General features: G+C 70.5%; 103 protein-coding genes and 5 tRNA genes (1 of these 108 running past the window's edge). 22 read left to right on the forward strand and 86 right to left on the reverse strand.

Annotated elements, in window-relative coordinates; genetic code table 11:
• Positions 1–69: 69 nt before the first annotated feature.
• The 29 genes from Q9R20_RS13920 to Q9R20_RS14060 all read right to left on the reverse strand — a co-directional run bounded on the left by Q9R20_RS13920 (position 70) and on the right by Q9R20_RS14060 (position 33,695).
• Positions 70–150, reverse strand: a tRNA-Leu gene (locus Q9R20_RS13920).
• Between the two features lie 76 nt (positions 151–226).
• A complete protein-coding gene (gene pyk, locus Q9R20_RS13925) occupies positions 227–1,672 on the reverse strand; it encodes a pyruvate kinase (protein WP_295838932.1) in 1,446 nt (481 codons plus the stop codon).
• A gap of 54 nt (positions 1,673–1,726) precedes the next feature.
• On the reverse strand, positions 1,727–3,193 hold the full coding sequence (locus Q9R20_RS13930; RefSeq protein WP_311249895.1) for a glutamate synthase subunit beta: 1,467 nt from the start codon (positions 3,191–3,193) through the stop codon (positions 1,727–1,729).
• Complete coding sequence (gene gltB, locus Q9R20_RS13935; RefSeq protein ID WP_311249896.1) at positions 3,186–7,763, reverse strand: glutamate synthase large subunit; 4,578 nt, start codon at positions 7,761–7,763, stop codon at positions 3,186–3,188. The genes Q9R20_RS13930 and gltB overlap by 8 nt, the downstream gene beginning before the upstream one ends.
• 52 nt (positions 7,764–7,815) lie before the next feature.
• Positions 7,816–8,820, reverse strand: a complete 1,005-nt coding sequence (lgt, locus tag Q9R20_RS13940; RefSeq protein ID WP_311249897.1) for a prolipoprotein diacylglyceryl transferase — start codon at positions 8,818–8,820, stop codon at positions 7,816–7,818.
• 10 nt (positions 8,821–8,830) lie between these two features.
• On the reverse strand, positions 8,831–9,622 hold the full coding sequence (gene trpA / locus Q9R20_RS13945; RefSeq protein ID WP_311249898.1) for a tryptophan synthase subunit alpha: 792 nt from the start codon (positions 9,620–9,622) through the stop codon (positions 8,831–8,833).
• Positions 9,619–10,962, reverse strand: a complete 1,344-nt coding sequence (gene trpB / locus Q9R20_RS13950) for a tryptophan synthase subunit beta (RefSeq protein WP_311249899.1) — start codon at positions 10,960–10,962, stop codon at positions 9,619–9,621. Before trpB ends, trpA begins: the two co-directional genes overlap by 4 nt.
• Positions 10,959–11,738, reverse strand: coding sequence for an indole-3-glycerol phosphate synthase TrpC (gene trpC, locus Q9R20_RS13955; protein WP_311249900.1), 780 nt, complete (start codon positions 11,736–11,738; stop codon positions 10,959–10,961). Before trpC ends, trpB begins: the two co-directional genes overlap by 4 nt.
• Positions 11,738–11,968, reverse strand: coding sequence for a DUF6704 family protein (locus Q9R20_RS13960; RefSeq protein WP_307451669.1), 231 nt, complete (start codon positions 11,966–11,968; stop codon positions 11,738–11,740). Before Q9R20_RS13960 ends, trpC begins: the two co-directional genes overlap by 1 nt.
• A 301-nt stretch (positions 11,969–12,269) precedes the next feature.
• The gene (locus Q9R20_RS13965) at positions 12,270–12,857 is read right to left on the reverse strand and encodes a Trp biosynthesis-associated membrane protein (RefSeq protein ID WP_311249901.1); all 588 of its coding nucleotides are present in this window, start codon (positions 12,855–12,857) and stop codon (positions 12,270–12,272) included.
• On the reverse strand, positions 12,857–13,195 hold the full coding sequence (gene hisI, locus Q9R20_RS13970; protein WP_311249902.1) for a phosphoribosyl-AMP cyclohydrolase: 339 nt from the start codon (positions 13,193–13,195) through the stop codon (positions 12,857–12,859). Before hisI ends, Q9R20_RS13965 begins: the two co-directional genes overlap by 1 nt.
• Positions 13,192–13,956: an imidazole glycerol phosphate synthase subunit HisF gene (hisF, locus tag Q9R20_RS13975; RefSeq protein WP_311249903.1), complete on the reverse strand. Its 765-nt coding sequence runs from the start codon at positions 13,954–13,956 to the stop codon at positions 13,192–13,194. Before hisF ends, hisI begins: the two co-directional genes overlap by 4 nt.
• Complete coding sequence (gene hisG / locus Q9R20_RS13980; protein ID WP_311249904.1) at positions 13,956–14,798, reverse strand: ATP phosphoribosyltransferase; 843 nt, start codon at positions 14,796–14,798, stop codon at positions 13,956–13,958. The genes hisF and hisG overlap by 1 nt, the downstream gene beginning before the upstream one ends.
• 46 nt (positions 14,799–14,844) lie before the next feature.
• The gene (locus tag Q9R20_RS13985) at positions 14,845–15,108 is read right to left on the reverse strand and encodes a phosphoribosyl-ATP diphosphatase (RefSeq protein WP_055837422.1); all 264 of its coding nucleotides are present in this window, start codon (positions 15,106–15,108) and stop codon (positions 14,845–14,847) included.
• Between the two features lie 221 nt (positions 15,109–15,329).
• Complete coding sequence (gene rpe / locus Q9R20_RS13990; protein ID WP_311249905.1) at positions 15,330–16,001, reverse strand: ribulose-phosphate 3-epimerase; 672 nt, start codon at positions 15,999–16,001, stop codon at positions 15,330–15,332.
• Positions 16,002–16,107: 106 nt separating this feature from the next.
• Positions 16,108–17,478 carry a transcription antitermination factor NusB gene (locus tag Q9R20_RS13995; RefSeq protein ID WP_311249906.1) on the reverse strand — a complete coding sequence of 457 codons (1,371 nt, stop codon included), beginning with the start codon at positions 17,476–17,478 and terminating at the stop codon, positions 16,108–16,110.
• On the reverse strand, positions 17,475–18,392 hold the full coding sequence (gene fmt, locus Q9R20_RS14000) for a methionyl-tRNA formyltransferase (protein WP_311249907.1): 918 nt from the start codon (positions 18,390–18,392) through the stop codon (positions 17,475–17,477). Before fmt ends, Q9R20_RS13995 begins: the two co-directional genes overlap by 4 nt.
• Positions 18,393–18,439: 47 nt before the next feature.
• Complete coding sequence (locus Q9R20_RS14005) at positions 18,440–20,422, reverse strand: primosomal protein N' (RefSeq protein WP_311249908.1); 1,983 nt, start codon at positions 20,420–20,422, stop codon at positions 18,440–18,442.
• Positions 20,423–20,600: 178 nt separating this feature from the next.
• The gene (gene metK, locus Q9R20_RS14010; RefSeq protein ID WP_311249909.1) at positions 20,601–21,794 is read right to left on the reverse strand and encodes a methionine adenosyltransferase; all 1,194 of its coding nucleotides are present in this window, start codon (positions 21,792–21,794) and stop codon (positions 20,601–20,603) included.
• A 92-nt stretch (positions 21,795–21,886) separates the two neighbouring features.
• Positions 21,887–22,141: a DNA-directed RNA polymerase subunit omega gene (gene rpoZ, locus Q9R20_RS14015; RefSeq protein ID WP_005055218.1), complete on the reverse strand. Its 255-nt coding sequence runs from the start codon at positions 22,139–22,141 to the stop codon at positions 21,887–21,889.
• Between the two features lie 204 nt (positions 22,142–22,345).
• Complete coding sequence (gmk, locus tag Q9R20_RS14020) at positions 22,346–23,251, reverse strand: guanylate kinase (protein ID WP_311249910.1); 906 nt, start codon at positions 23,249–23,251, stop codon at positions 22,346–22,348.
• Complete coding sequence (gene pyrF / locus Q9R20_RS14025) at positions 23,244–24,104, reverse strand: orotidine-5'-phosphate decarboxylase (RefSeq protein WP_311249911.1); 861 nt, start codon at positions 24,102–24,104, stop codon at positions 23,244–23,246. Before pyrF ends, gmk begins: the two co-directional genes overlap by 8 nt.
• Positions 24,101–27,388, reverse strand: coding sequence for a carbamoyl-phosphate synthase large subunit (gene carB / locus Q9R20_RS14030; RefSeq protein WP_311249912.1), 3,288 nt, complete (start codon positions 27,386–27,388; stop codon positions 24,101–24,103). Before carB ends, pyrF begins: the two co-directional genes overlap by 4 nt.
• Positions 27,381–28,604, reverse strand: coding sequence for a glutamine-hydrolyzing carbamoyl-phosphate synthase small subunit (carA, locus tag Q9R20_RS14035; protein ID WP_311249913.1), 1,224 nt, complete (start codon positions 28,602–28,604; stop codon positions 27,381–27,383). Before carA ends, carB begins: the two co-directional genes overlap by 8 nt.
• On the reverse strand, positions 28,601–29,101 hold the full coding sequence (locus Q9R20_RS14040; RefSeq protein WP_311249914.1) for a hypothetical protein: 501 nt from the start codon (positions 29,099–29,101) through the stop codon (positions 28,601–28,603). The genes carA and Q9R20_RS14040 overlap by 4 nt, the downstream gene beginning before the upstream one ends.
• Positions 29,098–30,420 (reverse strand): dihydroorotase, encoded by a 1,323-nt coding sequence (locus tag Q9R20_RS14045; protein ID WP_311249915.1) that lies wholly within the window; start codon positions 30,418–30,420, stop codon positions 29,098–29,100. The genes Q9R20_RS14040 and Q9R20_RS14045 overlap by 4 nt, the downstream gene beginning before the upstream one ends.
• Positions 30,417–31,385, reverse strand: coding sequence for an aspartate carbamoyltransferase catalytic subunit (locus Q9R20_RS14050; RefSeq protein WP_311249916.1), 969 nt, complete (start codon positions 31,383–31,385; stop codon positions 30,417–30,419). Before Q9R20_RS14050 ends, Q9R20_RS14045 begins: the two co-directional genes overlap by 4 nt.
• On the reverse strand, positions 31,382–31,912 hold the full coding sequence (gene pyrR, locus Q9R20_RS14055) for a bifunctional pyr operon transcriptional regulator/uracil phosphoribosyltransferase PyrR (protein WP_311249917.1): 531 nt from the start codon (positions 31,910–31,912) through the stop codon (positions 31,382–31,384). The genes Q9R20_RS14050 and pyrR overlap by 4 nt, the downstream gene beginning before the upstream one ends.
• A gap of 199 nt (positions 31,913–32,111) precedes the next feature.
• Positions 32,112–33,695 (reverse strand): MBL fold metallo-hydrolase, encoded by a 1,584-nt coding sequence (locus Q9R20_RS14060; protein ID WP_311249918.1) that lies wholly within the window; start codon positions 33,693–33,695, stop codon positions 32,112–32,114.
• Between the two features lie 158 nt (positions 33,696–33,853).
• Between Q9R20_RS14060 and Q9R20_RS14065 the strand changes: the two genes are divergently transcribed.
• Entirely contained in the window at positions 33,854–34,246 is a 393-nt protein-coding gene (locus Q9R20_RS14065) for a tautomerase family protein (RefSeq protein ID WP_311249919.1), read from the forward strand.
• A gap of 39 nt (positions 34,247–34,285) precedes the next feature.
• Here the strand turns inward: Q9R20_RS14065 and Q9R20_RS14070 are convergent, their stop codons facing one another.
• The 5 genes from Q9R20_RS14070 to Q9R20_RS14090 all read right to left on the reverse strand — a co-directional run bounded on the left by Q9R20_RS14070 (position 34,286) and on the right by Q9R20_RS14090 (position 40,679).
• Positions 34,286–37,234, reverse strand: a complete 2,949-nt coding sequence (locus tag Q9R20_RS14070) for an SNF2-related protein (protein WP_311249920.1) — start codon at positions 37,232–37,234, stop codon at positions 34,286–34,288.
• Positions 37,235–37,343: 109 nt separating this feature from the next.
• Complete coding sequence (nusB, locus tag Q9R20_RS14075) at positions 37,344–37,754, reverse strand: transcription antitermination factor NusB (protein ID WP_311249921.1); 411 nt, start codon at positions 37,752–37,754, stop codon at positions 37,344–37,346.
• A gap of 2 nt (positions 37,755–37,756) precedes the next feature.
• Positions 37,757–38,317 (reverse strand): elongation factor P, encoded by a 561-nt coding sequence (efp, locus tag Q9R20_RS14080; RefSeq protein ID WP_295838872.1) that lies wholly within the window; start codon positions 38,315–38,317, stop codon positions 37,757–37,759.
• Positions 38,318–38,389: 72 nt separating this feature from the next.
• Positions 38,390–38,848, reverse strand: coding sequence for a type II 3-dehydroquinate dehydratase (gene aroQ / locus Q9R20_RS14085; protein WP_311249922.1), 459 nt, complete (start codon positions 38,846–38,848; stop codon positions 38,390–38,392).
• A 13-nt stretch (positions 38,849–38,861) separates the two neighbouring features.
• Positions 38,862–40,679, reverse strand: a complete 1,818-nt coding sequence (locus tag Q9R20_RS14090; RefSeq protein WP_311249923.1) for a TIM barrel protein — start codon at positions 40,677–40,679, stop codon at positions 38,862–38,864.
• A 50-nt stretch (positions 40,680–40,729) separates the two neighbouring features.
• On the opposite strand from Q9R20_RS14090, the gene Q9R20_RS14095 reads away from it, so the two are divergent.
• The 3 genes from Q9R20_RS14095 to Q9R20_RS14105 all read left to right on the forward strand — a co-directional run bounded on the left by Q9R20_RS14095 (position 40,730) and on the right by Q9R20_RS14105 (position 43,853).
• Complete coding sequence (locus tag Q9R20_RS14095) at positions 40,730–41,362, forward strand: TetR/AcrR family transcriptional regulator (protein ID WP_311249924.1); 633 nt, start codon at positions 40,730–40,732, stop codon at positions 41,360–41,362.
• A gap of 264 nt (positions 41,363–41,626) precedes the next feature.
• A complete protein-coding gene (locus tag Q9R20_RS14100) occupies positions 41,627–42,520 on the forward strand; it encodes a shikimate dehydrogenase (RefSeq protein ID WP_311249925.1) in 894 nt (297 codons plus the stop codon).
• A 13-nt stretch (positions 42,521–42,533) separates the two neighbouring features.
• A complete protein-coding gene (locus Q9R20_RS14105; RefSeq protein WP_311249926.1) occupies positions 42,534–43,853 on the forward strand; it encodes an MFS transporter in 1,320 nt (439 codons plus the stop codon).
• Positions 43,854–44,037: 184 nt separating this feature from the next.
• Here Q9R20_RS14105 and Q9R20_RS14110 read toward each other — a convergent pair whose 3' ends face one another.
• The 11 genes from Q9R20_RS14110 to Q9R20_RS14160 form a co-directional block, all read right to left on the reverse strand.
• Entirely contained in the window at positions 44,038–44,574 is a 537-nt protein-coding gene (locus Q9R20_RS14110) for a GNAT family N-acetyltransferase (protein WP_311249927.1), read from the reverse strand.
• Positions 44,575–44,629: 55 nt separating this feature from the next.
• Positions 44,630–45,706, reverse strand: a complete 1,077-nt coding sequence (gene aroB, locus Q9R20_RS14115) for a 3-dehydroquinate synthase (RefSeq protein WP_311249928.1) — start codon at positions 45,704–45,706, stop codon at positions 44,630–44,632.
• Positions 45,703–46,242: a shikimate kinase gene (locus Q9R20_RS14120; RefSeq protein WP_311249929.1), complete on the reverse strand. Its 540-nt coding sequence runs from the start codon at positions 46,240–46,242 to the stop codon at positions 45,703–45,705. Before Q9R20_RS14120 ends, aroB begins: the two co-directional genes overlap by 4 nt.
• On the reverse strand, positions 46,229–47,455 hold the full coding sequence (aroC, locus tag Q9R20_RS14125) for a chorismate synthase (protein WP_295838863.1): 1,227 nt from the start codon (positions 47,453–47,455) through the stop codon (positions 46,229–46,231). The genes Q9R20_RS14120 and aroC overlap by 14 nt, the downstream gene beginning before the upstream one ends.
• A gap of 4 nt (positions 47,456–47,459) precedes the next feature.
• The gene (locus Q9R20_RS14130; RefSeq protein WP_311249930.1) at positions 47,460–48,296 is read right to left on the reverse strand and encodes a shikimate dehydrogenase; all 837 of its coding nucleotides are present in this window, start codon (positions 48,294–48,296) and stop codon (positions 47,460–47,462) included.
• Positions 48,290–50,080 (reverse strand): endolytic transglycosylase MltG, encoded by a 1,791-nt coding sequence (gene mltG / locus Q9R20_RS14135; RefSeq protein ID WP_311249931.1) that lies wholly within the window; start codon positions 50,078–50,080, stop codon positions 48,290–48,292. Before mltG ends, Q9R20_RS14130 begins: the two co-directional genes overlap by 7 nt.
• 1 nt (position 50,081) lies before the next feature.
• Positions 50,082–50,555, reverse strand: a complete 474-nt coding sequence (gene ruvX / locus Q9R20_RS14140; RefSeq protein ID WP_311249932.1) for a Holliday junction resolvase RuvX — start codon at positions 50,553–50,555, stop codon at positions 50,082–50,084.
• Complete coding sequence (gene alaS / locus Q9R20_RS14145; protein ID WP_311249933.1) at positions 50,552–53,221, reverse strand: alanine--tRNA ligase; 2,670 nt, start codon at positions 53,219–53,221, stop codon at positions 50,552–50,554. The genes ruvX and alaS overlap by 4 nt, the downstream gene beginning before the upstream one ends.
• 63 nt (positions 53,222–53,284) lie before the next feature.
• Complete coding sequence (locus Q9R20_RS14150; protein ID WP_295838858.1) at positions 53,285–53,566, reverse strand: ATPase; 282 nt, start codon at positions 53,564–53,566, stop codon at positions 53,285–53,287.
• Positions 53,567–53,729: 163 nt separating this feature from the next.
• The gene (gene rpsD, locus Q9R20_RS14155) at positions 53,730–54,359 is read right to left on the reverse strand and encodes a 30S ribosomal protein S4 (RefSeq protein ID WP_311249934.1); all 630 of its coding nucleotides are present in this window, start codon (positions 54,357–54,359) and stop codon (positions 53,730–53,732) included.
• A 186-nt stretch (positions 54,360–54,545) separates the two neighbouring features.
• Positions 54,546–55,910: a replication-associated recombination protein A gene (locus tag Q9R20_RS14160; protein WP_396653700.1), complete on the reverse strand. Its 1,365-nt coding sequence runs from the start codon at positions 55,908–55,910 to the stop codon at positions 54,546–54,548.
• 157 nt (positions 55,911–56,067) lie between these two features.
• Here Q9R20_RS14160 and Q9R20_RS14165 point away from each other — a divergent pair, with 157 nt between their 5' ends.
• From Q9R20_RS14165 to Q9R20_RS14175, 3 genes are all read left to right on the forward strand, one after another.
• A complete protein-coding gene (locus Q9R20_RS14165; protein WP_311249936.1) occupies positions 56,068–56,364 on the forward strand; it encodes a dioxygenase in 297 nt (98 codons plus the stop codon).
• 81 nt (positions 56,365–56,445) lie between these two features.
• Positions 56,446–58,137: a DUF349 domain-containing protein gene (locus Q9R20_RS14170; protein ID WP_311249937.1), complete on the forward strand. Its 1,692-nt coding sequence runs from the start codon at positions 56,446–56,448 to the stop codon at positions 58,135–58,137.
• Positions 58,138–58,202: 65 nt separating this feature from the next.
• Complete coding sequence (locus tag Q9R20_RS14175; RefSeq protein ID WP_311249938.1) at positions 58,203–58,775, forward strand: type IV toxin-antitoxin system AbiEi family antitoxin; 573 nt, start codon at positions 58,203–58,205, stop codon at positions 58,773–58,775.
• Here Q9R20_RS14175 and Q9R20_RS14180 read toward each other — a convergent pair.
• From Q9R20_RS14180 to pdxS, 10 genes are all read right to left on the reverse strand, one after another.
• Positions 58,762–61,011 (reverse strand): bifunctional (p)ppGpp synthetase/guanosine-3',5'-bis(diphosphate) 3'-pyrophosphohydrolase, encoded by a 2,250-nt coding sequence (locus tag Q9R20_RS14180; protein ID WP_311249939.1) that lies wholly within the window; start codon positions 61,009–61,011, stop codon positions 58,762–58,764. The genes Q9R20_RS14175 and Q9R20_RS14180 overlap by 14 nt on opposite strands.
• Positions 61,012–61,106: 95 nt before the next feature.
• Entirely contained in the window at positions 61,107–62,093 is a 987-nt protein-coding gene (secF, locus tag Q9R20_RS14185) for a protein translocase subunit SecF (RefSeq protein ID WP_311249940.1), read from the reverse strand.
• Positions 62,093–63,802: a protein translocase subunit SecD gene (secD, locus tag Q9R20_RS14190; RefSeq protein WP_311249941.1), complete on the reverse strand. Its 1,710-nt coding sequence runs from the start codon at positions 63,800–63,802 to the stop codon at positions 62,093–62,095. Before secD ends, secF begins: the two co-directional genes overlap by 1 nt.
• Positions 63,803–63,852: 50 nt before the next feature.
• On the reverse strand, positions 63,853–64,311 hold the full coding sequence (gene yajC, locus Q9R20_RS14195; RefSeq protein ID WP_311249942.1) for a preprotein translocase subunit YajC: 459 nt from the start codon (positions 64,309–64,311) through the stop codon (positions 63,853–63,855).
• Between the two features lie 80 nt (positions 64,312–64,391).
• Positions 64,392–65,438, reverse strand: coding sequence for a Holliday junction branch migration DNA helicase RuvB (gene ruvB, locus Q9R20_RS14200; protein WP_311249943.1), 1,047 nt, complete (start codon positions 65,436–65,438; stop codon positions 64,392–64,394).
• The gene (gene ruvA / locus Q9R20_RS14205; protein ID WP_311249944.1) at positions 65,431–66,051 is read right to left on the reverse strand and encodes a Holliday junction branch migration protein RuvA; all 621 of its coding nucleotides are present in this window, start codon (positions 66,049–66,051) and stop codon (positions 65,431–65,433) included. The genes ruvB and ruvA overlap by 8 nt, the downstream gene beginning before the upstream one ends.
• Positions 66,052–66,060: 9 nt before the next feature.
• On the reverse strand, positions 66,061–66,663 hold the full coding sequence (gene ruvC / locus Q9R20_RS14210; RefSeq protein WP_311249945.1) for a crossover junction endodeoxyribonuclease RuvC: 603 nt from the start codon (positions 66,661–66,663) through the stop codon (positions 66,061–66,063).
• A gap of 48 nt (positions 66,664–66,711) precedes the next feature.
• Positions 66,712–67,470 carry a YebC/PmpR family DNA-binding transcriptional regulator gene (locus Q9R20_RS14215; RefSeq protein WP_295837296.1) on the reverse strand — a complete coding sequence of 253 codons (759 nt, stop codon included), beginning with the start codon at positions 67,468–67,470 and terminating at the stop codon, positions 66,712–66,714.
• A gap of 10 nt (positions 67,471–67,480) precedes the next feature.
• Complete coding sequence (pdxT, locus tag Q9R20_RS14220; RefSeq protein ID WP_311249946.1) at positions 67,481–68,101, reverse strand: pyridoxal 5'-phosphate synthase glutaminase subunit PdxT; 621 nt, start codon at positions 68,099–68,101, stop codon at positions 67,481–67,483.
• Complete coding sequence (gene pdxS / locus Q9R20_RS14225) at positions 68,091–68,975, reverse strand: pyridoxal 5'-phosphate synthase lyase subunit PdxS (protein ID WP_311249947.1); 885 nt, start codon at positions 68,973–68,975, stop codon at positions 68,091–68,093. Before pdxS ends, pdxT begins: the two co-directional genes overlap by 11 nt.
• A gap of 96 nt (positions 68,976–69,071) precedes the next feature.
• On the opposite strand from pdxS, the gene Q9R20_RS14230 reads away from it, so the two are divergent.
• Positions 69,072–70,412 carry an aminotransferase class I/II-fold pyridoxal phosphate-dependent enzyme gene (locus tag Q9R20_RS14230; protein ID WP_311249948.1) on the forward strand — a complete coding sequence of 447 codons (1,341 nt, stop codon included), beginning with the start codon at positions 69,072–69,074 and terminating at the stop codon, positions 70,410–70,412.
• Positions 70,409–71,260, forward strand: a complete 852-nt coding sequence (gene pdxY / locus Q9R20_RS14235) for a pyridoxal kinase PdxY (RefSeq protein ID WP_311249949.1) — start codon at positions 70,409–70,411, stop codon at positions 71,258–71,260. Before Q9R20_RS14230 ends, pdxY begins: the two co-directional genes overlap by 4 nt.
• 16 nt (positions 71,261–71,276) lie before the next feature.
• Here pdxY and Q9R20_RS14240 read toward each other — a convergent pair whose 3' ends face one another.
• The 4 genes from Q9R20_RS14240 to thrS form a co-directional block, all read right to left on the reverse strand.
• A complete protein-coding gene (locus tag Q9R20_RS14240; RefSeq protein ID WP_311249950.1) occupies positions 71,277–71,882 on the reverse strand; it encodes a hypothetical protein in 606 nt (201 codons plus the stop codon).
• Positions 71,883–71,983: 101 nt separating this feature from the next.
• Complete coding sequence (locus tag Q9R20_RS14245; RefSeq protein WP_311249951.1) at positions 71,984–73,009, reverse strand: RICIN domain-containing protein; 1,026 nt, start codon at positions 73,007–73,009, stop codon at positions 71,984–71,986.
• Positions 73,010–73,350: 341 nt separating this feature from the next.
• Complete coding sequence (locus Q9R20_RS14250) at positions 73,351–73,863, reverse strand: HIT domain-containing protein (RefSeq protein WP_311250076.1); 513 nt, start codon at positions 73,861–73,863, stop codon at positions 73,351–73,353.
• 107 nt (positions 73,864–73,970) lie between these two features.
• Positions 73,971–75,956, reverse strand: a complete 1,986-nt coding sequence (gene thrS / locus Q9R20_RS14255; RefSeq protein ID WP_311249952.1) for a threonine--tRNA ligase — start codon at positions 75,954–75,956, stop codon at positions 73,971–73,973.
• 83 nt (positions 75,957–76,039) lie between these two features.
• Here thrS and Q9R20_RS14260 point away from each other — a divergent pair, with 83 nt between their 5' ends.
• A complete protein-coding gene (locus tag Q9R20_RS14260; RefSeq protein ID WP_311249953.1) occupies positions 76,040–77,191 on the forward strand; it encodes an SLC13 family permease in 1,152 nt (383 codons plus the stop codon).
• An 8-nt stretch (positions 77,192–77,199) separates the two neighbouring features.
• Here the strand turns inward: Q9R20_RS14260 and Q9R20_RS14265 are convergent, their stop codons facing one another.
• From Q9R20_RS14265 to Q9R20_RS14295, 7 genes are all read right to left on the reverse strand, one after another.
• Positions 77,200–77,592 carry a TIGR03618 family F420-dependent PPOX class oxidoreductase gene (locus Q9R20_RS14265; RefSeq protein ID WP_311249954.1) on the reverse strand — a complete coding sequence of 131 codons (393 nt, stop codon included), beginning with the start codon at positions 77,590–77,592 and terminating at the stop codon, positions 77,200–77,202.
• Positions 77,593–77,630: 38 nt separating this feature from the next.
• On the reverse strand, positions 77,631–78,014 hold the full coding sequence (locus Q9R20_RS14270; protein WP_311249955.1) for an ATP-dependent DNA ligase: 384 nt from the start codon (positions 78,012–78,014) through the stop codon (positions 77,631–77,633).
• 169 nt (positions 78,015–78,183) lie between these two features.
• Positions 78,184–78,597, reverse strand: a complete 414-nt coding sequence (locus Q9R20_RS14275) for a PPOX class F420-dependent oxidoreductase (protein ID WP_311249956.1) — start codon at positions 78,595–78,597, stop codon at positions 78,184–78,186.
• A 10-nt stretch (positions 78,598–78,607) separates the two neighbouring features.
• Positions 78,608–80,017 (reverse strand): carboxylesterase family protein, encoded by a 1,410-nt coding sequence (locus tag Q9R20_RS14280; protein ID WP_311249957.1) that lies wholly within the window; start codon positions 80,015–80,017, stop codon positions 78,608–78,610.
• 423 nt (positions 80,018–80,440) lie between these two features.
• Positions 80,441–80,515 (reverse strand) — tRNA-Val (locus Q9R20_RS14285).
• Between the two features lie 27 nt (positions 80,516–80,542).
• Positions 80,543–80,613 (reverse strand) — tRNA-Cys (locus tag Q9R20_RS14290).
• A 65-nt stretch (positions 80,614–80,678) separates the two neighbouring features.
• A tRNA-Gly gene (locus Q9R20_RS14295) sits at positions 80,679–80,751 on the reverse strand.
• A gap of 151 nt (positions 80,752–80,902) precedes the next feature.
• On the opposite strand from Q9R20_RS14295, the gene Q9R20_RS14300 reads away from it, so the two are divergent.
• A tRNA-Val gene (locus tag Q9R20_RS14300) sits at positions 80,903–80,975 on the forward strand.
• A gap of 70 nt (positions 80,976–81,045) precedes the next feature.
• Here Q9R20_RS14300 and Q9R20_RS14305 read toward each other — a convergent pair.
• From Q9R20_RS14305 to zapE, 6 genes are all read right to left on the reverse strand, one after another.
• Entirely contained in the window at positions 81,046–82,296 is a 1,251-nt protein-coding gene (locus Q9R20_RS14305; RefSeq protein WP_311249958.1) for a hypothetical protein, read from the reverse strand.
• The gene (locus Q9R20_RS14310) at positions 82,296–82,616 is read right to left on the reverse strand and encodes a type VII secretion target (RefSeq protein WP_311249959.1); all 321 of its coding nucleotides are present in this window, start codon (positions 82,614–82,616) and stop codon (positions 82,296–82,298) included. Before Q9R20_RS14310 ends, Q9R20_RS14305 begins: the two co-directional genes overlap by 1 nt.
• Complete coding sequence (locus Q9R20_RS14315; RefSeq protein ID WP_311249960.1) at positions 82,606–82,995, reverse strand: YbaB/EbfC family nucleoid-associated protein; 390 nt, start codon at positions 82,993–82,995, stop codon at positions 82,606–82,608. Before Q9R20_RS14315 ends, Q9R20_RS14310 begins: the two co-directional genes overlap by 11 nt.
• A 103-nt stretch (positions 82,996–83,098) precedes the next feature.
• Positions 83,099–83,620, reverse strand: coding sequence for a type II toxin-antitoxin system PemK/MazF family toxin (locus Q9R20_RS14320; RefSeq protein WP_311249961.1), 522 nt, complete (start codon positions 83,618–83,620; stop codon positions 83,099–83,101).
• A gap of 99 nt (positions 83,621–83,719) precedes the next feature.
• The gene (locus Q9R20_RS14325; RefSeq protein ID WP_311249962.1) at positions 83,720–84,994 is read right to left on the reverse strand and encodes an ammonium transporter; all 1,275 of its coding nucleotides are present in this window, start codon (positions 84,992–84,994) and stop codon (positions 83,720–83,722) included.
• 166 nt (positions 84,995–85,160) lie between these two features.
• Positions 85,161–86,198 (reverse strand): cell division protein ZapE, encoded by a 1,038-nt coding sequence (gene zapE / locus Q9R20_RS14330; protein WP_311249963.1) that lies wholly within the window; start codon positions 86,196–86,198, stop codon positions 85,161–85,163.
• A gap of 118 nt (positions 86,199–86,316) precedes the next feature.
• Here zapE and Q9R20_RS14335 point away from each other — a divergent pair, with 118 nt between their 5' ends.
• Positions 86,317–87,219 (forward strand): sulfurtransferase, encoded by a 903-nt coding sequence (locus tag Q9R20_RS14335; RefSeq protein WP_311249964.1) that lies wholly within the window; start codon positions 86,317–86,319, stop codon positions 87,217–87,219.
• A 160-nt stretch (positions 87,220–87,379) separates the two neighbouring features.
• Positions 87,380–87,820, forward strand: coding sequence for a SufE family protein (locus Q9R20_RS14340; RefSeq protein WP_311249965.1), 441 nt, complete (start codon positions 87,380–87,382; stop codon positions 87,818–87,820).
• Between the two features lie 54 nt (positions 87,821–87,874).
• On the opposite strand, the gene Q9R20_RS14345 is transcribed toward Q9R20_RS14340, so the two are convergent.
• Positions 87,875–89,080 carry an alpha/beta fold hydrolase gene (locus tag Q9R20_RS14345; RefSeq protein ID WP_311249966.1) on the reverse strand — a complete coding sequence of 402 codons (1,206 nt, stop codon included), beginning with the start codon at positions 89,078–89,080 and terminating at the stop codon, positions 87,875–87,877.
• Between the two features lie 25 nt (positions 89,081–89,105).
• Between Q9R20_RS14345 and Q9R20_RS14350 the strand changes: the two genes are divergently transcribed.
• From Q9R20_RS14350 to Q9R20_RS14365, 4 genes are all read left to right on the forward strand, one after another.
• On the forward strand, positions 89,106–89,696 hold the full coding sequence (locus Q9R20_RS14350) for a DUF3000 domain-containing protein (RefSeq protein ID WP_295837520.1): 591 nt from the start codon (positions 89,106–89,108) through the stop codon (positions 89,694–89,696).
• Positions 89,689–90,885: a ribonuclease D gene (locus Q9R20_RS14355; RefSeq protein ID WP_311249967.1), complete on the forward strand. Its 1,197-nt coding sequence runs from the start codon at positions 89,689–89,691 to the stop codon at positions 90,883–90,885. The genes Q9R20_RS14350 and Q9R20_RS14355 overlap by 8 nt, the downstream gene beginning before the upstream one ends.
• A gap of 71 nt (positions 90,886–90,956) precedes the next feature.
• On the forward strand, positions 90,957–92,165 hold the full coding sequence (locus tag Q9R20_RS14360; RefSeq protein WP_311249968.1) for a thiolase family protein: 1,209 nt from the start codon (positions 90,957–90,959) through the stop codon (positions 92,163–92,165).
• Positions 92,162–94,300 carry a 3-hydroxyacyl-CoA dehydrogenase NAD-binding domain-containing protein gene (locus tag Q9R20_RS14365; protein ID WP_311249969.1) on the forward strand — a complete coding sequence of 713 codons (2,139 nt, stop codon included), beginning with the start codon at positions 92,162–92,164 and terminating at the stop codon, positions 94,298–94,300. Before Q9R20_RS14360 ends, Q9R20_RS14365 begins: the two co-directional genes overlap by 4 nt.
• Positions 94,301–94,376: 76 nt before the next feature.
• Here Q9R20_RS14365 and dxs read toward each other — a convergent pair whose 3' ends face one another.
• The 5 genes from dxs to dut form a co-directional block, all read right to left on the reverse strand.
• The gene (dxs, locus tag Q9R20_RS14370; protein ID WP_311249970.1) at positions 94,377–96,326 is read right to left on the reverse strand and encodes a 1-deoxy-D-xylulose-5-phosphate synthase; all 1,950 of its coding nucleotides are present in this window, start codon (positions 96,324–96,326) and stop codon (positions 94,377–94,379) included.
• 173 nt (positions 96,327–96,499) lie between these two features.
• Complete coding sequence (gene acnA / locus Q9R20_RS14375; protein WP_311249971.1) at positions 96,500–99,340, reverse strand: aconitate hydratase AcnA; 2,841 nt, start codon at positions 99,338–99,340, stop codon at positions 96,500–96,502.
• A gap of 132 nt (positions 99,341–99,472) precedes the next feature.
• Positions 99,473–100,228, reverse strand: coding sequence for a DUF3159 domain-containing protein (locus Q9R20_RS14380; protein ID WP_311249972.1), 756 nt, complete (start codon positions 100,226–100,228; stop codon positions 99,473–99,475).
• Positions 100,225–100,863: a DUF3710 domain-containing protein gene (locus Q9R20_RS14385; RefSeq protein WP_295837536.1), complete on the reverse strand. Its 639-nt coding sequence runs from the start codon at positions 100,861–100,863 to the stop codon at positions 100,225–100,227. Before Q9R20_RS14385 ends, Q9R20_RS14380 begins: the two co-directional genes overlap by 4 nt.
• Positions 100,860–101,315 carry a dUTP diphosphatase gene (gene dut, locus Q9R20_RS14390; protein WP_311249973.1) on the reverse strand — a complete coding sequence of 152 codons (456 nt, stop codon included), beginning with the start codon at positions 101,313–101,315 and terminating at the stop codon, positions 100,860–100,862. Before dut ends, Q9R20_RS14385 begins: the two co-directional genes overlap by 4 nt.
• Positions 101,316–101,327: 12 nt before the next feature.
• On the opposite strand from dut, the gene Q9R20_RS14395 reads away from it, so the two are divergent.
• Positions 101,328–101,819, forward strand: coding sequence for a DUF3093 domain-containing protein (locus Q9R20_RS14395; protein ID WP_295837540.1), 492 nt, complete (start codon positions 101,328–101,330; stop codon positions 101,817–101,819).
• Here the strand turns inward: Q9R20_RS14395 and Q9R20_RS14400 are convergent.
• Positions 101,794–102,087 (reverse strand): DUF4193 domain-containing protein, encoded by a 294-nt coding sequence (locus Q9R20_RS14400; RefSeq protein ID WP_295837541.1) that lies wholly within the window; start codon positions 102,085–102,087, stop codon positions 101,794–101,796. The two genes, Q9R20_RS14395 and Q9R20_RS14400, sit on opposite strands and share 26 nt — an antisense overlap.
• A gap of 221 nt (positions 102,088–102,308) precedes the next feature.
• On the opposite strand from Q9R20_RS14400, the gene sepH reads away from it, so the two are divergent.
• Positions 102,309–103,334, forward strand: a complete 1,026-nt coding sequence (gene sepH, locus Q9R20_RS14405; protein ID WP_311249974.1) for a septation protein SepH — start codon at positions 102,309–102,311, stop codon at positions 103,332–103,334.
• Positions 103,335–103,418: 84 nt separating this feature from the next.
• Positions 103,419–103,970 (forward strand): DUF308 domain-containing protein, encoded by a 552-nt coding sequence (locus tag Q9R20_RS14410; RefSeq protein WP_311249975.1) that lies wholly within the window; start codon positions 103,419–103,421, stop codon positions 103,968–103,970.
• Positions 103,971–104,019: 49 nt separating this feature from the next.
• Here the strand turns inward: Q9R20_RS14410 and Q9R20_RS14415 are convergent, their stop codons facing one another.
• On the reverse strand, positions 104,020–105,990 hold the full coding sequence (locus tag Q9R20_RS14415) for a S9 family peptidase (protein ID WP_311249976.1): 1,971 nt from the start codon (positions 105,988–105,990) through the stop codon (positions 104,020–104,022).
• 2 nt (positions 105,991–105,992) lie between these two features.
• Positions 105,993–106,757 (reverse strand): SDR family oxidoreductase, encoded by a 765-nt coding sequence (locus Q9R20_RS14420; RefSeq protein WP_311249978.1) that lies wholly within the window; start codon positions 106,755–106,757, stop codon positions 105,993–105,995.
• A gap of 139 nt (positions 106,758–106,896) precedes the next feature.
• Here Q9R20_RS14420 and Q9R20_RS14425 point away from each other — a divergent pair, with 139 nt between their 5' ends.
• Both Q9R20_RS14425 and Q9R20_RS14430 read left to right on the forward strand, forming a co-directional pair.
• Entirely contained in the window at positions 106,897–107,709 is an 813-nt protein-coding gene (locus tag Q9R20_RS14425) for a glycerophosphodiester phosphodiesterase family protein (RefSeq protein ID WP_311249980.1), read from the forward strand.
• A 93-nt stretch (positions 107,710–107,802) separates the two neighbouring features.
• On the forward strand, positions 107,803–108,174 hold the full coding sequence (locus Q9R20_RS14430; RefSeq protein ID WP_295837557.1) for an RNA polymerase-binding protein RbpA: 372 nt from the start codon (positions 107,803–107,805) through the stop codon (positions 108,172–108,174).
• Between the two features lie 98 nt (positions 108,175–108,272).
• Here the strand turns inward: Q9R20_RS14430 and lnt are convergent, their stop codons facing one another.
• From lnt to Q9R20_RS14455, 5 genes are all read right to left on the reverse strand, one after another.
• Positions 108,273–109,835: an apolipoprotein N-acyltransferase gene (lnt, locus tag Q9R20_RS14435; RefSeq protein ID WP_311249981.1), complete on the reverse strand. Its 1,563-nt coding sequence runs from the start codon at positions 109,833–109,835 to the stop codon at positions 108,273–108,275.
• Positions 109,832–112,315: a DEAD/DEAH box helicase gene (locus tag Q9R20_RS14440; protein WP_311249982.1), complete on the reverse strand. Its 2,484-nt coding sequence runs from the start codon at positions 112,313–112,315 to the stop codon at positions 109,832–109,834. The genes lnt and Q9R20_RS14440 overlap by 4 nt, the downstream gene beginning before the upstream one ends.
• The gene (gene tatC, locus Q9R20_RS14445) at positions 112,312–113,070 is read right to left on the reverse strand and encodes a twin-arginine translocase subunit TatC (protein ID WP_311250077.1); all 759 of its coding nucleotides are present in this window, start codon (positions 113,068–113,070) and stop codon (positions 112,312–112,314) included. The genes Q9R20_RS14440 and tatC overlap by 4 nt, the downstream gene beginning before the upstream one ends.
• Before the next feature lie 63 nt (positions 113,071–113,133).
• Positions 113,134–113,385, reverse strand: a complete 252-nt coding sequence (gene tatA / locus Q9R20_RS14450) for a Sec-independent protein translocase subunit TatA (RefSeq protein ID WP_311249983.1) — start codon at positions 113,383–113,385, stop codon at positions 113,134–113,136.
• 93 nt (positions 113,386–113,478) lie between these two features.
• On the reverse strand, positions 113,479–113,921 hold the end of the coding sequence (locus tag Q9R20_RS14455; RefSeq protein ID WP_311249984.1) for a WYL domain-containing protein. Its footprint extends 532 nt past the window's final position; the window shows 443 of its 975 coding nt (coding positions 533–975); its start codon lies off the right edge, out of view; it ends in the stop codon at positions 113,479–113,481.

Here is a 113,921-nt window from a genome sequence, read left to right on the forward strand (position 1 = left end):
GACCATCCTACGTCTGCGGGGGCGCGAAGCCCCGGATCGCAGCCCCCATCGCTGGAGTGCTGTAACGGGTACCGGTGGTGGGACTCGAACCCACACGTCTTTCGACAGAGCATTTTGAGTGCCCCGCGTCTGCCATTCCGCCACACCGGCAGGTGTTGCGCTCCCACCCTATCGAGCGGGAACGCCACGACGCGCGCCGGTGTGAACCGGCGCGCGTCGCGAAGGGTCAGACTTCCTGATACCCCGGGGCCGCACCGTGCACAGCATCGCCCACGCGGTGCACGCGCAGGTCGTTCGTGGAGCCGGCGATCCCGGGAGGGGAACCGGAGATCACGACGACCTTGTCGCCGACCTTGGCCAGGTCGTTGGCGAGCAGGTAGTCGTCGACCTGCAGGAACATCTTGTCGGTGTGCGGCACGTGCTCGACGAGCGTCGAGCGAACGCCCCACGTCAGCGCGAGGCGGCGGCGGATGCCGGGCTCGGGCGTGAACGCGATCATGGGGATCGTCGAGCGCAGACGCGACATGCGGCGAGCCGAGTCGCCCGACTCGGTGAAGACGCAGAGGTACTTCGCCTCGACGAAGTCGGCGACCTCGACGGCGGCGAGGGTGATGGCGCCACCCTGCGTACGCGGCTTGTTGGTCAGGGGTGCGATGCGCTCGAGACCGTGCTCCTCGGTCGAGGCGACGATGCGCGCCATGGTCTCGACGACCACGACCGGGTAGTCGCCGACGCTGGTCTCGCCCGAGAGCATGACCGCGTCCGCGCCGTCGAGGACGGCGTTGGCGACGTCGGAGGTCTCGGCGCGGGTGGGCACCGGGCTGTTGATCATCGACTCGAGCATCTGCGTCGCGACGATGACCGGCTTCGCCATGCGGCGGGCGAGCTCGACCGCGCGCTTCTGCACGATCGGGACGGCCTCGAGCGGGAGCTCGACACCCAGGTCGCCGCGGGCGACCATGATGCCGTCGAACGCGTCGATGATCTCCTCGAGGTTGTCGACCGCCTGCGGCTTCTCGATCTTGGCGATGACGGGGATGTAGCGTCCCTCTTCGGCCATGATCTCGTGCACGCGCTCGATGTCTTTGGCATCCCGCACGAAAGACAGCGCGATGAGGTCGGCACCGGCGTTCAGACCCCAGCGGAGGTCGGCCTCGTCCTTCTCGCTCAGAGCGGGGACGTTGACGGCGACGCCGGGGAGGTTGATGCCCTTGTTGTTGGACACCGGGCCGCCGACGACGACCTTGGTGGTGACGACGGTGCCGTCGGTCTCGACGACCTCGACGCGCACCTTGCCGTCGTCGATCAGCAGGAAGTCGCCGGGCCGCACGTCCTGCGGGAGGCCCTTGAACGTCGTGCCGACGATCTCTTTCGTGCCGAGGATGTCCTCGATGGTGATCTTGAAGATGTCGCCGGGCAGCAGGTCGTGGGGACCGTTCTCGAACTTGCCGAGGCGGATCTTCGGGCCCTGCAGGTCGACGAGCGCGGCGACCGGGCGACCGGCGTCCTCCGCGGCCTTGCGCACGTTGGCGAAGTTGGCGTCGTGCACGGAGTAGTCTCCGTGGCTCAGGTTGAGGCGGGCGACGTCCACCCCGGCGTCGATGATGGCGCGAACCATCTCATACGACGACGTGGCGGGCCCGAGTGTTGCGACGATCTTGGCGCGTCTCATCCGTTTTCAAGCTCCGTGAGGATTTCGGGAAGTGGCCGATCGGCCCTTGCCAGCTTAGGCGGGCAGGAGGCCGATGGCGACATCGGTCGGGCGCACCGGCGCGGGAAGCACCGTCTCGCCCATGAGGAAGGTGTCGACCTCGGCGGCGGCCGCGCGGCCTTCGGCGATGGCCCACACGATGAGGGACTGTCCGCGACCGGCGTCTCCGGCGACGAACACCCCCGGGGTGGTTGTGGCGTAGGTCGCGTCGCGCTCCACGTTGCCGCGGTTCGTGAACTGCGTGCCGAGCTGGTCCTCGAGCAGGTCGCGCTCAGGACCGGTGAAGCCCATCGCGATGAGCACGAGGTCGGCGGGGATCTCGCGCTCGGTCCCGCTCTTGGGGACGCGTCGACCGTCGACGTACTCGGTCTCGGCCACGCGCAGCGCGCGCACCTCGCCCGCGGCGTTGCCGAGGAACTCCACGGTCGACGCGAGGAACGTGCGCTCCCCGCCCTCTTCGTGAGCGGAGGCCACTTCGAACAGGTTCGGCATCATCGGCCAGGGCTGCTCGGCCGGCCGCTCCGAGGGAGGCTGCTTGCCGATCGCGAGGTTGGTGACGCTCAGCGCCCCCTGGCGGTGCGCGGTGCCGATGCAGTCCGCGCCGGTGTCGCCACCGCCGATCACGACGACGTGCTTGCCCTCGGCCGTGATCTGGTGCGGGATCTGGTCGCCCGCGACGGCCTTGTTGCCCTCGACGAGGTACTCCATGGCGTAGTGCACGCCGTCGAGGTCGCGCCCCGGGATGGGGAGATCGCGCGGGACCGTGGAACCGGTGGCCACCACGACCGCGTCGTAGCGGGCCCGCAGGTCGCTCCACGACACGTCCTTGCCGATCTCGACGCCGGCGCGGAAGCGCGTGCCCTCGGCCTGCATCTGGCGCAACCGCAGCTCGAGGTGGCGCTTCTCCATCTTGAAGTCCGGGATGCCGTAGCGCAGCAGCCCGCCGATGCGGTCGTCGCGCTCGAAGACGGCGACCGTGTGACCGGCGCGCGTGAGTTGCTGGGCCGCGGCAAGGCCCGCGGGACCGGATCCCACGACCGCGACCGTCTTGCCCGTGAGACGCTCCGGCGGCTCGGGCTCGACCCAGCCGTTGCCGAACGCCTCGTCGATGATCGAGACCTCGACCTGCTTGATCGTCACGGCGGGCTGGTTGATGCCGAGCACGCACGAGCTCTCGCAGGGCGCGGGGCACAGGCGACCGGTGAACTCCGGGAAGTTGTTCGTCGCGTGCAGGCGCTCGATCGCCGCGCGGCCCTCGCCGCGCCACGTCAGGTCGTTCCACTCGGGGATCAGGTTCCCGAGCGGGCAGCCCTTGTGGCAGAACGGGATGCCGCAGTCCATGCAACGGCCGGCTTGGCGCTTGATGACGGCCGAGTCACCCGGCTCGTACACCTCTTTCCAGTCCATGATGCGCACGGGCACCGGTCGACGCTTCGGGAGCTCGCGCTCCGTGGTCTTGAGAAAGCCCTTCGGGTCAGCCACCCGTCACCTCCAGAATGCGCTTCCAGACGACGTCGCCGTCGGGGTCGAGCCCCTCGGTGACCGCCTCCTGGCGGGTCTGCAGTACGGCGGCGTAGTCGCGCGGCAGCACCCGGACGAAGTTGTCCACCTCGGTCTCGAAGTCTTCGAGAAGACGACGGGCCAGCGTGGAATCGGTCTCCGCGACGTGCTTCTCGAGCAGGTCGCGGAGGATCTCGGCATCCCCCGATCCGAGGGCGCCGAGCGCAAGCTCACCGGATGCCATGGCCTCGCGGTTCACCAGATCGCGGTCGAGCTTGTACACGTAGGCCTGCCCGCCCGACATTCCGGCGCCGAGGTTGCGGCCCGTGGCGCCGAGGATGACGGCGAGACCGCCGGTCATGTACTCGAGCGCGTGGTCGCCCACACCCTCGACGACCGCGGTGGCGCCCGAGTTGCGCACGAGGAAGCGCTCGCCCACGACGCCGTTGAGGAACATCTGCCCCTGCGTGGCGCCGTAGCCGATGACGTTTCCGGCGATGACGTTCTCGGAGGCCGCGAACGTCGAGCCACGCGGAGGGCGTACGACGATCGTTCCGCCCGAGAGGCCCTTGCCGACGTAGTCGTTCGAGTCGCCCTCGAGGCGCAGCGTGATGCCGGCGGGCATGAACGCGCCGAACGACTGTCCGGCGGAGCCCGTCAGGCGCACGTCGATCGAGTTCTCCGGCAGACCGTGCTCTCCCCGCGCCTTGGTGACGTGGTGGCCGAGCATGGTCCCCACCGCGCGGGCGGTGTTGCGGATCGGCAGGTCGATCGTCAGTTGGCCGCCGCGCGCGATGACGTCCTGCGCGCGCTCGATGAGCTGCACGTCGAAGTGGTCCTCGAGCTCGTGGTCCTGGTTGCGCGCGTGGCGACGCGGCTCGTCCTCGGCGAAGCGGGGTCCTTCGAGGATCGGCGCGAGGTTGAGGCCCCGCGCCTTCCAGTGCTGGATCGCCTCGTTGGCATCCAGGAGTTCCGATCGTCCGACGATCTCGTCGATCGAGCGGTAGCCGAGGGCGGCGAGGTACTCGCGCACCTCCTGGGCGATGAACTCCATGAAGTTGACGATGTACTCGGCCTTGCCCGTGAAGCGCTCGCGCAGCACGGGGTTCTGCGTCGCGACGCCCACGGGGCAGGTGTCGAGGTGGCACACGCGCATCATGATGCAGCCCGAGACCACGAGCGGGGCCGTAGCGAAACCGAACTCCTCGGCGCCCAGGAGCGCACCGATGATGACGTCGCGGCCGGTCTTCATCTGACCGTCGACCTGCACGACCACGCGGTCGCGCATGCCGTTCAGCATGAGCGTCTGCTGCGTCTCGGCCAGGCCCAGCTCCCACGGGGTGCCCGCGTGCTTGAGCGAGTTCATGGGGCTCGCGCCCGTGCCGCCGTCCTGGCCCGAGACGAGGATGACGTCGCTGAGCGCCTTGGCGACGCCCGCCGCGACCGCACCGATACCCGACTGGCTGACCAGCTTGGTGTGGATGCGGGCCTTGGGGTTGGCGCGCTTGAGGTCGAAGATGAGCTGCTTGAGGTCTTCGATCGAGTAGATGTCGTGGTGCGGCGGCGGCGAGATGAGCCCGACGCCCGCGGTCGCGTGACGCGTGCGCGCCACCCACGGGTACACCTTGGTCGGCGGCAGCTGACCGCCCTCGCCGGGCTTGGCGCCCTGCGCGAGCTTGATCTGAATGTCGTCGGCCTCGGTCAGGTACAGGCTCGTCACACCGAAGCGACCGGATGCCACCTGCTTGATGGCGCTGCGGCGCTCGGGGTCGAGCAGACGGTCGACGTCTTCTCCGCCCTCACCGGTGTTCGACTTGCCGCCGATGCGGTTCATCGCGACGGCGAGCACCTCGTGCGCCTCTTTCGAGATCGAGCCGTAGCTCATGGCACCGGTCGAGAAGCGCTTGACGATCGCCGAGACGGGCTCGACCTCGTCGATCGGCACGGCGGGCCGCTGACCGGTGCGCAGGCCGAAGAGGCCGCGGAGGGTCTTGAGCTCGTGCGCCTGGTCGTCGATCAGCTGCGTGTACTCGCGGAAGATGTCGTACCGGCGCTCGCGCGTCGCGTGCTGCAGACGGAACACCGTGTCGGGGTTGAACAGGTGCGGGGCGCCGTCGCGGCGCCACTGGTACTCGCCACCGGTCCAGAGGCGCTCGTGCGCGCGGGCCGCGGCATCCTGCGGGTAGGCGTACTCGTGACGGGCGGCGTTCTCGGCCGCGATCACGTCGAGTCCGACGCCGCCGAGCTTGGTCTCGGTGCCGGTGAAGTACGCATCGACGAAGTCGCGCGACAGGCCCACGGCCTCGAACACCTGGGCGCCCGCGTACGACGACACGGTCGAGATGCCCATCTTCGACATGATCTTCAGCACGCCCTTGCCGAGCGCGTAGATCAGGTTCTTGACGGCCTTCTCGGGCGTGACGTTCGTGATGAAGCCGGCGCGCACGAGGTACTCGACGGTCTCCATCGCGAGGTACGGGTTGACCGCCGAGGCGCCGTAGCCGATGAGGGTCGCCACGTGGTGCACCTCACGCACGTCGCCAGCCTCGACCACGAGGCCCACCTTCATGCGGGTCTCTTTGCGGATCAGGTGGTGGTGCACCGCCGCGAGCATGAGCAGCGACGGGATCGGCGCGAGGTCTTTGTTGGAGTCGCGGTCGCTGAGCACGATGAACTCGGCGCCGTCCTCGATGGCCTGGTCGACCTCGGTGCACATCTGCGTGAGGCGCTTCTGCAGCCCCTTGTGACCGGCCTCGACGCGGTAGAGACCCCGGATCGTCACGGACGACCGACCCGGGAGAGCGGTGTCGATGTGCTGGATCTTGGCCAGCTCGTCGTTGTCGATCACGGGGAAGTCGAGCGTGACCGTGCGGGTGTGGTCGGGACCCCAGTCCAGCAGGTTGCGCTCGGGCCCCAGACCCAGCGAGAGGGAGGTCACGACCTCTTCGCGGATCGAGTCCAGCGGCGGGTTGGTGACCTGCGCGAACTGCTGAGAGAAGTAGTCGAACAGCAGGCGCGGGCGGTCGCTCAGCACGGCGACGGGAGCATCGCTGCCCATCGCGCCGAGCGGTTCGGCACCCCCCTGGCCCATCGGGGTCAGCAGGATGCGCACCTCTTCCTCGGTGTAGCCGAAGGTGCGCTGGCGGCGGGTGATCGAGGCGATCGGGTGCACGATGTGCTCGCGCTCGGGAAGCTCGCTCAGCTTGACGCGGCCCTTGTCGACCCACTCGCCCCAGGGCTGCAGCGCGGCGAGGTCGGCCTTGATCTCCTCGTCCTCGACGATGCGGCGCTGGGCCGTGTCGACGAGGAACATGCGACCGGGCTGCAGCCGGCCGCGCCGCTTGATGCGCTCCGGGGCGAAGTCGAGCACACCGGTCTCGGAGCCGATGACCACGAGGCCGTCGGTCGTCTCGGTCCACCGGCCCGGACGCAGACCGTTGCGGTCGAGCGTGGCGCCGACGAGCGTGCCGTCGGTGAAGATGAGCGCTGCGGGGCCGTCCCAGGGCTCCATCTGCATGGAGTGGTAGTCGTAGAAGGCGCGCAGGGCCGGGTCGATCGTGGCCTGCTTCTCGTAGGCCTCGGGGACCATCATCATGATCGCGTGCGGCAGGCTGCGACCGGTGAGGGTCAGCAGCTCGAGGACCTCGTCGAAGGATGCCGAGTCGCTCGCGCCGTCGGTGCAGATCGGCAGCAGCGGGCGCACGTCGCCGATCAGCTCGGACTCGAGCTGGGACTGACGCGCGCGCATCCAGTTGCGGTTGCCCTTGACGGTGTTGATCTCGCCGTTGTGCGCGAGCATGCGCAGCGGCTGCGCGAGCGGCCACGACGGGAACGTGTTGGTCGAGTAGCGCGAGTGCACGACCGCGAGCTCCGAGGCGAAGCGCTCGTCCTGCAGGTCGGGGTAGAACGGCTCGAGCTGGAGGGTCGTGACCATGCCCTTATAGCCGAGCGTGCGGCTCGACAGCGACACGAAGTAGGCCTCGAGCTCGTGCCGCGCGCGCTTGCGCAGGCGGTACACGCGGCGGTCCAGCGCGATGCCCGACAGCGCGGGCTCGTCGCCCGTCGCCGGTCGCGAGACGAAAAGCTGCTCGAAGGCCGGACGCGCCTCGTAGGCGAGCTTGCCGAGGTTCTCGTGCTCGACGGGGACCTCGCGCCAGCCGAGCACCTCGAGGTTCTCGTGACGGGCGATCTCCTCGATCCCCGCCTTCATGACGGTGCGCTCGTCGTGCCCGAGGGGCAGGAACACCATTCCCGCGGCGTACTCCCCCACCGGCGGCAGGTCGAAGTCGACCACGGCGCGCAGGAACGCGTCGGGCATCTGGGTCAGGATGCCGGCACCGTCGCCGGTGCCCGCGTCGGAGCCGATGGCCCCGCGGTGCTCGAGGTTGCGCAGCGCCGTCAGCGCGAGATCGATGATGTCGTGACCGGCTTCGCCGCGGAGAGTCGCGACCATGGCGAGGCCACAGGCGTCTTTCTCGAACGACGGGTCGTACATTCCCTGTCGGGCCGGGAATGAGCCTCCGACGGTGTCGGAGCGCAGGCTGGAAGCCATATCAACCGTCCTCACGTTGATGCTTCGAATGGGACGACGTCGGCCCAGAGTGTTAGTTCGTGGCGGGGCTGCTTGTGGCGCTGGTGCCGACGGTGTCTTTCGTCGCGGGCGGCTCGCTCACGTCGACGAAGTCAGAGGGGTCGCCTGAGTCTACAGCCCCCGGAGCCTTCGACTCGCGCCCGGGCACGTACGGCGACGGCTCGAGGCCGTGGTGACGACGCGACTGGACGACGAAGATGACGATTCCGAGCACGACACCGAAGATGGCAGCCCAGACGTTGGTGCGCAGGCCCAGGATGATGTCGCTCGGGTCGACGCGGATCGACTCCCAGACGATGCGGCCAGCGGAGTACCAGACCAGGTAGATGGCGAACTGCTTGCCCCACTGCAGCGTGAACCGCTTGCCGACGTACAGGATGACCGCTGCGCCGAGCAGGTTCCAGATCACCTCGTACGCGAACGTGGGGTGGAAGAGCGTGCCGGCGGGGAGCCCGACGGGGATGGCCGGGTTGCCCGCGGCGATCTCGAGACCCCAGGGCAGGTCGGTGGGCTGACCGAACAGCTCCTGGTTGAACCAGTTGCCGAAACGTCCCATCGCCTGCGCGATGATCAGGCCCGGCGCCAGCGCGTCGGCGAAGGTCCAGAACCGGATGCCGGTCCAGCGGCATCCGAGGATGGCGCCGATCGCGCCACCGATCAGGGCGCCGTAGATGGCGATGCCGCCCTCCCAGATCGCCCACACCGAGCCCGGCTGGGTGATGTCCCAGGGGTTGGATCCCGGTCCGAAGTAGAAGCCGAGGTGCGTGACGACGTGGTAGATGCGGGCCACGACGATGGCGAGCGGCACCGCCAGGAGGCAGATGTCGATGACGACCCACTTCTCGGCGCCCCGACGCGTCAGACGCGCGTTCGTGAGGAAGATCGCCACGATGATGCCCGCGACGATGCACAGGGCATAGAAGTGGATGCGGAGCGGACCGAGATCGACGTACGAGATGGTCGGGCTCGGGATGCTGGCGAGCACGCCGGAGGCGGCGCTCGAGAGGGCGAACGTCATGCTGTCGAGTCTAGGCGCGCCGCGCGGTGCCCGCGGACAGCTCACGGGCGAGGTCGGAGAGAGCTCCGACGCCGCCGTCGCGAAGCGCCTTCACGAGGGCCGTACCCACGATCGCACCGTCCGCGTAGGCTGCGACCCCGGCGACCTGCTCGGCGTTGGAGATGCCGATGCCCACGCACGCGTACGTCGCACCGAAGGACCGCAACCGCCCCACGAGACCGCGAGCCGCGGCATCCAGCTGCGCGCGCTCACCCGTGATGCCCATGGTGGAGACCGTGTAGACGAAGCCGGTGGAGGCCTGCACGATCATCCGGAGACGTTCGTCGGACGAGGTGGGAGCGGCCAGGAACACGCGATCCAGGCCCGTGCGCTCGCTCGCCGCGATCCAGGCGGCACCGGCGTCGGGGGTGATGTCGGGCGTGATGAGCCCCGCTCCCCCGGCGGCGACGAGCTCGTCGGCGTAGCGGTCGACGCCGTACTGCTCGACGAGGTTCCAATACGTCATGACGAGGATCGGCACGTCGGTGCGCGAGGTCACCTCGCGGATGATCGTGAACAGGTCGCGCATGCGGAACCCGTTGGCGAGGGCCGTCTGCGTCGCCTCCTGGATGATGAGGCCGTCCATCACCGGATCGCTGTACGGGGGGCCGAGCTCGATGACGTCGGCGCCCGCCTCGGCCAGCGCGACGGCCGCCTCGATGCTCGTGGAGACGTCGGGGAAACCGGCGGGCAGGTAGCCGATGAAGGCGGCGCGACCGTCGGCGTGCGCGGCCTCGATCGCCGCGGCGACGCGCGAGGTCACAGCTCGACCCCCGCCCCGCTGGCGGCGTCGGGGGCAGCGGTCACGTCGACGGGAGAGCCCGGCGCGGACGCCACGGTCTCGGCCGCGCGCGTCTGCGGGGCGCCCTCGGGCGACTCCGGCGTGTGCTCGGCGTCGTACAGGTCGAAGTACCGCGCGGCGGTGTCCATGTCTTTGTCGCCCCGGCCGGAGAGGTTGACCGCGATCACGGCGTCGGGACCCAGCTCGCGGCCGACGCGTAGCGCGCCCGCGAGGGCGTGCGCCGACTCGATCGCCGGGATGATGCCCTCGGTCCGCGACAGCAGGCGGAGAGCTTGCATGGCCTCGTCGTCGGTGGCGGGGATGTACTGCGCACGACCGATGTCGGCGAGCCAGGCGTGCTCGGGTCCGACGCCGGGGTAGTCGAGACCGGCGGAGATCGAGTGCGACTCGGTGGTCTGCCCGTCTTCGTCCTGCAGCACGTAGGTGCGCGCGCCGTGGAGGACGCCGGGGCGGCCGCGGCCGATGGATGCCGCGTGCTTCGGGGTGTCGACGCCGTCGCCGGCCGCCTCGACGCCGTAGAGCGCGACGCCCTCGTCGTCGAGGAAGGCGTCGAACATGCCGATCGCGTTCGAGCCGCCGCCCACGCACGCGAAGACGGCGTCGGGGAGACGGCCGAGGCGGTCGAGGAACTCGGCGCGCGTCTCTTCGCCGATGATCTTCTGGAAGTCGCGGACCATCGCCGGGAACGGGTGGGGGCCGGCGGCCGTGCCGAAGATGTAGTTGGTGGTCTCGACCGAGGCGACCCAGTCGCGGTACGCCTCGTTGATCGCGTCCTTCAGGGTGCGCGAACCGGTCGTGACCGGGATGACCTCCGCACCGAGCAGCCGCATGCGGGCCACGTTGAGCGCCTGGCGCTCGGTGTCGACCTCGCCCATGTAGACGACGCACTCGAGACCGAACAGGGCCGCGGCGGTCGCGGTGGCGACACCGTGCTGGCCCGCGCCGGTCTCGGCGATTACGCGGGTCTTGCCCAGACGCTTGGTGAGCAGCGCCTGACCAAGCACGTTGTTGATCTTGTGGGAGCCGGTGTGGTTCAGGTCTTCGCGCTTGAGGAAGACCCGTGCCCCGCCCGCGTGCTCGGCGAAACGCGGCACCTCGGTGAGCACCGAGGGACGACCCGCGTAATCGTGCAGCAGCGCGCGCAGCTCGGCCTGGAACTCGGGGTCGGCCATCGCCGACTCGTAGACCTCGGTGAGCTCGTCGATCGCCGCGATCAACGACTCCGGCATGTAGCGACCGCCGAAGTCGCCGAAGAACGGCCCCTTCTGGTCGCGCAGCGTGTGGGAGGGAGCGGTGGTCATGTCGTCTCCTGGAGGAACGCGCGGAGAGTGGCGACGGGGTCGCCGGTGACGAGGGCCTCGCCGACGAGCACCACGTCGGCACCCGCGGCACGGTAGTGCGCGACGTCGGCGGGGGCGAGGATGGCGGACTCGGCGATCTTGATCGCGTCGGCCGGGAAGCGGTCCGCGAGGGAGCCGAAAAGATCGCGGTCGAGCTCGAAGGTCGAGAGGTTGCGCGCGTTGACGCCGATGAGCTTCGCGCCCAGAGCGGAGGCGCGCTCGAGCTCGTCGGCCGAGTGCGTCTCGACGAGGGCGGTCATCCCCAGGTCGGTGACGAGGCCGTACAGCTCGGTGAGCGTGTTCTGGTCGAGGGCGGCGACGATCAGCAGCACGAGGTCGGCGCCGGACGCGCGAGCCTCGAGCACCTGGTACGGCGTGGCGATGAAGTCCTTGCGAAGCACCGGCACGCTCACGGCCGAGCGCACCGCCTCGAGATCGGCCAGGCTGCCCTTGAACTTGCGACCCTCGGTCAGCACCGAGATGGCGGACGCCCCGCCCTCCTCGTACAGGCGGGCCTGTCGAGCGGGATCGGGGATCGCCGCGAGGTCGCCGCGCGAGGGGCTCGCGCGCTTGACCTCGGCGATGATCTTGACCCGGTCCGCCGGGGCGAGCATCGCCAACGCGTCGCGAGCGGGCGTCTGCGCGAGCGCGTCGCGCTCGACATCGGCGAGCGGACGCGACTGCGCCCGCTGCTCGGCGTCTTCTACCGCCCCGGCCGTGAGCTCGGCCAGCGCCATCAGTGGGCCTTCGGGTTGGACTTCGCGCCGTTCGCGCCGTAACCGGCCTTGGTCATGACCCAGCCGACGATCGCACCGACGACGAGCAGACCCACCGACGCCCACACGAGCACCGGCATGTCGAGCCAGAAGAACAGCGTGCCGAGCGTGAAGGCGACGAGCATGATGATCACGGCCGTCCAGGCGGCGGGCGAGTGTCCGTGGCCGGGGTCACCGATGGGGTTGCTCATGGGGCTCCTAACAGTCGCGCGCGAGCGCGGGGGAAAGCGTTCGCCCAGTCTATCGAAGCCGAGGTACCGTCCCGGCGCCGTCGTCTCGACGTCGGGGTGTCACGGTCTTCTGCGCCGATAAACGCGTTCGCGAGTGAGAAACGGCGCGCGAGAGCGTTTTCCCCTCGCGAGAGCGTTTGTCAGGGCGGGTGGGCGCCGGGTGCTTGCGGGTGCGGCGGCGACGGGGCAGGGTGGGTTCGCCGCGAGGTCGGGCGGCGGCGGGGTCGGGCCGCGGAGATCGGGGGCCGGGTGGGCCGCTACGTCAGGCGGTGGGGTCGTCGCCGCGGGAGAGGTCGTCCCACGAGTCGATCGCGTCGTGGGGGCGACCGGTCTCGGCGCCGGCCTCGTCGCCCGTGCGGTACTTGCGGCTCGCGCCCGAGGCCCACCGACGGCCGGTGACGAGGGTGAAGACCGCGGCGGCGGCGAGCACCGCCTGGGCCAGCAGTGTGACCGCCGGCCACGGGGTGAGCGACAGGTTCGACACGAGCGAGGCCACGGCATCCGTTCCGGAAATGCCCGTCGCGTCCGTGACGGTTGCCGCGGTGGCCGCGACAGGGGTCGCGAAAAGGATCTGGGCGGTGCCGATGCCGACGAAGACCGCGATCAGCACGCCGAGCGCCCCGAAGACGTACCGGAGCACCGGTCCGACGATCGACAGGGCGGCGCCGAGGGCGAGGGCGGCCAGGCTCAGGGGGGTGAGCACCGGAAGCGCCTCGGCGCCCGGCACGGCGAGCGTCTGTTGGGCGCCGTCGTCGAGGGTGACGTCGATCCACGTCTGGGTCGACGAGATGACGCCGATCGCCCCGGCCAGGAGCATGCCGAGCACCGCCGTCGAACGGGCCCGCCGCATCAGCGCTCCCCCACGACCGGGTGCAGGTCGTCGGCGTCGAAGCAGGTGTGGTCGCCGGTGTGGCACGCGGCGCCGACCTGATCGACCTCGATGAGCAGCGTGTCGCCGTCGCAGTCGAGGCGCGCACCCTTCACGAGCTGGATGTGACCGGAGGTGTCGCCCTTGCGCCAGTACTCCTGACGCGAGCGCGACCAGAACGTCACTCGGCCGGTGGTGAGCGTGCGGCGGAGGGCCTCGGCATCCATCCACCCGACCATGAGCACCTCGCGCGAGTCGAACTGCTGGATCACCGCCGCGACGAGACCGTCGGCGTCGTATTTCACGCGGTCGACGCTCATCGGCGCACCTCGATCCCCTCGGACGCCATGGCGTCCTTGACCTGTCCGACGGTCAGCTGACCCGAGTGGAACACGGATGCCGCGAGCACGGCGTCGGCGCCGGCCCGGATGGCGGGCGCGAAGTGCTCGAGCTCCCCCGCGCCGCCCGAGGCGATGACCGGCACCGCGGCGACCTGCCGCATGAGACGGACGAGTTCGAGGTCGAAGCCCTGCTTCGTGCCGTCGGCGTCGATGGAGTTGACCAACAGTTCACCCGCTCCGCGCTCGACCGCCTCGCGCGCCCACTCCAGGGCGTCGAGCGTGGTCTCGGTGCGGCCGCCGTGCGTGGTCACGACGAAACCCGAGGGCGTGGATGCCGAGCGCTTCACGTCGAGCGAGAGCACGATGACCTGCGCGCCGAAGCGGTCGGCGATCTCGCCGATCAGCGCGGGCCGGGCGATCGCCGCGGAGTTGACGCCGATCTTGTCGGCACCGACGGCGAGAAGTCGGGCGACGTCGTCTGAGGAGCGCACTCCCCCGCCGACGGTGAGCGGGATGAAGACCTGCTCGGCCGTGCGGCGCACGACGTCGTACGTCGTGGAGCGCTCATCGACCGTGGCGGTGACGTCGAGGAAGGTGACCTCGTCGGCGCCCTGGTCGAAGTACAGCTTCGCGAGCTCGACCGGGTCGCCCATGTCGCGCAGGTCGAGGAAGTTCACGCCCTTCACGACGCGCCCCGCGGCGACGTCGAGGCACGGGATGACGCGACGCGCGAGGGTCATCAGAGCCTCGCGGCGAGGATCTCGGTGACGAGGATCGCGCGAGCACCGATGGCGTAGAGCTCGTCCATCACGCGGTTGACGTCGCGGCGCGGACTCATCACGCGCACGGCCACCCACTCGGGGTCGCGCAGCGGCGAGATCGTCGGCGACTCGAGGCCGGGCGCCACGGCGATCGCCTGGTCGACCAGATTCGCGGGCAGGTCGTAGTCGACGAGGACGTACTTGCGCGCGGCGAGCACGCCGCGCAGACGACGCAGGAGCGTCTCTGTGCCCTCGACCTCGGTCGGACCCGAGATCAGCACGGCGTCGCTTTCGAGGAGGACCGGCCCGAAGATCTCGAGCCCGGCCTGGCGCAGCGTCGTGCCGGTCGAGACGACGTCGGCCACGGCATCCGCGACCCCGAGCTGCACGGCGGACTCGACCGCGCCGTCGAGCGGCACGATATCGACGGCGATGCCGCGCTCGTCGAGGAAAGCGTCGACGAGGCCCGGGTAGGCGGTGGCGACGCGCAGACCCTGCAGGTCTTCGACGTCGGTGAAGCGGCCGGGGCGACCGGCGAAGCGGAAGGTCGAGCCGGCGAACCCGAGCGACTCGACCTCGCGCGCGCCCGGCATGCGGGCATCGAGCAGGAGGTCGCGGCCGGTGATGCCGACGTCGAGCGCGCCCGAGCCGACGTAGGTCGCGATGTCACGGGGGCGGAGGTAGAAGAACTCGACCTCGTTGACGGGGTCGACGGTGTACAGGTCCTTGGAATCGCGTCGTCCGGTGTACCCGGCCTCCGAGAGCATCTCGGCGGCGGTCTCGGCGAGCGACCCCTTGTTCGGCACGGCGATGCGCAGCATGTCGGGGGCTTTCGTGTTGAAGTGAGCTCTGGATGAGGGGGCGGGCTCAGAGATGTCGGTAGACGTCTTCGAGCGACAGGCCCTTCGCGAGCATGAGCGTCTGCAAGTGGTACAGCAGCTGCGAGATCTCTTCGGCTGCGGCCGCGTCGGACTCGTACTCGGCGGCCATCCACACCTCGGCGGCCTCTTCGACGATCTTCTTGCCGATCGCGTGCACGCCGGCGTCGAGCTGCGCGACGGTGCCGGACCCTTCGGGTCGCTCGACGGCCTTGGCGCTGAGTTCCGCGAACAGGTCGTCGAAGGTCTTCACCCTCCCAGGGTATCGGGTCGGCGGGGGTGGGGCTGTCCGCCGGGCGCGGGGCGGGCCGCCGGGGACGGGGCGCCGGGGACGGGGCGGGTCGCCGGGCGGGGGGGGGGGGGGGAGGGACCGCGGCGCGGCACTCGAGAAACGCCGCGCCGAGTGGGACACGGCCGGAGAAGCCGTGTCTCACTCGCGCGAGCGTTTATCGCGGACTCGCGTCGGGCCCGGCGTCAGTGGCGGTGGCGGGACGCCGAGGCGCGCAGCGACTGGATCGCGCGGTCGGGGTCGTCGGCGCCGAACACCGCGGATCCGGCGACGAAGGTGTCGGCCCCGGCCTCTGCGGCCTGGGCGATCGTCGATTCGCCGATGCCGCCGTCGACCTGCAGCCACACGCTCGAGCCGCGGCGCTTCGCCTCGTCGGCGAGGGCGCGCAGCTTGGGCATGGTCTCGGGCATGAACGACTGGCCCCCGAAGCCCGGCTCCACGGTCATCACGAGGATCTGGTCGAACTCGTTCAGCACGTCGAACAGGTTCTCCACGGGGGTGCCGGGCTTGACCGCGACGCCCGCGCGCGCGCCGATCGACCGCAGCTCGCGGGCCAGCGCCACCGGCGACGCGGCGGCTTCGAGGTGGAAGGTGACGGATGCCGCGCCCAGCTCGGCGTACGCGGGAGCCCAGCGGTCGGGGTCGTCGATCATCAGGTGCACGTCGAGCGGTACCGGGCTCGTCTGCTGGATGCGACCCACCATCTGCGGGCCGAACGTGAGGTTCGGGACGAAATGGTTGTCCATCACATCGACGTGCACGAAGTCGGCTCCCGCGATGCGGGCCAGCTCGGCCTGCATGTTGACGAAGTCGGCGGCGAGGATGCTCGGGTTGATACGCGGGGCGTCGGTAGGCACCCGTCCATTATCGGCGCCGTCATCGAGCGCGTGAGACGCCAGGAATTGTCGCTTCGCGCCGCTCCGAAGCGACAGATCTTGGCGACTCATGCGGGAGGAACGCGGATCAGCGCTTACGCAGCAGGGCGATGGACATCGCGTCGGTACCGTGACGGTGGGGCCACAACTGAGCGCGGAGCGAGCCGTCGGCCTGGTCGGGCAGGTCGATCTCGTCGACCGCGACCGCGCGCACGACGGCTCGCGCGTCGAGCTCCTCGACCGCGTCGCCCAGCTCGCGCTTGACCTCGGCGAGCACGCCGGAGGTCTCCGCCAGGTGCGGGGAGCAGGTGACGTACGCCACGATGCCGCCGGGCTTGAGCGCCTCGAAGGCGGCGAGCACGAGCTCCTGCTGCAGAGCAGTGAGGTCGGGCACGTCGGCGGGGGTCTTGCGCCAGCGGGCTTCCGGGCGACGCCGCAACGCGCCGATCCCCGTGCACGGCGCATCGACCAGGATGCGGTCGTACTCCCCCGGCATCCGGGCGGCGCGCTCGCGCCCGTCCTCCTCGCTCACCTCGACCTCGAGGGGAACGGATGCCACGGCCTGGCGCACGAGCCCCGCCCGCGCGGGGACGATCTCGTTGGCGTCGAGACGGGCACCGTGCGCAAGGGCCTCGGCCGCGAGCAGGGCGGTCTTGCCGCCGGGACCGGCGCAGAGGTCGAGCCAACGCTCCCCCTCCGCCACGGGTGTGGCGCGGCTGAGGGCGTAGGCGGCGAGCTGCGATCCTTCGTCCTGCACGCGGATCCGGCCGTCGCTCTCGCGGATCAACCCTTCGGGGTCGCCGCCGCGGGTCGTGAAGGCGGTCGGCGCGAAGCGCGCGGGGGTGGCGTCGTCGGGCATCTCGGCGAGCCCGGGAAGCGCGAGCATCGCCACGCGCGGGGCGACGTTGTCGGCCTCGAGCAGGCCCGGGAGCTCGTCGGCGCGGCCTTCCGCGGTCAAGGCGCGACGGAGGGCGCGAACGATCCACACCGGGTGCGAGGTCGTGAGCCCGATGTGCTCGTCGTCGCTGCGCGCGGCCGCGGCGATGCGCTCCATCCAGTGCCCGGGATTGTCGCGCGAGACACGACGCAGCACGGCGTTGGCGAACCCCGCCGCCCCGCGCCCGCCCCCGTGACGTCGGGCGAGCTCGACGGATTCGTTGACCGCCGCGTGCGAGGCCACCCGCGTGGACAGCAGCTGGTGCACGCCGAGGCGCAACGCGTCGAGGACGGCCGGATCGATGCGGTCCACGGTGCGGTCGGCGGCGACGGCGATGATCGCGTCGTACGTCCCGCGTCGGCGGAGCGTGCCGTACGTCAGCTCGGTCGCGAGGCCCGCGTCCTTGGCATCCAGTCCTGCCCGCGCGATCGCGTGCGGAAGCAGGAGGTTCGCGTACGCCTCGTCGCCCGAGACGGCGCGGAGGACCTCGTACGCGGCGGCGCGTGCTCCCTGCACGCTCATGCGCCGAGCACCGGCTCGCTGGAGCGGAGTCCGCGGAACCAGTCCCCCGCGGACATCGCGCCCTTGCCGGCCGGTTGGACCGTCTCGAGACGCAGCGGTGCGGTGCCCGTGCCGACCAGCACGTCTTTTCCGGATGCCACGACCCGGCCCGGCGGAATCGGCGGGGCCTCCGCGGCGGCGGCGCGCAGCACCTTGAACCGGGCGCCGTCGAGCGTCGTGTGCGCTCCGGGCTCGGGGGTGACTCCGGCGATCTGGTGCAGGAGGCTCTCGGCATCCCGGCTCAGGTCGAGGGCCCCGTCGGCAAGGGTGAGCTTGGGGGCGAGCGTCGGCTCGCCCTGCTGCGGTGTCGCGACGGCGGTGCCGTCGGCGATGCCGTCGACCACGCGCGCGAGAAGGGGCGCCCCGATGCCGGCGAGGTCGTCGAGCACGTCGGCCGACGTCGCGCCGGCGGGCACGTCGTAGCGCTCCTCGGCGAACACGTCGCCGGCGTCGAGAGCCGCCACCAGCTGGAAGACGGCCGCTCCCGTGACGGCGTCACCGGCCATGAGCGCGCGCTGGACGGGCGCGGCGCCTCTCCAGCGCGGCAGCAGCGAGAAGTGCAGGTTGATCCACCCGTGCGCGGGGGTGGACAGCAACGGCTCCCGCACCAGACCGCCGTACGCGACGATCACGCCGAGATCCGGCTCGAGGGCGGCGATGCGCGCGGTGACGTCGGCGTCGAGCCGGTCGGCTTTGAGGACCGGGATGCCGAGCTCGTCGGCGACCTGCGCGACCGGCGACGGGGTGAGCACCCGTTTGCGGCCGAGAGGTGCATCGGTGCGGGTGACCACCGCGACGATCTCGTGCGGACCGGCGGCCAGGGCACGCAGCGAGGGGACGGCGACGGCAGGCGTGCCGGCGAAGACGAGGCGCATGGTTCTCCTCAGACTCTCGGGAGCGGACGGGCGGAGTGGCACGGCGCTCAGAGGTCGGGCTCGGGGATGTCGAGGCGGACTCTGAGCGTACTGCGCGGCCGGGGCCCGCGATCCTTGCGGGACTTCCGTGCCCGCAGGGCGTCGGCGATCACCCCGGCGCGCAGCGCCTCGGCGACCGCCCGCCCGTGGGCGTAGTCGAAACGCACCAGGGCGCGGGAGGTCGGGACGTCGGGCTCGCTCGAGGTGTCGACCGGGCCGAGCACCGCGAGGGCGTCCAGATCGGGGACCGCCTCGCGGAGGGAGGACAGCAGCGTGTCGACGCTCCGGGCGTGTCCGTCGACGCTCGCCACCCTGACCGCCGGCGGCATCCGAAGGGGCGCGCGGTCGACGAGCTCCGCACGCGCGTAGGCGGGTTGCGTCCAGGTCGCGAGCGCGCGGGCGACGGGGCCGGCCACGCCCACGAGGTGCACAGGAGCGCCGGGGGCGGCGAGGGCGGCGGCGTTCGACCACCAGCGCAGGCAGCTCTCGCCGATGCGCAGCGCTTCGTTCTGCAGCATCCGGTCGCCGTCGAGGAGGATCACCGCGCGGTACCCGCCGCGAGCGATCGGCTCGGCTCCGCGCGTGGCGATGACCAGGGCGGGGGCGGCATCCACCTCCGACACCGGATGGGTGCCGTCGGCGATGATCACGCGCGTGTTCGGGAAGGCTCGACCGAGCTCGTCGGCGGTCCGCTCGCTCCCCGACGACGCCATGCGCAGCTTCGCCGATCCGCAGTGCCCGCACGTCCAGGCGTGCGCGCTGCGTCCGCACCACGCGCACACCGGCGTCGCGCCCGGGCGGGCGGCGCGCAGCGGACCCGCGCAGTGCGGGCACCGCGCCGGACGTCGGCAGTCGGCGCACACCAGCGACGGAGCGTATCCGGGGCGGGCGACCTGCACGAGGACGGGGCCCTGGGCGAGCGCTTCGCGCGCGGCGGCGAAGGCCGACGACGGCACGCGCGACTGGCGCTGCTCGCCCTCGCGCGTGGCGCTCAGCACGACCCGCGGGCTCGATCGGCGGGCCGCCGGCATCTCGCGCACGTACCCGACCTCGACGAGACGCTGCACGTCGGTCGTGCGCGTGTGCCCGGCGAACAGCAGCGCGGACTGCTCCAGCTCCTGTCGGACGAGTGCCGCGTCGCGTGCGTGCACCCCGGGGGCGAGGGGCTCAGCGAGCAACGAGTCCCCGTCGTCCCAGATCGCGACGAGTGCGGTCTCGTGCGCGGGTGCGTAGACGGCCGAGCGGCGCCCCACGACGATGCACGGCACCGGGGCGAGCGTGCGCAGGTACTGCGCGTAGCGCACCGGACCCGACTGGTCGGCGTCGTCGCGCACAATCGCCTCGGCCGGCACGAGCTCGGCGAGGGCGGCGAGCAGCTGCGCCTGATCTCGGTAGTCCGGCACGACGAGCACGGCGCTGCGCCCGCGCGCGAGGGTGCGCACGGCCGCCGCGGCGAGCAGGTCGGCCCACGCCCCCCGTGGCAGCTCGGGGTGCGGACGGGCGGGCGCGTCGACGGCGACGCGTTCTCCGCCGTCGATCGCCTCCGCCAGGCCCGGATACGGATGCAGTAGCGAGTCGGCGCGCTCCCGCGCCGCGGGAACGACCTCGGGCGCGAGGGGTGCCGGCGCCGCGGCCCAGGCCTTCTCGGCTCGGACCATGCGGCGCGGGACGGCGAGACGGAGCACGTCGCTCACGGAGCCCGCGGCGCGATCGGCGACCCGGCGCGCGAGGGTGTAGAGCCGCTCGGGCAGGACGGGGGTGGAGGACACGACCGCTTCCACCGCCGAGAGGGGGCGCTCGGTGCCGTCGTCGGCGACCACCTCGACGACGAACGCGTCCATCATGCGCCCCGCCGAACGCAGCGGGACCTTCACGCGCACGCCGGGGGCGACGTCGGCCACGAGCGGGTGCGGAACGGCGTAGTCGAACAGCCGGTCCAGCTGCGGGACGGGCGACTCCAGCTGGACGCGCGCGACGCGGCGCTCGCTCACGCCGGCACCCCCGGGCGGAGGACACGGCTGACGCCGAGTTCCCGGGCCGGAGCGGCCGGGCCGACGCCGAGGACGCGCCGGGGTCGACGCTCGAGCACGCGCGCGGTCCGCGAGTCGTCGCCGCTCAGGTCGGCGCGGACTCCCCCTCGACCGCGCTCGGCGCAGCCCGCCCGCACGATCAGAGTCCGGCGGCCGCGCGCAGCTCGTCGACGCGGTCGGTGAGCTCCCACGTGAAATCGGGCAGCTCGCGGCCGAAGTGGCCGTAGGTCGCCGTCTGCGCGTAGATCGGTCGCAGCAGGTCGAGCTGCTCGACGATCGCGGCGGGACGCAGGTCGAACACGTCGCGCACGGCGCGCACAATCACCTCGTCGGCCACGTGCGCGGTCCCGAACGACTCGACGTAGAGGCCGACCGGGTTGGCCTTGCCGATCGCGTAGGCGACCTGAACTTCGAGACGGTCGGCGAGACCCGCGGCGACGGCGTTCTTCGCGACCCAGCGCATGGCGTAGGCGGCCGAGCGGTCGACCTTGGACGGGTCCTTGCCGCTGAACGCTCCGCCGCCGTGACGCGAGGCGCCGCCGTAGGTGTCGATGATGATCTTGCGGCCGGTGAGCCCGGCATCGCCCTTCGGGCCGCCGATCACGAACGGTCCGGCCGGGTTGATGTAGTACTTCACGTCGGGGAGCTCGAGGCCCGTCTCGGCCAGAACCGGGTCGATGACCTCGGCCTGCACCCGGGCGCGGAGGTCCTCCTGCGAGATGTCGGGGTGGTGCTGCGTCGACAGCACGACGGAGTCGACGGTGCGCGGGGTGAAGCCGTCGTAGCCGAGCGTCACCTGTGTCTTGCCGTCGGGCCGCAGGAACGGCAGCTCGCCGCTCTTGCGCACGGATGCCAAGCGCTCGGCGATGCGATGAGCCGTCCACGCCGCCATCGGCATGAGCTGGGGCGTCTCGTTGGTGGCGAAGCCGAACATGATGCCCTGGTCGCCGGCGCCCTGGAGGTCGCGCGGGTCGACGGAGCCGCGCTCTCGCTGCTCGAACGCCTTGTTGACACCGGCGGCGATGTCGGAGGACTGCGCGCCGATCGACACGCTGACCCCGCACGACTCGCCGTCGAAGCCGGTGTCGCTCGAGGTGTAGCCGATGCGGTTCACGACGTCGCGGACGATCGCGGGGATCTCGACGTACGCACTCGTCGAGACCTCACCGGCGACGTGCACGAGGCCGGTGGTCACCAGCGTCTCGACGGCCACACGACCGGTGGGGTCATCGGTGAGGATGGCATCCAGGATGCTGTCGGAGATCTGGTCGCAGATCTTGTCGGGGTGCCCTTCGGTGACGGACTCGGACGTGAACAGGCGCAGATCGGTCAAGACGGCTCCGGGAGATCGTGATCGGGGAACGGGCACAAGTATGCCCCGGACGGCGGCGGGCCGTCCGGGGCATCGTCACATCTGTGAACAGATCACTCCGCGGCGCGAAGGCGCAGCTTGTCTTCGTGGATCTCGTGCAGCGCGATCGTGAGGGGCTTGTCTTCGACGGACGAGTCGACCAGGGGGCCGACGTTGTCGAAAAGGTTGCCCTCGTGCAGATCGGAGTAGTAGTCGTTGATCTGACGCGCGCGCTTGGACGCGTAGATGACGAGCTGGTACTTCGAGTCGACCTTGTCGAGCAGAGCGTCGATGGGCGGGTCGATGATGCCCTTGTCACGTCCGGCCATGGGGAACCTCCTGGTTCGGCGGGATGGGGTGGATGCGGCGCCGGGAGCGCCGAAGCATCCTCTTATTCTAGCCGACGCCGGCTCGGGCTGTGCCGAGCGGCGCCGGGCGGGTCCGGTTCTCCCGGTTCGAGGCGAATTCCGCGGCTCGGGGCGAGGAAATCACGCCCCGACCCGCAGATCGCGCCCCGAACGGGAACGCCCGCGTCAGCGCTGCGCGGCGGCCAGGGCCACGACGTCGGCGGCCGCCGAGGCGACGTCCTCGTTCACGACGCGGTAGTCGAACTCGTTCTGGGCCGCGAGCTCCACGCGGGCCGTCCGCAGTCGTCGCGCGCGCTCCTCGGCATCCTCCGTCCCGCGTCCGACGAGACGCTGGACGAGCTCGTCCCAGCTCGGAGGAAGCAGGAAGACGAGGGTCGCCGAGGGGTCGGCCGCGCGCACCTGTCGCGCGCCCTGCAGATCGATCTCGAGCAGCGCCGTCCCGCCCTCGGCGAGCACGCGCTCGATGGGCTCGCGCGGCGTCCCGTAGCGGTGACGGTTGTGCACCGTCGCCCACTCGAGCAGCTCGCCGTCGGCGATCAGACGGTCGAACTCGGCGTCGTCCACGAAGTAGTAGTGCTCGCCGTCCACCTCGCCCGGGCGCGGGGCGCGGGTGGTGGCCGAGACCGAGAGGTGGATCTCGGGATAGTTCTCCTTGATGTGCGCGGCGACCGTGCCCTTGCCCACGGCGGTCGGGCCGGCGAGGACGATGAGGCGGCTGCGTCCCGCACGCGGTCCGGGTTCGGGCCAGCGCGAGTCGAGGAAGCGCTGCATCGCCGTGCGCTGGCGCGTCCCGAGACCGCCGAGGCGCTTGACCGGCGAGATGTTCAGCGACGCGAGGATGCGGTCGCGCTTGCTCTCGCCGATGGCCGGGATCGCGGTCAGGAACTCGGTGACGCGCATGGCCCCCGCCGGCGAGAGCGGATCGGCCATTCCTCGCCGCAGTAGCTCCTGCGGCGAGATGACACGGGTCGACACGTCGCGCTTGAGAGCGGCGCGCTCCCGACGGGCCTCGACGGCGCGGCGCGAGGCGGCGGCGCGGTCGACCTCGGGTGGACGGCGGGTTTCAGCCATGCAGGGACTCCCGGTAGAGCGCAGCGCGCTCGTCGATGCGGGCGGCGAGACGGTCGGGCCCGACCGCGAGGATGCTCCGGCTCTCGTTGGCCACGACGGCCTTCGCGACATAGCCGAAGAGGCGACGGAGGTCGGCCGGAGCCGCCCCCTGCGCGCCGAAGCCGGGGGCGAGGATCGGCATACCTGCCAGGGCCACGTCTCCCAGGCCGAAGGCGGATCGATCCACCGTGGCCCCGACGACGACCCCCACGGGGCCGAGAGCGCCGGGGGCGCCGATGTTCGCCTGATTCACATCGTGCGCCACGCGGGCGGCGACGTGCTCATGGTCTCCGACGGCCTGCTCATCGTCGACGATCGCGCTCTGCAGAGCGCGGGCCTCGGGATTGCTCGTCGCGGTGAGCACGAACGCGCCCTTGCCGTGGTTCACGGCGAGCGACAGCGTGTCGCGCAGCGAGTCGGCCCCCATGTACGGCGACAGGGTCACGGCATCCGCTTCGAGGGGCGAACCGGGCTCGAGCCACGCGTGGGCGTAGCCCTCCATGGTCGTTCCGATGTCGCCGCGCTTGGCGTCGGCGATCACGAGGAGCCCCGCGTCGCGCGCGGCGGCCATCACGTCTTCGAGGGCGGCGAACCCGCGGGAGCCGTAGCGCTCGTAGAACGCCACCTGCGGCTTGACCACGCCGACCCGGCCGCGGGCGGCCTCGACCACCCGCAGACCGAAGTCGCGCGCGCCCTCGGCCGTGGTGTCGAGCCCCCACGCCGACAGCAGGGCGGCGTGGGGGTCGATGCCGACGCACAGGGCGCCGTGCAGGTCGAGGGCGATGCTGAGCCGCTGCCCGAAGGTCTCGCTCACAGACGCCCCGCGCGGTCGACGGCGTACTCCTGGAGGCTGCGCACCCCGAATCCGTCCTTCATCGCGCCGAGGGCGCTGACCGCGGCGCCGAGGACGGCCATCGTGGTGAACAGCGCCTTGTCGGCGGCCACGGCGGCCGCGCGGATCTCGTAGCCGTCGGCACGAGCGGTGCCGCCGGAGGGCGTGTTGACGATCATGTCGATCTCGCCGGCGTTGATGAGGTCGACCACGTTCTGCTGGCCGGAGCCCTGCGTCTCGGAGTACTTCTCGACGACCTTCACCCGGATGCCGTTGCGCGCGAGGATCTCGGCGGTGCCCTCGGTTGCCATGAGCTCGAAGCCGAGCTCCTGCAGGCGGTGCGCCGGCAGGATGACCGCGCGCTTGTCGGCGTCGGCGACCGAGATGAACACGGTGCCCGAGGTCGGCATCCCGCCGTACGCGGCCTCCTGCGACTTCGCGAACGCGGTCGGGAAGTCGCGGTCGATGCCCATGACCTCACCGGTCGAGCGCATCTCGGGTCCGAGGACGCTGTCGACGGTGTGACCGTCGGCGGTGCGGAACCGCTTGAACGGCAGCACGGCCTCCTTGACCGCCACGGGGGCGTCGAGCGGCACGCGCGAGCCGTCCTGCTCGGGCAGCAGTCCCTCGGTGATGAGCTCGGCGATGGTGCTGCCGGCCATGATGCGGCTGGCGGCCTTGGCGAGCGGGATGCCGAGCGCCTTCGACACGAAGGGGACGGTGCGGCTGGCGCGGGGGTTCGCCTCGATGACGTAGAGCACACCGGCCGAAATCGCGAACTGAACGTTCAGCAGGCCGCGGACGCCGACGCCCTTCGCGATCGCGAGGGTCGCCTCGCGGACGCGATCGACCTCGGTGCGGCCGAGCGACACGGGCGGGAGCGTGCACGAGGAGTCGCCGGAGTGGATGCCGGCTTCCTCGAGGTGCTCCATGACGCCACCGATGTAGAGGTCGATGCCGTCGAACAGCGCGTCGACGTCGAGCTCGATCGCGTCGTCGAGGAAGCGGTCGACCAAGAGCGGCAGGCCGGGACCGATGATCGCCTGGTCGGCCACGCGCACGAAGTAGTCGCGCAGCGCCTCGGTCGAGTAGACGATCTCCATGCCGCGACCGCCGAGCACGAAGCTCGGGCGCACCAGAACGGGGTAGCCGATCTCCTCCGCCACCTGAACGGCGCCCTCGACGTCGATCGCGGTGCCGTTGCGCGGGGCGACGAGACCGGCGTCGTCGAGCAGGCGCGAGAAGAGCTCCCGCTCCTCGGCGAGGTCGATCGCCTCGGGGCTGGTGCCGAGGATCGTGTAACCCGCGGCCTCGATGCCCTTCGCCAGGCCCAGCGGCGTCTGGCCGCCGAGCTGGCAGACGACCCCGAGGATCTCGCCCGACTGGCTCTCGGCGTGCAGCACCTCGAGCACGTCCTCGAGCGTCAGCGGCTCGAAGTACAGGCGGTCGGAGGTGTCGTAGTCGGTCGACACGGTCTCGGGGTTGCAGTTGACCATGACGGTCTCGTATCCGGCATCCGACAGCGCGAACGACGCGTGCACGCACGAGTAGTCGAACTCGACGCCCTGGCCGATGCGGTTGGGCCCCGAGCCGATGATGACGACCTTCGTGCGGTCGGAGGGGGTGACCTCGGTCTCGGCGTCGTACGAGGAGTAGTGGTACGGCGTGAGCGCCGGGAACTCCCCCGCGCAGGTGTCGACGGTCTTGTAGACCGGGCGCACGTCGAGCGCGTAGCGGGACTCGCGCACCTCGGCCTCGTCCAGACCGCGGATCTGGGCGATCTGCGCGTCGCTGAAACCGTGCTCCTTCGCGAGGCGGAGGGTGTCGGCATCCAGGTTCTCTGCCTGACCGATGACCGCCGCGACCTCGTTGATGAGCACCATCTGGTCGATGAACCACGGGTCGATGGCCGTGGCGTCGAAGGCCTGCTCGGGCGTCGCACCCTTGCGCAGCGCCTGCTGCAGCACGACGATGCGGCCGTCGGTCGGGGTCTTCGCGATTTCGAGCAGCTCCTCGACCGAACGCGACTCCTCGCCCCAGTGGAAGCTCGACCCGCGTTTTTCGAGCGAGCGGAGCGCCTTCTGCAGGGCCGTGGTGTAGTTGCGGCCGATCGCCATGGCCTCGCCCACCGACTTCATGGTGGTGGTGAGGGTCGTGTCGGCGGCGGGGAACTTCTCGAAGTTGAACCGCGGCACCTTGACCACGACGTAGTCGAGCGTCGGCTCGAAGCTCGCCGGGGTGACCTTGGTGATGTCGTTGGGGATCTCATCGAGCCGGTAGCCGATCGCGAGCTTCGCGGCGATCTTGGCGATCGGGAAGCCGGTGGCCTTCGACGCGAGCGCCGACGAGCGCGAGACGCGCGGGTTCATCTCGATGACGATGATGCGACCGGTCTTCGGGTCGACGGCGAACTGGATGTTGCAGCCACCGGTGTCGACGCCCACGGCGCGGATGATGTCGATGCCGATGTCGCGCAGCCGCTGGTACTCGCGGTCGGTCAGCGTGAGGGCGGGGGCGACGGTGATCGAGTCACCCGTGTGCACGCCGACCGGGTCGACGTTCTCGATGGAGCAGACGACGACCGTGTTGTCGGCGGTGTCGCGCATGAGCTCGAGCTCGTACTCCTTCCACCCGAGGATCGACTCCTCGAGCAGCACCTCGTTGGTGGGCGAGTCGTGCAGACCCGCGCCGCCGATGCGGCGGAGGTCGGCCTCGTCGTACGCGAAGCCCGAGCCGAGGCCGCCCATCGTGAACGAGGGCCGGACCACGAGCGGGTAGCCGAGCTTCTCCGCTCCCGCGAGCAGTTCGTCCATCGAGTGGCAGATGACGGATGCCGCGACGTCGGCGCCCGCCTCGATGACGAGCTCCTTGAAGATCTGGCGGTCCTCGCCGCGGTTGATCGCGTCGAAGTCGGCGCCGATGAGCTCGACGTCGTACTTCTCGAGGATGCCGCGCTTGTGCAGCTGGATCGCCGCGTTCAGGGCCGTCTGTCCACCGAGCGTGGGGAGCACGGCATCCGGCTTCTCTTTCGCGATGATCGACTCGATCACCTCGGGGGTGATCGGCTCGATGTAGGTCGCGTCGGCGAAGTCGGGGTCGGTCATGATCGTCGCCGGGTTGGAGTTGACGAGGATGACCCGCACGCCCTCTTCGCGCAGGACGCGGCAGGCCTGGGTGCCGGAGTAGTCGAACTCGCAGGCCTGACCGATGACGATCGGGCCGGAGCCGATGACGAGGACGGAGTTGATGTCGTCGCGCTTAGGCATTGTTGTCTTCCTGGGTCGAGTCCTGAGCGTCGTTCTGGCCCTGAGCCGCGGGGGCCGGTCCCTGAGCCTGTCGAAGGGCCTGGGTCGCGGTCACCATGTCGCGGAAGCGGTCGAACAGGTAGTTGGCGTCGTGCGGGCCCGAGGCGGCCTCGGGGTGGTACTGCACGCTGAACGCGGGGATGTCGAGGGCGCGCAGGCCCTCGACGACGTTGTCGTTGAGACCGATGTGGCTGACCTCGACGCGGCCGAAGCCGTTCGGGCTGTCGATGACCTGGTCGAGCGGGGCGTCGACCGCGAAGCCGTGGTTCTGCGAGGTGATCTCGACGCGGCCCGTCGTCTTGTCGAGCACGGGCTGGTTGATGCCGCGGTGGCCGAACGGCAGCTTGTACGTGCCGAAGCCGAGCGCGCGTCCCAGCAGCTGGTTGCCGAAGCAGATGCCGAAGAAGGGCAGGCCGTCGCTGAGCACCTCGCGCAGCAGCTCGACATGGTGGTCGGATGCCGCCGGGTCGCCGGGGCCGTTCGAGTAGAACGCCGCGACGGGCTCGATCGCGCGGATCTCGTCGATCGTCGCGGACTGGGGGAAGACGTGCACGTCGAAGCCGCGAGCGGCCAGGTTGTCGATCGTGGACTTCTTCACGCCCAGGTCGAGCACGGCGAGGTTGCCGATGCGATCGGCCGTGGCCGGGGTGACCTCGACCTCGCTGACCGAGACCTCGGCCGACAGGTTGCGGCCCGCCATGCCCGGGGCCTCGCGCACGCGGCGCAGCTGCTCCTCGGCATCCAGCTTCGCCGCCTCGCCCGAGAAGACTCCGCCGCGCATGCTCCCGGAGGAGCGGATGCGACGGGTGACGGCGCGGGTGTCGATCCCGGAGATGCCGACGATGCCGTCCTCGACGAGCGCGTCGTCGAGCGAACGGTTCGCGCGCCAGTTGGACACCATGCGCGAGGGGTCGCGCACGACGTAGCCGGCGACCCAGATGCGGCGCGACTCCGGGTCTTCGTCGTTCACGCCGGTGTTGCCGATGTGCGGGGCGGTCTGCAGCACGATCTGTCCGGCGTAGGACGGGTCTGTGATCGTCTCCTGGTAGCCGGTCATGCCGGTGGCGAAGACGACCTCGCCGAGGGTCTCGCCGCGCTTGCCGTACGCGCGGCCGGTGTAGCGGGTGCCGTCTTCGAGCACGAGGACGGCGGGCTCGGTGGTGATCAGGGCGGTCATGCGTCGCTTCCTGTCGAGGTGAGGGGGCGGATGGCGTCGGCGAGGGCTTTCGCCGAGGCATCCTGGGGTCGGAGATAGGTGTCGACGAGCGTGCCGTCGTCGATGCGCCAGGTCACGCGGGTGAGGCCGTCGCGTTCGACCACGCGGTCGATGGCGACGGTCGCCTGACCGGCGTCGACGAGACGGTCGCGGGTGAGCGCGATGCGGGGCTGGCCCGGGAGGTCGAGGGCGACGCCGGCCGTGGTGACCGTGACGTCCACGCGGGAGCGGAAGCCGAGACCCTTGATGGCGAGGCGCTCGAGCGGCTCGTCGTGACGGGTCGTGGCGACGTAGAGCCCCGAGAACGTCGCCGTGTCGACGGCGCCTTCGGGCAGCTCCCCCACCGGGGCGGAGTAGCGCGCATCGCGCCGCGTTCGTCGCATCCAGGCCCACGCCAGAGCGACGAGGGCGAGCAGGGCGACCCCGGCGATGACGAGGAGGGCTCCCTCACGGGTCACGCGAGCTCCCCCGGTGCGTCGAGCAGCGCGCCCTTGGCGACGGTGGGGATGCCGGCGCGCACGGTCCAGCGGACCTCGCCCGGCAGTTCGCGCCCGAGGTAGGGCGAGTTCTTGCTGCGGCCGCGCAGGTCGGACACCGCGAAGGTACGCGACGGGCGCGGGTCGTAGAGCGTGAAGCTGGCCGGCTGCCCCGCGGCGATCGGCGTGCCGTGTCCATCGAGGCGGCCGATGCGCGCCGGGGTCTTCGACAGCACGCGTGCGACGTCGGCCCAGTCGAGCAGACCGGTGTCGACCATCGCCTGCTGGACGACCCGCAGGGCGCTCTCGAGCCCCACCATGCCGTTCGCGGCGGCCGCCCACTCGCAGGCCTTCGCCTCGGCGGGGTGAGGGGCGTGGTCGGTCGCGACGATGTCGATCGTGCCGTCGGCCAGGCCCTCGCGCACGGCCATCACGTCTTCCTCGCGGCGCAGCGGCGGGTTGACCTTGTAGCGGGCGTCGTAGTCGCGCACGAGCTCGTCGGTCAGGAGCAGGTGGTGCGGGGTCACCTCGGCGGTGACGTTCACGCCCCGCTTCTTGGCCCAGCGGATGATGTCGACCGAGCCCGCGGTGCTGAGGTGGCACACGTGCAGGCGCGAGCCCACGTGCTCGGCGAGCAGCACGTCGCGGGCGATGATGGACTCCTCGGCGACCGCCGGCCAGCCGGTGAGGCCCAGCTCGGCCGAGACGGCGCCCTCGTTCATCTGGGCGCCTTCGGTGAGGCGCGGGTCCTGAGCGTGCTGGGCGACGACCCCATCGAACGCCTTCACGTACTCGAGCGCTCGGCGCATGATGAGCGGGTCGAAGACGCAGAAGCCGTCGTCGCTGAAGACGCGGACGCGCGCGCGGGAGTCGGCCATCGCACCGAGCTCGGCGAGGCGCTCGCCCTTCTGTCCGACGGTGACGGCGCCGATCGGCTGCACGTGCACGTAGCCGGCGGCCTCGCCGAGGGCGAGCTCCTGCTCGACGACGCCGGCGGTGTCGGCGGTGGGCGAGGTGTTCGGCATCGCGAACACCGTCGTGAATCCGCCGGCGGCGGCGGCGCGGGATCCCGTGAGGACGGTCTCGGATGCCTCGAACCCGGGCTCGCGCAGGTGCACGTGCAGGTCGACCAGGCCGGGGAGGGCGATGAGCCCGTCGGCGTCGACGACGGTGGCGCCCGCGTGCGACAGGCCGATGCCCGTCTCGGCGATGACCCCGTCCTGGACGAGGAGGTCGGTGGCATCCCGGCCCTCGACGCGCGCGCCGCGGACCAGAAGGGTCTGGGGGGTGGCGTGGCTCATCGAAGGTCCTCTTTCTCGGTGTCGGGCCGTTCCCCTGCCAGCAGCAGGTACAGCACGGCCATCCGCACGGAGACGCCGTTCGTGACCTGTTCGAGCACCGTCGAACGAGGCGAATCGGCGGCTTCGGCGGAGATCTCCAGACCTCGGTTCATCGGACCGGGGTGCAGGACAATGCTAGCGGGCGGCAGCGCGTCCAGTCGCCGCGCGTCGAGGCCGTACCGGCGCGAATACTCCCGTTCAGTCGGGAAATACGCCGCAGACATGCGCTCGAGCTGGATGCGCAGCATCATGAGCGCGTCGGGTCCGGCCGCGATCGCGTGATCGAGGTCGTAATCGATCTCGACGGGCCAGCCGCTGACGTCCTGCGGAACGAGCGTCGGCGGAGCGATCAACGTGACGTGCGCGCCCAGGGTGTGCAGCAGCCAGACGTTCGAGCGGGCGACCCGCGAGTGCAGCACGTCGCCGACGATCGTCACCCGGATGCCGTCGAGGCCGCGGCCGCGGCTGTCGGCGCCGAACAGGCGCTTGCGGATGGTGAACGCGTCGAGCAGGGCCTGGGTGGGGTGCTCGTGCGTGCCGTCGCCGGCGTTGACCACGCCCGCGCTGATCCAGCCGGAGGTCGCGAGCGTGCGCGGAGCCCCGGACGCACCGTGGCGGATGACCACGGCATCCGCTCCCATCGCCTGGAGCGTCTGCGCGGTGTCTTGCAGGGACTCGCCCTTGCTGACGCTGGAGCCCTTGGCGGAGAAGTTGATGACGTCGGCGCTGAGGCGCTTCGCGGCGGCCTCGAACGAGATGCGGGTGCGTGTGGAGTCCTCGAAGAAGAGGTTGACCACGGTCTTGCCGCGCAGCGTCGGGAGTTTCTTGACCTCACGGCGTTGGGTGTCGGCCATGTCCTCGGCGACGTCGAGGATCTCCAGCGCGGCGGCGCGCGAGAGGTGCTGGGTGTCGAGCAGGTGCCTCATGACTCGATCGTCACCTCCTCGATGCCGTCGATCTCGGCGAGACGAACGTTGACGCGCTCGTCGCGGGCGCTCGGGAGGTTCTTGCCCACGAAGTCGGGGCGTATCGGCAGCTCTCGGTGGCCGCGGTCGATCAGCGTCGCCAGGCGCACGGCGGCGGGGCGGCCGATGTCCTGCAGGGCGTCGAGGGCGGCGCGAATGCTGCGGCCCGAGAACAGCACGTCGTCGATCAGCACGATGACCTTGCCGTCGAGGCCGCCGGCGGGGATCTCGGTCTTGCGAGGTGCCCGCGTGGGGTTGCGGTGCAGGTCGTCGCGGTACATCGTCACGTCGAGCGAGCCGACGGGGACCTGAACGCCGCCGAACTCGCTGACCAAGGGGCCGATCCGGTTCGCGAGCGTGACCCCGCGGGTCGGGATGCCGAGGAGGACGAGTCCTTCCGGTCCCTTATTGGACTCCAGGATCTCGTGCGAGATGCGCGTCAAAGCGCGGGCGATATCGGCATCGTGCATGACGGTGCGCGTATTCATCCGCCGCTCCCTTCTCCGCCTCACGGGACGGGGTTAAAGGTTGCTGTGGTTCACCCATCAGTCTAGCGGGTGGCGCTGTCCGTCGCAGGGGCGGCGCGGCGGGCTGAGCGCGTGAGATCACACGATCGGGCCGAGATCACAGGCTTCAGCTCCGGCGCAGCGTGTGCTCTCGTGCGGATCGTGTGACCTCGGCGCGGGGTCAGCCCGCGGCAACCTCGGCAGCCGCGCGCTCCCCGCTCGGCGTGGTGCGCACGCGCGACGAGCGGATCGGGTGACCGGTCGTGGTGAGGCACCGACCCGTCTCGAGGTCCCACTTCCAGTCGTGCAGCGAGCAGGTGAGCACGCCGTCCTCGATCTTGCCGGTCTTGGTGAGGTCGGCTCGCAGGTGCGGGCAGCGGCGCTGCACGGTCCAGTCGCCGATCTCGGCGTCCTCGGTCTGATCCGACTGCTCGGCGTACCAGTTCTCGACGTACTCGATGCGGTCGCGCGAGAGGCACTTGAGGAACGTCGTGAGGAACTCGTTGAACTTGCCCGAACGACCCACCTCGAACTGCATCGACAGGAAGATCGAGTTCGACCAGTCGATCTCGTGGTCGCGGATGTTCGTCGACACCAGGTCGGCGGGGATCGTGTACCAGTAAATGCACTCCTCGCCGGCGTACTCGCGCACCTTGGCCTTGGGGAAGTCGACGACCAGGTCGAGCTCGCCGATGCGGAAGCGCACTGCTCCTCCGACGCCGTTGCGGATGGTGCGGGCGCGGCGCAGCAGCGGCTCCCACCATTCCTTGATCGCGGCGAGCATCTCCGCGGGCGGGAGGATCTCGGCGCGCGAGGCCTCTTCGGCCTGGATTTCGCCCTGGCGGCTGTCGCGCTGCTCGGCGAGGTAGTTCCACTTGTCGCCGAACACGCGCTCGATCTCGTCGTCGGTGTAGAGCGTCTGCGTCACGGTGACATCGGGGCCCTGCACCTCGACCTCGGTACCGGGCAGGAACAGGTAGCCCTTCTGGTCGGGGCGCTGCTCCTTCATGTGCGCGAGGAACTCGCGCTGGTCGGTGAAGATCGAGTCGTTCTCGAGGCCCGTGCCGTTGTAGCGGAACAGCTCTTCGCGCAGGAACATCGGCGGACCGGCCATGGGGAAGACGTGCTCGGCGTCCACCTTCTCGATGTAGTACATCGCGCGCTTGTTCTGGGCGTCGCGTTTGAGCTGCGCGAAGTTCTGCTTGGCATCCTGGGGCAAGTCGTAGACCATGGGCCACCAGATCGCCCCCGAGACCTGGGTGAAGTACGCGTCGGGCTTGCCGAAGTCGAACAGCTTCTCCAGATCGAGCGGGTGCGAGTCGTTCTGGTTGAGGACGGATGCCGTGCCGTCGTCGACCGACAGCGAAGAGTCACCGATGGGTCCGTCGGAGGGCGCGCGCAGCGGCGTCACCATGAGCTTCAGGTCGCCGAACTGCAGCGGCACGCCCGCCTCGGTGCGGACGAGGTTCGTGTAGCCGAGGGCGACGAGGTCCTGCTCGAGGTCGTCGGTCGGGTACTCGGGGAGCAGCACCGCGATGTCCTTCGACACGTACCGCTCGAGCAGGGCGGGGTCGAAGTGGTCGCGGTGGCGGTGAGAGATGTAGAGGAAGTCCGCCTTGCCGAAACGTTCCCAGTCGAGGGCGCGGTTGTCGGGGAACGGGAACCACGAGCCGAAGAAGCTCGGACCGAGGACGGGGTCGCAGATGATGCTGCCGCCGCGCGTCTCGATGAACATTCCCGCGTGGCCGAGGCCGGTGATCTTCATGCCGCTCCTGTGTCGTTGGCGAACCCGAAGAGTCTACGCGGGCGCGGCTGGACGGGTTCGGGGAGAGCGGGCGGGTCGTCGAAGTCAAGCGCCCGCTCGTCACACCGCCGATGACTACCGTGTGGGCGTCGGGAACCCTCCTCACGAAAGGCCACGCCATGCCCCTGGTCATGATCGACACCGTCCGCGGCAGCTACGACGAGACGCAGTTGCGCACGCTCCTCGACGCGGTCCAGGATGCCGTCGTCGAGGCGTTCGACGTCCCCTCGACCGACCGCTACCAGATCCTCACCCAGCACGAGCCGTTCGAGCTCGTCGCCCTCGACACGGGCCTCGGGATCGACCGCAGCGAGAAGCTGGTCATGGTGCGGGTCGCCTCGAAGGCACGGGCGGAGGAGGCCAAGGTGGCCCTGTATCGCAGCCTGGCGCGCACCCTGCACGAGCGGGTCGGCGTGGAGGGGGCCGACCTCGTGGTGAGCATCACCGAGAACGGGGATGCCGACTGGTCCTTCGGACACGGAGAAGCGCAGTTCCTCACGGGGGCGCTGTAGCCGGGGCGGCGGCGGACCGTCACCCGCTCCGCCCCCGGCTCACGGCCCCAGCAGTCCCCGGATGTCGTCGGCGTCCAGCGCCGCGGCGAACGCCTCGCCGTCGTCGATCACCGCGTCGGACAACGCCGCCTTGCGGCGTTGGAGGGCGAGCACCTTCTCTTCGATCGTGCCGGCGGCGATGAGGCGGTAGACGAAGACGCTCTTGGTCTGGCCGATGCGGTGCGCGCGGTCGATCGCCTGCGATTCGGCCGCGGGGTTCCACCATGGGTCGAGGAGGAAGACGTACTCGGCCTCGGTGAGGGTCAGACCGAAACCGCCCGCCTTCAAACTGATGAGGAACACCGGGGCGTCCCCGTCCCGGAACCCGTCGATCACGTCTCCGCGGCGGGCCGTCGACCCGTCGAGGTGCGCGTACGCGAGCCCGGCGGCATCCAAACGTTCCGCGGCCAGGTCGAGGAACGACGTGAACTGGCTGAACACCAGTGCCCGGTGCCCCTCGGCCGCCACCTCCACGAGGCGCTCGAGCAGCACGTCGAGCTTGGCCGAACCCAGGTGCGCGTCGCGCTCGTCGACGAGCCCCGGGGCCAGCGCCAGCATGCGCAGCAGCGTCAACGAGCGGAAGACGATGAAACGCTGCCGGTCGAGGTCGTCGAGCAGACCGAGCACCTTCTGCCGCTCGCGCTGCAGCACCCGGTCGTACACGGCCCGGTGCGCCGGACCCAGCGGGACGGCGATCTCCTGCTCCTGCTTGAGGGGCAGATCGGATGCCACGACGTCCTTCGTGCGACGAAGGAGGAACGGCCGCACCCTCCGGCGCAGACGGGCCAGCGTCTTCTCGCGGTGGGCCCCGGTCGCGGCGGCGGACAGCGCGGTCGGGGCGTCGGAGGGGAGCCTCTCGATCGCGCGCGTGTAGTCCTCCCGGAACTGCCGGATCGAGGGGAACAGACCGGGAGCGGTCAGCGCGAGCAGCGCCCACAGGTCGTCGAGTCCGTTCTCGATCGGGGTGCCGGTCGCGGCGAAGACCGCATCCGTGTGCAGCGCCGCGATCGCCCGGTGGATGCGCGTCGCCGGGTTCTTGACGAACTGCGCCTCGTCGAGGACGACCCCCGCCCAGTGCGGTGAGGCGAACTCGTCGGCATCCGTTCGCACGACCCCGTAGGGTGCGACCACGACGTCGACGCCGGCCGCGATCTCGGAAACGTGTTGCGAGCGACGCACCGCGGTGGCCTCGACCACGGCGACCCGCAGCTCGGGCGCGAAGCGCGCCGCCTCGTCGCGCCACGTGGGCAGCACCGAGGTGGGCGCGACGACGAGCCAGGGCCTCTCGTCGCCGAGAGCGCGCGTGTGCGCCATCAGCGCGAGCAGCTGCAGCGTCTTGCCGAGTCCCATGTCGTCGGCGAGGATGCCGCCGAGCCGGTGCGCGTGCAGGAGCGCGAGCCAGGACAGTCCCTCGCGCTGATAGGGGCGCAGATCGGCGCGGAACCCGGGCGGTGCAGGAATCTCCGGGACCTCGGTGACGTCGCGGAGCGCGCGGGCGAGCGCCCGCCACTCCCCCGCGGCCTCCGACTGGTCGGCGAGGTCTTCGAACTCGGCCCACAGCGTCAGGTGCGTACGCGGAAGCCGTGGACCGGTCGCCCATTCGTCGAGCGCGGCGGCTTCGTCGAGCAGCTCACGCAGCCGCTGCAGGGAGGGATGCGACAGCGAGAACCAGGCCCCGTCCGACAGCTTGATGCGCGTCTGGCCGCGCGACAGCGCGCGGAAGAGCACGCCGAAGGGGATCATGCGGCCGTCGATGGTCACCGTGATGCCGAGGTCGAGCCAGTCCCGGTCGAGCGACTCGACCAGCGTGATCCGCAGGGAGGGGTCGCCGCGCAGCTCGCGGAACGTGGGCTCGGCGCCGGTGGTGCGCACCCGCACCTCGTCGAGCACGTCGACGGCGGGGAGCACCCGCGTCGCGAACACCGCGGCGTCGGCGTCGCGCAGGGTCGCGCTCGCTGCGATCGGCAGATCGGAAGCCGCCATCCACGCCGTCTCGAACCGTTCCCCGATCTGCGCCTCGGCGCGTGCGTCGCGCTCGACATCGTCGGCGTCCGAGCCGTAGGCGACGCGGTGCCCGCCGGGATACGCCCACGTGAGGCGGAACGTCACGACGTCGCCGTCGTAGGCGACGTCGACCTCGAGGGTCGGGCGCGCCGCCGGCGGCGGCGGGACGCCCGCACCCACCGACAACGGCGCGCGCCGGGCGAGCCGGGGATAGACCTCGGCCACGAACTCCGCGGCGTCGGACGCGGGCACGTCGACCGGCCCCTTTCCCAGCAGCGACGGCAGCGGATCGGGCAGCACGACCGCGGCGAGCACGACGGGGACGGGATCGACGTCGATCGCGAACGCGAACAGCCCGGAGTCGCCGATCGCGCGCGCGTGGGCGGCATCCGTCGGCTCGCCGTCGATCTCGAGGGCTGCCGACACACGCAGGGCTCCCCCGGCGACCGCGTCGAGGGCGACCCGGGCCGTGGTCTCACGCGCCAGTCGCACGCGCTGTTGAGCGTGCATCGCGACCAGAGGGATGCCGAGCCCGTCGGCCGCCGCGAGGTGCGGCCACAGCAGCGGGGAGTCGACCGTGTCGAGGGCCACGGTATCGCCCGACGGCGCGAACGGGCCCGCGGTGCGCAGAGCCTGCGCGAGCGCGTGCAACTCGGCGAACCACCGCGCCTGCGCGGGGTCGAACCGTCCGGTGGAGCGACGCACGACGTCCCACGTGGCGTCAGCGCGGATCCACGCGCCACGCGCGCCGCGCACGAGGGGCCGGGCGACGAGCTGCAGATCGTCCCGGCGTTTCGAGAGCGACCGCGGCGTGACCGGCACCACCGCGCGCGCCTCCCACCGCGACGGATCGTAGGCCTCGCGCTGACGCAGCTCGATGCCGAGGGCGAGCGCCTCGAACGCGGGCCGCTCACCCGCGGGGACGAGATCGCGCCACGAGGTCACGGCGTGATCCTGCCGCTGACCTCCGACATCACGGCATCCGTCGCCGTGAGACGACGCGACGCGACCGCCGACGAGTGGTCGGGGCCGCGTCGGGACACGTCGGGAGGGATCAGGACGAGCGCGCGATCCGCGCCAGTACGCCGTGGACGAACGAGCCGGAGTCGTCGGTCGAGAACTCCTTCGCCAGCTCCACGGCCTCGTCGATCGCGACGGCGGTGGGCACTTCGTCGTTGTAGAGGATCTCCCACGTGCCGATACGCAGCAGGGCGCGGTCGACGGCGGGCATGCGCTCGAGCGACCAGTCCTTCGAGAACGTGGTGATCTGCTCGTCGATCGCGTCGCGGTTGTCGATCACACCGTCGACGATGTCGCGGGCGTAGAGCCACGACGCCTCGCGGGCGGGCTCGTTGGCCGCGCGCTTGGCCTCGGTGGCGAGCATGATCGGCAGCTCCTCGCCGCGCACGTCGGCCTGGAAGAGGATGTCGAGGGCGCGCTTGCGCGCCTTGGTACGTGCGCTCAAGATCAGCTGATGCGGCCGAGGTACTCGCCCGTGCGAGTGTCGACCTTGATCTTCGTGCCGGTCTCGAGGAACAGCGGGACCTGCATCTCGTAGCCGGTCTCGACGGTGGCGGGCTTGGTACCGGCCGACGAGCGGTCGCCCTGCAGGCCCGGCTCGGTGTACGTGACCTCGAGCACGACCGACGGCGGCATCTCGATGTAGAGCGGGTTGCCGTTGTTCAGCGCGATCTGCACCTGCTGGTTCTCGAGCAGGAAGTTCGCCGCGTCGCCGACGGTGGCGGCGCCCACGGTGAGCTGGTCGTAGTCGGCGACGTCCATGAAGACGAAGCCCTCGCCGTCGTTGTAGAGGTAGGTGAAGTCACGGCGGTCGACGTTCTCGAGGTCGACCTTGGCGCCGGCGTTGAACGTGCGGTCGACGACCTTGCCCGACATGACGTTCTTCAGCTTGGTGCGCACGAACGCGCCGCCCTTGCCGGGCTTGACGTGCTGGAACTCCACGACGCTCCAGAGCTGACCGTCGATGTTCAGGACGACGCCGTTCTTGATGTCTGCGGTGGATGCCATGAGTGCCGATATTCCGTTTCGTGAGTCGAAGTGGGCGAGAGCCCGACGTCAGAGTCTACGTGATCCGCGCCGTCAGCCGTCGGCGCGGCCCGCGACGACCTCGACGAGCAGGTCGACCGCCTTCGCGTACCCCGGTACGCCCTCGCCGATCACGTGCACCGAGGCGACGTCCTCGATGTACGAGAAGTGCCGGAAGCTCTCGCGCTCCTTGATGTTCGAGATGTGCACCTCCGCGACGGGGAGGGCGACGGATGCCAGCGCGTCGCGCAGGGCGACCGAGGTGTGCGTGAGGCCCCCGGCATTGATCACGATGCCGGCGCAGTCGAGCCGGGCGTCGTGGATCGCATCGATGAGCACTCCCTCGTGGTTGCTCTGCACGGCGCGCACCTCGAGACCGTGGCGTTCGGCGGCCTCGGCGGTGACCCGCTCGACGTCGGCGAGGGTGTCGCGCCCGTAGATCTCGGGCTGGCGCGTGCCGAGGAGGTTCAGGTTCGGTCCGTTGACGAGCAGCAGGCGGCGGGGCGTGGTCATGTCGGGCACGCTATCAGCGCCGTCGCTGCGCGGTGAGGCGCACGGGTGCCGTCCCCGCGCCGTACCCCGCGTACGCCTCGACCCGCTCGACGAACTCGAGGAAGACTTCACCCACGGTGCGCGTGTAGAAGTGCAGGTACTCACCCGTGGCATCCCGGTCGTAGCCGAGGTGCAGCTCGCGGAGCTCCTCGACGGCCTCCACGCCCAGGTCGAACCGGGCGGCGATGTCGTCGTAGTAGTTGCGCGGCATGGCCAGCGGGACGAAGCCGCGAGCACGGGCGTCGCGGGCGAGCGACCGGGCGTCGGAGCACGCGAACGCCACGTGCTGGGGCAGGGCTGCACCGGCGCGCTCCCCGGCGAGGATGGGCGGTGCCACGTTCAACGGGAGGCGCACCTCCCCGGCCGGCGACACGAGCACCCGACTGGCCACGAGCCCCTGTGGCCCGGGCACGTCGGTGCTGCTGTGCACCCGCAGAGCGAACCCCGCCGTGTAGAAGAGCGTCGCCTCCTCGATCGCCTGCCACGGCTGCGACAGGCTCACATGATCGACGCGCGTGATGGCGGTGGGCCGCTCGGGTTCGCCGTGCTCGAACTCCGCGACCCACGCCGGCTCCCCCTCGTCGGAGGCCTGCGCCCAGTAGACCTCGGTGCCGTCGGGCGCGATCGCACCGTCGAGTCGTTCCTCGTGCGCGTAGGTGCGCCGGTAGGCCCGCGGCACCCGCAGCTCGCTCATACGCAGGTCGACCGCCTCGGCGTCGTCGACCTCGAGACCGATCGCGGCCAGCTGCGGCTCCCACCCGCGCGCGTGCTGCTCGTTGAGCACGACACGGGCCGCACCCGCGGTCCACAGCTGCACGGGCTTGGTGCGGTGCCGGCCTCGCGGGGTGAAGCCGAGCTGCGCCAGCAGCTCCTCCACCTCGGAGGTGTCCTCGGCCTTGATCTCGACGAAGTCCACGCCCGAGGGTGCCGCGGAATCCGGGAGCATCTCGAGGTCGTCGCGTCCGGCGGCATCCGGGAACACGCGCGCCACCGCGTCTTCGAGCCACCGCAGCGACCGGCGGGCGTGCCGGGCCGTGCGGTAGGGGTCGGTCTGCCGGAAGGTGTCGTTGAACACCTCGAGCGACCACGGGCCGTCGTATCCGGCCGCGACGATGCGCGAGGTGAAGTCGACCAGGTCGAAGTCGCCCTCGCCGGGGAACAGGCGGTGGTGGCGGCTCCACGAGAGCACGTCCATGCGCAGTCGCGGCGCGTCGGCGAGCTGCACGAAGAGGATCTTCTCCCCGGGGATGTCGGCGATCCCGGCCGGATCGTGACCGCGCGAGAGGATGTGGAAGGAGTCCAGGCACACGCCGACGGCGGGGTGATCGGCGAGCTGCACGATGCGCCAGGCCCGCCGGTAATCGTCGACGAAACGTCCCCACGCGAGGGCTTCGAAGGCGACCCGGATGCCGTACCCCGCCGCCAGGTCGCCGAGCCGCCGCAACTGTCCGGCGGACACCTCGTCGTCGTTGATCGTCGCGGTGGCCACGTTGCTGCAGCACAGCACGAGGTCGATGCCGAGACGGTTCATGAGGCGGAACTTCGCCTCGGCGCGGCGCAGGACCTTCGCGAACTCCTCGTCGCCGACACCCTCCACGTCCCGCAGGGGTTGATACAGGTCGAGACTCAGGCCCAGACGCGCGGCGAGCGCGGCGATCTCCTCGGGACTCTCGGCCGCCGCGAGCAGGTCGGGCTCGAAGATCTCGACGCCGTCGAATCCGGCGTCCGCGCACGCGCGCAGTTTGTCGGCCAGGGTGCCGCTGATGCAGACGGTCGCCATCGAGGTCCTCATGGCGGCCGAATGTACCAGTTGGTACAAACGCCGTCCACTATCCTGGCCCGATGGTCGAGGCCCGCCGTGACGCCGAACGAACGCGCTCCGAGCTGCTGGCGGTGGCGACCGAGGTCTTCGCCGAAGACGGCTTCTCGGGTGCCCGCGTCGACGACATCGCCGCCCGCACGCGCACGACCAAGCGCATGATCTACTACTACTTCGGCAGCAAAGAAGGTCTCTACCGCGCCGTGCTCGAAGAGGCGTACCGCGGCATCCGCGAAGCCGAGCGCGCGATCGACGTCGATCACGCCGATCCGGTGGATGCCATCCGCGCCCTCGCCGAGCTCACGTACGACCACCACGTCGGGCACGACGCGTTCATCCGCCTCGTCGCGATCGAGAACATCCACCGCGGCAGCTTCATCCGTCAGATCGAGGGGCTGCGCACCCTGTCGCAGCCGGCGAAGGGCATGCTCGACGAGATCCTGGAGCGCGGGCGCGCCGCCGGCACCTTCCGCACCGACGTGGATGCCATCGACGTCCACCTCGTCATCAGCTCCTACTGCGTGTTCCAGGTCGCCAACCAGTACACCTTCGGGCATCTCTTCGACATCGACCTCGCCTCGGCCGACCGGCGTCCGCACCTGCGCGCGGTGATCGGCGACGTCGTGGTCGGCTGGCTCACGGCCGCGTCGCGCTGACCGCGCCATCGAGGATCGCGCCGTCACGCCCTGCCGTGCGCGGCGCTCCGAGACCGTCGAGTGTCCGAGACACTCCGCCTCCTGGGCCGGCGATGCGGTGCGTCGTGGACAGTGAACGCATGGACACTCGCGCACGCCACGCCGCATCCGACACGGCCCGGGGTACCGGCATCCGGAATTCGTCGTTGACACCGCTCGCACGTCGTGGTTTCCTCTGAACGTACCGGTTAGTACATAGCCGGCTCGCGGAGACGAAGGAGTACCGTGATCGACGCGCACCCGTATCTCGTCGGCCTCATCGGCACGGGGGTCCTGCCCTCGCTCACCCCGCCGATGCACATGGCCGAGGCTCGCGCCCTCGGCCTCACCTACGTCTACCGTCCCCTCGATCTCACCGCGTCGGGGATCGACCCCGACCGCATCGGCGAGGTCCTGGCTTGGGCGGAGCGCCTCGGGTACGACGCCGTCAACGTCACCCACCCGTGCAAACAGAGCGTGCTCCCCCACCTCGATCGCATCGACCCGGTCGCCGCCGCCCTCGGTGCCGTGAACACCGTGCTGTTCACCCCGTCCGGACGCGTCGGATACAACACCGACACCACGGGCTTCGCCGCCGCGTTCGCGGAGGGGCTCCCGGATGCCGAGACCCGCCACGTCGTCCAGCTCGGGGCGGGAGGTGCCGGTTCCGCCGTCGCCGATGCGTTGCTGCGTCTGGGCACGGGCCGGTTGAGCATCGTCGACCTCGACCCCACCCGCGCCGCGGCCCTCGCGGACGACCTGCGCACGCGGCATCCCCTCGCCGTCGTCGACACGGCCTCGCCCGCCGACCTCGGTGCGGCGCTCGTCGACGCCGACGGGCTCGTGCACTGCACGCCCGTGGGCATGGCCGAGCACCCGGGCCTCCCCCTCGACGCCGCGCTACTGCGCCCCGAGCTGTGGGTCGCCGACATCGTGTACCGGCCGCTCGACACCGAACTCCTCGTCACCGCGCGCGAGCGCGGATGCCGCACCCTCAGCGGCGGACGCATGGCGGTCCACCAGGCCGTCGACGCTTTCGCCCTCATCACCGGGACGCGACCCGATCCCGCGCGCATGACCGCCCACTTCCTCGACCTCGTCGCCGCCGACACGCCCGTCGACCCGGCCCTCGCCCGCTAAGGAGCATCCGTCCATGACCACCACCGCAACGACGCGGAAGACTCCCGTGAAGGCGGCCACCGCCAGCTTCATGGGCAGCGCCGTGGAGTACTACGACTTCTTCCTGTTCGGCTCCGCCGCCGCTCTCATCTTCCCGACGGTGTTCTTCCCGTCCGGCGACCAGGCCGCCCTCGTGATGTCGTTCGCGACCTTCGGCTTCGCCTACATCGCGCGCCCGTTCGGCGCGATCATCCTCGGTCACTTCGGGGATCGGATCGGTCGCCAGAAGGTGCTGATGTTCACCCTGCTGCTGATGGGTCTGTCGACCTTCATCATCGGCTGCCTCCCCGGCTTCGCGCAGATCGGGTGGGCCGCTCCCGCCCTGCTCGTGCTGTGCCGGCTCGCGCAGGGACTGTCGGCCGCGGGCGAGCAGGCCGGGGCCTCATCGCTCACGCTGGAGCACGCACCCGACTCACGCCGATCGTTCTTCACCTCCTGGACGCTCACCGGGACCCAGGGCGGGCAGATCCTCGCCGCGCTGATCTTCATCCCCGTCGTCGCCCTGCCCGATGAGATCAAGTTCTCCTGGGGCTGGCGCGTGCCCTTCTGGCTCAGCGCCGTGGTCGTGGTGGTCGCGTTCTTCATCCGCCGGAGCCTGCACGAGACGCCCGAGTTCGAGCAGGCGAAGGCCGAGGGACAGATCGCCCGCATGCCGCTCGTCCCGCTGCTGAAGAACCACTGGCGCGACGTGCTGCGCGTCATCTGCTGCGCGTTCATCGCCGCCGTCTCGACCGTCTTCGGAACCCTGGCGATCGCCTACGGCAAGGAGCGGGGTCTCGACGCGAGCATCACGCTCTGGCTCGTCGTCGTCGCGAACATCGTCGCCCTGCTCACGCAGCCGCTGTTCGGCCGGCTCGCCGACCGCATCGGCCGCAAGCCCGTCTTCATCTACGGCGCGCTGTCGTCCGCGGCGTTCATGCCGTTCTACATGCTGTCGATGGGCGCCGGGAACAACCTGGTCACCTTCGCCCTCGCCATCCTCACGTTCTCGTGCGGCTACGCCGCGGCGAACGCCGTGTGGCCCTCGTTCTACGGCGAGATGTTCAGCGTCCGCGTCCGCTTCTCGGGCATGGCCATCGGCACGCAGCTCGGCTTCCTCATGGCCGGGTTCGCGCCGAGCATCGTCGCCGCCCTCGGCGGCGGATCGGCGGGCGGCTGGGTCGTCATCAGCATCTTCACCGCGGTGATCGCCGTCATCGCCTCGGTGAGCGCCCTCACCGCTCGCGAGACGAAGGACGTCCCCACCGACCAGCTCGGCCTCGCCGCCGAGCGGCGCGTGCCCGCCACGGTCTGACCGGCGCGAGAGAGCTCCGTCTCCTCCGGGAGACGGGGCTCTCTCGCGTGTCCGACGTGGAGGCGCGGCGCGAACGGATGCGGACGACGACACCAGAAGCGGAGCGACACGCCCCGCCCATCCGCATCCACTGCACGCGACCGCGCCCGTTGCCTGCCCGCCGGCCGCGGGCGGCCCGCCCGGGTCAGAGCGTGCGCAGAGACCGGCTCATCGCGAGCTCGGCGCCGATCGGCCCCGTGAACGTCTCGCCCGTCGGGACGAAACCCGCGCGCCGGTAGACGGCCTGGGCACGGTGGTTGTCCACGTGCACCTCGAGGCCGAGCGTCTCGAAGCCCTGGTCGGCGGTCCAGCGTGCCGCGGCGTCGAGCAGGGCGTCGATCGCGCCGGTGCTCCGCGCCTCGGCAGCGACGAACACGCCCACGACGTCGGCGCGCCCGATCGTCGACGACCGACCCGCATAGTCGACCTGGCCGGGCTGCTTCACCAGCACCGTCACGGACCCGACCCACTCGTCGCCGTTCTCCGCGACGAACATCGCCGTCGCTCCCCCGTCGGAGCCGCTCGCCGCGCGCTCCGCCCAGAACGCCTCGTCGCGCGCGAGCTCCTGCTCGTACGTGGTGAGGAAGGCGATGGATGCCACCGGGTCGCTCACCGCGCGCAACCGCAGCGCCCGAACGCGCGCGCCCTCGTCGGCCCGCACGCGGCGCACGGTGATGGTCACGCCGGGATCCCGGCCGCCCCCGCGAGGCGCGACACCGGACGCCGTCCGGCGATGCTCACGCACCGACCTCCTGGTACGCCGCGAACAGCAGCGACTCGTCGGGGGCCTGCAGCACGGTGGGCCGGGCGAGGTCGTCGAGCACGATGAAGCGCAGCATGCTGCCGCGGCTCTTCTTGTCGCGCTGCATGGTCGCCTTCAGCGTCTGGAACGCCCCGGCGCGATACGTCGTCGGAAGACCCAGGGACTCGAGCACGGTGCGGTGGCGCTGTGCCACGTCGTCCGAGAGGCGTCCGGCGAGTCGCGAGAGCTCGGCGGCGAACACCATGCCGACCGAGATCGCCGCGCCGTGGCGCCAGCGGTAGCGCTCGGCGTGCTCGATGGCGTGTCCGAGCGTGTGCCCGTAGTTGAGCACCTCGCGCAGCCCCGCCTCGCGCAGATCCTCGCCGACGACGCGCGCCTTCATGTCGATCGCGAGCTCGATGCACCGGCGGAAGGCGCCGCCGCGCGGGTCGACGATGTTCTCAGGGTCGGCCTCGATGAGGTCGAGGATCTCGGGATGCCAGATGAACCCCGCCTTGACGACCTCGGCGAACCCGGCGGTCGCCTCGTTCTTCGAGAGGGTGTCGAGCAGATCGAGGTCGCAGACCACCGCGACCGGGGGCCAGAAGGCGCCGACGAGGTTCTTGCCCTCGGCGGTGTTGATTCCGGTCTTGCCGCCGACGGCCGCGTCAACCATCCCGAGCACGGTCGTCGGCACCTGCACGAGGGCGACACCGCGCAACCAGGTCGCGGCGACGAATCCCGCGAGATCGGTCACCGCTCCCCCGCCGAAACCGATCACCGCGTCCGTGCGCGTGAAGTCGGCCTGCCCCATGACCTGCCAGCAGAACGCCGCCACCTCCACGCGCTTGCCGGCCTCGGCATCCGGGATCTCGGCGAGCAGCACCTGCCGGTCGCCCATCAGCTGCGCGCGCAGCTCCTCGGCCTGCTTCGCGAGCGTCGGCGGGTGCACCACGAGCACCTTCTGCGCGCCCGAGGGGAGCACCTCGCCGAGCGACGCGAGCAGGCCGCGTCCGATCGTGATGTCGTAGCCGGACTCGCCGGCGACGCTGATGGTGGTGGTGTCGGTCATGCCGTCTCTCCGGCCGGCACACGGCGTGCCCAGGCCACGATGTCGTCGACGACCCGTGCGAGCGGGCCCGACGAGGTGTCGAAGGTGATGTCCGCGGTCTGCTCGTAGACGGGGCGCCGCTCGTCGAAGATGCGCTTCCAGCGCGCGACCGGGTCTTCCCCGCCCAACAGGGGGCGGTCGTCGCCGTGGATGCGGGATGCCACGACGTGCGGCGCCACGGTCAGCAACACGACGCGATGCGGGACGAGCCGCTCCCGGGTGAGCGGGTCGAGCACCGCTCCCCCGCCGAGCGCGACGACGCCCCCGCGCCCCAGCGCCTCGACGACCGCGTCGCGCTCCAGGGCGCGGAAATGCGGCTCGCCGTGGGCGACGAACAGCGCCGGGATCGGTCCGTGATCGCGCACGACCAGCTTGTCGGTGTCGGTGAACGTCGTCCCCAGGGCGCGTGCCACACGACGACCGACGCTCGTCTTGCCGGCCCCCATCGGTCCGATGAGGACGACGGCGGGCGCGGGGACGGCGTCAGGCGAGGTCATGCGCGAGCAGCGCGGCGTCGGACGCGTCGGTGGTGCGCAGGGTCTCGGGCAGGTGGGCCAGGTACGTCTCGAGGTTGCGACGCGTCTCGGCCACGTTGTCGCCGCCGAACTTCTCGAGCACCGCGTCGGCGAGGGTCACGGCGACCATCGCCTCGGCGACCACGCCCGACGCGGGCACGGCGCACACGTCGGAACGCTGGTGGTGGGCGGCCGCGGTGTCGCCGGTGGCGACGTCGACCGTGCGCAGAGCCTTCGGGATGGTCGCGATCGGCTTCATGCCGGCGCGCACGCGCAGCACGGTTCCGGTCGACATGCCGCCCTCGGTCCCGCCGGCGCGGTCGGAGGAACGGGTGATGCCGTCTTCGGTGGCGAAGAGCTCGTCGTGCGCCTGCGATCCGCGCCGGGTCGTGGTCAGGAAGCCGTCGCCGACCTCGACGCCCTTGATGGCCTGGATGCTCATCAGGGCCTGGGCGAGTCTGGCATCCAGTCGACGATCCCACTGCACGTGCGAGCCCAGCCCCGGCGGCAGGCCGTACGCGAGCACCTCGACGACACCGCCGAGGGTGTCACCCGCCTTCTTGGCATCGTCGACCTCGGCCACCATCGCGGCGCTCGTGTCGGCGTGGAAGCACCGCAGCGGATCGGCGTCGAGACGGTCGACGTCATCGGGCGTGGGGAGCGCGGCGTCGTCGGGGACGCGCACGGGACCGATCGAGAGGGTGTGGCTGACGAGCCGGATGCCGAGCTCGTTCAGGAACGAGCGGGCCACCGCACCGAGCGCGACGCGAGCCGCCGTCTCGCGGGCCGAGGCGCGCTCGAGGATGGGACGAGCCTCATCGAAGCCGTACTTCTGCATGCCGACGAGGTCGGCGTGGCCGGGGCGGGGACGCGTGAGGGCGGCGCCGCGCCCACGGGAGCGGTCGGACAGCTCGACGGGCTCGGGGCTCATGACCTCGGTCCACTTCGGCCATTCGGTGTTGCCGATGCGCAGGGCGATCGGGCTGCCGATCGTGAAGCCGTGGACGATGCCCGTGGACAGAGTGAGCTCGTCTTCTTCGAACTTCATGCGCGAGCCCCGACCGTAGCCCAGGCGACGACGCGCCAGTTCGGCGCGGATCTGCGCCGAGGAGATGGGAACGCCGGCCGGCATCCCTTCCATGAGGGCGATCAGCTCGGGGCCGTGGGACTCGCCGGCGGTGAGAACGCGAAGCATGCTCCTAGTCTCCCACGAGCACGGCGCGCATTTCGGCCAGCACCGCGTCCTCGTGATCGAGCGGCACTGCCGGGTCGCCGCCCACGAACACGCGCACCTGCAGCAGCGCCTGGTGCAGCAGCATCGCGAGCCCGTCGTGGGCGGCGACGCCCGCCTGCTCCCACGCCCGCGCGAGGGGGGTCGGCCAGCCGCCGTAGACGACGTCGACGAGCGGACCCGACACGGATGCCAGGTCCCCGGCGAGGCCGCCGAGGTCGGTGCCGCCGGGAAGGGCGGCGATGGTGGCGTCGACCACCGGGAGCTCGGGGGCGTCGAGGGGCCGGACGCGGACGTCGACCCCGAGCGCGTCGCCGAGAGCGCCGAGGGCAATCGCGGCCTCCGGCCGCCGGGCGAGCACCTCGATCGCGGCTGCCCCGGCCCGTGCCGCCGCCACCAGCGCCGAGGTCGCCGTCGCTCCCGCGCCCAGAATGCGGATGCGTTCGGGGGCCTCGACGCCGATCTCGGCGAGGGCTCGCGCGAGACCGCCGACGTCGGTGTTGTAGCCGCGCGGCCCGTCGTCCGCCAGCAGGTAGGTGTTGACGGCGCCCGTCAGGCGCGCGTCGTCGTCGAGGGAGATCGCGGAGCGCGCCGCGACCTGCTTGAGCGGCATGGTGAGCGAGAGGCCGCGCCAGGTGGCATCGAGTTCGTTCAGCGCGTCCGGGAACGCCGGCTCGCTCACCTGCCGACGCCCGTACTCCCAGTCGAGCCCGAGCGCACCGTACGCGGCCGCGTGGAGCAGGGGCGACCGCGAATGCGCGATCGGGTCGCCCCACACCGCCAGCCGTGTGCGGCCGGTCAGCATCCGCCGTCGGGGTTCTCGCGGCACCACGCCCGGAACTGCTCGACGGCCTTGAGCTGGTCGTCGTACGTGGTCGAGAACACTGTCTCCCCGGTGGCCAGGTTGACCGTCGTGAAGTAGTACCACGTGCCGTCGACCGGGTTCATGGCCGCGTCGATCGCGAGGTCGCCCGCGTTCGCGATCGGCCCCACGGGCAGACCCGGGTACTTGTAGGTGTTGTACGGGTTGTCGCTGGTCAGCGCGTTCTCGCTCGACGACGAGGATCCGGCATCCAACTCGTCGGCGCCGTATTGCGCGGTCGAATCCATCTGCAGAAGACCGTGGGTCTCCACGTTGTCGGGCTGCAGACGGTTCTCGATCACGCGGCTGACCTTGTAGAAGTCCTCGCTGCTGCGCGCTTCGCGCTCGATGATCGAGGCGATCGTGAGGATGCGCTCGCGATCCTCGACGGGCACGCCCGCCGAGTCGAGGGACTGCACGGTGCGCTGCACCATGCGCGAGATGACGTCGGTGGCGCTGACTCCCTCGTCGAAGTCGTACGTCGCGGGGAAGATCCAGCCCTCGAGGGTCGAGGCGGTCACCCCGTACCGGCTCGGATCCGCCACCGCCGCGTCGAGATCGGCGCGCGGGATGGAGAGCTGTTCGGAGATGAGCTCGAGCGACTGCTTCAGCGTGAGTCCCTCTCGGAGCTGCACGGAGTAGTCGAGACGGTTGGCGGGGTTGCGCAGCGCCTCGAGCACCGCCGCCGAGGTCATCTGCTGCTGCAGCTTGTAGACGCCCGGTTGGAACGTGAACCCCACCGCGTTGTCGACCATGTACTTGTACAGCGAATTCGACGCCTTGGTGACGCCCGCCTCGAACATCTTCGGCGAGACCGACTCGCCGGTGTCGCCGGAGACGATCGTCACGCGCGCCTCGCCCGTGGCCTGACCCGCCTCGTAATCGAGCGGCTCACCGTTGCCGAGGAACGCCTGGATGCGGTCGCCGTACGTGTTCCACAGCGCCACCCCGCCGCCGGCGATCCCGCCGAAGAGCAGCACGACCACCGCGAAGGCGATCCAGCCGCCCAGACGGCGCCGCCTGCGGGGAGCCCGCGGAGCCGTCTCGCCGATGACGTGCGTGGTGGTCTGACCGGTGAAGAGGTCTTCGAGCGATCCGGATGCCGCCGGGCTCGACGCCGAGGAGGCGGTCGCCGCCCCGGCACCCACGAGCGCGGGTTCGCGGACGGGGGCCTCGGTGCGTGCGCGCTCAGGGGCGGGGGCCGCGGCTGCGGCAGGGGCCGCCGCGGCGGGCCGGCGTCGCGGGCCGGGGGCGGTGTCGTCGATGCGGCCGGCGGCCGGTCGCGTCGCGCGCGGCTGCTCCGGGCTCTGCGGAGCGGCAGCGGGACGCTGGTCTGCGGCGGGACGCGGCGCAGCTGCCGGGCGCTGGTCTGCGGCGGGACGCGGCGCAGCTGCCGGGCTTTGCGGCGCGGCGACGGGGCGCTGCTCGCCGGAGGATCGCGGGGCGGCCTGCCCGCCCGCGCCCGACGGACGGGATGCCGAGGGAGACGACGAATCCGCGCGACGTGCCGCGTCGTACCGCGCCGGGGGCGTGGCATCCGTCGACGATTCGGGAGCGGTCGGTTGGGCCTCGGCCTGTCGTGCCGCACGCGCCGCCCGCCGCGAGGGCGGAGCCGCATCCGTCTCGGGGGCGGACCCGCCGGACGGGCGCGCTCCGGTGCGCGGGTCGGGAAGTCGACCGTAGAGGTCGGCGAACGGATCGCTCTCGGGGGGCTGGTTCTCGGGCATGTCAGGCGGGCTCCTGTCCCGGTGATACGGCGGGTCCGGCCGGCTCACCGGACTGTCGCTCCACGTCGAGCGCCTGCTGCAGGAGGACCACAGCGGCGACTTGATCCACAATGCTACGAGACTCCCGCTGGGAACGCCCTGCCTCCCGGAGCACGCCGTGCGCCGAGACCGTGCTCAAGCGCTCGTCGACCAGCCGGACCGGCATCGGAACCGCCTCCGCCAGCGCAGCGGCGAACGCCCGCGCGTCGGTCGTGGAGGCCGTGTCCTCTCCGCGCAGGTTGAGCGGCAGCCCGACCAGGATCTCGAAGGCCTCGTACTCGGCGGCCAGGGCCGCGATGCGTCGAATCGGCTCCCCCCTGCGGGGCACCGTCTCGACGGGAACGGCGAGCACCCCGTCCGGGTCGGACCGGGCCACGCCCACGCGGGCGCGCCCGACGTCGATCCCGAACCGGATGCCGCGCCGGAACGCGCTCACGCGGTGGTCGCCCGCACGTCCGCGACGATGCCCTCGAGCGCCTGCGGCAGAGCCGCGGCATCCGTTCCGCCGCCCTGGGCGACGTCGGGACGGCCGCCGCCGCCACCGCCGAGCACGCCGGCGGCGGTCTTCGCGAGGGCACCCGCAGCGAGGCCGCGCTCGCGCGCGGCGTCGTTCGTGACGACGACCACGGTGGCCCGTCCGCCGGCGACCGAGGCGAGGGCGACGACCGCGGGGTCGCTGCCGAGGCGGTCGCGCACCTGCAGGGCGAGCGAGCGCACGTCGTCGGCCGAGGCGCCCTCGCCGAGGCTCTCGGCGACGACGCGTACCGTGCCGACCGAAACGGCCGACTCCACGAGCTGCGGCAGGCGGCCGGTGAGGGCCTGCGCCTCGAACGCGGCGATCTTCTTCTCGGCGGCCTTGAGGCTCGCGGCCAGTTCGGCGATGCGGGTCGGCAGCTGCTCACGCGGGGTTTTGAGGCTCGAGCTGAGCTGCGAGACGATCGCGCGCTCGGCGGCGAGGTCGCGGAAGGCGTCGAGACCGACCAGGGCCTCCACGCGGCGGTTCGACGCGCCGACCGACTGCTCGCCCACGAGGTTGACCAGGCCGATCTCGGCGCTGCGCGACACGTGCGTGCCACCGCAGAGCTCACGCGACCACGGGCCGCCGATATCGACCATGCGCACGGTGTCGCCGTACTTCTCGCCGAACAGCGCCATGGCGCCGGCGGCCTTCGCCTCGTCGAGCGACATCACGCGCGTAGTGACCTCGAGGTTGTCGCGCACCGCGTTGTTGGCAATGTCCTCGATCTCGGTGCGGGTCTCGGGCGAGAGCGCCGACCCCCAGCTGAAGTCGAAGCGCATGTAACCGGCGCGGTTGAGCGAGCCGGTCTGGGTGGCGGTCTTGCCGAGCGTGTCGCGGATGGCCGCGTGCACGAGGTGCGTCGCGGTGTGCGCCTGCTGGGCCGCGTGCCGGTTGAGGGCGTCGACGACGGTGGTGGCGGGGGCGCCGACCGAGACCTCGCCGGTCGTCACCTCGACGGTGTGGCTGACCAGACCCGGGACCGGGCGCTGGACGTCGAGCACCTCGAGCTCGTAGCCGGGGCCGACGATGACGCCCTTGTCGGCCACCTGTCCACCGGACTCGGCGTACAGGGCGGTCTCGGCGAGGATGACCTCGGCGATCTGTCCCTCCGACGCGCGGTCGGTCCCCTGCCCCTGCACCAGGATGCCGAGGACCTTCGACTCCGTCTGCATCTCGGTGTAGCCGGTGAAGACCGTCTCGCCTTGCGCGCGGAACTCGCGGTACGCGCTCTGGTCGGCGATGGCGCCCTTACGTGCGCGGGCGTCGGCCTTGGCGCGCGTGCGCTGCTCCTGCATGAGCTGGTCGAACGCGTTGCGGTCGACGGTGAGCCCGGCCTCTTCGGCGATCTCGAGAGTCAGATCGATGGGGAAGCCGTAGGTGTCGTGCAGCAGGAACGCCTCGGAACCCGAGAGGGTCGTGCCACCGCCGTTCTTGGCCTCGACGACCGACTGGTCGAGGATCGCAGAGCCGGCGGCGAGGGTGCGCAGGAACGTCTGCTCCTCGGCGATCGCGTACGCCGAGAGACGGGCGTAGTCGGCCTCAACCTCGGGGTACGACTCCTTCATCGCGTCGCGCGAGGCGGCGAAGAGCTCGGGGAAGGTTGCGCCCTCGACGCCGAGAAGGCGCATCGAGCGGATCGCGCGGCGCATGATGCGACGCAGGATGTAGCCGCGGCCCTCGTTCGAGGGGGTGACGCCATCGGCGAGCAGCATGAGCGACGAGCGCACGTGATCGGCGACGATGCGCAGGCGCACGTCGTCTTCGTGCGACTCGGCGCCGTAGGCCTTGCCCGCGAGCTTCGCCGCCAGGTCGAGCACGGGGCGCACCTGATCGGTCTCGTACATGTTGTCGACGCCCTGCTTGATGAACGCGATGCGCTCCAGGCCCATGCCGGTGTCGATGTTCTTGGCGGGCAGCTCGCCGACGATGTCGAAGTCGTACTTCGAGCGCACGTTCGTGATCTCGTACTGCATGAACACGAGGTTCCAGATCTCGACGTAGCGATCGTCATCGGTGGCGGGACCGCCGTCGATCCCATACTCGGGGCCGCGGTCGAAGAAGATCTCGGAGCAGGGCCCGGCAGGACCGGGAAGGCCGGTCGACCAGTAGTTCGTGTCCTTGCCCAGGCGCTGGATGCGCTCCTCGGGCAGGTCGGTGAGCTCGCGCCACAGGGCGTGCGCCTCGTCGTCCTCCTCGTACACCGTGACCCAGAGGTCCTTCGGGTCGAAGGCGAGGCCGCCGTCCTCTTCGGCGGAGGTCAGCAGCTCCCAGGCGTAGCGGATCGCGTCGCGCTTGAAGTAGTCGCCGAACGACCAGTTGCCCAGCATCTGGAAGAACGTGCCGTGGCGCGGCGTCTTGCCGACCTCTTCGATGTCGTTGGTGCGGATGCACTTCTGCACGTCGGCCGCGCGCGGGTACGGCGGAGGCACGACGCCGCTGAGGTACGGGATGAAGGGCACCATGCCCGCCACGGTGAACAGGAGGGCCGGGTCGTCGGTGACGAGCGAGGCCGAGGGGACGATCGTGTGGTTCTTCTTCTCGAAGAAGTCGAGGAAGCGCTGGGCGATCTCGGCGGTTTTCATGGCGGGTCTTTCCGTGGGCGTGCGGTGGCCGCCCCCGCGCGTCGGGGGCGGGATGCCGGGGAGTCAGTCGGAGGAGGAGACGGCGTTCTTGGCGGTGGCGGCGGCGTCGCCGACGACGTCGGTGGCGCGGTCAACGGCGGAGGCCGCGACGCCCTTCGCGTCGTCGATGATCTCGGCCAGGCGCGTCTCCTGCTGGTGGTAGGCGTCGCTCATGTGATCGGTGAACTCGCCGATGCGCGAGTCGAGCTGCGCCAGCAGCTCCTGTCCGCGGGGGTCCTTGTTGACGAAATGGGCGGCGACGAAGCCACCGACGATACCCAACGCGAACCAGACGAGGCTTCTCACGATCACCACTTCTTCCTCGATACGACGCCGCGGTCGCGGCATCCCCCATCGTAGGCGAGGGCCCCCGCGGCGCGCGCGTCGACGGACCGGATGCCGCACCCTCGGCGACCGGAGACGAGAAAGGGCGCCGGGAGAACCCGACGCCCTTCTGCGCTCGCTGGGATCAGCGGGCGGCGTAGTACTCGACGACGAGCTGCACGTCACACGTGACGGGCACCTCGGCGCGCTTGGGGCGACGCACGAGCTTCGCCTGGAGCGTCGACAGGTCGACCTCGAGGTAGCCCGGAACGGGGGGCAGCACTTCGGCGTGCCCGCCGGCGGCGGCGACCTGGAAGGGCTCGAGGCCCTCGCTCTTGGGCTTGACGTGGATCTGCTGACCCGGCTTCACGCGGAACGACGGGCGGTCCACGAGCTGGCCGTCGACCAGGATGTGGCGGTGCACGACGAGCTGGCGGGCCTGCGCGGTGGTGCGGGCGAAGCCCGAACGCACGACGAGGGCGTCCAGACGCATCTCGAGCAGCTCGACCAGGTTCTCACCGGTCAGGCCGTCGGCGCGGCGGGCCTCGTTGAACGCGATGCGCAGCTGCTTCTCGCGGATGCCGTACTGCTCGCGCAGACGCTGCTTCTCGCGCAGACGGACGGCGTAGTCGCTGTCGGCCTTGCGCTTGGTGCGGCCGTGCTCGCCGGGAGCGTAGGGACGCTTCTCGAGGTAGCGGGCGGCCTTGGGGGTGAGGGCGACGCCGAGGGCGCGCGACAGACGCACCTTGCGGCGGTCCTGAGACTTCGTGGTCACGAAGTTCTCCTTCCGATGACGCGGCCGCGCCTTTCGCGGCTCGCGGGCGTATCGCCCCCTTCCGCCCGATCCGGAGCGCACGCCGGGGCGCACCGGAAGGTGATCACAGGAAGGAGGGGATGCCCGAAAACCCTGTTTCGAGCCGGTTCATGCTACCAGAGCAACCCGCGCGCTCCCACGGAGCGCTCACTTGCCGTCGAGGATGCGGCGGATCTTCTCGAGCCGAGCCGACACCTCGCGTTCGGCGCCGTGACTGGTGGGTTCGTAGTACCGCTTGCCGACGAGCTCGTCGGGAAGATACTGCTGCGTGACGATGCCGATCTCGCTGTCGTGCGCGTACTTGTAGCCCTTGCCGTGGCCCAGGCGTTTGGCCCCCGGGTAGTGCGCGTCGCGGAGGTGCATCGGCACGCGTCCGAACCCTCCGGCGCGCACGTCGGCGATCGCCGCGTTGATGGCGTTGTATGCCGCGTTCGACTTGGCCGTGGTCGCGAGGTAGACCGTCGCCTCGGCGAGGGGGATGCGCCCCTCGGGCATGCCGATGAAAGCGACGGCGTCGGCCGCCGCGACGGCGATCTGCAGCGCCTGCGGATCAGCCATCCCGATGTCCTCCGCGGCGGAGATGACCAGGCGGCGCGCGATGAAGCGGGGGTCCTCCCCCGCCTCGATCATGCGCGCGAGGTAGTGGATCGCGGCATCCGGGTCGGATCCGCGCACCGACTTGATGAAGGCGCTGATGACGTCGTAGTGCTCGTCGCCCTGCCGGTCGTAGCGCAGCAGGGCACGGTCGACGGCCTGGGCGATGTGATCGGCGGTGATGACGGGCAGCTCGTCGCCGCTGCCCGTGAAGGGCCCCGGATCCTCGTCGTCGTCATCAACGTCGTCATCGTCGTCGTCATCGCGTGCCGGAGGGGCGACGCCCGCGTCGTCGCCCGCGACCGAGGCCGCGGCCTCGAGAGCGGTGAGGGCCCGGCGCGCGTCGCCCGAGGCGAGGCGCACGAGCGCCGCCCGCGCTTCTTCGTCGAGCACGACGCGTCCGTCCAGACCGCGAGGATCGGCGACGGCGCGATCGACCAGGGCGCCGAGGTCGTCGTCGCCGAGCGGACGCAGCGTCAGCAGCAGCGATCGCGACAGCAGCGGCGAGATGACCGAGAACGACGGGTTCTCGGTGGTCGCGGCGATGAGCACGACCCAGCCGTTCTCGACACCGGGCAACAGGGCGTCTTGCTGCGCCTTGGTGAAGCGGTGGATCTCGTCGAGGAAGAGGATGGTCGACTGGCCGTACAGATCGCGCTGGGTCAGAGCGTCTTGCATGACCTCGCGCACGTCTTTGACGCCGGCTGTGATCGCCGACAACTCGACGAACCGCCGGCCCGACGACCGCGCGATCGCCTGCGCCAGCGTGGTCTTGCCGGTGCCGGGCGGGCCCCACAGGATGACCGAGACGGCCGACCCGGATGCCGAGGAGTCGGTCGTCGCGAGAGTGACCAGCGGTGACCCCGGACGCAGGAGATGCCCCTGACCGGCGACCTCGTCGAGGCTGACCGGCCGCATGCGCACGGCGAGCGGCGTCTGGCCCTGGAAGAGAGCGGAGGAGGGGTTCACCCTTCCAGGCTAATCGCGACCTCGGACACCGCAGCGGAGCGGTCCGGAGGCTCCGGCCCGGTCTTTGTAGGATCGGAGGGCCCGGAGTCGGGCGGAGGAGGTCGATGTGGCGACGCGCGGGAAAGACCGGCAGACGCGGGAGCAGCGCGAGCGGGCGCGCGCGTATCAGGCGCGCGTCGAGCTGCACGAACGGCAGGGCCGTCGCCGCACGCGCGACAACGTGATCGGTCTCGTCGTGGGCCTGCTCGTGATCGCCGGTGCGATCGGCGCGCAGACGGCGTACTTCGCCGCCGGACCCGGGGCGCCCGAGCCGACCCCGGCCTCGACTCCCGCCCCGTCGGCCCCCGCGACCGACGAGCCCGGCACACCGGCGCCGGTCCCCACGGAGACGACCGCACCCTGATCCTGTGTCGGCGGGGCCGCTCGTACTAGGCTCGGAGAGTCCTTCTCCCCCAGGCGGTTCTGCCGCAATGAGGTGCTATCCGTGTCTTCCGCTCCCACTCCCGAGACCTCCGACCCGCGCGACGACGCGAACGACGTCGAGGTCCCCGTTTCCTCCGCCGACGAGGCCGCGACCGACGACACCGCGACGACCGACGTCGCGGAGCCCGCCGAGACGACGACCGAGGTCGAAACGTCCGACGCGGTCACCGCCGACGCGGCCGACGAGACCCCGGATGCCGCCGGCTCGGCCGACGAGACCCCGGATGCCGCCGGCTCGGCCGACGAGAGGACGGATGCCGCCGTCTCCCCCGGTGACGTCGACGAGCAGCCCGCCGGTGCGGATGAGGTCGCGCCCGCAGAGGCCGAGGACGCTGCTCCCGCCGCCGCAGGCAAGGTGGAGAGCACGGAGGATTCCGGCGCTGCCGCGCCCGCCCCGGCCACGCCCGCGGCCCGCCCGGGACCCCGTCTCCCCGGGCCTCCCCCGGGAGCGAAGGCCTCGAAGACCGTCACCGAGCCCTGGGGCCGCGTCGACGACGACGGCACCGTGTCTGTGCGCGAGGCCGACGGTTGGCGTGTGGTGGGCCAGTACCCCGACGGCACCCCCGCCGAGGCGCTCGCGTACTTCCAGCGCAAGTTCTCCGACCTCGCCGGCGAGGTCATCCTGGTCGAAACCCGTCACCGCCGCGGAGGCGCATCGGCATCCGACCTGCGATCGACCGCGCAGACGCTGCGCGGCAAGATCGACGGGGCCGCCGCGGTCGGCGACCTGGCCGCTCTCCTCGCCCGGATCGACGTGCTGCTGGCCGAGCTCGCCGAAGCGAGCCAGACCGAGGCCGTCGCGGCCAAGCAGGCGAGCGAGGAGGCCGTGCGCGAGCGCACCGCGATCGTCGAAGAGGCCGAGGCCCTCGCCGCTCGCGACCCGCAGTCGGTCCAGTGGAAGCAGATGACCGCCGACATGGCCGCGCTCTTCGATCGTTGGCAGGCCCACCAGCAGAACGGCCCGCGTCTGTCGAAGTCCACCGCTCAGCAACTGTGGCGACGCTTCCGCGACGCCCGCGCGACGGTCGATCGGCACCGCCGCGAGTTCTTCTCGTCGCTCGACGAGACGCACAAGGCGGCCCGTGAGGCCAAGACCCGCCTCGTCGAGCGCGCCGAGGCCCTCGCGCCGCGCGGCGAAGACGGGATCGGCGCCTACCGCGACCTGCTCGACGCCTGGAAGGCATCCGGCCGCGCCGGCCGCAAGGTCGACGACGCGCTGTGGGCCCGGTTCAAGGCCGCCGGCGACGCCCTCTACGGCGCACGCGTCGAGCGCGAGGCCGCCGAGAACGAGGCGTCGAAAGAGAAGATCGAGCAGAAGCGCGCTCTTCTCGAGGAGGCCGCTCCGATCGTCGACGAGAAGAACCTCGCGACCGCCCGTCAGAAGCTGACCGCCATCCAGCGGCAGTGGGACGAGATCGGCCGCATCTTCCCGCGCGACAAGGAGCGTGCGCTCGACGACGAACTCCGCAAGATCGAGCAGAGCGTGCGCACCCGCGAGGACGCGGACTGGAAGCGCAACGACCCGGAACAGAAGGCGCGTGCCAACGACATGACGCGCCAGCTCACCGACGCCATCGAGAAGCTCGAGTCCGAACTGTCGGAGGCGAACGCCCGCGGCGACAAGCGCGCCGCTGCCCAAGCGTCCGAGGCTCTCGAGGCGCGGCGCACCTGGCTGCGCGCCCTCGGCGGCTGAGCGGGGTTCTCCACAGCAGCGACGTTTCGACGTTACGGGCGACACCGTCCCGCCACACTGGCGGGATGGTGTCGCCCTTCCTCTTCTTCGCCGACGAGCGCCTTTCCCTCGCCGAGCTGACCGCCGCGTGCCTCGACGGCATCCTCGTTCCGCTCGGCGAAGGCTTCATGCCCGCCGACGCGGCCGAGACGCCGTGGATGCGGGGGCGCAGCCTCGCGCCCCTGCTCGGCGACCGGTGGGGGGCGGTGCGCGCGAGCGCGGCCTGGGTCCACGGCGCCGTGAGCGCTGAGCCCGCGCGGCACCATCTGCAGCGCGTGAGCCCCACGCGCCAGCGCGCGCTGAGCGACGGGAGGACGGTCTATCACGACGTGCGGCTCCCGCTCGGCGACACCGTGGTCGTCGGTGGCGTCCCCGTGAGCACGCCCGCTCGCACCCTCGTCGATCTCGCGCGCGCCGACTCCGCGAAGGAACACAGGATCGCCTGGCAATGGGCCGTCGACGACCGACGCACGCGCCGCGCGGCAGCGGTGTGGCTCGAGCGGCATCCGCGGTTCCCCTACGGGCGACGCGCGGCCGAGCTCCTGTCCGCCGTCGACGCGGGACGCACGGTCGGCCCGGAAGGTCTCAGGACGACGTGACGCGGTAGACGTCGTACACGGCGTCGATACGACGCACCGCGTTGAGCACGCGGTCGAGATGAACGGTGTCGCCCATCTCGAAGACGAACTTGCTCAGCGCGAGGCGGTCGTTCGTCGTCGACACCGTCGCCGAGAGGATGTTCACGTGATGCTCGCTGAGCACCCGGGTCACATCGCTGAGCAGCCCCGAACGATCGAGGGCCTCGACCTGGATCTGGACCAGGAAGACACTCTTGGTGGTCGGCGCCCACTCCACGTCGATCAGACGGTCGGGCTCTTCTTTCAAGGCCTTCACGTTGGTGCAGTCGCCGCGGTGGACCGAGACGCCGCTGCCGCGCGTGACGAACCCGACGATCTCGTCGCCCGGGACGGGCGTGCAGCACTTGGCGAGCTTGACCAGGATGTCGGGCGCACCGCGCACGAGCACGCCCGAGTCGCCGCCGCGCGGAGCACGGCTGCGGCCGACGGGGATGTCGATGGGCCCGGTGTTCGTCTCTTCGACGTTGACGAGCGCGGTGACCTTCTCGATGACCGACTGGGTCGAGACGTGCCCCTCGCCGACCGCCGCATAGAGCGCGGAGACGTCTTCGTAGTGGAAGAGGCGCGCGACCTCGGTGAACGAGTCCTGGTTCATCAGGCGCTGCAGCGGAAGGTTCTGCCGGCGCATGGCACGTGCGATCGAGTCCTTGCCCTGCTCGATGGCCTCTTCGCGCCGCTCCTTGGTGAACCATCCGCGGATCTTGTTGCGAGCGCGCGTGCTCTTGACGAATCCGAGCCAGTCCTGGCTGGGGCCGGCATCGGGGTTCTTCGAGGTGAACACTTCGACGACGTCGCCGCTCTGCAGAGTCGACTCGAGCGGCACGAGGCGACCGTTGACCTTCGCCCCCATGGTGCGGTGGCCGATCTCGGTGTGCACCGCGTAGGCGAAGTCGACGGGTGTCGCGCCGGTGGGGAGGCCGATCACGCGGCCCTTGGGCGTGAAGACGTAGACCTCTTTGGCGCCGATCTCGAAGCGCAGCGAATCGAGGAACTCGCCCGGGTCGGCGGTCTCGGCCTGCCAGTCCGAGATGTGCGCGATCCACGCCATGTCGGCGTCGACGGCCTTGGCATCCGCCTTGCCGCCCGCCATGCGCTCCTTGTACTTCCAGTGCGCGGCGACGCCGAACTCAGCTTGCTGGTGCATCTCGTGCGTGCGGATCTGGATCTCGACCGTGCGACCGCCGGGTCCGATCACCGTGGTGTGCAGAGACTGATACAGGTTGAACTTCGGCGTGGCGATGTAGTCCTTGAACCGCCCGGGCAGCGGCGTCCACCTGGCGTGGATCGCGCCCAGCACCGCGTAGCAGTCGCGGACCGTGCCGACGAGGATGCGGATGCCGATGAGGTCGTAGATGTCGTCGAACTCGCGGCCCCGCACGACCATCTTCTGGTAGACCGAGTACAACTGCTTCGGCCGGCCCATGACGCGGCCGCGAACCCGCAGCTCACGCAGATCGGCGTCGACGGCGTCGATGACGTTCTGCACGTACTGCTCGCGCTGCGGTGTGCGCTGTTTGACCAGGCTGTCGATCTCGGCGTAGAGCTTGGGGTGCATGACCGCGAACGAGAGGTCTTCCAGCTCGCTCTTGATGGCCTGGATGCCGAGGCGGTGCGCCAGCGGCGCGTAGATCTCGAGGGTCTCGGTGGCCTTCTTGGCCGCCTTGTGCGGGGGCACGAAGCCCCACGTGCGCGCATTGTGCAGACGGTCGGCGAGCTTGATGAGCAGCACGCGGATGTCTTTCGACATCGCCACGATCATCTTGCGCACGGTCTCGGCCTGCGCGCTGTCGCCGTACTTGACCTTGTCGAGCTTGGTCACGCCGTCGACGAGCATCGCGACCTCGTCGCCGAAGTCGGCGGCGAGCTCGTCGAGCGGGTACCCGGTGTCTTCGACGGTGTCGTGCAGCAGGGCCGCGGCGATGGCCTTCGGCCCCAGGCCGAGCTCGGCGAGGATCTGAGCGACGGCGAGCGGATGCGTGATGTAGGGCTCGCCGCTCTGGCGCTTCTGCCCGTCATGCGCCTTGTCGGCGACGGCGTAGGCGCGCTCGATGATCGCGAGGTCGCCCTTGGGGTGGTGCGTGCGCACTGTGCGGAGCAGCTTGTCGACGTCGTCGCGACGAGCGGCGCGGGAGAAGATGCGCGGCACGAGGCGGCGCAGGGAGGACGGCGGCGGCGCGGAGGACGCGGTCTCGGTCACGGCCACCTCCTCACGGTCAGTCGGTCAATCCTACGCCCCGGGGGGCGCACCCCCGCCCGCCGGGCGGGGGTGCGAAGGGGCCGGAGCCCCGGCCCTCAGGCCGGGACGCCCGCCTTCTCACGAGCCGCACGCACGCGCTCGTCACGGGTCGCCACCGGCTTCTCCTTCTCGCGCAGGAGCGCGTAGAGGGGGACGGAGACGAACAGCGTCGAATACGCCGCGACGATCGTGCCGACGAAGATCGACAGCGAGATGTCGCTCAGCGTGCGGGCCCCGAGGGGCACGCCGATGAAGAGGATCGCGCCGACGGGGAGGATCGCCACCACCGTGGTGTTGATCGAGCGGATCAACGTCTGATTGGCGGCGAGGTTGACCGACTCCGCGAACGTGCGGCCGGAGATCTCCCCGTCTTCCCGGGTGTTCTCCCTGACCTTGTCGAACACGACGGTGGTGTCGTACAACGCGTACGACAGGATCGTCAGGAAGCCGATGACGGCGGCCGGCGAGATCTCGAAGCCGAACAGCGCGTAGATCCCGATCGTGATGACGAGCACGTCGACCAGACCCACGATCGCGGCGACCGACATCTTCCACGTGCGGAAGTACAGGGCGAGGATGAGGAACGTCAGCGCGAGGAAGATCGACAGACCCCACAGCGACTGACGGGTGACGTCGTTGCCCCAGGTCGGGCCGATGAACGAGTTCGTGACCTCGGCCGCCGGCACGTCGTACGCCGAGGCCAGCGCGGCCGAGACGGCCTGCGTCTCATCGTTGTCGAGCTGATCGGTCTGCACGCGCACGGCCTGGTCGCTGATCGTGGTCACGCGCGTGGTGGCGGTGGGCACGACCGAGGTGACAGCGCCGGTCGCGAGGGCCTGATCGAAGGATGCCGGGTTCGACACCGTGAACTGCGATCCGCCGGTGAACTCGATCGAGAACTGGATCGGGCGGAACAGCGGGACGAGGGCCGCACCGATGACGAGCACCGCCGCGATGATGAACCACAGGCGACGACGCTGCACGAACGGGAAGGAGGTCTTCCCGGAGTAGAGGTCGTTACCGAGTTGCGACATGGAGCGCATCAGTCGTCTCCCCCCTTCGTGGAGCGGCTATCGCCACGCGTGGCGGCGGCGAGCTCGGCCTGCTTACGTTCGGCGATCGTCTGGCGGCGTTCCGCCTCGCCTCGCGAGCGCTTCGCGCGACCGCTGTCGGCGACCGGCGCACGGAACTGCGCGCGCCCGCGGTAGACGGCGCCGAGGGCGTTCGGGTCCATGCCGGAGAGCGGGTGACCCGATCCGAAGAAGCGCGTGCGAGCGAGCAGCTGCATCACCGGGTGGGTGAACAGGATGAAGATCAGGATGTCGATCGCGGTCGTCAGGCCGAGGGTGAACGCGAAGCCCTTCACCGTGGCATCCGCGAGGATGTACAGCACGACGGCGGCGAGGATGTTGATCGACTTCGAGATGTAGATCGTGCGCTTGGCGCGCGACCAGCCGTCCTCGACCGCGGCCGTGATCGACTTGCCGTCGCGCAGCTCGTCTCGGATGCGTTCGAAGTAGACGATGAACGAGTCGGCCGTGAAGCCGATCGTCACGATCAGACCCGCGACACCGGCGAGGGACAGTCGGAACCCTGCGCGCCACGCCAGGATGCACAGGGCCACGTAGGTCAGCACCGCCATCACGGCGAGGGAGGCGATGATCACCGTTCCCAGGGCGCGGTAGACGACGAGCGAGTAGATCGCGACGAGTCCCAGACCGATGAGACCGGCGATGAAGCCGACCTGCAGCTGCTGCGAACCCAGGGTCGCCGACACGGTGTCGGAGCTGACGACCTCGAAGCTCAGCGGCAGCGCACCGTACTTCAGCTGGTCGGCGAGGGCCTTGGAGGACTCCTGCGTGAAGTTGCCCGTGATGCTGGGGCGACCGTCGAGGATGATGCCCTGCATGGTGGGCGCCGACAGCACCTCGCCGTCGAGGACGAAGGCGAACTGGTTCAGCGGGGCCTGCTTGCCGAAGAGACGCTGGCTGACCTCGCCGAACTTCTGCGTGCCCTGGTCGTTGAAGACGAGGTTCACGGCCCAGCGACCGGTGTTCTGCTCCTGGCCGTTCGTGGCGTCCGCCACGTCGTTGCCGTCGAGCTCCACCGGACCGAGGATGTACTTCGAGCCGTCCTGCAGACCGCACGTGATCATCGGCTGGTCGGCCGGGGCCTGCGCCGGGTTGCTCGGCGGGTTGGCGCAGTCGTACGCCAGGAACTGCGCCTGCAGCGCGGGCGTGATCTGCGCCGGATCGCTCGCGTCGGTCGGCGCCGCGGTGGGCGTCGAGGGCAGGTTGGGGTCGGGCGTCGGGTACGGCGTGGTGTTGCCGTCCTCGCCGACGAAGGTCGTCGCCGGCGAACCCGTGAACAGCACCGGGCGCAGCTGCAGCTGCGCGGAGCTCTGGATGCGCTCGCGCGTGGCGTCGTCGGCCTGACCGGGGATCTGCACGACGATGTTCTGGCCGCCCTCGGTGGCCACGTCGGCCTCGCCGACGCCCGAGGCGTCGACGCGCTGGCGGATGATCGTCACGGCCTGCTGCAGCTGCTCGCTGCTGGGGGCCGCGCCGTCGGTGGTCTGGGCTTGCAGGATGATCTGCGTGCCGCCCTGGAGATCGAGGGCGAGCTCAGGGCTCCAGGAACTGGCATTGAAGGCGTACACGCCCAGCGCATTGATGCCGAACAGCACGCCGGTGATGGCGAGCAATCCGGTCAGCACGCGCCAGGCGTGACGGACGGGTTTCGAGGGCGCCACGGAGTCGGCTTTCTGTGCGGCGGTGAACGGAAAAGGATCGTACGGTGACGTCAGGCCTGGGGACGGTCCTTGTCGGTGGGCTCGACGTCGGTGGGGTGCTGGCGGGTGGAGCGCTTGTCGTCGCTGATCGAGGTGATGTCGCCGTCGGCCACGCCGGCGACGTACTCGGCCTCGGTCTCTTCGGCTTCGATGAATTCGTCCTCGGTGACCGCGCCCTGAGCGGGGTCGACGATGCGGAGGACGGCCTGGCTGTGCACCTTGATGACCACGCCCGGCGCGATCTCGACGAGGGCGGGCTTGTCGAGGTCTTCGCCGTCGTAGTCGACGATCGTGCCGTAGAGGCCGCCCTGCAGGAGCACCTCGGCGCCGGGGACGGTCTCGCGAGCCTTCTTCTCGAGCTCGGCCTTCTGCTTCTGCATGCGACGGCGCGAGCTGTAGAACATGAAGACCAGCAGGCCGATGAGCAGGATGATGAGGCCGTAATCGGCGAAGAACCGGGCGATATCCATCGAGGCGGTGCACCTTTCGAGTCAGGCGCGCCGTGCGGCACTGCCTAGCGGGGGTCGGGGAATCCCTCGCCGAGTATAGGTCATGACCCCTGGCTGAACCGGAGCAGGCCGTCGGGGTGGGGCGCCCCGAGATGGTCGTAGGCCTCAGGGGTGGCGACCCGACCGCGCGGCGTGCGGCCCATGAAGCCGATGCGCACGAGGTACGGCTCGACCACCGACTCGATGGTCTCGGGCTCCTCCCCCACAGCGACGGCCAGCGTGCTCAGGCCCACGGGTCCGCCGCGGAACCGTCGCACCAGCGCGTCGAGCACGGCACGGTCGAGCCGGTCGAGCCCGATGGCGTCCACGTCGTAGAGATCGAGGGCGGCGCCCACCGTGTGCACGTCGGCATCGCCGGCATCCGTCCCGACCGACGGCCCGTGCACCACGAGGTAGTCGCGAACGCGCCGCAGCAGTCGGTTCGCGATGCGGGGGGTGCCGCGGGAGCGCCGCGCGATCTCGGACCGGGCGGTGCCGGGAAGACCGACGTCGAGCATGGATGCCGATCGCGAGACGACCTGCTCCAGCTCGTCGGGTTCGTAGTACTCGAGGTGCGCGGTGAAACCGAAGCGGTCCCGCAGCGGGTTGGGGAGGAGTCCCGCGCGCGTGGTGGCGCCCACGAGCGTGAAGGGCGCGAGATCGAGCGGGATGCTCGTCGCGCCCGCGCCCTTGCCGACCATGATGTCGATGCGGAAGTCCTCCATCGCGAGGTAGAGCATCTCTTCGGCCGACCGCGCCATGCGGTGGATCTCGTCGATGAAGAGCACCTCGCCGGGCGTCAGCGACGACAGCAGCGCGGCGAGGTCGCCCGCGTGCTGGATCGCGGGACCGCTCGACAACCGGAGCGGGCGGCCGCTCTCGTGCGCCACGATCATCGCGAGCGTCGTCTTGCCGAGACCGGGAGGGCCCGAGAGCAGGATGTGATCGGGCGAGCGCTGCTGGATGCGCGCCGCGTCGAGCAGGAGCTGCAGCTGCCCGCGCACCTTGTGCTGACCGACGAACTCGTCGAGCGATGTGGGGCGGAGCGCTCCCTCGATCGCGAGCTCGGTCTCGTCGTCGGGGGTGCCGGCGTCGCGCACGTCAGCCACCCACGGGCTCCTTGCGCGCGGGACCGAGCAGCGCCAGCGTGAGGCGCAGCAGCGCTTGGACCGAGGCGCGGTCGCTCTCGGAGGCGTTCTCGGCGACGGATGCCACCGCCTCCGCCGCCGTGCGCTCGCTCCACCCGAGACCGACCAGCGCCTGCGTGACCTGCAGGGGCACCTGACCGTGGGCCGAGACCGCGGCGGGTGCCGCGGCCGGGACGACGGCGAGCTTGCCCGCCAGCTGCACGACGATGAGCTTGGCGGTCTTGGGACCGATGCCCGATACACGCCGGAAGGGTGCGTCGTCGTCGTCGGCCACGGCCTGCGCGATCTGCGGCACCGTCAGCGACGACAGCACGCCGAGCGCGGACTTCGGACCGACGCCCGTGACGCTGATGAGCTGCACGAAGACGGTGAGCTCCTCGCGGCTCTCGAACCCGTAGAGCGAGAGCGCGTCCTCGCGCACGATGAGGTTCGTGTGCAGGTGGACGTCGTCGCCGACGTGCACCGTCCGCGCGAACGGCGAGGGGACGGCGACCGAGAAGCCGACGCCGCCCACGACGACGATCAGGGAGTCGTCGGCGACGTGAGCCGCGGTCCCGTGCAGCGAGGAGATCATCCGCCCAGCCTACGCGCCGCTTCGTACATGTGTTCGAGCGACACGCGTCGGCGGGGTCCGCCGCTTCTCGGCATCCCGCCAGGCCTTCTGCGCCGGCGTCAGAGCCGTTTCGCCGGGCACCGGTCCGGCACCGCCGCGCCAGGCGTGGCAGAGGGCGATGGCCAGGGCGTCGGCGGCATCCGCGGGCTGCGGGAGGGCGTCGAGGCGCAGCACGCGCGCGACCATGGTCTGCACCTGCCGCTTGTCGGCGGAGCCGTACCCGGTGATGGCGGCCTTGACCTCGCTGGGGGTGTGGGTGGCGGCGGTCAGCCCGTGCTCCGCCGCGAGCAGGAGGGCGATGCCGCTGGCCTGCGCCGTGCCCATCACCGAGTGCCGGTTGTTCTGGGCGAACACGCGCTCGACCGCGACGACGTGCGGCTGATGGGTGAGCAGCACCTCGCGGATGCCGGCGGCGATGGCCGCCAGGCGTTTCTCGATCGGGTCGGTCGGCGCCGACCGCGCGACGCCGACGTGCACAAGGGATGCCGTGCGGTTGGGCGACACGTCGACGACGCCGATGCCGCAGCGCGTGAGGCCGGGATCGATGCCGAGGACGCGGAGGGAACGGGACACGGCCCCCACGCTAAGCGCAGGGGCCGTGTCGAGACGAAGGGCGCGCCCTTACTCGTCGTTCTCGAGCTCGGCCTGCACCTCGGGGGTGAGGTCGAAGTTCGTGTAGACGTTCTGCACGTCGTCGCTGTCTTCGAGGGCGTCGATGAGGCGGAAGACCTTGCGGGCGGTGTCGGCGTCGACCTCGATCTTCAGCGAGGGGACGAACTCGACGTCGGCGGAGTCGTACTCGATGCCGGCGTCCTGCAGTGCGCTGCGCACCGAGACCAGGTCGCTCGCCTCGGTGATGATGCCGAAGCCCTCGCCGTGCGGCTCGACCTCTTCGGCGCCGGCCTCGAGGACGGCCAGCATGACGTCGTCTTCGCTGGTGCCCTCGCTGGGCACGACGATGACGCCCTTGCGGCTGAAGTTGTACGCGACGCTGCCCGGGTCGGCGAGCGTGCCGCCGTTACGGCTGAGGGCGGTGCGCACCTCGGCTGCGGCGCGGTTCTTGTTGTCGGTCAGACACTCGATGAGGAACGCCACGCCGTTCGGCCCGTAGCCCTCGTACATGATCGACAGGTACTCGACGGCTTCGCCGCCGATGCCGGCACCGCGCTTGATGGCCCGATCGATGTTGTCTTTGGGGACCGAGGTCTTCTTGGCCTTCAGGACCGCGTCGAAGAGCGTCGGGTTGCCCTGCAGGTCGGCGCCGCCGAGCTTGGCCGCGACCTCGATGTTCTTGATGAGCTTGGCCCACGACTTGGCGCGGCGGGCGTCGACGACCGCCTTCTTGTGCTTGGTCGTGGCCCATTTGGAGTGTCCGGACATAGCTTCCAGTCTAGAGCGCGGTCGCCGTCGCGCCGCGTCTCGCCTCGACGTGGTCCAGGAACCGCTGGTGGAACCGGGTCTCCCCCGTCGATTCGGGATGGAACGCGGTGCCGAGCAGCACGCCCTGCTCGATCGCGACGACGCGCCCGTCGGGAAGGGATGCCAGAGGCTCGGCATCCGGGCCCCACTCGAGCACCGCGGGCGCGCGGATGAAGACGGCGTGCACGGGCGGATCGCCGAGGGCGGGCACGTCGAGGTCGGTCTCGAACGAGGCGGTCTGGCTGCCGAAGACGTTCCGCGCGACGCGTGCGTCGATCCCGCCGAAGGTGCGCTGGCCGGCGATCGCGCCGTCGATGCGGTCGGCGAGGAGGATGAGGCCCGCGCACGTGCCGTACATCGGCATGCCGTCGGCGATCGCCGCGCGGATCGGGTCGAACAGGTCGAAGGCGCGCGCGAGCTTGTCGATGACGCTGGACTCGCCGCCGGGGAGCACGAGGCCCTCCACGGCGGCGAGCTCCTCGGGCCGGCGCACGGGGCGGGCGTCGGCGCCGAGGGAGGTCAGGACGGCGAGGTGCTCGCGCACGTCGCCCTGGAGCGCGAGGACGCCGACGCGGGGGGCGTTACCAGCCACGCTCGGCGAGGCGGTGCGGGGCGGGGAGGTCGGCGACGTTGATGCCCACCATCGCCTCACCCAGACCGCGCGAGGCCTCGGCAACGACCTTCGGGTCGTCGTGGAAGGTCGTGGCCTTGACGATCGCCGCGGCGCGCTGGGCGGGGTTGCCGGACTTGAAGATGCCCGAGCCGACGAAGACGCCGTCGGCGCCGAGCTGCATCATCATGGCGGCGTCGGCGGGGGTCGCCACTCCCCCCGCGGTGAAGAGCACGACGGGCAGCTGACCGGTCTCGGCGATCTCGGCGACGAGGTCGTAGGGCGCCTGCAGTTCCTTGGCGGCCACGTACAGCTCGTCCTTGGTCTTGGCGCGCAGGGCGTTGATCTCGCTGCGGATGGTGCGGATGTGCTTGGTGGCCTCCGACACGTCGCCCGTGCCCGCCTCGCCCTTCGAGCGGATCATCGCCGCGCCCTCGGTGATGCGGCGCAGCGCCTCGCCCAGGTTGGTGGCACCGCAGACGAACGGGACGGTGAAGTTCCACTTGTCGATGTGGTTGACGTAGTCGGCGGGCGAGAGCACCTCGGACTCGTCGATGTAGTCGACGCCGAGTTCCTGCAGGATCTGCGCCTCGACGAAGTGCCCGATACGGGCCTTCGCCATGACGGGGATCGACACCGACGCGATGATGTCGTCGATCAGGTCGGGGTCGCTCATGCGCGCGACGCCGCCCTGGGCGCGGATGTCGGCGGGCACGCGCTCGAGCGCCATGACGGCGACGGCGCCCGCGTCCTCGGCGATGCGCGCCTGCTCGGCGGTGACGACGTCCATGATGACGCCGCCCTTCAACATCTCGGCGAGACCGCGCTTGACGCGCGAGGTTCCGGTGTCGGTCATGTCCACTCCGTTCCGCGCTTCGGGGCGCGATCATTGGCTTAGGCCAAACCGTAGCATGGCTCAGGACATAGGCTGGACGGTGAACCGAGGGGGCTCATGAGCATCGACATCACCGGCCGTTCGGCCTCCGAGATCGCCGCCGACCTGCGCACGCGGATCGAGCGCGGCGAGCTCTCCCCCGGCACCCTGCTGCCGTCCGTGCGCGCCGTCGCGGCCGATCTGGGCGTCAACCGCAACACCGTCGTGGCGGCCTATCGCCAGCTCGCCCAAGCGGGCCTCGTCGAGGCGCGCGGTCGCAGCGGCACGCGCGTCGCCGATCGGACGACGGTCGCCCAGGAGGGCTACGCCCCCGACACGGTGCTGCGCGACGTGGGCACCGGCAACCCCGACCCCGCGCGGATCCCCGACCCCACCGCCGCCCTGGCCCGATCAGCGCGGCCCGTGCTGTACGGCGAGCCGGTGATCGACCCGGGTCTCGAGGCGTGGGCGCGCACCTGGATGACCGAGCAGCTGCCCCAGGACGACGTCCGCATCACGGTCACCAGTGGCGCGAGCGACTCGATCGAGCGCCTGCTCGCGCAGGCCCTGCAACGCGACGATGCGGTCGCCCTGGAGGATCCCTGCTTCCTGTCCGCTCTGCACACCGTCCGCACCGGCGGGTACCGCGCGGTCCCCGTCGAGGTGGACGCCGAGGGCATGACCGTCGACGGCCTCCGTGCCGCGATCGAGGCGGGGGTCCGGGCCGTCGTGTGCACCCCCCGCGCGCACAACCCCACGGGCGCGAGCCTCACCGCGGAGCGCGCCGCGGCGCTGCGCGAGGTCCTCGCCGCGCACCCTTACGTCCTCGTGATCGAGGACGACCACTTCTCGCTCCTCTCCCGCGCCCCCCTGCACTCCGTGATCGGACCGGAGCAGAGACGGTGGGCGCGCATCCGGTCGATGTCGAAGTTCCTCGGACCCGACACGTGCCTCGCGCTCGTGGCATCCGATGCCGACACCGCCGACGGTCTCGCCGTGCGCCTCACCCCGGGCACGACGTGGGTCAGTCACATCCTCCAGCGCCTCACCCTCGCGCTCGTCACCGACCCCGCGGTCCGCGCCGACATCGAAGGCGCCGCGGAACACTACGCGGCCCGCAACGCGGCCTTCGCGGCGGCTCTGACCGACCGCGGACTGCCGACCGTCCCGGGTGACGGCCTGAACCTGTGGGTGCCGCTCCCCGTGCCCGCCTCGGGCGTGCGCGAGGACCTCATGCGTCGGGGGTGGTTGGTGCGCGAGGGCGACCCGTTCTTCCTGACCCCCGAGCGCACAGGCTCGTTCCTGCGCCTCACCGTGCACGACCTGGATGCCGACTCGGCCCGCGCCCTGGCCGACGACCTGGCCGCGGCCTCCGGCGCATCCCGACCGGGTGCCCGAGGTGGAAGGATCGAGGCATGAAGGTTCTCTCGATCCAGTCCGCCGTCGCGTATGGTCACGTCGGCAACTCCGCCGCCGTCTTCCCGCTCCAGCGCATCGGCGTCGAGGTCCTCCCCGTCTACACGGTGAACTTCTCGAACCACACCGGCTACGGCGCCTGGCGCGGTCCGCTCATCTCCCCTGACGACGTGGCGGCGGTCATCACCGGCATCGAGGAGCGAGGCGTCTTCCCCGAGATCGACGTCGTACTCTCGGGCTACCAGGGCGGCGAGGGCATCGCCGACGTGATCATCGACACCGTCGCGCGGGTGAAGAAGGCGAACCCGGATGCCGTCTACGCCTGCGACCCGGTCATGGGCAACGCCAAGTCGGGCTGCTTCGTGGCCCCGGCGATCCCCGAGCTCCTGCGCGAGCGCGTGGTGCCGGTGGCCGACATCCTCACGCCCAACCAGTTCGAGCTCGGGTTCCTCACCGGCACGGAGCCGGGCAGCATCGACTCGACCCTCGACTCGGCGGACGCGCTCCGCGACCGCGGACCGCGCACGATCCTCGTCACCAGCGTCGAGCGTCCCGACCGCGACGCCGACACGATCGAGATGATGGTCGTCGACGATGCCGGCGCCTGGATCGTGCAGACGCCCCTCATCCCCATGAAGGCGAACGGCTCGGGCGATGTGACCGCCGCGCTCTTCACCGCGCACTACCGCCGCTCGGGCGATCCCGCCGATGCCCTCGCGCGCACGGCGTCGAGCGTCTTCGACCTGCTGTCCAATACCTACGACTCCGGCTCGCGCGAACTGCGCCTCATCGAGTCGCAGGAGGCGTACGCGAACCCTCGCCTGCAGTTCGCGGTGCGCCAGGTGCGCTGAGGCGCGACCCGGCGGCTCAGTAGCCGTAGACCTCCGCATAGGCGCTCTGCCAGTCGACCGAGTCGTCGGGGCAGAGGAAGCCGGCACCATAGACCATCGTGCTGGCGAGGTTGCCCTCGATCGCGGTGCGGGTGGCCTCGTCCGCGTCGGCCGGGATGAGGGCGGCGAACAGCGGCGACGTGGCCACGTGGGCCTCGAGTGTCGAGGCGTCGACGTCGTGACCGTTCAGGATCGCCGTCTCGCACGCGTCGGCGGCGAGGGCGAGCGAGACGCTCTCCTCCTGGGCGGTCCAGGTCGCACCCTGGCTCTCGATGTACTCGCGCTGAGCCGCGATGAAGGCCTGCTGCGCCGGTGTGACGGCGACCAGAAGGGAACCGTCCCGAGGAAGCTGCTGCTCCTCGAAGAACCGGTCGCGCTCCGCGAACGCGTCGCCGAGAGCATCGGCATCCGAGGACCCGCCGTCGGACGGCGCCGCCCCGGTCGGTGCGGCGGTCGGAGCGAGGGTCCGCAGCCGCTCCGCATCCGGGCCGAGGGGGCTCGGGAGGGGGATGCACGCCGTCGTACCGAGGAGCACGGCGACGAGGGTGGCGGCCAGGACCAGGGGGCGAGTGCGGGTGTCCATCCCCCCACGCTAGCGAGCGCCCCGGCGGCGCGCATCGCAGCGGGAGGAAAGACCCCGGGACCGACCGTCTCGGGCGACGATCGATCCCGGGGTCCGGGGACTCAGAGCCCGTCGTGGTGCATGGCCTGGATGAGACGCACGTTGCGGTCGAACGCCGTCTCGCTGAACTCGCTGGAGTAGTTCAGGCCGTAGGGCCACATGTGGGTGCCACCGCAGTTGATGCGCGCATCGGGACCGTCCCACGACTTCAGCAGGGGGAGCGCCGAGGGCCAGTCCTGTGCGTCGCACTTGCTCTGGAAGTGCCCCGCCGTCCCCACTCCGACGGTGTGCGCGATCTCGTGCAGCGCCGTGCCCTCCACCATGTAGGACCGGTTCGACCCGAACCGGAGATCGCCGTTGATGTTGGCCTCCGCCGTGGGCACGCCCGGCGCGTAGTACACGTTGAGGTGGCGCCAGGTGTTGTTGAACCTGTTGTACCGCGCGAGGGCCCGGTCCATGGCATCCGTGATCCGGGCGTAGGCGTCGAGCTCGTCCGCCGAGGGGTTCGCCGACTTGTACAGCGTGTACGTCATCTTCGACACGTTTGGGTCGGTGAGACGCCAGCGCTGCACGCCGGTGTTGTTGCAGACCTGCTGCGACAGGAGTCCCCCGTCGACCGGCGACGCGACGCTTTGCAGACAGAGGTTGTTGTACTTGTTCCTGATCTCGGTCCACCCGCCGCCGACGTCGGTCAGCTGCCACTGCTGGACGTCGTTGCGCAGGCAGGTCCACTGCCGCACCTCGGAGCCGGGAGCGGTGGCGAAGTTGAAGTTGTCGAGGCAGAGGTTGCTGTACTTGTTCTTGATCTCTGCGTAGCCGTTGCCGAGGTCGGTCACCGCCCACAGCTGGTTCTGGCCCTCGAGGCAGGTCCACTGACGCACCTCCGCGCCGGGCTGCGTCTTGAAGTCGAAGTCGTCGAGGCAGAGGGTGTTCTGCTGGTTGCGGATCTCCTGGTTGGTGCCGGTGCCGACGGGGGCCGTCGGCGCGGCGGTAGCGGGGACGGCCGCACCGTAGAGGGTGAAACCGATGGCGAGGGATGCCACGAGCGCACCGAGCGCTCGCAGTCCCCGTCCTGTCGGGCGGGACATCGTCGTCCGAGACATGTGAGGGCCTTTCGCGTTGCCGGACCCGCCCGCGGGCTGGTCCGGATGGGGTGGAACGACGCGCGCCGACCGAGCCGGCGGGGGCCGGTGGAGGGCGCGCGCCAGCGTCGCGTCCGGGTCGTGGGGTGACCGGGACGCTTCCGTCGGTGCGGTTGTGGTGACCGTCGGGGGGACGCGGCACTCGCGAAGCGTCAACGTCGTTGTTATCGCTCACATTTCGCTTAGACGCGATGATGGCGTTACGACGAGGACCCTGTCAAGGGATTTCTAGACCGCGTACGCAACCGGTTCGACGGAGAGCGCTCCCATCGGCGCGGAGAGCGCTTTCAGGCGCCCCAGGCGTCGGCGACCACCCGACGGACGTCGCCCAGCAGCTGGGGAAGAGCCTTCGTCTTCGCGATGATCGGGAAGAAGTTCGCATCCGAGGCCCAGCGCGGCACGATGTGCTGGTGCAGGTGGGCATCCACGCCCGCGCCGGCGATCGCCCCCTGGTTCATGCCCAGGTTGAATCCGTCGCAGCGCGACGTGGCGCGCAGGACCCGCATCCCCCGCTGCGTCAGTGCGCCGATCTCGGCGACCTCCTCATCGGTCGCCTGATCGTAGGTGGCGATGTGGCGGTACGGGCAGACGAGCAGGTGGCCCGAGTTGTACGGGAACAGGTTGAGCAGCACGTAGGCGGTCTTGCCGCGCGCGACGATCAGGCCGTCTTCGTCGGACTTCTCCGGAGCGGCGCAGAACGGGCAGTTCTGCTCCATCGGCTCCCGGCCCGCCGAGATGTACGCCATCCGGTGCGGGGTCCACAGTCGTTGGAACTCGTCCGGCACCCCCGGGAGCGTCATGGCGTCGACGAGCTCCGCGTCGGTCGTCGCCCATCCGGATGCCGCAGCCGCGGGCGCCGGACCGGACTCGGGCGTCGCGCCCCCGGCGACGGCATCCGGATCGTTCGTCACGCCAGATCCTCGGCGGTGTTGACGAGCGTGCGGGCCGAGATGGCGCCGGTGATGCGCGCGACGGCCTCATCGACCGGGATGCCGTTGAGCTGGGTGCCGTCTCGGAAGCGGAACGACACCGTGCCGTTCGACCGATCCTGCTCGCCGGCGATCAGCATGAGCGGCACCTTCTGGGTGGTGTGCGTGCGGATCTTCTTCTGCATGCGGTCGTCGCTGTGGTCGGCCTCGGCGCGAACGCCCTTGGCCTTCAGGTCGGCGACGATGCCCTGCAGGTAGTCGCCGTACTCGGCGGCGACCGGCACGGCCACGACCTGCACGGGCGCGAGCCACACGGGGAAGGCCCCGGCGTAGTGCTCGAGCAGGATCGCGAAGAAGCGCTCGACCGAGCCGAAGAGGGCGCGGTGGATCATGACGGGGCGGTGCTTTTCACCGTCGGGACCGGTGTACTCGAGCTCGAAGCGCTCGGGCTGGTTGAAGTCGAGCTGGATGGTCGACATCTGCCACGTGCGGCCGATCGCGTCGCGCGCCTGCACCGAGATCTTGGGGCCGTAGAACGCCGCCCCGCCCGGGTCGGGAACGAGCTCGAGGCCGGAGGCCTCGGCGACCTCGCGGAGCGTGTCGGTCGCCTCGGTCCAGAGGGCGTCGTCGCCGATGAACTTCGGGTTGCCCTCCTCCTTGGTCGACAGCTCGAGGTAGAAGTCGTTGAGGCCGTAGTCGCGCAGCGTCTGCAGCACGAAGTCGAGGCTATGGGTCAGCTCTCCCTTGACCTGGTCGGCCGTGACGTAGATGTGCGTGTCGTCCTGGGTCATCCCGCGCACGCGCGTGAGACCGGCGAGCGTGCCGCTCTTCTCGTAACGGTAGACCGATCCGAACTCGCTCAGACGCAGCGGCAGCTCGCGGTAGCTGCGTCCGCGCGAGCGGAAGATCAGGTTGTGGAAGGGGCAGTTCATGGGCTTCAGGTAGTACTCCTGGCCCTCGCGCGACACGTGCCCGTCGGCATCCACGACCTCGTCGAGCACCATCGGGGGGTACATGCCGTCGGCGTACCACTGCAGGTGGCCGCTGGTCATGAACAGGTCGCCCTTGGTGATGTGCGGGGTGTTCACGACCTCGTAACCGCTGGCGAGCAGACGCTCGCGCATGTAGCGCTCGATCTCGTAGCGGATGATGCCGCCCTTGGGGTGGAAGACCGAGAGCCCCGGGCCGATCTCGTCGGGGAACGAGAACAGGTCGAGCTCCTTGCCGAGCTTGCGGTGGTCGCGCTTCGCTGCCTCTTCGAGGCGGTGCTGGTAGGCGCGCAGCTCGTCTTTCGTGGGCCACGCGGTGCCGTAGATGCGCTGCAGCTGCGGGTTCTTCTCGCTGCCGCGCCAATAGGCGCCGGCGATGCGCGTGAGGTCCCAGCCGTTGCCGATGAGGCGCGTTCCCGGCACGTGGGGTCCGCGGCAGAGGTCTTTCCACGCGGTCTCGCCGTCGCGGGTGACGTTGTCGTAGATGGTGAGCTCGCCGGCGCCGACCTCGACGGACGCACCCTCGGCCGCCTCGGCGGATCCACCCTTGAGCCCGATGAGCTCGAGCTTGAACGGCTCGTCGGCGAGCTCGGCGCGGGCCTCGTCGTCGGTGACGACCCGGCGGACGAACCGCTGGTTCTCGCGGACGATGCGCTCCATCTCCTTCTTGATGACCTTCAGGTCGTCGGGGGTGAAGGGTTCGTCGACCTGGAAGTCGTAATAGAAGCCGTCGGTGACGGGCGGGCCGATGCCCAGGTTGGCCTGGGGCTTCACCCGCTGGACCGCCTGGGCGAGCACGTGCGCCGTCGAGTGACGCAGGATCGACAGGCCGTCGGAGCTGTCGATCGTCACCGGCTCGACCTGGTCGTCGGCCGTCACGGTCGTGGCGAGGTCTTTCAGCTCGCCGTTCACGCGCAGCGCGACGACCGAACGGTCGGGGAAGAGGGCGAAGCCATCGGCGGGAAAATCAGTCACAGCGCATCTCCTGGAAGGGTCGCGTTCCAGGCTACCGGGCGGCCATGGCCTCGAACGCACCCGGCGTGCCCCATAGTGGAGCGGTGACTCTGGCCATCATCGGCGGCGTGCTCTGGATCCTCGGGATCGTCGCGCTGCTCACCGGCGCCCTGCCCACCGACGACGCCCTCGCCGTCGCCGACCGCGTATGGCCGATCCTGCTGTTCGTCGTCGCCGTGACGATCGTCGCCGAGCTGGCATCCAAGGCGGGACTTTTCGACGTCGTCGCGGCGCGCCTGGCGAAGCTCGCGCGAGGTCGGACGGCGCTGCTCTGGGTACTCGTAGTGGCTCTCGCCACGGTCGCGACCGCGTTCCTCTCGCTCGACACCACCGCGGTGCTGCTCACCCCCGTCGTGGTGGCGATGGCCGTCGCGCGTCGGCTCGATCCGCTGCCTTTCGCCTTCGTCACGGTGGTGCTGGCGAACACGGCATCCCTCGTCCTGCCCGTGTCGAACCTCACCAACCTGCTCGCCTCCGAGGCGCTCGGGGGCGGTCACGACCCGATCGCGTTCCTCGCGCTGCTCGGGCCCTCGGCGCTCATCGCGATCGCCGTGTCGGTGATCGTGCTCACCCTCGTGTTCCTGCGGCGCCTGCCGAAGACGTACCCGGATGCCGCCGCCCCCGCCGTCTCGGACCGCGTGCTGCTGCGCATCTCCGGCGTCGTCACGGTGGCGCTGCTCCCCCTGCTCGTGATCGGTCTCGAACCGTGGATGCCGGCGGTCGCCGCCGCGGTCGTGCTCCTCGCCGCGTTCGCGTGGCGCGCGCCGTCGGCTCTCGGCATCCGTCTCGTGCCGTGGTCGCTGCTCGTGTTCGCGGGCGGCCTCTTCCTCGCCGTCGGCGCGCTCGAGGCGCTGGGGATCGGGCAGGTGACGTCCGTGCTGGCCGGCAGTGGCGACGATCTCGTGTCGCTCTGGCAGCTGGCGGGCGTGGGGGCGGTGGCCGCGAACGGCATCAACAACTTGCCCGCTTACCTGGCGCTGGAGTCGGTGGCCGGTTCTCCCGCCCGCCTGGCGGCGCTGCTGGTCGGGGTGAACGCCGGCCCCATCGTGACGCCGTGGGCCTCGCTCGCGACACTTCTGTGGCACGACCGTCTCGTGGCCGCCGGGATCGAGGTGCGCTGGAGCCGATTCGTCGTGCTCGGCGCGGTAATCGCCCCGCTGATCCTGTTGCTCGGGGTGATCCCGCTGGCGCTGTGAGATCGCGCTCAGTCTTCGTAGGTGCGCGCCCAAGCCTTCCGCGGTTCGATGAACCACACCGCCAACCCCGTGCGCAGGCCGTAGGGCTCGCCGGTGTACAGCGTCGAGATGCGGTCGACGTAGGGCAGTGCCGCGTCGCCGTCGATGCGGTCGACGGCCTCTCCGCGCACGAAGGCCATCGCGTAGGGGTTGTCGGCTCCGGTGACCGAGACGGCGACACGCGGGTCGCGGCGGAGGTTACGGTCCTTCAAGGTGTCGACCTCGGTGAAGAACATGAGACGTTCGCCGTCGACGCCGACCCACAGCGGGATCGAGTGAGGGGCGCCGTCCCGCAACAGTGTCGCGAGATGCGCGACGGCGCTCGTCTCGAAGAAGGGCTTGGCGTCGGTCCAGTCGCTCATACCGGCAACAACCCCTCGTGCGACCCGGGGATTCCCCCTCAGCTCGACACGGACTCCGGCGCTTGATGGGCGGGGACCTCGCGGAACACCATCTCTTCGCGATGCGGCGTCTCCCGCGGCGCGAACTCGTCCGGCTCCGGGACGACGTAGAGACCCCTCCCGGAGTTGGCGTTGAACGTCAGCGCGTGCAGCCAGGCGGGGCTGATCTGCGGCGTCCGGCTGCCGTGGTACTTGAAGACCAGCGACACGTGCGGGTGGATGTACACGGTCGTCCGCCCGCCACCGGTGCTGATGTCGTCCTTCCAGGAGAACGGGAAGCTTTCGCCGCGCCGGACCTTGGCCATGATGACCGCCTGCAGGTGCGCGAGCAACCGGTCTTCGAAGTCGATCTTGATGTTGCCGTCGTAGATGAACTTGCCCATGCTGACTCCCGGTGGTCCGGTCCCCACCGCTGAGCGCATCTCCAGGCGAGAAGTCGACGCGCAGCCGAGGGGGCCGACCGCTGTCTCCCCTACACGGTCTCCTGTGACACGACGCCCGCGACACCCCCTTGCGGCGGTGGTCGGGTTCGCGATAGGTGCTGCGACGTCGTCAGGCGTCTCGAGAAACGCGCAGGATGACGCGATCGCCGGGCTTGCGCTGCAGGCGACGTACGAGCGCCTCGAAGCCGGTGATCGCCCGGTACTGCCATCCGTACTTCCGACGCAGCGCTGCGTCGGCGCGCGGGTCGTCGACGACCGGACCGGCGATGCGGCCTCGGGCCTCGACGGAGATGGCATCCGGTTCGACCGTGCCCATCCGGCTGCACGGCTGCAGGGTCACGCGCGGATCGTTGCGCAGCCGCTTCACCTTCCCGGTCACGCGCTCGCTCGTGACGACCAAGTCGTCGCCGTCTCGGGCGATCCAAACCGGCACGGCCACCAGCGCACCGTTGCGACGATACGTGCCGAAGAGCACGAACGAGGAGTCGGCGATCGCTCGCCAGTGGGTGTCGGGGACGCTCATGCGGGTCACGCTACCGCCGCGTCCCGGTCACCCGCCGCCGCTTGCGCCCGCCACGCGGGCCTACTCCCGCGTCGATCGAGACGACCCCCGGAACGGATGCCAGGTCCTCGAGCCGTCCGTGCGCAAAGCCGCCCCACACCCGGCGCATCCGCACCCCGACGGCGTCGAGCTCAGCTCGCGGCGCACCGCGGTAGGGCGCGAACCCGGCCGCGAGGGCCTCGGTGCCGAAGACGAACGGCACCTCGATCGCGTGGGAGGAGCGGTAGACGCTGCCCTTCGCCCGCCAGCGGAACACGTAGTGCACGGCGGTCCCTCCCGCTCGGCGGTATGCGCGGGTCAGGCGTCTCGCCGGGGAGCCGTATACGAAACGCGTGAGCGCGACGTCGAGGAGTGAAGCCACGGCCCGCTCGACGGCGGGCCTTCTCGAGAGCCGTCGCAGCGCCGGCAGGTGCGGCAGGAAGAGCCGGGTCTCGTTCGCGGTCGCGCCGATGAGCAGCGGGATCTTCGGAGCCGTGCCGAGCCATCGTCGGCGCACCTCGGCCTCGGCGGGCAGGGGCGCCGAACCGGGTTGCGGAGCGAACGGCATGAGCGCGGTCCGGCCGTATCGGCGCGCAGCCGCGGTGGCGGCGGCTTGCGCGCGCAGGACCTCGTCGAGGGAGCTGGTGGCCGTGAGCGAGCGGGTCACCGCGCTCATCGCGGCGGTCATCCGCGCGCGGCCGCGCATCGTCGCGAGCGGTGCGCTCTGCACGATGGCACGCGAGAACAGCGATGCGGCGTCATCGGTGGCCATCAGATGGAGGACGGCGTCGGCTCCGGCCGACTGACCGAAGACGGTGACGCGCCGCGGGTCGCCGCCGAACGCGGCGATGTTGCGTGCGACCCAGCGGAGCGCGGCGAGCTGGTCGAGCAGTCCCAGGTTCGCCGGGCGCGGAGCGGAACCGGATGCCATCTCGTCACCGAGGTAGCCGAGCACCCCGAGCCGGTAGGCCACCGAGACGACGACGACCTTCTGCTCGGCGACGAGAGCGGCCGGGTCGTAGACGGGCAGGTCGCCCGCGCCGGAGACATAGGAACCCCCGTGGATCCACACCATGACGGGCAGCGGCTCGTCGGCGTCCGTGCGGTCGGCGGGCATCGCGAGCGACACACGCTGGCAGTCTTCCGACATCGGCAGTCCCCCGGTCTGATCCCCCAGCACCTCGACGAGGTTCGCCGGCGACTGCGGTGCGGCGGGCGAGGGAGTCGCCGCGTCGAACACGTCGTCCGCACCTCGGTCCGCCACCGGAATCGGCGGCGCGAACCGCTCCGCGCGCGCATACGGGATGCCGCGGGCTCGCAGCACTGCGCCGTCGCGGTGAGCGCGGATCGGGCCTGCCGGCGGGGTGAAGATGCGGGATCCCGCTTCCTGCTCGACGGTCACGGCGTCTCCTTTCCGGGCCCGGGCGGGCCGTCGCGTCGTCACGCTACCCGCTCCGAGCGGAGCCCCGGTCAAGCTCAAGATCACCGCAAGGACACCGCAAGAATCCTCAACTCGTGTCCCCCTTTTGGGGGACATGGGTTAGCGTCGTCTCGTCCCCGCCGCCAGGCACTCCGCAGCCCCCCTTTCTGGCGGCGGGGGCGACCACTTCACGGGCGTGATCGCCGGAAGTCACCGCATCGAGGTTCAGGCGATGTCACGCCGACGAGCCGTCCCCCCGCGGTTCGATAGCTCGCCCTCCGAAGAGACGGGCCACAGCGCCGCCAGATCTCGCCGCGGAACCGCGAGAGGACCCGATCGTCGAAGGTAGAAGTCGACGCGCGCCCGACGAACAAGAAAAGCCCCCGGCGAACCGGGGGCTTCATGTGGTGCGCGATACTGGGATCGAACCAGTGACCTCTTCCGTGTCAGGGAAGCGCGCTACCGCTGCGCCAATCGCGCCTATACAGGCTGTTTTCTTGTGAGTTGAGGTGGCGACGGGATTCGAACCCGTGTAAACGGCTTTGCAGGCCGGTGCCTAGCCGCTCGGCCACGCCACCGTGTGTGGTTCGACCCACGTGTCGTGATCGTCCGTCGGTTTCCCTGACGGAGATCCCTCCACTCGAGCGGATGACGAGACTCGAACTCGCGACCCCAACCTTGGCAAGGTTGTGCGCTACCAACTGCGCTACATCCGCATTTTGTTCCCGGGGCTTGCCCCGAGCACTCGTAAGACATTACCCGATCTGAGCGCGGGCGCAAAACGGCGCGCGCCCCGCGCGTGTCTTCCGTCGTGGTTCGAAGCACCGCTCGGCATCCGGTACGATCGATGAGTCCCGTTCGGGACGAGGGCGATTGGCGCAGTTGGTAGCGCGCTTCCTTCACACGGAAGAGGTCATCAGTTCGAGTCTGGTATCGCCCACCGCAGAAGCCCCCGGTTCACACCGGGGGCTTCGTCGTTCCTCCCGCGCGCCGACCGACGCACCCCGCGCCTACTCCTCGATCACCACGCGCAGGTCGCGCCGACGCTGGCCGAGGCGCTGACGGCCGCCCGCGTTCCCCGCGGCGTTCGCGCCCGCCGCGGTGACCGGAGGACGCAGGCCGCCCGGCCCGGTGCCCATTCCGCCGCTTCGGGCGGCGGCAACCGCTGCGACGCCGCCGGCCGTGCCACCCAGGAGTGCGCCCGCGCTCGCCCCGCGCATCCCGCCCGAGGTCGTGGCATCCGTCATCGACGAAGCCGAGCCGGAGACGCCCGCCCCCGGCAGATCGGCGCCGGCCCCGGTGAGACCGGCTCGACCGACGAGAGCACCGTCGACAGAGGGAGCCGCGCCCGAGAGGCGGAAGTCTCCGGAGGCGTGCTCTCCCGTGACGGGAAGCGGCGTGAAGGCCACACCGTCGGCCCGTCGCCCCTTCACAGTGAGGTCGTGCGCGGCGGTCGCACCGTACGCGGTCGCGGCCGAGGCGTCGACGACGGGACCGGCGTCGAGACGGACCGTCTGCGCTCCGGCCCGCAGGGTGGCGGCCGTGGTGGCCGAGGTGCTCTCGAAGACGCCGCGCAGCTGCTGCACGAGACCGGTGAGCGCCTTGACCGATCCGAGCACCGCTCGCAGGGGGCGCACGACCTTGTTGACCATCTCGTTGACCTTCATGACCACGCGCGCGATCGCGTAACCCATGCCGAGCCCGAAGGATGCCGCGACCACGGCCATCGCCTCGATCGCCGTGGCGACGACCTTCGAGATAGCCGACTTCACGACACCCTGCATCTTCGTCACGAGGGTCGACGCCGACATGAGCCCGCTGGCGGCGGCGTCGGCCCACTCCCCCGACGCGCCGAGGTGGCGGGCGGCGTCCGAGGCGAAACGGACATAGGCGGCGATGCTGCCGCCCGACAGACCGTCGAGGTCGCCGAGACGCCGCGCGAGGTCGGCTCCGGCCTGGCGCATCGAGGCGCCGGACGACGTCCACTCCGCCGCCACCGCGGCGACGTTGCCCGCGCTGCCGGTGAGCTGCTCGAGCCATGTGCTGAGCGGCTTGAGGTGCTCCATCACCCACCCCAGGCCGCACGAGGTGAGCGTGGCGATCGGATCGGTGAGCGCGGCAGCGGCGTCTCCGAGGGTGTCGAGAAGAGCGATGCCCCCGTCGAGCCAGTTCCCGCTGCGCACCGCCTCGGCGAGACCGCGACCCGACTCGATGACCCGCGACCCCGAGAACGTCGTGCCCGGAGCGATCGTGGCGCTCATCACAGCCCCATCGCCGACTCGAGCGAACGGATCGTCGCGACGGTGTCGCTCTCGAACCGCTCCCACTGCTCGGCGGTCTGACGCAGCTCGCCGGCGGTGCGCAGGAGCATGGACCGGTCTTCGCCGAGCAGTCCCGTCGCCGCGGCCGAGAGCGCGAGTCCGGGCGGAACGAGGAAGGCGCACAGCAGCCCGAACGCCTCGGGCAGCAGGTCGCCGCCGCGGAGGACGGAGAGGGCGGAGGCCACGTCGTCGGCGAGGCCGTCGACGAAAGCGGCGTGCTGACGCAGGAGGTCGAAGTCGACGGTGATGTCATCGGCCATGGGCGGCGGTCCTCTCGGGTGAGGCGGTGAGGGTGTCGTCGGCACGCAGCTGCGCGACGATCGGGTCGTCGTCGCCGAGCAGATCCGCGACGGCCCGCAAGGTGCTCTCGCGGGCGTCGGCCTCGGCCTGGCGGATCGTGGCGAGGACCTCGGCCGCGAGTCGCTGCGCCCCGCGGGCCAGGGCGGCCTCGCTCAAGCGGAGATCGACGACGCGGCCACCGGAGTCCACGTGCACGACGACGTCGCGCCCGCGCGAACGCCCCGTGCCGCGCACGCTCGCCACGGCGGCTTCGAACGCCGGCATCTGCGCGGCGCGGGCCTCGGCGCGACGGACGTCGGCCTCGACCTGAGCGAATGACTCCTCGGGATCCAGCGACACGCGATCACGCTAATCGCGCGACGAGCGATGCGACACGTTTCGGTCGGCACGATTCACGTAGATGAGAACAATCTCATCCGCGTCTCACGGAACGATGTCGCGCTCAGCGTTTCCAGCCGTAGCGCGCCGCGAGGGCCGCGGCCACCGTGTCGAACCGCGCGCGGTCCAGAGCGGCGGCCTCCCGCCGCATCCCGGCGTCGTGCACGAGGTAGATCTGCTCGATGTCGACCCATGACGGACGCCGCTGCGGATCCCACTCCCCCGTACCCAGGGCGAGGTATTGGCGGTCCCCGTCGTGCGGCTTGCTGGTCAGACGCACGGCGTAGGAGCGGGCGGCATCCGCCCTGCCGATGACGAGGACGGGACGATCCTTGCCGCGGCCGTCGCGCTCCTCGTACGGCACCCAGGTCCACACGATCTCGCCTCCGTCGGGGGCGTTGTCGCGCTGGGGCGCGTACGACATCGTCATCCGCCGCGGAGGGGCGATCTCGACGGTCGCCGACTCCGTGGAGGCCACCGAGCGCGTGGGGGTCGCCCGAGCGGCACGAGGAGCCGGCGCGGGCGCGCTGGACGTGCGGAACACGCCCAGCAGAGCCGACACGAGGCGAGAGGTCGTTCTTCCCATACCGACACCTAAGCACGCGGCCCCGGTCGCAGCCGTCAGCGCACGCGGAACGGGGCGCCACCGACGAATCGGTGACGCCCCGTCCGGGGTGAGGCGGTGTCAGCCGCGCACGTCCGAGAGCACGTAGCCCTCCTCGCCGTGCACGACGGTGTCGATACCGGCGATCTCGTCCTCGTTCTTCACGCGGAAGCCGATCGTCTTCTCGATCGCGAAACCGATGACGAAGGCGAGCACGAAGGAGTAGGCGAGGACCGCGAAGGCCGCGATCGCCTGGACCAGCAGCTGGTTGATCGAGCCGCTGTAGATGAGGCCCGTGCCGTTGGCGAAGAAGCCGAGGTACAGCGTTCCGATGAGACCACCGACGAGGTGGATGCCGACCACGTCGAGCGAGTCGTCGAAGCCGAGCTTGAACTTCAGCTCGATGGCCAGGGCGCAGACGGCACCGGCGACGAGGCCGAGGACGATGGCCCAGAAGGGCGTCAGCGAGGCGCACGCCGGGGTGATGGCGACGAGACCGGCGACGGCACCCGAGGCGGCACCGACCGAGGTGGGCTTGCCGTCCTTGACCTTCTCGACGATCAGCCAGGCGAGAAGGGCGGCGGCGGGAGCCGCGATCGTGTTGACGAATGCGAGGGCGGCGGTGCCGTCGGCAGCCAGCTCGGAACCGGCGTTGAAGCCGAACCAGCCGAACCACAGCAGGCCCGCGCCGAGCAGGACGAACGGCGGGTTGTGGGGGACGTGGGCGCCCTTCTGGAAGCCGACGCGCTTGCCGAGGACGAGCGCCAGGGCGAGGGCTGCGGCACCGGCGTTGATGTGCACCGCGGTACCACCGGCGAAGTCGATCGCGCCGACACCGAAGACGTCCTGCATGCCGTGCGTGATCCAGCCGCCGTAGGCGAAGGAGGCGTCATCGGCGAGGCCGAAGTTGAACACCCAGCTCGCGACCGGGAAGTAGACGACCGTGGCCCAGATGGCTGCGAAGATCATCCATGCGCCGAACTTGGCGCGGTCGGCGATGGCACCCGACACCAGCGCGACGGTGATGATGGCGAAGGTGGCCTGGAACGCGACGAACGCGAGCGGCGGGTAAGCGGCACCTTCGGGGGTCTCGAGCACGCCGGCCAGGCTGAGGTTGCTGAAGTCGATCGCCCAGGGGAACTGGGTGGTCCCCTCAGCGGTGGTGGGGAACGCGATCGCGTAGCCGTAGAGCACCCAGAGGACGCCCATCAGGCCCATCGCGCCGAAGCTCATCATCATCATGCTGATGACGCTCTTGGCCTTGACGAGACCGCCGTAGAAGAACGCGAGTCCTGGCGTCATGAGCAGCACGAGGGCGGCTGCTATCAGGATGAATGCGGTGTTGCCTTGATCCATCTCGAGGAAACCTCTCTGCAGGGACGCAGGTGTAGCGTCGGGTCCCCTCAGTGTTCCCAGCCCCGGTTTCGTCCTCCGTTCGCCTCGTGTTTCCGAACGGTTACAGCACGTGCCCCCAGGTAAACATCGCGTTTCACGCGAATGGGAGCCGCGTATGCGCCTGCTGTCAGGAGTGCGTCAGCGCGACCAGGCGCGAGACCGCGCGCAGGTACTTCTTCCGGTACCCGCCGCCGAGCATCTCGTCGCTGAACACCGTGTTCAGCGGCACGCCGGTCGCGCGGATGGGGATCTGCGCGTCGTAGGCACGGTCGACGAAGGCGACCAGGCGCAGGGCCGCCGACTGATCGTGCAGCACCTGCACGTCGCGCAGGCCGATCACGTCGACCCCGTCGATGAGACGGATGAAGCGGGAGGGGTGCACGCGAGCCAGATGGCCCACGAGGTCGGAGAAGGCGTCATCGGATGCCACCGCGCCCGAGGCCGCGGCATCCATCGCCTCGCGGTACCCCTCGTCGGACAGCACCTTCGCCTCTCCGTCGATCGCGCGCTGACGGAAGTCCGTGCCGTCGATGCGGATCGTCCGGAAGCTGTCGGCCATCGACTGGATCTCGCGTAGGAAGTCCTGCGCGGCGAAGCGTCCTTCTCCGAGGGCGTTCGGCGGGGTGTTCGAGGTCGCGGCCAATCGAGTCCCGGATGCCACGAGCTCGCCCAGCAGGCGGGTCATCACCATGGTGTCGCCCGGGTCGTCGAGCTCGAACTCGTCGATGCACAGCAGGTCGGATCCGCGGAACAGCTCGACGGCCTTGGCGTAGCCCAGCACCCCCACGAGAGCGGTGTATTCGATGAAGGAACCGAAGTACTTCCGGCGGGCGGGCATCGCGTGATAGATCGCGGCGAGGAGGTGGGTCTTGCCGACACCGAAGCCGCCGTCGAGGTAGACGCCGGGCTTGACCGGGGCGACCTTCTCGGCGCGCCGGAAGAAGCCGCCCTTCTTCACCGGCGCCGACTGCTTCCCGGCGAAGGCCTGGAGCAGCTCCTTCGCCTCCTGCTGCGAGGGGTAGGCGTCGTCGGCGCGGTAGGACGCGAACGTCGCCCCGTCGAACTGGGGCGGCGGCACGAGGGCGTTGACCATGTCGGCACCCGAGACCGCGGGCTCGCGGTCGATGAGGTGGATGAGGCCGGTCGTGGCGGGAGTGGAGGTCATGGCCGTCCTGAGTCCAAGTCTTACGGGAGGGGTGCGTGCCCCACGCCGCGGATCTAGGGTCGATGGTGCGGTGTCCACCTTATGCCGCCCCATGCATCGCCTTGACCGAGGAGTACCCGTGACCGTCGAGCTCGACAAAACCTCCCCCAAGTTCGCCGAGTACGCCGAGCCCGGCCGGCTCGTCACGGGTGAATGGCTCGAACAGCGTCTGGGCCAGAAGGGCCTCGTCGTCGTCGAGTCCGACGAGGACGTGCTGCTCTACGAGACGGGCCACATCCCCGGCGCCGTCAAGGTCGACTGGCACACCGAGCTCAACGACCCCGTCGTGCGCGACTATGTCGACGGCGAGGGCTTCGCGAAGCTCCTGAGCCGCAAGGGCATCTCCCGCGACGACACCGTCGTCATCTACGGCGACAAGAACAACTGGTGGGCCGCCTACGCCCTGTGGGTGTTCTCGCTCTTCGGACACGACGACGTGCGCCTGCTCGACGGCGGCCGCGACAAGTGGATCGCCGAGGGGCGCCCGCTCACCACCGACAAGACCGAGGTCGAGCCCACCGACTACCCCGTCGTGGAGCGCGACGACAGCCTCATCCGCGCCTACAAGGAGGACGTCCTCGCCCACCTCGGCAACCCCCTGATCGACGTGCGCTCCCCCGAGGAGTACTCGGGCGAGCGCACCACCGCCCCGGCCTACCCCGAAGAGGGGGCTCTCCGCGCCGGCCACATCCCGAGCGCCCAGAGCGTCCCGTGGGGCAAGGCCGTGGCCGAGGACGGCGGCTTCAAGTCGCGCGCGGAGCTGGATGCCATCTACCGCGACGGCGCCGGACTGGCCGATGGCGACAAGATTGTGGCGTACTGCCGCATCGGTGAGCGTTCGAGCCACACCTGGTTCGTGCTGAAGCACCTGCTCGGCTTCGACGACGTCCGCAACTACGACGGCTCGTGGACCGAGTGGGGCAGCGCCGTGCGCGTGCCGATCGTGTCGGGCTCGGAGCCGGGCGAGGTCCCCGGCCGCTGATCGCGACCGGGAGCGCAGCCCGCCGAGATCACACGATCCGCACGAGCGCACACGATCGACTGCGCGTCGTCCGTGTCATCTCGAACCGATCGTGTGATCTCGCCCGAGGGGCGCCCGCGTTCCGGGCCGGCCGGTGCACGGGCGTGGGAGGATGACGGTGATGTCCGACAACGCCCTCCCCGCCCGCCTCGCCGAGATCCGCGACGAGTTCCTCGAGCTCGATGAGCCCGACCGCCTGCAGCTGTTGCTGGAGTTATCGCAGGAGCTGCCCGAGGTGCCAGCCGAGTTCGCCGACCACCCCGAACTGAGCGAGCGGGTGGCCGAGTGCCAGTCGCCCGTCTTCATCATCGTCACGGTCGACGACGACGATCGAGTGGCGATGCATGCGACGGCACCGGCGGAGGCCCCGACCACGCGCGGGTTCGCGAGCATCCTCTCGCAGGGGCTCACGGGGCTCACGGCCGACGAGATGCTGTCGGTCCCCGATGACTTCCCGCAAAGCATCGGCCTGACCCGGGCCGTCAGCCCGCTCCGCATCGCGGGCATGACGGGCATGCTCATGCGGGCCAAGCGCCAAGTGCGCCAGAAGCGCGCCGCCTGAGGCCGCGGCATCCGGACCGCTCCGAGAGGATCGGCCCGACGAACCGCCGACGGATCAGTCGCGGGTGAGCCCCCGGGCGCGCACCCACTCGCGGATGGCGCCCGCCCAGCGGGTCTCGTCATAGTTCCACAGCTTCGTGTGGCGGGCCACCTCGAAAGTCTCCATCGTGACGAGGTCGGGACGCGCCCCGGCGAGAGCGTGCGAGGCGTCGGAGGGGACGAATCCGTCGTCGTCGCTGTGCAGGATGAGGATCGGATGCCGAAGCTCCGCCGCCCGCGCGACCCCGTCGAGGCGGTCGAGCGGGATCGGTTCGCCACTGCGCAGCACCGTGGCTCCCCACGGCGTCCGGATCGCGGACTGCGCGAGAGCGATCACGGGGGCGGGCAGACGCAGCATCCGTCCTTGGAAACGCAGCACCGTGCGCCAGTCGACCACCGGGGACTCCAGGACGAGACCGGCGATGACATCGGCGTGAGACGACTCGAACGCCGCCTGCAGGGCGAGCGCCCCGCCCATAGACCACCCCATGACGACGACGTGGCGGGCGCCCTGGCGCCGGGCGTAGCCGATCGCCGCGTCCAGGTCGCGCCACTCCGTCGCTCCGAGGGCGTAGGTACCCGAGGGGCTGCGGGGCGCGTCCCCGTCGTTGCGGTACGAGACGACGAGGCTCGTGATACCCAGATCGTGGAACACCGGCACCGCTCTCAGCGCCTCCGCCCGCGTCGTGCCGCGCCCGTGGACCTGGATGACCCAGACGTCGGTGTCGGCTTCGGCCGGGAACTCCCACGCCGGGCAGGGACCGACGTCGGTGGTGATGTCCACCGCCTCCATCGGGAGGTGGAGCTGCTCCGGACGGTCGTAGTACCAGCCGCTGAACGCCGCCTCGGGGGCGAGGTCGCCGTCGGCGGGCACGTGCGTGAGGAGCTTGCGGGTCACCGTGGCCTCGTCGGAGCCGACGACCGCGCCCAGACGCAGATAGTCCGCGGAGCCCACCGTGAACAGACCGTAGCGGCCGGGGAGGACGGTGTCGGGCGTGCGCTCGAGCGTGATCGTCTGGGCCGCGGCGTCGAGGCGGACGATCCGCGTGTCGGGCACGCGACCCGCGGGCCGGACCACGGTGCGTGCAACGCGCAACGACACGGCCCCGAGGGCTCCCGCCGAAGCGGCGAGGGCGAGACTCAAGGACGAGAGGGCGATGCCGAGACCGGTGGTGCGGCGGCGCGAGGCGCGGGGACCCGCGGCGCGCCTGGAAGCGTTCATCGAGGCCTCACTCTAGTCTGTGGACGTGAGTGAGCATCGCCCGTCGGAGGCCGCCAGCCCCTTCGCACGAGCAGCCGACGAGCTGCGCGCCACCACGTTCCGTGCCGATCTGGTCGTTCGCGAGATCCCCTCTCCCGCGGGGCTCGCACCGTTCTCGCTCGCCCTCGCCGGCGACGTGCGCCCCGAGGAGCACGCGACCGATTCGCCCTTCGGCACCGGCCGGTTCATCCTCCTGCACGATCCCGAGCAGCCCGAGCCGTGGGGCGGCGCCTGGCGCATCGTCTGCTTCGCCCAGGCCCCGCTCGAGCCCGAGATCGGGGTCGACCCCCTCCTCGCCGAGGTGGCCTGGTCGTGGCTCATCGACGCCCTGGACTCCCGCGGCGCCGAGCGCCACTCGGAGTCGGGCACGGCCACCAAGACGCTCTCCACCGGCTTCGGCGCCCTCGCGTCGCAGGGCGAGGGATCGCAGATCGAACTTCGCGCGTCATGGTCGCCGCGCGGTCCTTTCCGCCCGCACCTCGAGGCGTGGGCGGAGCTCGTGTGCATGCTCGCCGGTCTCCCCCCGGGGTCGGAGGGCGTCGCTGTTCTCGGAGCCCGGAGGCCTACGCGTGGTTGAGTACATCGTCATCGAGGATGCCGCCGGACTGAGCGCCGCGTGCGAGACCCTGGCCGCCGGCACCGGTCCCGTCGCGGTCGACGTCGAGCGCGCCTCCGGGTTCCGCTACTCGCAACGGGCCTACCTCATCCAGGTGTTCCGTCGGGAAGCGGGGGTGTTCCTCTTCGACCCGTCCACGATCGAGGACTTCGCGCCCCTGCAGGCGGCGATCGGCGGGGTCGAGTGGGTGTTCCACGCGGCGAGCCAGGATCTGCCGTCCCTGCGCGAGCGCGGGCTCGAGCCGCCGTCGATCTTCGACACCGAGCTGGGTTCGCGCCTCCTCGGGCATGAGCGCGTCGGTCTCGGCGCCGTCGTCGAGCAGACCCTCGGCATCACCCTGGCCAAGGCGCACTCGGCAGCGGACTGGTCGACCCGTCCGCTGCCGGCATCCTGGCTCGAATACGCCGCCCTCGACGTCGAGCACCTCATCGATGTGCGCGACGTGCTCGACGCCGAACTGACCGAGCAGGGCAAGACCGAGATCGCGCGGCAGGAGTTCCAGGCCGTGCTCGACCGGGAACCCAAGCCGCCGCGCGACGATCCCTGGCGCCGACTGAGCGGCCTGCACAGCGTGCGCGGTCGTCGATCTCTCGCCGTCGCCCGGTCGTTGTGGCAGGCGCGGGAGGACTACGCCCGCGAGCAGGACGTCGCTCCGGGCCGTCTCGTGCCCGATCGCGCCCTCGTCGCCGCCGTGCTCGCCGATCCCGCGAGCAAGCAGGCGCTCGCGGGCGTCAAGGAGTTCAACGGACGGGCCAGCCGCACCCAGCTGGACCGCTGGTGGAACGCGATCGTCGCCGGGCGCGAGTCGACGGACCTTCCCGCCGACCGCGTTCCCAGCGACACCCTCCCTCCGCCGCGCGCGTGGGCAGATCGCAATCCCGAGGCCGACCGGCGCCTGAAGAAGGCGCGACCGGCGGTTGAGGCGCGCGCGGAGGAACTCCGGATGCCGACGGAGAACCTGCTCACCCCGGAGACGCTGCGCCGGGTGGCGTGGAATCCGCCGGCCGAGGTGTCCACGCAGTCGGTCGGAGCAGCTCTGGCGGAGCTCGGCGCGCGCCCCTGGCAGATTGACCAGACCGCACAGGTGATCGCCGATAGCTTTGTAGCTTCCCTCAACGCGGATGAAGACGGGTCTGCCACGGATTCGTAGGTTCGGACAACCGATTCCGCGGGCCGCGACGCTCTTCCTAGGCTGGGGACATCCCAAACTATGGAGGCAGAGTGGCCGAGATGACGGACGTCTTCTTCGTCGACGGAATGCGCACCCCCTTCGGGCGCGCCGGCGAGAAGGGCATGTACTGGAACACCCGCGCCGACGACCTGGTGGTCAAGGCGATCATCGGGTTGATGGAGCGCAACGGCGACGTGCCGAAGGACCGGATCGACGACGTGGCGATCGCCGCGACGTCGCAGACCGGTGACCAGGGCCTGACCCTCGGGCGCACGGCGGCGATCCTCGCGGGTCTGCCGATGACCGTCCCCGGCCTGGCGATCGAGCGCATGTGCGCCGGCGCCATGACGAGCGTCACCACGATGGGCGCCTCGATCGGCGTCGGCATGTACGACCTCGCCCTCGCCGGCGGCGTCGAGCACATGGGTCGGCACCCCATCGGCGGCAACGTCGACCCCAATCCCCGTTTCGTGGCCGAGAAGCTCGTCGACCCGGGCGCGCTCAACATGGGTGTGACCGCCGAGCGCATCCACGATCGGTTCCCGCACCTCACGAAGGAACGCTCCGACCGGTACGGCGCCGCGAGCCAGCACAAGGTGCAGGCCGCCTACGAGGCCGGCAAGATCCAGCCCGACCTCGTGCCCGTCGCCGTGAAGGACGCCGAGGGCGCCTGGGGTCTCGCCACCGAAGACGAGGGGCGTCGTCCCGAGACCACGGTGGAGGGTCTCGCGACGCTGAAGACCCCGTTCCGTCCCCACGGTCGCGTGACCGCCGGCACCTCGTCGCCTCTGACGGACGGCGCGACCATCAGCCTGCTGGCCGGCGCCGACGCCGTGAAGGAGTTCGGCCTCCAGCCGAAGATGCGCATGGTCTCGTTCGCCTTCGCCGGCGTCGAGCCCGAGATCATGGGTATCGGCCCGATCCCCTCGACCGAGAAGGCGCTGAAGAAGGCCGGTCTGACGATCGACGACATCGGTCTGTTCGAACTCAACGAGGCCTTCGCCATCCAGGTGATCTCGTTGCTCGATCACTTCGGCATCGCCGACGACGACCCGCGCGTGAACCCCTGGGGCGGCGCCATCGCCCTCGGCCACCCGCTCGCGGCATCCGGAGTCCGTCTCATGATCCAGCTGGCCGCGCAGTTCGCCGAGCGTCCCGACGTGCGCTACGGCCTCACCGCCATGTGCGTGGGCCTCGGCCAGGGCGGCTCGGTCATCTGGGAGAACCCTTTCTTCGACGGAAAGAAGAAGCGCAAGTGACCGACTACTCGACCATCGATTTCTCGCCCCTCGACGCCCTCACCGGCGACGAGGTCGTCACCCACTCCCCCGTCCGTGATGTGCGCCTGCCCTCGGGCAACGTGCTCGCGCTGATCACGCTGGACAACGGACGCGATCACACGCGCCCGAACACGCTCGGGCCGGCGACGCTCGCCGAGCTCGGGCAGACGCTCGAGACGCTGAGGACACGCGCCGCCGCGGGCGAGATCCACGCCGTCGCGATCACCGGCAAGCAGTACATTCTCGCGGCCGGCGCTGACCTGTCCGACGTGGCGAAGCTGCCGTCGAAAGAGGTCGCGCGGCTCATCGCCCAGCGCGGGCACCAGGTCATCGGTTCGCTGTCCGAGCTCGGTGTGCCCTCGTTCGCCTTCGTGAACGGCCTCGCCCTCGGCGGCGGCCTCGAGATCGCGCTGAACTCGACCTACCGCACGGTCGACGCCTCGGCCGCGGCGATCGCCCTGCCCGAGGTGTTCCTCGGCATCATCCCCGGCTGGGGTGGCGCCTACCTGCTGCCGAACCTGATCGGCATCGAGAACGCGCTCGAAGTCGTCATCTCGAATCCGCTCAAGCAGAACCGCATGCTCAAGCCGCAGCAGGCGTTCGACCTCGGGATCATGGATGCCATCTTCCCCGCGGCCAGCTACCTCGAGGACTCGCTGCGGTGGGCCGACGGCGTGCTCACGGGCCGGGTGCGCGTCGAGCGCAAGAACGAGCCCGGCAAGCTCGAGCGCCTCACCAAGTGGCCCATCGCGATCAAGATGGCCCGCGGCATGCTCGAGTCCAAGATCGGCACCGTGCCCCGCTCCCCCTACGTCGCGCTCGATCTGCTCGACAAGGCCAAGAGCGGCACGAAGGCCGAGGGGTTCGCCCGCGAAGACGAGGCGCTGGCCGAGCTCATCACGGGCGACCAGTTCGCGGCATCCATGTACGCTTTCGATCTCGTGCAGAAGCGCGCCAAGCGTCCGGTCGGGGCCCCCGACAAGGCGCTCGCGAAGAAGGTCACCAAGGTCGGCGTCATCGGCGCCGGGCTCATGGCCTCGCAGTTCGCTCTGCTGTTCGTGCGGAAGCTGCGGGTCCCGGTGATCATCACCGACCTCGATCAAGGTCGCGTCGACAAGGGTGTGGCATCCATCCGCGACGAGATCGGCAAGCTCGAGGCCAAGGGGCGCCTCGACGGCGACACCGCCAACCAGCTGCGCGCCCTCGTGCACGGCACCACCGACCGTTCGGAGTTCGCGGACTGCGACTTCGTCATCGAGGCCGTGTTCGAAGAGGTCGGCGTGAAGCAGGAGGTGTTCTCGGCCATCGAGAAGATCGTGGCGGACGATGCGATCCTCGCCACCAACACCTCGTCGCTCTCGGTCGCCGAGATCGGCTCGGTGCTGCAGAACCCGGAGCGCCTGGTCGGCTTCCACTTCTTCAACCCGGTCGCGGTCATGCCGCTCATCGAGGTCGTGAAGACGGATGCCACCTCCGACGCGGCGCTGTCCACCGCCTTCGTCGTCGCCAAGGGCCTCGGCAAGAACGCGGTGCTCACCGCCGATGCCCCCGGTTTCGTCGTGAACCGCCTTCTGGCGAAGGTCATGGGCGAGGCGGCGCGGACCGTGTACGAGGGCACCCCGATCGCGGTCGTGGAGAAGGCGTTCGCGCCGCTCGGTCTTCCGATGGGGCCGTTCCAGCTCATCGACCTGGTGGGCTGGAAGGTCGCGGCGCACGTGCAGGACACGATGGCGCATGCGTTCCCCGAGCGGTTCTTCTCGTCGGAGAACTTCCACGAGCTCGCTGCTCTCCCCGAGGTCGTCGAGAAGGACAAGGGCGGCCGGGTGACCGGTTGGACGAAGGCCGCGCAGAAGGTCCTTATCACCGGAAAGACGCCGGTCGCGCCCGAGACGATCCTCGCCCGCGTGCAGGACGGCCTCGCGCAGGAGATCAAGATCATGCTCGACGAGGGCGTGGTCCCCGAGGTGCAGGACATCGACTTGTGCCTCATCCTCGGCGCCGGCTGGCCCTTCATCGACGGTGGGGCCTCGCCCTACCTCGACCGCGAGGGGGCGTCCGAGCGCGCCTTCGGCGACACGTTCCACCACCCGCCCATCCGCGGCATCGGAGCCTGACGCTCCGGACACGACAGCGGCGCCATCCCCGAGGGGGCGGCGCCGCTGTAGTGTGCGGGGGTCGCGTGTCACCGGCTCAGGGCCGCGATTTCTCCCACTCGTCGATCGTGGGGATCGACCCGGTCGGCGTCTGCCGGGCGACCGGGATGCGGGTGCCGAGCACCTGCGCCACCACATCATGGGCGATCTTGGACGCCGTGAGACCGGCATCCTCCAGGATCTGCTCGCGCGTCGCGTGGTCGATGAACTCGTCGGGGATGCCGAGCTCGTCGACGGCCGTGTCGACACCGGCCTCGCGCAGCACCTGCCGCACACGCGTGCCGACCCCGCCGACACGGATGCCGTCTTCGATCGTGATGACCAGGCGGTGCTCGCGAGCCAGGTCGATGACCGACGGCTGGACGGGGATCGCCCAGCGCGGGTCGATGACCGTCGCACCGATGCCCTGGGCCCGGAGGCGCTCGGCGACCTCCATCGCGAGGTGCACCATCGGACCGATGCCCACCAGCAGCACGTCGTCGCCGCCGCCGCGGGCGAGCACGTCGACCCCGTCGGGCAGGCGTTCGATCGCCTCGACGTCGGCGGGCACCTTGCCCTTGGGGTAGCGCACGACGGTCGGCGCGTCTTCGATGGCCGTCGCCTCGCGGAACTCCTCGCGCAGGCGAGCGGCGTCGCGGGGCGCGGCGATCCGGATGCCGGGGACGAGCTGCAGCATCGCGAGGTCCCAGATGCCGTGGTGACTGGGCCCGTCGGGACCCGTGACGCCGGCGCGGTCGAGGACGAACGTGACGCCCGCCTTGTGCAGGGCGACGTCCATCATGACCTGGTCGAAGGCCCGGTTCATGAAGGTGGCGTAGATCGCCACGACCGGGTGCAGACCCCCGAAGGCGAGGCCGGCCGCGGACGCGACGGCGTGCTGCTCGGCGATGCCGACGTCGTACACGCGCTCGGGGAAGCGCTCCGCGAACTGCTGCAGACCCGTGGGGCGCAGCATCGCGGCCGTCATGGCGATGACGTCGTCGCGTTCGGCGCCGACCGCTGCGAGTTCCTCGGCGAAGACGTCGGTCCACTGCAGACCGCCGCCCGCGCCGAGGGCCTCGCCCGTGATCGGGTCGATCTTGCCCACCGCGTGGAACTGGTCGGCCTCGTCGCTCATGGCCGGGGCGTAGCCGCTGCCTTTGTCGGTGATGGCGTGCACGATCACGGGCGCGCCGTAGGACTTGGCGAGCTCGAGCGTCTCGATGAGCGACTCGAAGTCGTGCCCGTCGATGGGGCCGAGGTACTTGATGTCGAGGTTGCTGTAGAGCGCCTCGTTGTTGGTGAAGCGCGAGAGGAAGCCGTGGGTACCGCCGCGGACTCCGCGGTAGACGGCCCGTGCGGCCGGTCCCAGCCGGCGGAACAACGTGTCCGAGCCCCGGTGCAGGGTGCGGTAGGCCTCGTTGGTGCGGACCCGGTTGAGGTAGCGCGCCATGCCGCCGATCGTCGGTGCGTAGGAGCGGCCGTTGTCGTTGACGACGATGACGAGGTTGCGGTCGTTGTCGTCGCTGATGTTGTTGAGCGCCTCCCACGTCATCCCGCCGGTCAGCGCGCCGTCGCCGACGATCGCGACGACGTGCCGGTCACGCCGCCCCGTACGGCTGAACGCGCGCGAGACGCCGTCGGCCCAGCTGAGGGAGCTCGAAGCGTGCGAGGACTCGACGACGTCGTGCTCGCTCTCGGAACGCTGCGGGTAGCCGGCGAGCCCGCCGCGCGAGCGCAGGAGGGAGAAGTCCTGACGGCCCGTGAGCATCTTGTGCACGTACGACTGGTGACCGGTGTCGAAGATGATGGGGTCCGACGGGGAGTCGAACACTTTGTGCAACGCGATCGTCAGCTCGACCACGCCGAGGTTCGGGCCGAGGTGCCCGCCGGTGCGGGCGACGTTCTCGACCAGGAACGAACGGACCTCGGCGGCGAGCTGACGCAGCTGTTCGGGCGTCAGACCGTCGAGGTCGCGGGGTCCGTGGATGCCGGGTAGGAGAGCCATACGACTCCTCTCGTGGTTGCGCGCGGTGGCGCGCGTACGGGTCGATTCTAGTCTCGGGGGCCGGCGCAGGCCCGGCAACGGCTTGCGGTCGGGGGCGATCGGTGGTCACGCCCGCCACCACGCACGAGCGCCCGCCCCGACGGATCGGGACGGGCGCTCGATACAGCGGTGCGTCAGACCAGCGAACGCAGCACGTACTGCAGGATGCCGCCGTTGCGGTAGTAGTCGGCCTCACCGGGGGTGTCGATGCGGACCACGGCGTCGAACGTGACGGTCTGCTTGCCCTCGGGCGAGAACTCGCTCGGCTCCGCGGTGACCTTCACGGTCTTCGGCGTGACGCCCTCGTTGAGCTGCTCCAGGCCCTCGATCGAAACGATCTCGGTGCCGTCGAGGCCCAGCGACTTCCAGCTCTCGCCGGCGGGGAACTGCAGGGGCACGACGCCCATCCCGATGAGGTTGGAGCGGTGGATGCGCTCGAAGCTCTCGGTGATGACCGCCTTGACGCCGAGGAGGTTCGTTCCCTTGGCCGCCCAGTCGCGCGACGAGCCGGAGCCGTACTCCTTGCCGCCGAAGATTACCAGCGGGGTGCCCTGCGCCTGGTAGTTCTGGCTCGCGTCGAAGATGTACGACTGCGGGCCACCCTCCTGGGTGAAGTCGCGCGTGAAGCCGCCCTCGACGACCGTGCCGTCGTTGACGGCCGCGGTGAGCTCGTTCTTCAGACGGATGTTCGCGAACGTGCCGCGGATCATGACCTCGTGGTTGCCGCGGCGCGAGCCGTAGGAGTTGAAGTCCTTCTGCGCGACGCCGTGCTCGGTGAGGTACTGCGCGGCCGGGGTGCCGGCCTTGATGTTTCCGGCGGGGCTGATGTGATCGGTCGTGACCGAGTCGCCCAGCGTCGCCATGACGCGCGCGCCGGTGATGTCGCGCACCGCGTCGGGCTGCATCGTCATGCCGTCGAAGTAGGGGGCCTTCCGCACGTAGGTGGAATCGGCATCCCACTCGAAGACCGGACCGGTCGGGGTGGGCAGGTTCTTCCAGCGCTCGTCGCCCTCGAAGACGGTGGCGTACTGCTGGATGAACTGCTCGCGCGAGATCGACGCGTCGATGATGGTCTGCACCTGGTCGGGCGCGGGCCAGATGTCCTTCAGGAAGACGTCGTCGCCGTTCTGGTCCTTGCCCAGGGCGTCGGTCTCGAAGTCGAAGTTCATCGAACCGGCGAGAGCGTACGCGACCACCAGCGGCGGGGACGCCAGGTAGTTCATCTTCACGTCGGGGCTGATGCGGCCCTCGAAGTTGCGGTTGCCCGAGAGGACCGCCGTGACGGCGAGGTCGTTCTCGTTGATGGCCTCGGAGACCTCTTCGATGAGCGGACCCGAGTTGCCGATGCAGATCGTGCAGCCGTAGCCGACGGTGTAGAAGTCGAGGCCCTCGAGCGCCTTGTCGAGGCCGGACTTCTCGTAGTAGTCGGTGACGACCTTCGAACCGGGGCCGAGCGTCGTCTTGACCCACGGCTTGCGCTTCAGGCCCTTGTCGACGGCGTTCTTGGCGAGCAGGCCCGCCGCGATCATGACCGAGGGGTTGGAGGTGTTGGTGCACGAGGTGATCGCCGCGAGGGTGACCGCACCGTTGTCGAGCAGGTACGACTGACCGTCGGGCGTGGTGACCTTGACCGGGTTCGACGCGTTGGCGGGGTGACCCGACGAGATCAGGACCTCGCTCTCGGTGACGTCTTCGTGCTCTTCGCCGGGGACCGAGCCCGGGTCGGATGCCGGGAAGGTGCCGTCGACCTCGAGGTCGACGATCGAGTCGGACACCGAGGCGCCGGCGTAGTTGAGGATGTCCTTCTCGAACTGGTTCTTGGCGTCGGACAGCAGGATGCGGTCCTGCGGGCGCTTGGGGCCGGCGATCGAGGGGACGACCGTTCCGAGGTCGAGCTCCATGTACTCGCTGAAGACGAGCTCGCGGTCGGGGTCGTGCCAGAGCTTCTGCTCCTTGGCGTAGGCCTCGACGAGGGCGACGGTCTGCTCGTCGCGGCCGGTCAGGCGCAGGTAGTCGAGCGTGACGTCGTCGATGGGGAACATCGCGGCGGTCGAGCCGAACTCGGGGCTCATGTTGCCGATGGTGGCGCGGTTGGCCAGGGGCACGGAGGCGACGCCTTCGCCGTAGAACTCGACGAACTTGCCGACGACGCCGTGCTTGCGCAGCATGTCGGTGATGGTGAGGACCACGTCGGTCGCGGTGACGCCGGCGGGGATCTCGCCCGACAGCTTGAAGCCGACGACGCGCGGGATCAGCATCGACACGGGCTGGCCGAGCATGGCGGCCTCGGCCTCGATGCCGCCGACGCCCCAGCCGAGCACGCCCAGTCCGTTGACCATGGTGGTGTGCGAGTCGGTGCCGACGCAGGTGTCGGGGTAGGCGCGCAGAACGCCGTCGACCGAGCGGTCGTAGACGACCTTCGCCAGGTGCTCGATGTTGACCTGGTGCACGATGCCGGTTCCCGGGGGGACGACCTTGAAGTCGTCGAACGCCGTCTGGCCCCAGCGGAGGAACTGGTACCGCTCGCCGTTGCGCTCGTACTCGATCTCGACGTTGCGCTCGAGGGCGTTCTCGCTGCCGAAGAGGTCGGCGATGACCGAGTGGTCGATGACCATCTCGGCGGGCGAGAGCGGGTTGATCTTGTTGGGGTCGCCGCCCAGAGCGGTGACGGCCTCACGCATGGTGGCGAGGTCGACGATGCAGGGCACACCGGTGAAGTCCTGCATGACCACGCGCGCGGGCGTGAACTGGATCTCGGTGTCGGGGTCGGCCGTGGGGACCCACGAGCCGAGCGCCTCGATCTGCTCCTTGGTGACGTTGGCGCCGTCTTCCGTGCGCAGCAGGTTCTCGAGCAGCACCTTGAGGCTGAAGGGGAGCTTCTCGTGACCGGCGACCGTGTCGATACGGAAGATCTCGTAGTCGGTGCTGCCGACCGTCAGGGTGCTCTTGGCACCGAAGCTGTCAACCGTGGACACGATCGTCTCCTTCGTCGGCGAATGCGCAGGCGTGGGCCCGCTCTTTCCATCTTCCCCGCGCTGCGAGACCGTTTCCAGGAAGGTCGACCTAACCGCGAAGGGGGACGGATTTATCTTGATGTCAAGATAATATCAGGACTCGCGCCGGGGGTGGAGAGCTCGCACGACGAGCCACGTCACAGCGAGCATCGGCGCGAACAACGGCAGGCCCATGACGATCTTCAGCGTGCCGAGCGCGGTGACGTCACCAGCGAAGTACAGCGGTAGCTGGACGATGAGGCGAGCCGCGAACAGCGCGGCCCACGCGATCGACAACCACGTGTAGGCGCGACGCTTGCGGCGGTCCGCGCGCCAGCGCGTCCCCTCGCCCAGCAGGTACCCGGCGGCGAGACCGATCAGCGGCCAGCCGACGAGCGCCGAGACGAGGAAGGCCGTGCCGTAGGCGCCGTTGGTGAAGAAGCCGAGCACGAAGTTGTCCTGGCCGCGTCCGGTCACCAGCGCGAGGACGGCCGCTCCGACCGTGGCCAGCAGTCCGCCGATCGCCGCACTCGGCGGAGATTTCGCCACGAGCCGCGCGACGGTGAACACCGCGGCCAGCCCGACCGACACACCGAGGCTCAGCGGCAGATTGCCCTGTCGCGTCTCGGGATCGACGGTGAGGGTGAACAGCACGACGAACGCCACCGAGGGCAGCACCGACTCCAGGATGCCGCGCACCCCACCCATCGCCGACCACACGGCCGCGCCGGTCGTGGTGTGCTTCGACGGGTCGAGGCCGGCGCGACGCGCGGCGTTGCCGAGCGCCGCACTGACGGACTCCGCGGCGGACGGCGGCTCGAGGGGGACGCGGTCGGCGTCCCGCGCGTCTCGCGTCGCGTCGTCGCTCATGCCGTGCCGGGGGTCGACGGCATCCGGAGAGGGATCAGGTCGCGCGGCGGCATCGGCGACGAACCGCGCACGACGACGATCGAGCGGAAGAGGTCTTCGACCGCGGCCGCGGCCTCGATGTCGGAGGTCGCCGCGCCGCCGACCACTCCGCGAAGGAACCAGCGGGGGCCGTCGACACCGACGAAACGCGCGAGTCGCTTGCCCGCTCCATCGGCTCCGGCCACGGGCACCTCCGCGAGGAGCTCGGGACCGAGGGGCCCCTCGCGCTCTTCGACGCGTCCGCCCTGCTGCTTGACCTGCTGGCGGATCTGATCGCGGGTCTCCTCCCACAGGCCGCTCGTGCGCGGAGCTGCGAAGGGCTGGACCTGCAGGGTGGAGTCGGCGTAGTCGAGACCGACGGCGACGATGCGCTGCGTCTGCTCCTCGACCTCGAGGCGCAGGTTCAGGCCCTCGCGCGGGAGGATCTTGATGCCGCCGAGATCGATGTAGGGGCGAACCGGGTTGGCCTCGGCCTCGTCGAAGGGACCGGTGGTGTCGCGGTCGGCCGGCGCGCTCTTCGCGGGCGGTGCGGCCACGACCGCGGCCTCATCGGCCTCGTCGGTCTCGGGCGTGGTCTGCGACGCGTCGTCTGTCATCGGGTGCTCCCTTGCAGGGTCTGGTATCCGCTCGATCCGAAGCCGCCTTCGCCGCGCACGCTGTCGGGGAGTTCGTCGACGGGGACGAATCGCACGCGCGGAACGGGCATCACGATGAGCTGGGCGATGCGGTCTCCGACCGCGATGTCGTAGGCGTGGTCGAGGTCGGTGTTGAGCAACGCGACCTTGATCTCACCGCGGTAACCGGCGTCGATCGTCCCGGGCGCGTTGACGATGGTGATGCCGTGCTTGGCGGCCAGACCGCTGCGCGGGACCACGAAAGCGGCGTATCCCTCGGGAAGCGCGATGCGCACGCCGGTGGACACCAGCGCGCGCCGACCCGGCTCGAGCCGGACGGCCTCGGCGGAGGTGAGGTCGGCTCCGGCGTCGCCGGGGTGGGCGAAGACCGGGGGCTCGGATGCGACAATGAGGACGTCCACCGTTTCGGTCACCCCACGAGGGTAATGCAGAAGAGGGGGTGCGGCATCCGCACCGCAGCCGACTACCGCGAACGTCTCAGCCCGTCGCTGTGGGCGCTCGTCGCCGCCGCCGTGTGCGGGCCGATGGCCGCCGTCGTCTTCTCTCCGCTGGACACCACCCTCGCCCTCTTCATCGGGCTCGTGGTGTCTCTGGCGATCGTGATCGGGCTCCTGGCCGTCTCCCCCGTGGTCGAGGTGCGCGCGGGCGAGCTGCGAGCCGGGAGGGCGCACATCCCGGTGGAGTTCCTGGGCGATCCCGTCGGCGTCGTCGCCGAGGAGGCCCGTACCGCCCGCGGGAGTGGTCTCGACCGGCGGGCATGGCATGTCATCCGGGGTGGGATCGACGGCGTCGTCACAATTCCCGTGACCGATCCCGACGATCCGACCCCGTCCTGGGTGGTGTCCACCCGCACGCCGGATCGCCTCGTCGCGGCGATCCAGCGCGCTCAGGTCAGGCTGCGCACTCCAGGCAGATGAAGCCGGTGCCGCTCTCCTCGGCGATCTGGGAGCGGTGCTTCACGAGGAAGCAGTTCATGCAGGTGAACTCGTCCTCCTGAGCGGGGAGCACGACGACGTCGAGCTCGATGTCGGAGAGGTCGGCGCCGGGCAGTTCGAAGCCCGAGGGGTTGTCGGCATCCTCGTTGTCGATCGACCCCGACGTCTTGTCGGGCACGCGCTCCTTGAGGGCCTCGATCGACTCGCTGTCGTCCTCGGTCTTGCGCGGTGCGTCGTAATCGGTTGCCATGCGTGCAGGTCTCAACTTCCGGAATTCGTGGTGCTGTGCCCCATCGGGTGCCCGATCGGGCGGCCATAGTTTGCATGACGCGTCCTCGATAAGCAAATGCTCGTGCGGATGCGTGCGTGCCTGGCGGGACGGGAAACTCGCGGCACGCCCGCGATATTCCCGGATGCCGGCCCGGCGCGTGTGAGCATGGGCTCTGACCGCAGATCGGAGGGGTGTTTCGCATGGAACAGCTCAAAGTCATCGGAACCGAGGATGACGTCCTCGTCGTGGCGACTCAGGCGGGCGAACGCTTCGCCCTCGCTCTCGACGAGGTGCTGCGCGCGGAAGCGCGCCGTGCGCGTCGGGACCGCGAGGACGACGACCGGGCACCGCGCCCCAGCCCTCGAGAGATCCAGGCGCACATTCGTGCCGGTCTGTCCGCACGCGAGGTGGCGTCGCTGCTGAACGCGCGCGTAGAGGACGTGGAGCGCTTCGAACGCCCCGTCCTGGCCGAGCGCGAGCACATCGTCGACCAGGCCCTGGCCGTGCCCGTCCTGCTCGGCGGCACGCTCGAACACGACGCCCCCATCACCTTCGGCGCCGCCGTGCGCGCCAAGCTCGGCGAGGCGGGCGCCTCGGCCGAGCGCTGGACGAGCTGGAAAGAGAGCTCGGGCTGGATGATCAAGCTCGAGTTCACCGCGAACGGGATCGAGCACGACGCGCGGTGGGGCTTCGACCCGCGTCGCAGCAGCCTCTCTCCGCAGAACGCCGACGCGATCCAGCTGTCGAGACAGGGCTCTCTTCCCGAGGGGCTCATCCCTCGTCTGCGCGCCCTCGACAATGTGCAGAAGGACGACTCTCGCTTCGACAGCGGAGCCTTCGGTCCCCGTCGCATCGACATCGACGACGAACCCGGGGTCGAGGCCACGGGCCCGGTGGCCGCGGCCGTCCAGGCTGCCGCGATCAAGCGCGCCCCCGACGCTCCCGTGACCTCCGCAGAGACGGCCGACCTCCTCGAGGCGCTCCGTCGGCGCCGCGGGCAGCGCGAGCCGTTGCCCGGAGCGACCGAGGTCGAGCCCGAGCCGCGCCCCGCCGGTCCCCCCGTGTCGCTGTTCGATGCGGCCGAGCCCGCTCCCGCGGACGAGACGCCCGAGCCGCGGAGCGAGAACGAGCGCGGACCGGCCGACCCCGGTCGTCGCACCAAGGGCCGCCCGTCGATGCCGTCGTGGGACGAGATCGTGTTCGGGGCGCGCTCGGACGAGAGCTGAGCCCGCGCGACGGGGCCGTCGCGCGACCTCACCCTCGGGTCTAGGGTGAGCGTTGTTCACAGCAACCGCTCAGAAAGGCTCGCCATGTCGTCCTCGTCCACGACGAATCCCGCGATCACCGCCGTGCGCACCGCCCTCGGTGTGAGCGGAGCCCTCTCCCTCGTCATCGGCCTGCTCATCCTCATCTGGCCCGGCCGCACCGCCGAGGTCGCCGTCGGCATCATCGCGGTCTACGTGATCATCGCCGGCCTGGTGAACCTCGGCATTGGTGTCTTCTGGCGCTCCGGCTGGGCTCGCATCGGACACCTGGTACTCGGCGTGCTCTTCATCGTCGCCGGCGTGTTCTCGTTCGCGAACCTGTCGGCCACCACGGCCTGGTTGGGCGTGTTCATCGGCACTCTTGTCGGCATCCTGTGGATCGTCGAGGGCGTCGTCTCGCTCACGACCGCCGGTCACGCCTCGAAGGCCCGCGCCTGGACGATCTTCTTCGCGATCGTCAGCATCGTCGCGGGCGTCATCCTGCTCTTCTCGCCGTTGCTGGGCGCCGTGACGCTGTTCCTCCTCATCGGCATCTCGTTGATCGTCCTCGGCGTCTTCCAGATCGTCCGCGCGATCCAGTTCGGCAGAGCCGTGTGACCATGAAGACGAGGGGCCCGGATGCCATGGCATCCGGGCCCCTCGTCCGTCACCGTGCGGGCAGGTGACGACTCCACCACTCGAGGACCGCGTCGAAGCGCTGCACGCGGTGCTGCGGTCGGCCCGCCCGTGTGAGCTCGTGATCCTCGCCGGGGAAGATGAGCATCTCGGCCTCGACGCCGTTGGTCCGCAGGGCCGCGTAGTACCGCGTGGCCTGATCCAGCGGACAGCGGTGGTCCAGCTCCGAGTGCAGCACGAGCGTCGGGGTCTGGACCTGGTCGACGACGGCCATCGGGCTCTGGGCCGCGACGAGCAGCGGGTCGGTGCCCACGTACTCCTGACCGAAGAACGAGCCGATGTCGCTCGACCCGGGGAAGGCCGCGGGATCGAGGAAGCCGCGCTCGACGATCGCACCCGCGAAGCGACGGTCGTGCGCGATGACCCAGGCGGTCATGTATCCGCCGTACGAGCCGCCCATGATCCCCACCCGGTCGCCGTCGAGGCGAGCGTCGGCGGCGACGACGCCGTCGAAGAAGTCCATGACGTCGAAGAAGTCGAGGGTCCCCATGCGCCGACGGATCGAGCGCCCGTGCGCGCGGCCGTACCCGGCGCTCCCCCGCGGGTTGCTGTAGACCACGGCGTACCCGGCCTCGACGAGCACCTGCGTCTCATCGAAGAGGTGCACGCCGTACGAGGCGTAGGGCCCGCCGTGGATCTGCAGGATGACGGGGAACGGCCCCTCGCCCGCGGGCGTCGCGACCCAGCCGTGCACGGGGTATCCGTCGCGGCCGGCGATCTCGTGCTCGACCGGCACGACGATGCCCGCCTCCCGTGCCGCGGCACCGAACGTCGTGAGCGCGCGCACCTCGGCCCCGTCGACCACGACGAGCTCGCCGAAGGACTCGGGAGAGGCGACGGATGCCACGACCCGGCCCCGCGCGACCGCGTGTCCCGATATCTCGAGGTCGCCGCCCAGCACCTCGCCCACCCGGCCGTCGCGCGACACGCGCAACAGTCGGAGCCGTCCGCGGGTGCGATCCTGCACGAGCACGTCGTCGCCGTCGAACGACAGGTGGCTACCGACCTCGCCGAGGTCGATCGTCTCGGGGTCGGTGAGGAGGCGGGGGCCGTCGGCGTCGAGCACGAAGAGCGCGACACCGGGAGCGACGAAGTCGGTGCCGTCGTCGCCCACGTCGTTCGCGAGCACGAACACGGCCCCGTCGGGAGCCACGTCCACCGTCGCGACCGACAGGTTCTCGGCGACGCTGAGCACCTCGCGCTGCTCACCGCTGTCGACGGAGATCGCGACGACCCGGTCGCGCAGGTCGCGGCGGGCGGTCTCGATCACGTCGGGAACGCTCAGCAGTTCGGCACCGTCGGTCGTCCAGACCACGCCGTTCCAGCTCGTGTCGCCGTGCGTGAGCTGCGCGGCGGGCTCGGGCACGACGCGCCGCTCGGGAGCATCGAGGCCGGGGACCGGCTCGTAGAAGGGCTCCGCGTCGGTGGGGGGCGCGTCGACGACGAACACCTGCGCGGGCCGATCGAGGTAACCGAGACCGTTCGCGTGCCACCGGATGCCGGTGATCCGGCGCGGCGGCTCGGCCGCGGCATCCCGGCCCTCGACGGTGCCGTACCGCCCCGGTTCCGGAACGCGCGCGGTGAAGGCGAGACGCGAGCCGTCGGGCGACCACGCGAGAGCGGTCACTCCCCCGGGCTGATCGGTGACCTGCACGGGCTCGCCGCCGTGAGCGGCGACGACGAACACCTGCGCGCGGCCCTTCGCGTCGTCGCGCAGGAAGGCGACGGTCCTGTCGTCGGGCGACAGCCGCGGAGAGCGGTCGGCCGTCCCGCGCGTGATGCGCCGCGGCGACCCGGCGGGGAGCTCGACCCGCCACAGCTGACCGACGGCGCGGTCGGCGGCGAGATCGGGGCGCGAGGTCGCGAAGACCGCGAACGCGCCCGTGGCGGCGATCGAGGGCCGACCGACCCCGATCAGTGTCTGGATGTCGGTCGGCCGCATGATCACTCGCCCCCGAACGAACCCGTGTCTCCGACGAGGCGGGTGTTGTCGGCGGGGACCGGGTCGACCGCCGCGCGGGCGACCTCGGCGGCGAACTCCGAGACGTTGTAGAGCTTGCCGGCGTCTTCGCGGCGGGCGGAGATGGCGCCGGGGTTCGCACGCTCCAGGAGGGTCGCCGTGATGGTGCCCTCGATCATGTCGCCCGAGACGACGGTGAAGCCGATGCCGCGCCCCTCGAGGGCCGGGATCTTCTCGCGCAGCGCGTCTTCGCCAGCGCGCTTGGACAGGGCGACCGGCTCGTACTCGGGCATGGTCGGGGTGGTGCGGATGAAGTGCGCCTGGTGGCTGGTGACGAAGACCACGCGCGCGTCGTCCTTCATCAGGGGCAGGGCCGTCTCGAGCACGTTGACCTGCGCGTCGCGGTTCAGCACGAGCGCGTAGTCCTCGGCCATGCCCGACTCCATGCCGCCCGAGGCGTTCAGGACGAGGATGTCGAGGCCGCCGAAGGTGCGCTCGACCTCGCCGAACATCGCCGTCACCGACTCGGGATCGGTGAGATCCGCCCCCACGACGAGGGCCTCGACGCCGAGCTCGCGCAGCTGCGCGGCGAGCTTCTCGGCGCGGGGCGCCTTGTTGCGGAAGTTGATGACGACGTTCGCGCCGGCCTCGGCGAAGTACCGGACGGTGTCGGCACCGATTCCGCGCGACGAACCGGTGACGAGGGCGGTCTTGCCGCTCAGGGAGCCGGACGGGAGGGTCTGGGACACGGGAGTTCTCCTGACGAGATCGAAACGGGGGCGCCGCGGCGCACACGAACCAGCCTACCGATGGGGTCCGCCCCGGCCCGGCCCCGCACGGAGGACACGGCGACCCCGCGTGCTACGTTCACGAGCGGAGGCCCCGATCATGAACGCAACGCCCGCAACGCGGCATCCGTACCTCTCCGGGCCCGCTCCGCGCGTGCTCGCGCACCGCGGACTGGTGACGCCGGACGCCGCGGCCCAGGGCGTCGCCGAGAACTCCTTCGCCGCGGTCGCCGCAGCACACGCCGCGGGTGCGGTCTACGTCGAGTCCGACTGCCACCTGACCGCCGACGGCGAGGTCGTGCTCTTCCACGACGACGATCTGCAGCGCGTCGCCGACGACCCGCGCAGGATCGCCGACGTGCGCCTGCACGAGCTGGAGGAACTGATGTCGGAGCGCGGCGGACTCGTCACCCTCGCCCAGGCGCTCGAGGCCTTCCCCGACGTGCGCTTCAACCTCGACGTGAAGGCGGCGGCCGCGGCGGAGGGCGTGGGGCGCATCGTCGCCCCGCACGCCGAACGAGTGCTGGTCACCAGCTTCTCGGACGAACGGCGCCGGGCGGCCCTGTCCGCCGCGCGCGCCGCCGGCGCGGTCCGATCCCCCGCGACGTCTCCCGGGTCGGGGACCGTGGCGCGGCTCCTGGCCGCGCGCGCCCTGCGGCAGAGCCGCCGGGTCGCCGCGCTTCTGAACGGCCTCGACGCCCTCCAGGTCCCCGAACGGCAGGGCCCGATCCGCGTGGTGACCGCGGGGCTCATCCGCGACGCGCACGCGGCCGGTGTCGAGGTCCACGTGTGGACCGTCAACGCCGTCGAGGACATGGATCGACTGCTCGATCTGGGCGTCGACGCCCTCGTCACCGACCACTGCGACCTCGCTCTCACCCGAGTGAACAGACGGGGAACGACAGCTGTCTGAGCATCCTCTGTGAAAGGCGCCGAGACGCGCGGAGTTCGAATAAAGCGCACAGGTCGGAGCGTTATACATGGTGACCGACGAGAGGACCACACAATGGCAGACCGCAGTCTCCGCGGCATCCGACTCGGCGCCCAGAGCCTCCAGAGCGAAGACGGCGTCGTGTTCCACGACCGTGCACAGCACACCTACACCTGCAGCACCTGCGGACGCGACACCGTCCTGACCTTCGCCGCCGACGCGGAGGTCCCCGACGCCTGGGAGTGCCGTACCTGCGGTGCAGAAGCACTGCTCCGGATCGGCGACGGCACCGCGACCGTCGACCACAGCGCCGACAAGGCCGCTCGCACCCACTGGGACATGCTGCTCGAGCGCCGCACCATCCCCGAGCTCGAGGAGCTGCTCGAGGAGCGCCTCGCCTTCGTCCGCGCCCGTCGTGGCGCCGGCGGCGAGAAGCTCAGCGCCTGACGCCCCCCTCACGACGAAGACGCCGGTTCCCGCACGGGGCCGGCGTCTTCGTCGTCACCACCCGTCGCGGGCGATCCGGCGTCCGACTGAAGCGCCCGTCAGAGCGAGACCGCCCGCCGCGCCCGGACCGCCGCGACCAGACCGGCCGCGAGCAGTCCGGCGATGCTCCCCCAGCCGAGCACGATCTTCACCGCCGGCCCGATGACCACCGCGGGGGTGAGTCCCGAGCGCAGCGGCACGTCGGTCAGCATGTGCCCGGCCGTGTCGATCGGCAGCTCGTCGAGCGTCGACCCGTCGGGGGCGATGACCTGACTGGTTCCGACCGTCGACAGGTTCACCACGCTGCGGCCGGTCTCGATGGCGCGCATCCGCGCGAAGGCGAGCTGCTGGAGGTTCTCGTCGGTCCCGCGGAAGTCGGCGTTGTTCGTCTGGAACATGTACACCTCGGCCCCGTCGTCGGCACCGTCCCACACCACGTCGTCGTAGATGACGTCGAAGCAGATCGCCAGGCCCACCGCGACGCCGTTCACATCGATGACGGGAGACGCGGTACCGGGGGTGTACTCGCGTCCGATGAGACCGATCAGGTCGGGGGCGAACGGCTCCCAGAAGGCACGATCGGGCACGTACTCGCCGAATGGCACGGGATTGCGCTTGTCGTACGTCGATCCGACCTGTCCCTCGGCCGTCCACAGCAGGGAGGAGTTGAAGAGGTCCGAGCCGCGCTCGGTGACCGCGGACACGAGTAGTGGAGCCTCGAGCCGTCGCGAGAGCTCCGCGAGGACCGCCGAGGTCGCCGGGTTCGAGGTCGGGTCGCTGTCGACCCCGCCTTCGGGCCACAGGAGCACGTCCATCCGCTCTCCGAAGAGCGGGGCGGATGCCGCGAGCTGCGCGTCGAGCACCGCGTTGCGGGTGCGCTGGTCGAAGTAGCCCGCGGGCCCGTTGCCCTGCACGGCGCCCACGCGCATCGATCCGCTCTCGGTCGTGGGGAACTGCGGGAGGGCCAAAAGGACGACGAGAAGGACGGCGGCGGGGATGGCCGACAGTCCGCGTCGCAGATGCCCGCGGCGGACGACCTCGACGAGCATCGCGCACAGCAGGACCGTGAGGAAGGACAGCCCGGACATGCCCACCCACGACGCGACCTCGGCGAAGGGGCCGTTGACCTGCGAGACGCCGACCCGCCCCCACGGGAAGCCCCCGTACGGCCAGGAGCCCACGACCTGCTCGCGCAGCGTCCACAACCCCGCCACGAGCGCAGGGAGAGCGACGAGGCGTCCCCACCGCCCGGGCGCGATCCGCGGCATCCACCGGTACGCCAGGGCGATGGGAACGGCGAACACCGCCGTCAGCAGCGCCTCCAGGGTCGCCAGCGCGATCCACGGGACCGGGCCGAGATAACGGGCCGTGAAGAGCAGGTTGACCGAGAAGAAGGCCGCCCCGAAGAGGAAGCCGATGAGCACGGCCGACCAGAAGCGGCGACCGATGAGGGTCACGAGCGCCAGCGCGACCGCCGGGAACGCCATCGGCCACCAGGCGAGGGCGGGGAACGCCGTCACCAGCAGCAACCCCGAGACCACGGCCACGGGAGCGGCGAAGGCGAGCCGCAGCACCGGCGCGGCCGCCGTCGGCGCACCGACGGTCGCGGACGATCGGGTCATGCCGAGGTGTAGGCCACGATGCCGCGCCGGACGGCGTCGAGCGCGGTGCGGGCGGTCTTGGCGAGCTTGGGCTCGGCGACGAGCGAGATCTGATCGAGCAGGTCGATCGTCTGCTTCGCCCACCGGACGAAGTCCCCCGCGGCCATGTCGGCCAGGGTCAGCACACTGTCGAGCGGCAGCCCCTTCGCCCACGCGTGCATCGCCGGGGCCAGCCCCGACGCCGGGGACTCGGAGCCGGGGAGGCGGTGGTCGCGCTCGAGGTCGTCGAGCTCCTGCCAGAGGGTCTGCGTGGCGTCCAGGGCCCCGCGGAACGCACCGCGCGGCAGCCCCCGCTCTCCCGGCCCCGCCTCGTCGCGGCGCGGCTCGTACACGAGACAGCACGCGAGCGCCGCGAGCGAAGGGGCATCGAGCCCCTCCCACAGTCCCTGGCGCAGGGACTCGGCCACGAGCAGATCGCGTTCGCCGTAGATGCGACGCATCGTGCGACCCGCGCGGGTCAGCACGGTGTCACCGTCTTCCTCGATGGCCACGTACTCGAGGGCGGCGAGCACCTCGACCACCCGATCGAAGACGCGCGCGACGGTGCCCGTGCGCTGGTCGATCTGGTGACGGGTCTTGTCGGTGGTGCGCTTGAGCTTCCAGTAGCGCTCCGCCCAGCGTGCGTGCGCCTCGCGGTCGGGGCAGGTGTGGCAGGGATGGCGCTGCATGCGCTTGCGCAGCGACTGGATCTGCTGCTGTCGCTCGTCGCGCAGTCGGCGGGGCGCCGTGGCATCTCGTCGATTGATCTTCTCGAGGTCGCTCAGCTCACGTCGGATGGTCGAGTACTCGCGGAAGTCGCCGCGATCACAGGTCATGGCCTTCTCGTAGCCGGCGAGGGACTCCTCGGCCTCTTTCACCTGGCGGGCGAGGCCGACGACCGAGCGGTCGGCCTGGAACTGGGCGAACGACGACTCGAGGATCTCGCGCGCTCGTGCTCGGCCGAACTGGTCGATGAGGTTCACGGCCATGTTGTACGTGGGCCGGAAGCTCGAATTGAGCGGGTAGGTGCGCCGCGAGGCGAGGGCGGCCACCGACTGCGGGTCGAGCCCCTCGGTGAACTGCACGACGGCGTGACCCTCGACGTCGATGCCGCGACGACCGGCGCGGCCGGTGAGCTGGGTGTACTCCCCCGACGTGATCGCGACGCGGGCTTCGCCGTTGAACTTCTCGAGCTTCTCGAGCACAACCGTGCGCGCGGGCATGTTGATGCCGAGGGCGAGCGTCTCGGTCGCGAAGACGACCTTGACGAGCTTGCGGCGGAACAGCTCCTCGACGACCTCTTTGAAGGCAGGCAGCAGCCCGGCGTGATGGGAGGCCATGCCGCGCTCGAGGTTGTCGCGCCACTCCCAGAAGTGCAGCACGGCGAGGTCTTCGTCCTTGAGGGTGAAGGTCAGCTCGTCGACGATCTGACGGATCTCGACGCGTTCCTCGGCGGAGGTGAGCCGCACATTGGCGCGGCGCAGCTGCTGCACGGCGGCGTCGCACCCGGCTCGACTGAAGATGAAGAAGATCGCGGGGAGCAGGTGGTTGCGCTGCAGCAGCTCGACGACCTCGGGCCGGTCGATGCGTTCGATGCGCGGGCCCTGCTGCGCGCGGAGCGGCTTGTGCCCGCCGCGACGCTGATGGGCGTGGCGCGGACCGCCCGCGTGGCGCTGGGAGCGGTACTCCTGCGCGCGGCGGTTGTTCTCGTAGCCGCCGGCGTTGCCGCCGCGGATGCGCAGGAGCTCCTGGTTGACCTGGGCGGTGGCGACCCCGGCGCGATCGTCGAACAACGGCAGCAGGTCGCCGCGCACGAGCACGTGCTGTTCGAGGGGCACGGGGCGGGTCTCGGAGACGATCACCTCGGTGTCGCCGCGCACGGTGTCGAGCCAGTCGCCGAACTCCTCCGCGTTCGACACCGTCGCCGACAGCGACACCAGCTTCACCGACGGAGGGAGGTGGATGATCACTTCTTCCCACACGGCGCCGCGGAACCGGTCGGCGAGGTAGTGCACCTCGTCCATCACCACGAACCGCAGACCCCGCAACGCCGGCGAGTCCGCGTACAGCATGTTGCGCAGCACCTCGGTGGTCATCACGACGATCCGGGCAGAGGCGTTGATGTTGGTGTCGCCGGTGAGCAGGCCCACCTCGTCGTCGCCGTAGACCTCTTGCAGCTCGTGGAACTTCTGGTTCGACAGCGCCTTGATCGGCGTGGTGTAGAACGCCTTGTCGCCGGGCTCGAGCATCGCGAGGTGGATCGCGAACTCGCCGACGATGGTCTTGCCCGCACCGGTGGGAGCCGCGACGAGGACGCTGCGCCCGTCCTCGAGGGCGTGGCATCCCGCGATCTGGAAGTCGTCGAGCTCGAAGCGCTGCATCTCGGCGAAGTCGGCCGTGTGCGGGTGCGTCGAACGGGCGCTGGCGCGGGCGAAGCGCTCGGCCGGGGAAGGTCCGCTCACGCGACCGGTCCCGCGGGCATCTCGGCCGCCACGCGACGGGCCTTCCGGCGGTCGAACAGCATCGACACCCCGGCCGCGGCGAAGAAGAGCACGACCAGGATGCCGGCCAGCATGAGCATGCTGACAACGTCGGCGGCCGGCGTGGCCAGGGCGGCGAACACCGTCGCGATGAGGATCGCGACCCGCCAGCCCTTGAGGATCGCTTTGCCGCTCATGATGCCGGCGACGTTCAGCGCCACGAGGAACACCGGCAGGACGAAGGACACCCCCACCACGATCAGCAGCTTGAAGACGAAGTCGTAGTAGTCGACGGCGTTGTAGAAGTTGACGCCGCCCTCGGGTGTGAAGCCCCACATCAGCTCGATCACGTGCGGGACGATCAGCAGACCCACCCAGCAGCCCACGAAGAAGAGCGGCACGGCGGATGCCACGAACCCGACCGTGTAGCGGATCTCTTTGCGGGTGAGACCGGGCATGATGAACGCCCACAGCTGCCACAACCAGACGGGCGCCGACAGGAAGATTCCGATCGAGAACGCGATCCGCATCCGGAGGTCGAAGGCGGAGGTGACCGATGTGAAGTTCAGCGCCGAGAAGTCATCGCCCCGCCGCTCGGCGATCACCCGGATGGGCTCGGTGATGAGGTGGATGATCGGGTCGGTGATGATGAACGCGACCACCATCCCGACCAGCAGGGCAGCGGCCGCGATCATGAGGCGCTTGCGCAGCTCGACGAGGTGCGCCCCGATCGACATGCGCTTGTCGCGCCGCGGCCCCTCGGGCAGGTCGATCCGCGGCGGTCCGGCGGTCGCCACCGGCTAGACGGTGGGGTCGTTCGACCTGCGCGGCTCGGGGGCGGCGGTCGACGCCGTACCGGTCTCGGTGGCGCGGGGGGCTTCGGACGAGGGAGCGACGTCGTCGTCGCGCTTCATCTCTTTCATCTCACTCTTGAAGACGCGCGCGGACTGACCGACGCTCTTCGCGAGCGCGGGAAGCTTGGCGGCACCGAAGAGCAGAAGGATGACGGCCAGGAGGACAAGCAGGTGCCATCCGGTGAGGTTGCCGAACATGAGGACTCCTCTGTTTCTGTCGGGCGTGATGTTCAGTCTAACCCGCGCGTCCGTCCGGGGGCCCGACGCGCGGGGAGCCGACAGCCGAACCGCTCAGGAACCGTCGGCGTACTGCGCGAGGCCCGCAGCCGCCCAGTCGGCGGCCGCCCGTCGCGCACCGCGCGGCTCCAGCAGCTCCACCTCGCCGCCGCGACGCGCCGCCAGACGCTTGAGGCTCTGCTCGTCGGCGAGACGCAGGGAGGCCACCGCCGTGTCGTCGTAGGCGTCCTCGATCTCCGCACGGTCGAGGTAGTCGGCCAGCAGAGGAGCCACGGCGCGCGGGAAGCGGAATCGCGCGACGACCTCGTCGTCGGCGGGGGCGAACAGCTCCGGCACCGGGTCGGCGCCGTGCACGGCCGGGATGTCGGTGAGGGCGGGGTCGCTCACCCGGTCGAGGTGGAACGTGCGCACCGCACGGCGCATGTGGCACCAGCCCTGCAGGTACCACTGCCCGTTGGCGATGTGCACCTTGATCGGGTCGACCGTGCGGGCGGTGG

This window comes from Microbacterium sp. PRF11, assembly GCF_031844085.1.
In the GTDB taxonomy this organism is placed as follows: domain Bacteria; phylum Actinomycetota; class Actinomycetes; order Actinomycetales; family Microbacteriaceae; genus Microbacterium.

What these genes read in the sequence shown, in the direction of transcription:
- Q9R20_RS14310 (WP_311249959.1), bottom strand. Translation starts at nt 82,616, where the DNA reads ATGGCCGATGACATCACCGTCGACTTCGACCTCCTGCGTCAGCACGCC.
- Q9R20_RS14120 (WP_311249929.1), bottom strand. Translation starts at nt 46,242, where the DNA reads ATGACCTCGCCTGACGCCGTCCCCGCGCCCGCCGTCGTCCTCATCGGA.
- Q9R20_RS14430 (WP_295837557.1), top strand. Translation starts at nt 107,803, where the DNA reads ATGGCAGACCGCAGTCTCCGCGGCATCCGACTCGGCGCCCAGAGCCTC.
- gmk (WP_311249910.1), bottom strand. Translation starts at nt 23,251, where the DNA reads ATGGCTGAAACCCGCCGTCCACCCGAGGTCGACCGCGCCGCCGCCTCG.
- aroB (WP_311249928.1), bottom strand. Translation starts at nt 45,706, where the DNA reads ATGACCGACACCACCACCATCAGCGTCGCCGGCGAGTCCGGCTACGAC.
- Q9R20_RS13995 (WP_311249906.1), bottom strand. Translation starts at nt 17,478, where the DNA reads ATGAGCGTGCAGGGAGCACGCGCCGCCGCGTACGAGGTCCTCCGCGCC.
- fmt (WP_311249907.1), bottom strand. Translation starts at nt 18,392, where the DNA reads ATGCGCCTCGTCTTCGCCGGCACGCCTGCCGTCGCCGTCCCCTCGCTG.
- hisG (WP_311249904.1), bottom strand. Translation starts at nt 14,798, where the DNA reads ATGCTGCGCATCGCCGTGCCGAACAAGGGGTCGCTCGCCGAGACCGCC.
- Q9R20_RS14240 (WP_311249950.1), bottom strand. Translation starts at nt 71,882, where the DNA reads ATGGACACCCGCACTCGCCCCCTGGTCCTGGCCGCCACCCTCGTCGCC.
- lnt (WP_311249981.1), bottom strand. Translation starts at nt 109,835, where the DNA reads ATGACCCGATCGTCCGCGACCGTCGGTGCGCCGACGGCGGCCGCGCCG.
- Q9R20_RS14340 (WP_311249965.1), top strand. Translation starts at nt 87,380, where the DNA reads ATGTCCGACAACGCCCTCCCCGCCCGCCTCGCCGAGATCCGCGACGAG.
- Q9R20_RS14060 (WP_311249918.1), bottom strand. Translation starts at nt 33,695, where the DNA reads ATGAAGATCACCGGCCTCGGCCACGCGGGAATGTTCATCGAGACGCGC.
- Q9R20_RS13965 (WP_311249901.1), bottom strand. Translation starts at nt 12,857, where the DNA reads ATGCGGCGGGCCCGTTCGACGGCGGTGCTCGGCATGCTCCTGGCCGGG.
- Q9R20_RS14325 (WP_311249962.1), bottom strand. Translation starts at nt 84,994, where the DNA reads ATGGATCAAGGCAACACCGCATTCATCCTGATAGCAGCCGCCCTCGTG.
- Q9R20_RS14265 (WP_311249954.1), bottom strand. Translation starts at nt 77,592, where the DNA reads ATGAGCGACTGGACCGACGCCAAGCCCTTCTTCGAGACGAGCGCCGTC.
- rpoZ (WP_005055218.1), bottom strand. Translation starts at nt 22,141, where the DNA reads ATGGCCGGACGTGACAAGGGCATCATCGACCCGCCCATCGACGCTCTG.
- carA (WP_311249913.1), bottom strand. Translation starts at nt 28,604, where the DNA reads ATGACCGCCCTGATCACCACCGAGCCCGCCGTCCTCGTGCTCGAAGAC.
- trpB (WP_311249899.1), bottom strand. Translation starts at nt 10,962, where the DNA reads ATGACCACCGCTCCCTCCCACACGCTGCGCGACCAGAAGGGGCCGTTC.
- pdxS (WP_311249947.1), bottom strand. Translation starts at nt 68,975, where the DNA reads ATGACCGACACCGGAACCTCGCGCGTCAAGCGCGGTCTCGCCGAGATG.
- Q9R20_RS14395 (WP_295837540.1), top strand. Translation starts at nt 101,328, where the DNA reads ATGCAGAAGAGGGGGTGCGGCATCCGCACCGCAGCCGACTACCGCGAA.
- Q9R20_RS14400 (WP_295837541.1), bottom strand. Translation starts at nt 102,087, where the DNA reads ATGGCAACCGATTACGACGCACCGCGCAAGACCGAGGACGACAGCGAG.
- ruvA (WP_311249944.1), bottom strand. Translation starts at nt 66,051, where the DNA reads ATGATCTCCTCGCTGCACGGGACCGCGGCTCACGTCGCCGACGACTCC.
- lgt (WP_311249897.1), bottom strand. Translation starts at nt 8,820, where the DNA reads ATGACGTTCGCCCTCTCGAGCGCCGCCTCCGGCGTGCTCGCCAGCATC.
- secF (WP_311249940.1), bottom strand. Translation starts at nt 62,093, where the DNA reads ATGCGCTCCATGTCGCAACTCGGTAACGACCTCTACTCCGGGAAGACC.
- Q9R20_RS14215 (WP_295837296.1), bottom strand. Translation starts at nt 67,470, where the DNA reads ATGTCCGGACACTCCAAATGGGCCACGACCAAGCACAAGAAGGCGGTC.
- Q9R20_RS14050 (WP_311249916.1), bottom strand. Translation starts at nt 31,385, where the DNA reads ATGAGGCACCTGCTCGACACCCAGCACCTCTCGCGCGCCGCCGCGCTG.
- Q9R20_RS14095 (WP_311249924.1), top strand. Translation starts at nt 40,730, where the DNA reads ATGGTCGAGGCCCGCCGTGACGCCGAACGAACGCGCTCCGAGCTGCTG.
- tatA (WP_311249983.1), bottom strand. Translation starts at nt 113,385, where the DNA reads ATGTTCGGCAACCTCACCGGATGGCACCTGCTTGTCCTCCTGGCCGTC.
- hisF (WP_311249903.1), bottom strand. Translation starts at nt 13,956, where the DNA reads ATGACCCTCGCGCGTCGCGTCATCCCGTGCCTCGACGTCGCCGCGGGG.
- Q9R20_RS14410 (WP_311249975.1), top strand. Translation starts at nt 103,419, where the DNA reads ATGTCGTCCTCGTCCACGACGAATCCCGCGATCACCGCCGTGCGCACC.
- Q9R20_RS14245 (WP_311249951.1), bottom strand. Translation starts at nt 73,009, where the DNA reads ATGTCCCGCCCGACAGGACGGGGACTGCGAGCGCTCGGTGCGCTCGTG.
- yajC (WP_311249942.1), bottom strand. Translation starts at nt 64,311, where the DNA reads ATGGATATCGCCCGGTTCTTCGCCGATTACGGCCTCATCATCCTGCTC.
- Q9R20_RS14275 (WP_311249956.1), bottom strand. Translation starts at nt 78,597, where the DNA reads ATGAGCGTCCCCGACACCCACTGGCGAGCGATCGCCGACTCCTCGTTC.
- Q9R20_RS14175 (WP_311249938.1), top strand. Translation starts at nt 58,203, where the DNA reads ATGGTGTCGCCCTTCCTCTTCTTCGCCGACGAGCGCCTTTCCCTCGCC.
- carB (WP_311249912.1), bottom strand. Translation starts at nt 27,388, where the DNA reads ATGCCTAAGCGCGACGACATCAACTCCGTCCTCGTCATCGGCTCCGGC.
- mltG (WP_311249931.1), bottom strand. Translation starts at nt 50,080, where the DNA reads ATGCCCGAGAACCAGCCCCCCGAGAGCGATCCGTTCGCCGACCTCTAC.
- pdxY (WP_311249949.1), top strand. Translation starts at nt 70,409, where the DNA reads ATGAAGGTTCTCTCGATCCAGTCCGCCGTCGCGTATGGTCACGTCGGC.
- pyk (WP_295838932.1), bottom strand. Translation starts at nt 1,672, where the DNA reads ATGAGACGCGCCAAGATCGTCGCAACACTCGGGCCCGCCACGTCGTCG.
- alaS (WP_311249933.1), bottom strand. Translation starts at nt 53,221, where the DNA reads ATGAAAACCGCCGAGATCGCCCAGCGCTTCCTCGACTTCTTCGAGAAG.
- sepH (WP_311249974.1), top strand. Translation starts at nt 102,309, where the DNA reads ATGGAACAGCTCAAAGTCATCGGAACCGAGGATGACGTCCTCGTCGTG.
- Q9R20_RS14090 (WP_311249923.1), bottom strand. Translation starts at nt 40,679, where the DNA reads ATGAGGACCTCGATGGCGACCGTCTGCATCAGCGGCACCCTGGCCGAC.
- dxs (WP_311249970.1), bottom strand. Translation starts at nt 96,326, where the DNA reads ATGGCTCTCCTACCCGGCATCCACGGACCCCGCGACCTCGACGGTCTG.
- gltB (WP_311249896.1), bottom strand. Translation starts at nt 7,763, where the DNA reads ATGGCTTCCAGCCTGCGCTCCGACACCGTCGGAGGCTCATTCCCGGCC.
- efp (WP_295838872.1), bottom strand. Translation starts at nt 38,317, where the DNA reads ATGGCATCCACCGCAGACATCAAGAACGGCGTCGTCCTGAACATCGAC.
- Q9R20_RS13960 (WP_307451669.1), bottom strand. Translation starts at nt 11,968, where the DNA reads ATGAGCAACCCCATCGGTGACCCCGGCCACGGACACTCGCCCGCCGCC.
- Q9R20_RS14385 (WP_295837536.1), bottom strand. Translation starts at nt 100,863, where the DNA reads ATGACAGACGACGCGTCGCAGACCACGCCCGAGACCGACGAGGCCGAT.
- Q9R20_RS14345 (WP_311249966.1), bottom strand. Translation starts at nt 89,080, where the DNA reads ATGAACGCTTCCAGGCGCGCCGCGGGTCCCCGCGCCTCGCGCCGCCGC.
- Q9R20_RS14425 (WP_311249980.1), top strand. Translation starts at nt 106,897, where the DNA reads ATGAACGCAACGCCCGCAACGCGGCATCCGTACCTCTCCGGGCCCGCT.
- Q9R20_RS14320 (WP_311249961.1), bottom strand. Translation starts at nt 83,620, where the DNA reads ATGGGAAGAACGACCTCTCGCCTCGTGTCGGCTCTGCTGGGCGTGTTC.
- Q9R20_RS14230 (WP_311249948.1), top strand. Translation starts at nt 69,072, where the DNA reads ATGAGCATCGACATCACCGGCCGTTCGGCCTCCGAGATCGCCGCCGAC.
- Q9R20_RS14065 (WP_311249919.1), top strand. Translation starts at nt 33,854, where the DNA reads ATGCCCCTGGTCATGATCGACACCGTCCGCGGCAGCTACGACGAGACG.
- Q9R20_RS14250 (WP_311250076.1), bottom strand. Translation starts at nt 73,863, where the DNA reads ATGACGCTCCCGGGGGTGCCGGACGAGTTCCAACGACTGTGGACCCCG.
- Q9R20_RS14380 (WP_311249972.1), bottom strand. Translation starts at nt 100,228, where the DNA reads ATGAGCGACGACGCGACGCGAGACGCGCGGGACGCCGACCGCGTCCCC.
- Q9R20_RS14105 (WP_311249926.1), top strand. Translation starts at nt 42,534, where the DNA reads ATGACCACCACCGCAACGACGCGGAAGACTCCCGTGAAGGCGGCCACC.
- trpC (WP_311249900.1), bottom strand. Translation starts at nt 11,738, where the DNA reads ATGGCGCTGGCCGAGCTCACGGCCGGGGCGGTAGAAGACGCCGAGCAG.
- hisI (WP_311249902.1), bottom strand. Translation starts at nt 13,195, where the DNA reads ATGAGCGTCGACCGCGTGAAATACGACGCCGACGGTCTCGTCGCGGCG.
- pyrR (WP_311249917.1), bottom strand. Translation starts at nt 31,912, where the DNA reads ATGAATACGCGCACCGTCATGCACGATGCCGATATCGCCCGCGCTTTG.
- Q9R20_RS14305 (WP_311249958.1), bottom strand. Translation starts at nt 82,296, where the DNA reads ATGAGCGCCACGATCGCTCCGGGCACGACGTTCTCGGGGTCGCGGGTC.
- zapE (WP_311249963.1), bottom strand. Translation starts at nt 86,198, where the DNA reads ATGACCTCCACTCCCGCCACGACCGGCCTCATCCACCTCATCGACCGC.
- Q9R20_RS14045 (WP_311249915.1), bottom strand. Translation starts at nt 30,420, where the DNA reads ATGAGCCACGCCACCCCCCAGACCCTTCTGGTCCGCGGCGCGCGCGTC.
- Q9R20_RS14160 (WP_396653700.1), bottom strand. Translation starts at nt 55,910, where the DNA reads ATGCGGCCGGTCAGCCTCGACGAGGTCGCCGGTCAGGGGCATCTCCTG.
- aroC (WP_295838863.1), bottom strand. Translation starts at nt 47,455, where the DNA reads ATGCTTCGCGTTCTCACCGCCGGCGAGTCCCACGGCCCCGAGCTGATC.
- aroQ (WP_311249922.1), bottom strand. Translation starts at nt 38,848, where the DNA reads ATGACCACGCCCCGCCGCCTGCTGCTCGTCAACGGACCGAACCTGAAC.
- Q9R20_RS14270 (WP_311249955.1), bottom strand. Translation starts at nt 78,014, where the DNA reads ATGGGCAAGTTCATCTACGACGGCAACATCAAGATCGACTTCGAAGAC.
- Q9R20_RS14415 (WP_311249976.1), bottom strand. Translation starts at nt 105,990, where the DNA reads ATGCGGCCGACCGACATCCAGACACTGATCGGGGTCGGTCGGCCCTCG.
- Q9R20_RS14130 (WP_311249930.1), bottom strand. Translation starts at nt 48,296, where the DNA reads ATGCTGACCGGCCGCACACGGCTGGCGGTGTGGGGCGACCCGATCGCG.
- tatC (WP_311250077.1), bottom strand. Translation starts at nt 113,070, where the DNA reads ATGTCGATCGGGGCGCACCTCGTCGAGCTGCGCAAGCGCCTCATGATC.